The 115,343-nt window shown below is 53.5% G+C and carries 109 protein-coding genes and 5 tRNA genes (2 of these 114 cut by a window edge); 67 read left to right on the top strand and 47 right to left on the bottom strand.

Annotation, left to right across the window (positions count from 1 at the left end; translation table 11 throughout):
• The 7 genes from cmoM to RAC65_RS06475 all read left to right on the top strand — a co-directional run.
• Positions 1-713, top strand: the 3' portion of a protein-coding gene (cmoM, locus tag RAC65_RS06505; protein WP_375096516.1) for a tRNA uridine 5-oxyacetic acid(34) methyltransferase CmoM. Its footprint begins 79 nt before the window's first position; 713 of the gene's 792 nt are visible here — the last part of the coding sequence; the start codon falls outside the window, past its left edge; the stop codon is at positions 711-713.
• The gene (gene mukF, locus RAC65_RS06500; RefSeq protein ID WP_033737632.1) at positions 710-2,032 is read left to right on the top strand and encodes a chromosome partition protein MukF; all 1,323 of its coding nucleotides are present in this window, start codon (positions 710-712) and stop codon (positions 2,030-2,032) included. Before cmoM ends, mukF begins: the two co-directional genes overlap by 4 nt.
• Entirely contained in the window at positions 2,013-2,738 is a 726-nt protein-coding gene (mukE, locus tag RAC65_RS06495; RefSeq protein WP_006118636.1) for a chromosome partition protein MukE, read from the top strand. The genes mukF and mukE overlap by 20 nt, the downstream gene beginning before the upstream one ends.
• A complete protein-coding gene (mukB, locus tag RAC65_RS06490) occupies positions 2,735-7,201 on the top strand; it encodes a chromosome partition protein MukB (protein ID WP_375096515.1) in 4,467 nt (1,488 codons plus the stop codon). The genes mukE and mukB overlap by 4 nt, the downstream gene beginning before the upstream one ends.
• Positions 7,202-7,370: 169 nt before the next feature.
• On the top strand, positions 7,371-9,185 hold the full coding sequence (gene ldtD, locus RAC65_RS06485; RefSeq protein WP_058701022.1) for a L,D-transpeptidase: 1,815 nt from the start codon (positions 7,371-7,373) through the stop codon (positions 9,183-9,185).
• 187 nt (positions 9,186-9,372) lie between these two features.
• Complete coding sequence (locus tag RAC65_RS06480) at positions 9,373-9,924, top strand: YcbK family protein (RefSeq protein WP_033737630.1); 552 nt, start codon at positions 9,373-9,375, stop codon at positions 9,922-9,924.
• A 36-nt stretch (positions 9,925-9,960) separates the two neighbouring features.
• Entirely contained in the window at positions 9,961-10,590 is a 630-nt protein-coding gene (locus RAC65_RS06475) for an MBL fold metallo-hydrolase (protein WP_058701021.1), read from the top strand.
• Positions 10,591-10,631: 41 nt separating this feature from the next.
• Here the strand turns inward: RAC65_RS06475 and RAC65_RS06470 are convergent, their stop codons facing one another.
• From RAC65_RS06470 to pncB, 4 genes are all read right to left on the bottom strand, one after another.
• Positions 10,632-11,822, bottom strand: a complete 1,191-nt coding sequence (locus RAC65_RS06470) for an amino acid aminotransferase (protein WP_033737628.1) — start codon at positions 11,820-11,822, stop codon at positions 10,632-10,634.
• Between the two features lie 209 nt (positions 11,823-12,031).
• The gene (gene ompF, locus RAC65_RS06465; RefSeq protein WP_058701020.1) at positions 12,032-13,165 is read right to left on the bottom strand and encodes a porin OmpF; all 1,134 of its coding nucleotides are present in this window, start codon (positions 13,163-13,165) and stop codon (positions 12,032-12,034) included.
• 300 nt (positions 13,166-13,465) lie between these two features.
• Positions 13,466-14,866, bottom strand: coding sequence for an asparagine--tRNA ligase (gene asnS, locus RAC65_RS06460; protein WP_039341285.1), 1,401 nt, complete (start codon positions 14,864-14,866; stop codon positions 13,466-13,468).
• Positions 14,867-15,023: 157 nt separating this feature from the next.
• Positions 15,024-16,229, bottom strand: a complete 1,206-nt coding sequence (pncB, locus tag RAC65_RS06455) for a nicotinate phosphoribosyltransferase (RefSeq protein ID WP_006118645.1) — start codon at positions 16,227-16,229, stop codon at positions 15,024-15,026.
• A gap of 241 nt (positions 16,230-16,470) precedes the next feature.
• On the opposite strand from pncB, the gene pepN reads away from it, so the two are divergent.
• The gene (gene pepN, locus RAC65_RS06450; RefSeq protein ID WP_325991179.1) at positions 16,471-19,086 is read left to right on the top strand and encodes an aminopeptidase N; all 2,616 of its coding nucleotides are present in this window, start codon (positions 16,471-16,473) and stop codon (positions 19,084-19,086) included.
• A gap of 32 nt (positions 19,087-19,118) precedes the next feature.
• Here pepN and ssuB read toward each other — a convergent pair whose 3' ends face one another.
• Genes ssuB through ssuE form a run of 5 tightly spaced genes read right to left on the bottom strand, consistent with a single transcriptional unit; the run spans position 19,119 to position 23,379 of the window.
• Positions 19,119-19,907, bottom strand: coding sequence for an aliphatic sulfonates ABC transporter ATP-binding protein (gene ssuB / locus RAC65_RS06445; RefSeq protein WP_375096514.1), 789 nt, complete (start codon positions 19,905-19,907; stop codon positions 19,119-19,121).
• Positions 19,904-20,695, bottom strand: a complete 792-nt coding sequence (gene ssuC, locus RAC65_RS06440) for an aliphatic sulfonate ABC transporter permease SsuC (RefSeq protein WP_033737624.1) — start codon at positions 20,693-20,695, stop codon at positions 19,904-19,906. Before ssuC ends, ssuB begins: the two co-directional genes overlap by 4 nt.
• Positions 20,696-20,705: 10 nt before the next feature.
• Positions 20,706-21,854 carry an FMNH2-dependent alkanesulfonate monooxygenase gene (gene ssuD, locus RAC65_RS06435; RefSeq protein WP_033737623.1) on the bottom strand — a complete coding sequence of 383 codons (1,149 nt, stop codon included), beginning with the start codon at positions 21,852-21,854 and terminating at the stop codon, positions 20,706-20,708.
• Between the two features lie 10 nt (positions 21,855-21,864).
• A complete protein-coding gene (locus RAC65_RS06430; RefSeq protein WP_006118649.1) occupies positions 21,865-22,818 on the bottom strand; it encodes a sulfonate ABC transporter substrate-binding protein in 954 nt (317 codons plus the stop codon).
• 9 nt (positions 22,819-22,827) lie between these two features.
• Positions 22,828-23,379, bottom strand: coding sequence for an NADPH-dependent FMN reductase (gene ssuE, locus RAC65_RS06425; protein WP_039341268.1), 552 nt, complete (start codon positions 23,377-23,379; stop codon positions 22,828-22,830).
• 756 nt (positions 23,380-24,135) lie between these two features.
• Here ssuE and RAC65_RS06420 point away from each other — a divergent pair.
• From RAC65_RS06420 to RAC65_RS06405, 4 genes are all read left to right on the top strand, one after another.
• On the top strand, positions 24,136-25,116 hold the full coding sequence (locus RAC65_RS06420; protein ID WP_375096513.1) for a glycosyltransferase family 2 protein: 981 nt from the start codon (positions 24,136-24,138) through the stop codon (positions 25,114-25,116).
• 83 nt (positions 25,117-25,199) lie between these two features.
• A complete protein-coding gene (locus RAC65_RS06415) occupies positions 25,200-26,501 on the top strand; it encodes a flippase (RefSeq protein ID WP_039341264.1) in 1,302 nt (433 codons plus the stop codon).
• Positions 26,502-26,635: 134 nt separating this feature from the next.
• Complete coding sequence (pyrD, locus tag RAC65_RS06410; protein WP_033737618.1) at positions 26,636-27,646, top strand: quinone-dependent dihydroorotate dehydrogenase; 1,011 nt, start codon at positions 26,636-26,638, stop codon at positions 27,644-27,646.
• A 142-nt stretch (positions 27,647-27,788) separates the two neighbouring features.
• The gene (locus RAC65_RS06405) at positions 27,789-28,331 is read left to right on the top strand and encodes a cell division protein ZapC (RefSeq protein ID WP_375096512.1); all 543 of its coding nucleotides are present in this window, start codon (positions 27,789-27,791) and stop codon (positions 28,329-28,331) included.
• A 1-nt stretch (position 28,332) separates the two neighbouring features.
• Here RAC65_RS06405 and RAC65_RS06400 read toward each other — a convergent pair whose 3' ends face one another.
• The gene (locus RAC65_RS06400; protein WP_033737617.1) at positions 28,333-29,442 is read right to left on the bottom strand and encodes a YcbX family protein; all 1,110 of its coding nucleotides are present in this window, start codon (positions 29,440-29,442) and stop codon (positions 28,333-28,335) included.
• A gap of 108 nt (positions 29,443-29,550) precedes the next feature.
• Here RAC65_RS06400 and rlmKL point away from each other — a divergent pair, with 108 nt between their 5' ends.
• The 6 genes from rlmKL (at position 29,551) to rmf (ending at position 37,518) form a co-directional block, all read left to right on the top strand.
• Positions 29,551-31,665 carry a bifunctional 23S rRNA (guanine(2069)-N(7))-methyltransferase RlmK/23S rRNA (guanine(2445)-N(2))-methyltransferase RlmL gene (gene rlmKL, locus RAC65_RS06395; RefSeq protein WP_375096511.1) on the top strand — a complete coding sequence of 705 codons (2,115 nt, stop codon included), beginning with the start codon at positions 29,551-29,553 and terminating at the stop codon, positions 31,663-31,665.
• 5 nt (positions 31,666-31,670) lie between these two features.
• Positions 31,671-33,596 (top strand): ABC transporter ATP-binding protein, encoded by a 1,926-nt coding sequence (locus tag RAC65_RS06390; RefSeq protein WP_033737615.1) that lies wholly within the window; start codon positions 31,671-31,673, stop codon positions 33,594-33,596.
• A 16-nt stretch (positions 33,597-33,612) separates the two neighbouring features.
• A complete protein-coding gene (gene pqiA, locus RAC65_RS06385; protein ID WP_375096510.1) occupies positions 33,613-34,881 on the top strand; it encodes a membrane integrity-associated transporter subunit PqiA in 1,269 nt (422 codons plus the stop codon).
• A complete protein-coding gene (gene pqiB, locus RAC65_RS06380; protein ID WP_033737613.1) occupies positions 34,868-36,511 on the top strand; it encodes an intermembrane transport protein PqiB in 1,644 nt (547 codons plus the stop codon). Before pqiA ends, pqiB begins: the two co-directional genes overlap by 14 nt.
• A complete protein-coding gene (gene pqiC / locus RAC65_RS06375) occupies positions 36,508-37,092 on the top strand; it encodes a membrane integrity-associated transporter subunit PqiC (RefSeq protein ID WP_033737612.1) in 585 nt (194 codons plus the stop codon). The genes pqiB and pqiC overlap by 4 nt, the downstream gene beginning before the upstream one ends.
• A gap of 258 nt (positions 37,093-37,350) precedes the next feature.
• On the top strand, positions 37,351-37,518 hold the full coding sequence (rmf, locus tag RAC65_RS06370; protein ID WP_006118662.1) for a ribosome modulation factor: 168 nt from the start codon (positions 37,351-37,353) through the stop codon (positions 37,516-37,518).
• Positions 37,519-37,587: 69 nt separating this feature from the next.
• On the opposite strand, the gene fabA is transcribed toward rmf, so the two are convergent.
• Positions 37,588-38,106, bottom strand: a complete 519-nt coding sequence (gene fabA / locus RAC65_RS06365; protein WP_006118663.1) for a bifunctional 3-hydroxydecanoyl-ACP dehydratase/trans-2-decenoyl-ACP isomerase — start codon at positions 38,104-38,106, stop codon at positions 37,588-37,590.
• A gap of 68 nt (positions 38,107-38,174) precedes the next feature.
• The gene (locus RAC65_RS06360) at positions 38,175-40,001 is read right to left on the bottom strand and encodes a Lon protease family protein (protein ID WP_110267709.1); all 1,827 of its coding nucleotides are present in this window, start codon (positions 39,999-40,001) and stop codon (positions 38,175-38,177) included.
• A 95-nt stretch (positions 40,002-40,096) separates the two neighbouring features.
• On the opposite strand from RAC65_RS06360, the gene matP reads away from it, so the two are divergent.
• Positions 40,097-40,564, top strand: a complete 468-nt coding sequence (matP, locus tag RAC65_RS06355) for a macrodomain Ter protein MatP (RefSeq protein WP_146212551.1) — start codon at positions 40,097-40,099, stop codon at positions 40,562-40,564.
• Between the two features lie 82 nt (positions 40,565-40,646).
• Here matP and ompA read toward each other — a convergent pair whose 3' ends face one another.
• Together ompA and sulA are read right to left on the bottom strand one after the other, a co-directional pair.
• Positions 40,647-41,717 (bottom strand): porin OmpA, encoded by a 1,071-nt coding sequence (ompA, locus tag RAC65_RS06350; protein WP_033737609.1) that lies wholly within the window; start codon positions 41,715-41,717, stop codon positions 40,647-40,649.
• Between the two features lie 351 nt (positions 41,718-42,068).
• Positions 42,069-42,560 (bottom strand): SOS-induced cell division inhibitor SulA, encoded by a 492-nt coding sequence (gene sulA / locus RAC65_RS06345; protein WP_039341244.1) that lies wholly within the window; start codon positions 42,558-42,560, stop codon positions 42,069-42,071.
• A gap of 210 nt (positions 42,561-42,770) precedes the next feature.
• On the opposite strand from sulA, the gene RAC65_RS06340 reads away from it, so the two are divergent.
• Complete coding sequence (locus RAC65_RS06340; protein ID WP_133745117.1) at positions 42,771-43,397, top strand: TfoX/Sxy family DNA transformation protein; 627 nt, start codon at positions 42,771-42,773, stop codon at positions 43,395-43,397.
• Here RAC65_RS06340 and yccS read toward each other — a convergent pair.
• On the bottom strand, positions 43,394-45,541 hold the full coding sequence (gene yccS / locus RAC65_RS06335; protein ID WP_006118669.1) for a YccS family putative transporter: 2,148 nt from the start codon (positions 45,539-45,541) through the stop codon (positions 43,394-43,396). The genes RAC65_RS06340 and yccS overlap by 4 nt on opposite strands.
• The gene (locus tag RAC65_RS06330) at positions 45,522-45,965 is read right to left on the bottom strand and encodes a YccF domain-containing protein (protein ID WP_033737606.1); all 444 of its coding nucleotides are present in this window, start codon (positions 45,963-45,965) and stop codon (positions 45,522-45,524) included. The genes yccS and RAC65_RS06330 overlap by 20 nt, the downstream gene beginning before the upstream one ends.
• Before the next feature lie 123 nt (positions 45,966-46,088).
• On the opposite strand from RAC65_RS06330, the gene helD reads away from it, so the two are divergent.
• Positions 46,089-48,143: a DNA helicase IV gene (gene helD, locus RAC65_RS06325; protein ID WP_375096509.1), complete on the top strand. Its 2,055-nt coding sequence runs from the start codon at positions 46,089-46,091 to the stop codon at positions 48,141-48,143.
• A 1-nt stretch (position 48,144) separates the two neighbouring features.
• Here the strand turns inward: helD and mgsA are convergent, their stop codons facing one another.
• Positions 48,145-48,603 carry a methylglyoxal synthase gene (gene mgsA / locus RAC65_RS06320; protein ID WP_039341234.1) on the bottom strand — a complete coding sequence of 153 codons (459 nt, stop codon included), beginning with the start codon at positions 48,601-48,603 and terminating at the stop codon, positions 48,145-48,147.
• Between the two features lie 68 nt (positions 48,604-48,671).
• Complete coding sequence (locus tag RAC65_RS06315) at positions 48,672-49,310, bottom strand: DUF2057 family protein (RefSeq protein ID WP_006118673.1); 639 nt, start codon at positions 49,308-49,310, stop codon at positions 48,672-48,674.
• A gap of 167 nt (positions 49,311-49,477) precedes the next feature.
• On the opposite strand from RAC65_RS06315, the gene RAC65_RS06310 reads away from it, so the two are divergent.
• On the top strand, positions 49,478-49,891 hold the full coding sequence (locus RAC65_RS06310; RefSeq protein ID WP_033737602.1) for a CoA-binding protein: 414 nt from the start codon (positions 49,478-49,480) through the stop codon (positions 49,889-49,891).
• A 33-nt stretch (positions 49,892-49,924) separates the two neighbouring features.
• Here the strand turns inward: RAC65_RS06310 and hspQ are convergent, their stop codons facing one another.
• Together hspQ and rlmI are read right to left on the bottom strand one after the other, a co-directional pair.
• Positions 49,925-50,242, bottom strand: coding sequence for a heat shock protein HspQ (gene hspQ / locus RAC65_RS06305; protein WP_006118675.1), 318 nt, complete (start codon positions 50,240-50,242; stop codon positions 49,925-49,927).
• Between the two features lie 60 nt (positions 50,243-50,302).
• Positions 50,303-51,493 carry a 23S rRNA (cytosine(1962)-C(5))-methyltransferase RlmI gene (rlmI, locus tag RAC65_RS06300; RefSeq protein ID WP_375096508.1) on the bottom strand — a complete coding sequence of 397 codons (1,191 nt, stop codon included), beginning with the start codon at positions 51,491-51,493 and terminating at the stop codon, positions 50,303-50,305.
• A gap of 81 nt (positions 51,494-51,574) precedes the next feature.
• On the opposite strand from rlmI, the gene yccX reads away from it, so the two are divergent.
• Positions 51,575-51,853: an acylphosphatase gene (yccX, locus tag RAC65_RS06295; protein ID WP_110267704.1), complete on the top strand. Its 279-nt coding sequence runs from the start codon at positions 51,575-51,577 to the stop codon at positions 51,851-51,853.
• On the opposite strand, the gene tusE is transcribed toward yccX, so the two are convergent.
• Positions 51,854-52,180 carry a sulfurtransferase TusE gene (tusE, locus tag RAC65_RS06290; protein ID WP_006118678.1) on the bottom strand — a complete coding sequence of 109 codons (327 nt, stop codon included), beginning with the start codon at positions 52,178-52,180 and terminating at the stop codon, positions 51,854-51,856. It lies immediately after the preceding gene.
• A gap of 102 nt (positions 52,181-52,282) precedes the next feature.
• Positions 52,283-52,939: an FtsH protease modulator YccA gene (yccA, locus tag RAC65_RS06285; RefSeq protein WP_133745120.1), complete on the bottom strand. Its 657-nt coding sequence runs from the start codon at positions 52,937-52,939 to the stop codon at positions 52,283-52,285.
• A gap of 222 nt (positions 52,940-53,161) precedes the next feature.
• Here yccA and RAC65_RS06280 point away from each other — a divergent pair.
• From RAC65_RS06280 to agp, 3 genes are all read left to right on the top strand, one after another.
• Positions 53,162-53,249, top strand: a tRNA-Ser gene (locus RAC65_RS06280).
• A gap of 71 nt (positions 53,250-53,320) precedes the next feature.
• A tRNA-Ser gene (locus RAC65_RS06275) sits at positions 53,321-53,408 on the top strand.
• A 261-nt stretch (positions 53,409-53,669) separates the two neighbouring features.
• Positions 53,670-55,277 (top strand): bifunctional glucose-1-phosphatase/inositol phosphatase, encoded by a 1,608-nt coding sequence (gene agp, locus RAC65_RS06270; RefSeq protein WP_375096507.1) that lies wholly within the window; start codon positions 53,670-53,672, stop codon positions 55,275-55,277.
• Between the two features lie 66 nt (positions 55,278-55,343).
• Here agp and RAC65_RS06265 read toward each other — a convergent pair whose 3' ends face one another.
• The 3 genes from RAC65_RS06265 to wrbA are packed head-to-tail and all read right to left on the bottom strand — an operon-like array spanning position 55,344 to position 57,623.
• Positions 55,344-56,717: an NAD-dependent succinate-semialdehyde dehydrogenase gene (locus RAC65_RS06265; protein WP_133745122.1), complete on the bottom strand. Its 1,374-nt coding sequence runs from the start codon at positions 56,715-56,717 to the stop codon at positions 55,344-55,346.
• Between the two features lie 55 nt (positions 56,718-56,772).
• On the bottom strand, positions 56,773-57,003 hold the full coding sequence (locus tag RAC65_RS06260) for a YccJ family protein (RefSeq protein WP_006118682.1): 231 nt from the start codon (positions 57,001-57,003) through the stop codon (positions 56,773-56,775).
• 20 nt (positions 57,004-57,023) lie between these two features.
• Positions 57,024-57,623 (bottom strand): NAD(P)H:quinone oxidoreductase, encoded by a 600-nt coding sequence (gene wrbA / locus RAC65_RS06255; RefSeq protein ID WP_006118683.1) that lies wholly within the window; start codon positions 57,621-57,623, stop codon positions 57,024-57,026.
• Between the two features lie 469 nt (positions 57,624-58,092).
• Between wrbA and RAC65_RS06250 the strand changes: the two genes are divergently transcribed.
• The 3 genes from RAC65_RS06250 to RAC65_RS06240 all read left to right on the top strand — a co-directional run bounded on the left by RAC65_RS06250 (position 58,093) and on the right by RAC65_RS06240 (position 60,790).
• Positions 58,093-58,998 carry a DMT family transporter gene (locus RAC65_RS06250; protein ID WP_375096506.1) on the top strand — a complete coding sequence of 302 codons (906 nt, stop codon included), beginning with the start codon at positions 58,093-58,095 and terminating at the stop codon, positions 58,996-58,998.
• Between the two features lie 134 nt (positions 58,999-59,132).
• Entirely contained in the window at positions 59,133-59,768 is a 636-nt protein-coding gene (gene rutR / locus RAC65_RS06245; protein ID WP_033737596.1) for an HTH-type transcriptional regulator RutR, read from the top strand.
• 47 nt (positions 59,769-59,815) lie between these two features.
• Entirely contained in the window at positions 59,816-60,790 is a 975-nt protein-coding gene (locus tag RAC65_RS06240) for a metal-dependent hydrolase (protein WP_375096505.1), read from the top strand.
• Between the two features lie 39 nt (positions 60,791-60,829).
• On the opposite strand, the gene cycA is transcribed toward RAC65_RS06240, so the two are convergent.
• Positions 60,830-62,224, bottom strand: coding sequence for a D-serine/D-alanine/glycine transporter (gene cycA, locus RAC65_RS06235; RefSeq protein ID WP_039341206.1), 1,395 nt, complete (start codon positions 62,222-62,224; stop codon positions 60,830-60,832).
• A 285-nt stretch (positions 62,225-62,509) separates the two neighbouring features.
• On the opposite strand from cycA, the gene RAC65_RS06230 reads away from it, so the two are divergent.
• The 3 genes from RAC65_RS06230 (at position 62,510) to RAC65_RS06220 (ending at position 65,569) form a co-directional block, all read left to right on the top strand.
• Entirely contained in the window at positions 62,510-63,205 is a 696-nt protein-coding gene (locus RAC65_RS06230; protein WP_033737593.1) for an extensin family protein, read from the top strand.
• A gap of 908 nt (positions 63,206-64,113) precedes the next feature.
• Positions 64,114-64,836, top strand: coding sequence for a transcriptional regulator SdiA (sdiA, locus tag RAC65_RS06225; protein ID WP_033737592.1), 723 nt, complete (start codon positions 64,114-64,116; stop codon positions 64,834-64,836).
• A 121-nt stretch (positions 64,837-64,957) separates the two neighbouring features.
• Positions 64,958-65,569 (top strand): acyl-homoserine-lactone synthase, encoded by a 612-nt coding sequence (locus tag RAC65_RS06220; RefSeq protein ID WP_006118772.1) that lies wholly within the window; start codon positions 64,958-64,960, stop codon positions 65,567-65,569.
• Positions 65,570-65,602: 33 nt separating this feature from the next.
• On the opposite strand, the gene RAC65_RS06215 is transcribed toward RAC65_RS06220, so the two are convergent.
• Positions 65,603-65,827 (bottom strand): DUF2594 family protein, encoded by a 225-nt coding sequence (locus RAC65_RS06215; RefSeq protein ID WP_006118773.1) that lies wholly within the window; start codon positions 65,825-65,827, stop codon positions 65,603-65,605.
• Positions 65,828-66,257: 430 nt separating this feature from the next.
• Here RAC65_RS06215 and uvrY point away from each other — a divergent pair, with 430 nt between their 5' ends.
• From uvrY to RAC65_RS06170, 9 genes are all read left to right on the top strand, one after another.
• Positions 66,258-66,917 carry a UvrY/SirA/GacA family response regulator transcription factor gene (uvrY, locus tag RAC65_RS06210; RefSeq protein ID WP_006118774.1) on the top strand — a complete coding sequence of 220 codons (660 nt, stop codon included), beginning with the start codon at positions 66,258-66,260 and terminating at the stop codon, positions 66,915-66,917.
• Positions 66,910-68,742: an excinuclease ABC subunit UvrC gene (gene uvrC / locus RAC65_RS06205; protein WP_058707584.1), complete on the top strand. Its 1,833-nt coding sequence runs from the start codon at positions 66,910-66,912 to the stop codon at positions 68,740-68,742. Before uvrY ends, uvrC begins: the two co-directional genes overlap by 8 nt.
• A 68-nt stretch (positions 68,743-68,810) precedes the next feature.
• Entirely contained in the window at positions 68,811-69,359 is a 549-nt protein-coding gene (gene pgsA / locus RAC65_RS06200; protein ID WP_006118776.1) for a CDP-diacylglycerol--glycerol-3-phosphate 3-phosphatidyltransferase, read from the top strand.
• Positions 69,360-69,549: 190 nt separating this feature from the next.
• Positions 69,550-69,625: transfer RNA gene (locus RAC65_RS06195), tRNA-Gly, on the top strand.
• Between the two features lie 40 nt (positions 69,626-69,665).
• Positions 69,666-69,739: transfer RNA gene (locus tag RAC65_RS06190), tRNA-Cys, on the top strand.
• 10 nt (positions 69,740-69,749) lie between these two features.
• Positions 69,750-69,836, top strand: a tRNA-Leu gene (locus tag RAC65_RS06185).
• Positions 69,837-70,172: 336 nt separating this feature from the next.
• Complete coding sequence (locus RAC65_RS06180; protein WP_375096504.1) at positions 70,173-70,490, top strand: hypothetical protein; 318 nt, start codon at positions 70,173-70,175, stop codon at positions 70,488-70,490.
• A 633-nt stretch (positions 70,491-71,123) separates the two neighbouring features.
• Complete coding sequence (locus RAC65_RS06175; protein WP_237166121.1) at positions 71,124-71,363, top strand: YrhK family protein; 240 nt, start codon at positions 71,124-71,126, stop codon at positions 71,361-71,363.
• 533 nt (positions 71,364-71,896) lie between these two features.
• Positions 71,897-72,094 (top strand): DUF6404 family protein, encoded by a 198-nt coding sequence (locus RAC65_RS06170; protein ID WP_006118780.1) that lies wholly within the window; start codon positions 71,897-71,899, stop codon positions 72,092-72,094.
• A 35-nt stretch (positions 72,095-72,129) separates the two neighbouring features.
• Here the strand turns inward: RAC65_RS06170 and RAC65_RS06165 are convergent, their stop codons facing one another.
• From RAC65_RS06165 to RAC65_RS06150, 4 genes are all read right to left on the bottom strand, one after another.
• Entirely contained in the window at positions 72,130-73,635 is a 1,506-nt protein-coding gene (locus RAC65_RS06165) for a SulP family inorganic anion transporter (RefSeq protein WP_375096503.1), read from the bottom strand.
• Positions 73,636-73,767: 132 nt separating this feature from the next.
• Positions 73,768-74,028 carry a biofilm/acid-resistance regulator YmgB/AriR gene (locus RAC65_RS06160; protein WP_058708512.1) on the bottom strand — a complete coding sequence of 87 codons (261 nt, stop codon included), beginning with the start codon at positions 74,026-74,028 and terminating at the stop codon, positions 73,768-73,770.
• A gap of 372 nt (positions 74,029-74,400) precedes the next feature.
• A complete protein-coding gene (locus tag RAC65_RS06155; RefSeq protein ID WP_033737585.1) occupies positions 74,401-74,808 on the bottom strand; it encodes a DUF2000 domain-containing protein in 408 nt (135 codons plus the stop codon).
• A 36-nt stretch (positions 74,809-74,844) separates the two neighbouring features.
• Entirely contained in the window at positions 74,845-75,690 is an 846-nt protein-coding gene (locus tag RAC65_RS06150; RefSeq protein ID WP_033737584.1) for an AraC family transcriptional regulator, read from the bottom strand.
• A gap of 162 nt (positions 75,691-75,852) precedes the next feature.
• Here RAC65_RS06150 and RAC65_RS06145 point away from each other — a divergent pair, with 162 nt between their 5' ends.
• The 6 genes from RAC65_RS06145 to RAC65_RS06120 all read left to right on the top strand — a co-directional run bounded on the left by RAC65_RS06145 (position 75,853) and on the right by RAC65_RS06120 (position 80,940).
• Positions 75,853-76,281, top strand: a complete 429-nt coding sequence (locus tag RAC65_RS06145; protein WP_033737583.1) for a MarR family winged helix-turn-helix transcriptional regulator — start codon at positions 75,853-75,855, stop codon at positions 76,279-76,281.
• A 2-nt stretch (positions 76,282-76,283) separates the two neighbouring features.
• Positions 76,284-77,963, top strand: coding sequence for an MFS transporter (locus RAC65_RS06140; RefSeq protein WP_375096502.1), 1,680 nt, complete (start codon positions 76,284-76,286; stop codon positions 77,961-77,963).
• Positions 77,964-77,965: 2 nt separating this feature from the next.
• On the top strand, positions 77,966-79,060 hold the full coding sequence (locus tag RAC65_RS06135; RefSeq protein WP_033737581.1) for an HlyD family secretion protein: 1,095 nt from the start codon (positions 77,966-77,968) through the stop codon (positions 79,058-79,060).
• Complete coding sequence (locus RAC65_RS06130; RefSeq protein ID WP_205952872.1) at positions 79,057-80,475, top strand: efflux transporter outer membrane subunit; 1,419 nt, start codon at positions 79,057-79,059, stop codon at positions 80,473-80,475. The genes RAC65_RS06135 and RAC65_RS06130 overlap by 4 nt, the downstream gene beginning before the upstream one ends.
• Before the next feature lie 115 nt (positions 80,476-80,590).
• Positions 80,591-80,734, top strand: a complete 144-nt coding sequence (locus RAC65_RS06125) for a hypothetical protein (RefSeq protein ID WP_006118788.1) — start codon at positions 80,591-80,593, stop codon at positions 80,732-80,734.
• 32 nt (positions 80,735-80,766) lie between these two features.
• Positions 80,767-80,940: a hypothetical protein gene (locus RAC65_RS06120; protein WP_006118789.1), complete on the top strand. Its 174-nt coding sequence runs from the start codon at positions 80,767-80,769 to the stop codon at positions 80,938-80,940.
• On the opposite strand, the gene RAC65_RS06115 is transcribed toward RAC65_RS06120, so the two are convergent.
• Positions 80,931-82,091: a beta-glucosidase gene (locus tag RAC65_RS06115; protein ID WP_033737580.1), complete on the bottom strand. Its 1,161-nt coding sequence runs from the start codon at positions 82,089-82,091 to the stop codon at positions 80,931-80,933. The genes RAC65_RS06120 and RAC65_RS06115 overlap by 10 nt on opposite strands.
• Positions 82,092-82,247: 156 nt before the next feature.
• On the opposite strand from RAC65_RS06115, the gene RAC65_RS06110 reads away from it, so the two are divergent.
• Positions 82,248-83,708, top strand: coding sequence for a phospholipase D family protein (locus tag RAC65_RS06110; protein WP_039341167.1), 1,461 nt, complete (start codon positions 82,248-82,250; stop codon positions 83,706-83,708).
• A gap of 32 nt (positions 83,709-83,740) precedes the next feature.
• On the opposite strand, the gene mdoC is transcribed toward RAC65_RS06110, so the two are convergent.
• Positions 83,741-84,865 (bottom strand): glucans biosynthesis protein MdoC, encoded by a 1,125-nt coding sequence (gene mdoC / locus RAC65_RS06105; protein ID WP_033737578.1) that lies wholly within the window; start codon positions 84,863-84,865, stop codon positions 83,741-83,743.
• Between the two features lie 280 nt (positions 84,866-85,145).
• Between mdoC and RAC65_RS06100 the strand changes: the two genes are divergently transcribed.
• The 3 genes from RAC65_RS06100 to RAC65_RS06090 all read left to right on the top strand — a co-directional run bounded on the left by RAC65_RS06100 (position 85,146) and on the right by RAC65_RS06090 (position 89,612).
• A complete protein-coding gene (locus RAC65_RS06100; RefSeq protein WP_172677658.1) occupies positions 85,146-86,684 on the top strand; it encodes a glucan biosynthesis protein G in 1,539 nt (512 codons plus the stop codon).
• Positions 86,677-89,229 carry a glucans biosynthesis glucosyltransferase MdoH gene (gene mdoH / locus RAC65_RS06095; protein WP_375096501.1) on the top strand — a complete coding sequence of 851 codons (2,553 nt, stop codon included), beginning with the start codon at positions 86,677-86,679 and terminating at the stop codon, positions 89,227-89,229. The genes RAC65_RS06100 and mdoH overlap by 8 nt, the downstream gene beginning before the upstream one ends.
• Before the next feature lie 158 nt (positions 89,230-89,387).
• Entirely contained in the window at positions 89,388-89,612 is a 225-nt protein-coding gene (locus RAC65_RS06090; RefSeq protein WP_033737575.1) for a YceK/YidQ family lipoprotein, read from the top strand.
• Here the strand turns inward: RAC65_RS06090 and RAC65_RS06085 are convergent.
• From RAC65_RS06085 to RAC65_RS06075, 3 genes are all read right to left on the bottom strand, one after another.
• Positions 89,603-90,004, bottom strand: a complete 402-nt coding sequence (locus tag RAC65_RS06085) for a MysB family protein (RefSeq protein WP_033737574.1) — start codon at positions 90,002-90,004, stop codon at positions 89,603-89,605. The two genes, RAC65_RS06090 and RAC65_RS06085, sit on opposite strands and share 10 nt — an antisense overlap.
• 166 nt (positions 90,005-90,170) lie before the next feature.
• Entirely contained in the window at positions 90,171-90,521 is a 351-nt protein-coding gene (locus RAC65_RS06080; RefSeq protein ID WP_058701399.1) for a DUF3147 family protein, read from the bottom strand.
• Positions 90,522-90,691: 170 nt separating this feature from the next.
• Positions 90,692-91,615 carry a Kdo(2)-lipid IV(A) acyltransferase gene (locus tag RAC65_RS06075; protein ID WP_006118797.1) on the bottom strand — a complete coding sequence of 308 codons (924 nt, stop codon included), beginning with the start codon at positions 91,613-91,615 and terminating at the stop codon, positions 90,692-90,694.
• A gap of 260 nt (positions 91,616-91,875) precedes the next feature.
• Here RAC65_RS06075 and RAC65_RS06070 point away from each other — a divergent pair, with 260 nt between their 5' ends.
• Entirely contained in the window at positions 91,876-92,925 is a 1,050-nt protein-coding gene (locus RAC65_RS06070) for a rhodanese-related sulfurtransferase (RefSeq protein WP_058701398.1), read from the top strand.
• A 39-nt stretch (positions 92,926-92,964) separates the two neighbouring features.
• Here RAC65_RS06070 and RAC65_RS06065 read toward each other — a convergent pair whose 3' ends face one another.
• The 8 genes from RAC65_RS06065 to RAC65_RS06030 all read right to left on the bottom strand — a co-directional run bounded on the left by RAC65_RS06065 (position 92,965) and on the right by RAC65_RS06030 (position 98,611).
• Positions 92,965-93,540 carry a YceI family protein gene (locus RAC65_RS06065; protein WP_006118799.1) on the bottom strand — a complete coding sequence of 192 codons (576 nt, stop codon included), beginning with the start codon at positions 93,538-93,540 and terminating at the stop codon, positions 92,965-92,967.
• A 1-nt stretch (position 93,541) separates the two neighbouring features.
• Complete coding sequence (locus tag RAC65_RS06060; protein WP_058701397.1) at positions 93,542-94,117, bottom strand: cytochrome b; 576 nt, start codon at positions 94,115-94,117, stop codon at positions 93,542-93,544.
• 291 nt (positions 94,118-94,408) lie between these two features.
• Positions 94,409-95,527 (bottom strand): N-methyl-L-tryptophan oxidase, encoded by a 1,119-nt coding sequence (gene solA / locus RAC65_RS06055; protein ID WP_006118801.1) that lies wholly within the window; start codon positions 95,525-95,527, stop codon positions 94,409-94,411.
• Positions 95,528-95,623: 96 nt separating this feature from the next.
• Positions 95,624-95,878, bottom strand: a complete 255-nt coding sequence (gene bssS / locus RAC65_RS06050; protein ID WP_006118802.1) for a biofilm formation regulator BssS — start codon at positions 95,876-95,878, stop codon at positions 95,624-95,626.
• A 245-nt stretch (positions 95,879-96,123) separates the two neighbouring features.
• Positions 96,124-96,396, bottom strand: a complete 273-nt coding sequence (locus tag RAC65_RS06045) for a hypothetical protein (RefSeq protein WP_006118803.1) — start codon at positions 96,394-96,396, stop codon at positions 96,124-96,126.
• A 142-nt stretch (positions 96,397-96,538) separates the two neighbouring features.
• Positions 96,539-96,784, bottom strand: coding sequence for a DNA damage-inducible protein I (gene dinI, locus RAC65_RS06040; RefSeq protein ID WP_006118805.1), 246 nt, complete (start codon positions 96,782-96,784; stop codon positions 96,539-96,541).
• A gap of 62 nt (positions 96,785-96,846) precedes the next feature.
• The gene (pyrC, locus tag RAC65_RS06035) at positions 96,847-97,890 is read right to left on the bottom strand and encodes a dihydroorotase (RefSeq protein WP_006118806.1); all 1,044 of its coding nucleotides are present in this window, start codon (positions 97,888-97,890) and stop codon (positions 96,847-96,849) included.
• 157 nt (positions 97,891-98,047) lie between these two features.
• A complete protein-coding gene (locus RAC65_RS06030) occupies positions 98,048-98,611 on the bottom strand; it encodes a lipoprotein (protein WP_058701396.1) in 564 nt (187 codons plus the stop codon).
• A gap of 408 nt (positions 98,612-99,019) precedes the next feature.
• On the opposite strand from RAC65_RS06030, the gene rimJ reads away from it, so the two are divergent.
• The 5 genes from rimJ (at position 99,020) to RAC65_RS06005 (ending at position 105,050) form a co-directional block, all read left to right on the top strand.
• Positions 99,020-99,610: a ribosomal protein S5-alanine N-acetyltransferase gene (gene rimJ, locus RAC65_RS06025; RefSeq protein WP_033737566.1), complete on the top strand. Its 591-nt coding sequence runs from the start codon at positions 99,020-99,022 to the stop codon at positions 99,608-99,610.
• Positions 99,611-99,625: 15 nt separating this feature from the next.
• Positions 99,626-100,270, top strand: coding sequence for a YceH family protein (locus RAC65_RS06020; protein WP_058701395.1), 645 nt, complete (start codon positions 99,626-99,628; stop codon positions 100,268-100,270).
• Positions 100,271-101,191, top strand: coding sequence for a Gfo/Idh/MocA family protein (locus RAC65_RS06015; protein ID WP_054687930.1), 921 nt, complete (start codon positions 100,271-100,273; stop codon positions 101,189-101,191).
• A gap of 121 nt (positions 101,192-101,312) precedes the next feature.
• Positions 101,313-102,851 carry a murein biosynthesis integral membrane protein MurJ gene (gene murJ, locus RAC65_RS06010; RefSeq protein WP_375096500.1) on the top strand — a complete coding sequence of 513 codons (1,539 nt, stop codon included), beginning with the start codon at positions 101,313-101,315 and terminating at the stop codon, positions 102,849-102,851.
• Positions 102,852-103,355: 504 nt separating this feature from the next.
• On the top strand, positions 103,356-105,050 hold the full coding sequence (locus tag RAC65_RS06005) for a methyl-accepting chemotaxis protein (protein WP_058708502.1): 1,695 nt from the start codon (positions 103,356-103,358) through the stop codon (positions 105,048-105,050).
• 275 nt (positions 105,051-105,325) lie between these two features.
• Here the strand turns inward: RAC65_RS06005 and RAC65_RS06000 are convergent, their stop codons facing one another.
• From RAC65_RS06000 to flgA, 3 genes are all read right to left on the bottom strand, one after another.
• Positions 105,326-105,757 carry a flagella synthesis protein FlgN gene (locus RAC65_RS06000; protein ID WP_006118813.1) on the bottom strand — a complete coding sequence of 144 codons (432 nt, stop codon included), beginning with the start codon at positions 105,755-105,757 and terminating at the stop codon, positions 105,326-105,328.
• Between the two features lie 5 nt (positions 105,758-105,762).
• Entirely contained in the window at positions 105,763-106,065 is a 303-nt protein-coding gene (gene flgM, locus RAC65_RS05995; RefSeq protein ID WP_006118814.1) for a flagellar biosynthesis anti-sigma factor FlgM, read from the bottom strand.
• Between the two features lie 102 nt (positions 106,066-106,167).
• A complete protein-coding gene (flgA, locus tag RAC65_RS05990; protein ID WP_033737561.1) occupies positions 106,168-106,827 on the bottom strand; it encodes a flagellar basal body P-ring formation chaperone FlgA in 660 nt (219 codons plus the stop codon).
• 153 nt (positions 106,828-106,980) lie between these two features.
• On the opposite strand from flgA, the gene flgB reads away from it, so the two are divergent.
• From flgB to flgK, 10 genes are all read left to right on the top strand, one after another.
• Entirely contained in the window at positions 106,981-107,394 is a 414-nt protein-coding gene (gene flgB, locus RAC65_RS05985; protein ID WP_006118815.1) for a flagellar basal body rod protein FlgB, read from the top strand.
• 2 nt (positions 107,395-107,396) lie between these two features.
• The gene (flgC, locus tag RAC65_RS05980) at positions 107,397-107,801 is read left to right on the top strand and encodes a flagellar basal body rod protein FlgC (RefSeq protein ID WP_006118816.1); all 405 of its coding nucleotides are present in this window, start codon (positions 107,397-107,399) and stop codon (positions 107,799-107,801) included.
• A gap of 12 nt (positions 107,802-107,813) precedes the next feature.
• The gene (flgD, locus tag RAC65_RS05975; protein ID WP_006118817.1) at positions 107,814-108,485 is read left to right on the top strand and encodes a flagellar hook assembly protein FlgD; all 672 of its coding nucleotides are present in this window, start codon (positions 107,814-107,816) and stop codon (positions 108,483-108,485) included.
• Between the two features lie 26 nt (positions 108,486-108,511).
• Positions 108,512-109,759, top strand: a complete 1,248-nt coding sequence (gene flgE, locus RAC65_RS05970; protein WP_039341129.1) for a flagellar hook protein FlgE — start codon at positions 108,512-108,514, stop codon at positions 109,757-109,759.
• Positions 109,760-109,779: 20 nt separating this feature from the next.
• On the top strand, positions 109,780-110,538 hold the full coding sequence (locus tag RAC65_RS05965; RefSeq protein WP_033737560.1) for a flagellar basal body rod protein FlgF: 759 nt from the start codon (positions 109,780-109,782) through the stop codon (positions 110,536-110,538).
• A gap of 17 nt (positions 110,539-110,555) precedes the next feature.
• The gene (gene flgG / locus RAC65_RS05960; protein WP_006118820.1) at positions 110,556-111,338 is read left to right on the top strand and encodes a flagellar basal-body rod protein FlgG; all 783 of its coding nucleotides are present in this window, start codon (positions 110,556-110,558) and stop codon (positions 111,336-111,338) included.
• Positions 111,339-111,403: 65 nt separating this feature from the next.
• Positions 111,404-112,108, top strand: coding sequence for a flagellar basal body L-ring protein FlgH (locus RAC65_RS05955; protein WP_375096600.1), 705 nt, complete (start codon positions 111,404-111,406; stop codon positions 112,106-112,108).
• A 9-nt stretch (positions 112,109-112,117) separates the two neighbouring features.
• Positions 112,118-113,227: a flagellar basal body P-ring protein FlgI gene (locus tag RAC65_RS05950; protein ID WP_006118822.1), complete on the top strand. Its 1,110-nt coding sequence runs from the start codon at positions 112,118-112,120 to the stop codon at positions 113,225-113,227.
• Positions 113,227-114,171 (top strand): flagellar assembly peptidoglycan hydrolase FlgJ, encoded by a 945-nt coding sequence (gene flgJ / locus RAC65_RS05945; protein WP_054634183.1) that lies wholly within the window; start codon positions 113,227-113,229, stop codon positions 114,169-114,171. The genes RAC65_RS05950 and flgJ overlap by 1 nt, the downstream gene beginning before the upstream one ends.
• Positions 114,172-114,294: 123 nt before the next feature.
• Positions 114,295-115,343, top strand: the 5' portion of a protein-coding gene (flgK, locus tag RAC65_RS05940; RefSeq protein ID WP_039341122.1) for a flagellar hook-associated protein FlgK. Its footprint extends 592 nt past the window's final position; 1,049 of the gene's 1,641 nt are visible here — the first part of the coding sequence; its start codon is at positions 114,295-114,297; the stop codon falls past the right edge of the window.

Genomic DNA, 115,343 nt, shown 5'->3' with positions numbered 1-115,343 from the left:
AGGCAATCGTCTGGGATGAGCTTGAAGCCTTGCTTCCCAGCCTGACGTCCTCGTCTCCCTCACTGAACGTGCTGGATGCGGGCGGTGGCATTGGGCAAATTTCCAGTGGACTGGCCGCGCGGGGCCATCAGATTCTGCTGTGCGACCTCTCAGGTGAAATGTTGCGGCGTGCCCAGGAAAATGCGGATGCGCTGGGTGTGAGCCATAACATGCAATTCAAACAAATTAGCGCGCAGCAGGTCGGTGAACATTTGGATAAGCCGGTGGATCTGGTATTGTTTCACGCTGTGCTTGAATGGGTCGCTGAACCGGAAACCGTGCTGAAAGCCCTGTTTGATACATTGCGGCCGGGAGGCGTGCTGTCATTGATGTTTTATAACCTGCATGGGTTAACATTACGCACCCTGACGCTGGGCAATTTTGGTTACCTTCGTACCAACTTAACCAAGCGTAAGAAGCGCACGCTGTCACCGGACTTTCCGCGCGATCCTGACGATGTGTCACGCTGGTTACAGGCCTGCGGTTTCCAGATTGAACAGCGTGCCGGGATTCGGGTGTTCAGCGACTATATGAAGCCGCCTAAAGGCGAGCAAAAAAGCGACGACGAAATCATTGAGATGGAGCGGCGTTTTTGCCGTCAGGAACCCTTTTTAAGCTTAGGGCGTTACATCCACGTGACCGCGCGCAAACCCGGGCAGAAGGACGAATTATGAGTGAATTTTCCCAGACGGTACCGGAGCTGGTATCCTGGGCGCGCAAGAACGACTTCTCCCTTGCGCTGCCCGTTGAACGTCTGGCTTTTTTGCTGGCCATCGCCACGCTGAATGGCGAGCGCATGGACGGAGAAATGAGTGAAGGTGACCTGGTCGATGCGTTTCGTCATGTCAGCAAAGCGTTTGAACAAACCAGCGAAACCGTACTGGTGCGGGCCAACAACGCCATCAATGATATGGTGCGTCAGCGCCTGTTGAACCGTTTCACCAGTGAATTAACTGAAGGCAATGCAATTTATCGTCTGACGCCGCTGGCCATCGGCATCACGGATTACTATATCCGCCAGCGCGAGTTCTCCACGCTGCGGCTTTCCATGCAGCTTTCCATCGTTGCCGCTGAACTTAAGCGTGCCGCCGACGCGGCGCAGGAGAATGGCGATGAATTTCACTGGCATCGTAACGTATTCGCGCCGCTGAAATACTCCGTAGCCGAAATCTTCGACAGCATTGATATGACGCAACGCCTGATGGATGAGCAGCAGCAGGCGGTGAAAGCGGATATTGCGGAGCTACTGAATAAAGACTGGCGCGCCGCGATTTCAAGCTGTGAAATGTTACTGTCGGAAACTTCCGGTACGCTGCGTGAATTGCAGGATACGCTGGAAGCGGCTGGTGACAAACTCCAGGAAAATCTGCTGCGTATTCAGGATGCGACGCTGGACAGCCCGGATTTGGGCTTCGTCGATAAACTGGTGTTCGATCTGCAAAGTAAACTCGACCGCATCACCAGTTGGGGACAGCAGGCCATTGACCTGTGGATTGGTTATGACCGCCACGTGCATAAATTTATCCGCACCGCTATCGACATGGACAAAAACCGTGTTTTTGCCCAGCGCCTGCGCGTATCCGTACAGAACTATTTTGACTCACCCTGGGCGCTGACTTATGCCAATGCCGAACGTCTTTACGATATGCGTGACGATGAGCTGACGCTGCGTAATGACGAAGTGATGGGCGAATTACCTGCTGAACTGGAGTTCGAAGAATTTAATGAAATTCGCGAGCAGCTGGCGGCCATGATCGAAGAAGCCTTAACGATTTATAAAACGCAGCAAAAACCGCTTAACCTCGCCGCCGTCATGCGCGACTATCTGGCCCAGTACCCGCGCGCGCGTCACTTCGACCTTGCGCGCATTGTCGTGGACCAGGCGGTGCGATTAGGTGTAGCGGAAGCCGATTTAGCCGGTTTGCCTGTGGAATGGCAAGCCATTAATGATTACGGAGCCAAGGTGCAGGCACATGTCATCGACAAATATTGAACAAGTGATGCCGGTTAAGCTGGCACAGGCACTGGCAAATCCGATTTTTCCGGCGCTGGACAGCCAGTTACGTGCCGGTCGCCATATTGGCATTGAAGAGCTGGATAACCACGCTTTTCTGATGGATTACCAGCAGTATCTGGAAGAGTTTTACACGCGCTACAACGTTGAGCTGATTCGTGCTCCAGAGGGCTTTTTCTATCTGCGTCCACGCTCAACCACGCTGATTCCCCGTTCCGTGCTTTCCGAACTGGACATGATGGTCGGGAAAATCCTCTGCTATCTGTATCTCAGCCCGGAACGCCTGGCGAATGAAGGCATTTTCACGCAACAGGAACTCTATGATGAACTGCTGTCCCTGGCGGACGAAAGCAAGCTGCTGAAGCTGGTTAACCAGCGTTCAACCGGGTCGGATCTCGATCGGGCTAAGTTACAGGAAAAAATGCGTGCGTCCTTAAGCCGCCTGCGCCGTCTGGGCATGGTGTGGTTTTTTGGCAACGACAGCAGCAAGTTTCGTATTACCGAGTCTGTCTTCCGCTTTGGTGCCGATGTCCGTAGCGGTGATGATGCGCGTGAAGCGCAACTGCGCCTGATCCGCGATGGCGAAGCGATGTTGCTGGACAACACGACGGCAGCCACAGAGGCTGATGACAGTGAAGAGAATGACAGCGATGCGGGTGATATCGCGGAGGAAGAGCAGGCATGATTGAACGCGGCAAATTTCGTTCGCTAACCCTGATCAACTGGAACGGGTTTTTTGCCCGAACCTTTGATCTGGATGAACTGGTCACCACGCTGTCGGGCGGGAACGGGGCAGGTAAGTCCACCACAATGGCAGCCTTTGTCACGGCGCTGATTCCTGACTTAACCCTGCTGCATTTCCGTAACACCACCGAAGCGGGCGCAACCTCAGGCTCACGCGATAAAGGCCTGCACGGTAAACTGCGGGCAGGCGTCTGCTACGCGATGCTGGACGTAGTGAACTCACGCCATCAACGTGTGGTGGTCGGGGTCCGGTTACAGCAGGTGGCAGGACGTGACAAAAAGGTTGATATCAAGCCCTTTAGTATCCATGGCCTGCCCACGGATACGCTGCCCACAGACATGCTCACGGAAATTCTGAACAGCCGTCAGGCGCGCGTGTTACCGCTTAATGAGGTCAAAGAACGCGTCGAGGCGCTGGAAGGTGTCCAGTATCGGCAGTACAGCTCGGTAACGGACTATCACGCGATGATGTTTGATCTGGGGATTGTGCCGCGTCGTCTGCGTACCGCCAGCGACCGCAGTAAGTTTTATCGCCTGATTGAAGCCTCTCTGTACGGCGGTATCTCCAGCGCCATCACCCGTTCTCTGCGCGATTATCTGTTGCCTGAAAACAGTGGCGTGCGTAAAGCGTTCCAGGACATGGAAGCTGCGCTGCGCGAGAACCGTATGACGCTGGAAGCGATCCGCGTAACCCAGTCTGATCGCGATCTGTTTAAGCACCTGATTTCTGAAGCCACCAGCTATGTATCGGCCGACTATATGCGTCATGCCAATGAACGACGCATCCACCTGGATAGCGCACTACAGCTGCGCAATGAACTGTTCACCAGCCGCAAGCAGCTGGCGTCGGAGCAGTATCGCCACGTGGAAATGGCACGAGAGCTGGCTGAACACAGCGGGGCAGAGAACGATCTTGAAATCGATTATCAGGCGGCCAGCGATCACCTGAATCTGGTGCAGACGGCAATGCGCCAGCAGGAAAAAATTACCCGTTATGACAGTGATATCGAGGATCTGACACTTCGCCTGGAAGAACAGAGTGAAGTCGTGGCCGAAGCGCGTGAAATCCAGGAAGAAAATGAAGCCCGTGCTGAAGCGGCCGAACTGGAAGTGGATGAGCTGAAAAGTCAGCTGGCCGATTTTCAGCAGGCGCTGGACGTGCAGCAAACCCGTGCCATTCAGTATCAGCAGGCGTTACAGGCTCTGGAACGTGCGCGTTCGCTGTGTGAATTGCCTGAGCTGAACATTGACAACGCGGCGGAATGGCAGGCCAGCTTCCAGGCCAAAGAAGAAGAAGCAACCGGGCAGTTGTTGCGCCTGGAGCAGAAACTGAGTGTGGCCGAAGCGGCGCACAGTCAGTTTGAACAGGCCTTATCGCTGGTGACCAGCATTGCCGGTGAGGTCAGCCGTAAAGAGGCCTGGCAAGTCGGGCGCGATCTCCTGCGTGATGCCAGCAATCAGCGTCACCACGCCGATCAGCTTGCTTCACTGCGCCTGCGTCTGAGCGAACTTGAACAGCGCCTGCGCGAGCAGCAGGAGGCAGAACGTCTGCTGGCGGAATTCTGCAAGCGTCAGGGGCAGCAATATGAGCCTGATGCGCTGGAAGGATTGCAGCGTGAACTGGAAGCCCAAATCGAGCAGCTGAACAGCAGCGTTGCCGATGCGGGCGAACAGCGTATGTTGATGCGTCAGGAGCTGGAACAGCTCCGTCAGCGCATCGCGACGTTGACCGCGCGTGCGCCGCACTGGCTGGCTGCGCAAGAAATCCTGACGCAGCTCAGCGAGCAAACCGGTCAGGCGTTGACCAGCAGCCAGGACGTTACGGAATACATGCAGCAGCTGCTGGAGCGGGAACGTGAAACCACTGTTGAACGTGATGAAGTGGCCGCAAGGAAACGTGAAATTGAGCAGCAGATTGAGCGCTTGAGCCAGCCGGGCGGTGCGGAAGATCCGCGACTGAACCAGCTGGCCGAACGCTTTGGCGGTGTGCTGCTGTCTGAAATTTATGACGATGTCACGCTCGACGATGCGCCTTACTTCTCCGCCCTGTACGGCCCGTCACGTCACGCCATTGTGGTGCCCGATCTTTCGCTGGTGCGTGAGCAACTGGATGGCCTGGAAGAGTGCCCGGAAGATCTCTATTTGATCGAGGGCGATCCGCAATCTTTTGATGACAGCGTGTTCAGCGTCGACGAGTTACAAAATGCCGTCGTGGTCAAGGTGGCCGAGCGCCAGTGGCGCTATTCCCGCTTCCCTAAAATCCCGCTTTTCGGCCGGGCGGCACGCGAAAACCAGCTGGAGTTGCTCAATAACGAACGCGATCGTCTGGCGGAACGGTATGCCACCCTGTCGTTTGACGTTCAAAAGACGCAGCGGCTTCATCAGTCATTCAGCCGTTTTATCGGTAGCCATCTGGCGGTCGCCTTTGATGACGATCCCGAAGCGCAGATTCGTCAGCTTGGCGTCCGTCGGGGTGAGCTGGAACGTGCGCTCAACCAGCATGAAAGCAACAATCAGCAGCAACGTCAGCAGTTTGACCTGGCCAAAGAGGGCGTTGCGCAGCTTAACCGCCTGTTGCCGCGCGTGAATCTGTTACTGGACGACACGCTGGCAGACCGTTGTGAAGAGATCCGTGAGCAGGTGGAAGACGCGCAGGAAGCCGCACGCTTCCTCCATCAGCATGGGGCAAAGCTGGCCAAACTTGAACCGATGCTGGCGGTGCTGCAGAGCGATCCGGAACAGCACGATCAGTTGCAGGCAGATTACCAGCATGCACAGCAGCAGCAGCAGCGCGCGCGTCAGCAGGCTTTTGCGCTGACCGAGGTGGTACAGCGTCGCGCCCACTTCAGCTATGACGACTCGGCCAGTATGCTCGGTGGCAACACCGATCTGAGTGATAAGCTGCGCCAGCGTCTGGAGCAGGCGGAAGCGGAGCGCAGCCGCTGCCGTGAGCGCCTGCGCGCCCATCAGTCGCAGCTGACCCAGTATTCTCAGGTGCTGGCATCGCTGAAAAGCGCTTATGACGCCAAACGCGACATGCTGAAAGAGTTGCAGCAGGAGATGCAGGATATCGGTGTGCAGGCCGATGCCAGCGCGGAAGAACGCGCCCGTATCCGCCGTGACGAGCTTTATACCGCGCTTAGTCACAATCGTGCCCGTCGTAACCAGCTGGAGAAACAGCTCACCTTCTGCGAAGCCGAAATGGACAATCTGCAGAAGAAGCTGCGCCAGCTTGAGCGCAACTATCATCAGATCCGCGAACAGGTGGTCAGTGCCAAAGCAGGCTGGTGCATGGTGCTGCGTCTGGTGAAGGACAATGGCGTGGAGCGGCGTCTGCATCGTCGGGAGCTGGCTTACCTGAGTGCGGATGAGCTGCGTTCAATGTCGGATAAGGCACTCGGTGCGCTGCGCCTGGCGGTGGCGGATAACGAACACCTGCGCGATGTGCTGCGCCTGTCGGAAGATCCCAAACGGCCAGAGCGTAAAATTCAGTTCTTTATCGCCGTGTATCAGCATCTGCGCGAACGTATCCGTCAGGACATTATCCGTACCGACGATCCGGTTGAAGCCATCGAACAGATGGAAATCGAGCTGAACCGTCTGACGGAAGAGCTGACTGCCCGCGAGCAAACGCTGGCCATCAGTTCACGCAGCGTGGCGAACATTATTCGCAAAACGATTCAGCGTGAACAGAACCGTATTCGCCAGCTGAACCAGGGGTTACAGACCGTCAGCTTTGGACAGGTACGCAGCGTGCGGCTCAACGTGAACGTGCGGGAAACACACGCGATGCTGCTCGATACCTTGTCCGAAGAGCATGAACAGCATCAGGATCTGTTTAACAGCAACCGACTGACCTTCTCGGAAGCGCTGGCAAAACTGTATCAACGCCTCAATCCACAGATCGATATGGGACAGCGCACGCCGCAGACAATTGGTGAAGAACTGCTGGATTACCGTAACTACCTGGAGATGGAAGTCGAGGTGAATCGTGGCTCCGATGGCTGGCTGCGTGCAGAAAGTGGTGCGCTCTCTACCGGTGAAGCGATTGGTACCGGTATGTCGATCCTGGTCATGGTCGTGCAGAGCTGGGAAGAGGAATCACGCCGTCTGCGTGGGAAAGATATCTCACCCTGCCGCTTGCTGTTCCTGGATGAAGCCGCCCGTCTGGATGCGCGTTCAATCGCCACGCTGTTTGAACTCTGTGAGCGCCTGGAGATGCAACTGGTCATCGCTGCACCTGAGAACATCAGTCCTGAGAAGGGCACGACCTACAAACTGATGCGTAAGGTGTTTAACAACACGGAACACGTTCATGTCGTGGGATTACGGGGTTTCGCCGCCGATCCGCTGCCTGCCAAACGCGGCAGTGAAGCCGATTCGGCCAGTGAAACGACGACATAATATTCGTGCGGCAAAGATAGTCAAAAACAGCGCCATTGGTTAATCTGGTAACGGCATTTGTCGCAGGAGGCAAATGCCGTTTTTGTTTGTATACTCAGTCATATGAGTAACAGCCCGATTGCAGCTTTTTCCTCTCAGGCTGCGCGGTAGATTAATGAAGGGGGCAGGGATGTTACTGAATAAAGGCTTAACAATTCATCAGGTTAGTTCATGGCTGGTGCTGGCACTTGCCCTGAGTCCGTGCGTGTCGTCCCAGGCGGCTATCATCGCGGCCATGCCCGGTGTCCATTCGACCCAGGCCAGCACCTCTGTTTCTGCCAGTCAGCAAAAAATTCGCCAGGCGTTTGCCAGTGACAGTCAGCCTTTTTACGGTGCTTCACTGGCCGCCCTGTATGCCGCGCGAAATATGCAACCGATCTGGCAGGATCATGACGCCGTGCAGAAGTTTCAGCAGCAGCTGGCTGAGGTAGCGTTATCCGGCGTCCAGCCACAATTTACCCGGTGGGTGGAGCGTTTGACCGATCCATCCATTACCGGATTCGCCCGCGATGTGACACTGTCCGATGCCATGCTGGGTTATCTGCAGTTTGTCTCATCGGTTCCCGCCCAGGGGGAAACGTGGCTCTACAGTACGGTGCCCTATAAGTTGGCGGTGCCGTCGGTGTCCGTCATTAATGCCTGGCAAAACGCCGTGAATGCGGGGCGGGCAGCGGCCTTTGTGAATTCGCTGGAACCGCAACATCCGCAGTATCCCTTAATGCACAAAGCGTTAATAAACCTGCTTAACGATAAACAGCCGTGGCCGCAAATCAAAAATCGCGACACGGTAAGGCCCGGTCAGGTCAGTGATGATGTACCGGCACTGCGGGAAATCCTGCGGCGCAGCGGTATGTTAAGTGCACAGACGACGGCACCTGCACCGAATGACGATGCGGTTCCTACGGCGCCAGTTACGGTCAGCCACAGTGAACCTGTCGCGGTCAGCCCGTCTGCCGTTGCCGTGAACGCTATTCCGCCGCCACCGCCAGGCGCGCCGGACAACGTACAAGTGGCACCTACGGCGACAAGTGGCGTCAATGTCTATGACGATAATCTGGTCGCAGCGGTAAAACGCTTTCAACAGTGGCAGGGGCTGGACGCGGATGGAGCCATTGGTCCGCGTACACGTGAATGGCTGAATGTGTCACCTCAGCAACGTGCCGCCCTGCTGGCGCTGAACATTCAACGCCTGCGTTTGCTGCCGGATGATATGCACAACGGCATTATGGTCAACATTCCCAATTACTCGTTGAATTATTACAACAACGGCACCCGGGTGCTGACATCGCGGGTGATTGTGGGCCGGCCAGACCGTAAAACGCCACTGATGCGCAGCGCGCTCAACAACGTGGTGCTGAATCCGCCCTGGAATGTGCCTACCACGCTGGTGCGCCAGGACATCATTCCAAAAGTGAAACAGGACCCGACGTACCTGTATAAGCACGGATATACCCTGCTGTCGGGCTGGAGTGCGGATGCGGAGGTGATCGATCCCACCATGATCGACTGGAGCATGGTGTCTGCCTCGTCGTTCCCGTACCGAATTCGTCAGGCGCCGGGGCAGACCAATTCACTGGGCCGTTTCAAATTTAATATGCCCAGTTCAGATGCTATCTATTTGCACGACACGCCCAATCATAATCTGTTCCAGCGTGATATTCGCGCACTCAGCTCGGGCTGCGTGCGGGTCAACAAAGCGTCAGAACTGGCGGGCATTCTGCTGCAGGATGTAGGCTGGAATGATGCCCGTATCTCAGGGACGTTAAAACAGGGTGATACGCGCTATGTGCCTATTCGCCATCGGATACCGGTTAACCTGTATTATTTAACCGCCTGGGTCGCGGATGATGGTAAAACGCAGTTTCGTACAGATATTTACAATTATGATAATACTGCCCGTTCCGGGAGTCTGGTGCTGAGTCGCGCGCAGCAGTTGCTCCTCTAACGGTTGATTTTTAACCGTAAGTGCGCATTGCGCACGGGAAGATGACCTGAGAAAGGCGGTGTCTCCGATGAGGCGCCGTCTTCCAAACTTGCCAGACATGGGTTGACGTGCTACCGCGAGAAAGTTATGGTTCCGCCAGTGCGTTTTTTGCACGTGTCATTGGCTCTGTTCTCAGGTAAAACGCTTCATGTCTACAATTGATTCTGTCCGTCGCAAACTGTTGTTTTGCGGAAGTGCCGCTGCGGGACTGGCTTTGTTGCCGACGTCAGCGATGGCTTCACTCTCTACGTCACGACCGCGCGTCTTAACGCTGAATAACCTTCACACGGGTGAAACCCTCAAAACAGAATTCTTCAACGGTAAAAGTTACGACAAGAGCGAGTTATCGCGTCTTAACCATTTTTTCCGTGACTACCGCGCCAATAAAATCAAAAGTATCGATCCCCACCTTTTCGATCAGCTCTACCGCCTCCAGGCGCTGCTGGAAACGCGTAAGCCCGTTCAGCTGATCTCGGGCTACCGTACTCTGGCCACCAATAATATGCTGCGCGAATCTGGTCCTGGTGTCGCAAAACACAGCTACCACACCAAAGGTCAGGCGATGGATTTCCATATTGAGGGGATTAGTCTGGCGAATGTCCGGAAAGCCGCGTTAAAAATGCGGGCGGGTGGTGTAGGATATTACCCCAGCAGCAACTTTGTACATATTGATACCGGTCCGGTCAGGCACTGGTCGTAACGTCGGCAACGCTGCGGGTGCCGACCATGGAGCGTTATGAATTATCACATTATCCCCGTTACCGCCTTCGCGCAGAACTGTTCGGTTATCTGGTGCGACACCACACGTGAATCTGCGATTGTGGATCCGGGTGGTGACGCCGATACAATCAGGCAAACGCTGAAACAGCTTGATTTAACGCCTGGCCAGATCCTGCTGACGCATGGTCATCTTGATCATGTCGGGGCCGCGGCGGAACTGGCGGCCTGCTGGAACATACCACTGGTAGGCCCGCACAAACAGGATGCGTTCTGGCTTGAGGCATTGCCCACGCAGAGCCAGATGTTTGGACTTGAGTACTGCGCGCCGCTTACGCCCGATCGCTGGCTGGAAGAGGGGGACACTGTTCAGGTTGGTCAGGTTAATCTTGAGGTTCTGCACTGTCCTGGTCATACGCCAGGTCATATCGTGTTTTTTGACCGACAGGGGCGTTTACTGGTTTCCGGTGATGTGATCTTTAACGGTGGTGTAGGACGCACCGACTTTCCGCAGGGTAACCATCAGCATCTGATTGATGCCATCAAAAACAAAGTGTTGCCGCTGGGAGATGATGTGACGTTTTTGCCCGGTCACGGTCCGCTATCCACTTTAGGTCGTGAACGTCTGACGAATCCTTTTCTGCAATAAAAAATGGGCCAGTCAGGCCCATTTTTTTCATAAGGACAGGATTACAGCACGGCGACAATCGCTTCACACAGGGCAGACATATTATCGGGCGTCATCCCGGCCACGTTCACCCGGCCTGAGTTCACCGCATATACGCCAAACTCTTCACGCAGACGAATGACCTGATCTTTGGTCAGCCCGCTGAACGAGAACATACCGTTCTGCTTAATGATAAAGCTGAAATCCTGCTGCGCCCCTTTTTCCGCCAGCGTATTCACAAACAGCTGACGCATGCGCTGGATACGCTGACGCATATCGGACAACTCCTGCTGCCAGATGGTACGGAGCGCGTCATTTCCCAGGATGGTTGCCACCACTGCCGCACCGTGTGACGGTGGGTTAGAGTAGTTCGCGCGAATCGTGTACTTCACCTGACTGAAGGCGGTATCGGCCGTGGCTGCATCGCTCGCCACCAGCGTAATCGCACCCACGCGTTCATTATACAGACCAAAGTTTTTGGAATAGGAACTGGCCACAATCAGCTCCTGATGGCTGGCCGCAAACAGGCGCAGACCTGCTGCATCTTCTTCCAGCCCACGGGCAAAGCCCTGATAGGCGAAGTCAAACAGCGGCAACCAGCCATTGGCTTTGGAAAGCGCAGCCAGCTGTTGCCACTGCTCTGCTGTCGGATCGATACCGGTTGGGTTATGGCAGCAGCCGTGGAACAGCACCACATCACCGGCTTTAACCTCTTTCAGCGAGGCCAGCATGCTGTCAAAGTCCAGCGTATGGTTGACCGCATCATAATACGAGTATTCACACACCTCGAGACCCGCGGCGTTAAACACGTTTTTATGGTTCGGCCAGCTCGGGTTGCTGACCCATACGCGCTTCACCGACGTCTGCGTGGCCAGAAAATCCGCAGCGACACGCAGTGCACCTGTCCCGCCTGGCGTCTGCGCGGAACGTACGCGGCCCGCCGAAATCAGGGCGTTGCCTTTACCAAATAACAATTCCTGAGTGCAGTGTGCGAAATCCGGCAGACCGTCAATGCTCAGGTAATTTTTGCTGGTCTCGTTTTCCAGCAGATATTGCTCTGCTTTTTTAACGCTGGTGAGCACCGGGGTTTTCCCGGTTTCATCTTTATAAACGCCAATACCGAGATTAATTTTATTCGGGCGGTCATCGGCACGAAACAGATCGGCCAGGCCAAGGATAGGATCGGCAGGTGCAGCAGAGATCGATTCAAACATGAGTCGGGTCCAGTAGCGTGAACTTTAGCAAATGAAGCATCAGGTTAACGTCAGCACGGCGAAATGCCAACCGTTTGCGATAAAATTCATTGTCCGGTCGGCAGAATTACCGGTACTTATAGGGAGAAGGGGGCCACGTATCGGCTGCGCTGAATAAAGGCAATAAAAAACGGAGCCGAAGCTCCGTTTTTTGTACTGCATCAACAAACTTAGAACTGGTAAACCACACCCAGGCCGACTACGTCGTCGTTAGGAATGCCCAGTGGGTTGTTTTTGTCCAGCTGGTTGATTTTATAATCAACGTAGGTGGCCATGTTTTTGTTGAAGTAGTAGGTTGCGCCCACATCGAAGTATTTGTAGATATCCGCATCGCCGATACCTTCAATGTCTTTGCCTTTAGACTGAACGTAAGCCAGTGAAGGACGCAGACCGAAGTCAAACTGGTACTGTGCAACCAGCTCGATTTCTTGAGTTTTGTTAGCGAATGCATCACCGCTAAATGTCTGGCCGTTTACGTTGAACACACCGCTGATTGGTGTAGAGTTGCGGGTTTCACCGTACATCGCTGCCAGGTATACATTGTTAGCGTCATATTTCAGCGCAGTTGCCCAGTTTTCTGCATGCTTACCAGCACCAACGCCAGCGCCACGAGCGGTTACTGCGTTGTTGTTACTTACGGAACCGTCAGACTGGGTATTGGTACGATCGCTGCTGCTATAGGCACCTACGATACCCACGCCGATCGGAGAGGTGTACGAGGTTGAAATACCGTAGCCGTCGCCATTAGCACGACGAGGATCGGTACGATCGTTTTTGCCTTGATACTGAAGCGCAAAATTCCAGCCATCTACCAGACCAAAGAAATTGGTGTTGCGGTAGGTCAGCAGACCGCCGTTACGACCGTTCATGAAATTATCTGTGTAGCCTGAGTCGCCACCAAATACTGGCAGCATATCGGTCCAGCCGATTGCATCATAAACCACACCGTAATTACGGCCGTAGTCGATTGAGCCGGCATCGCCGAATTTCAGACCCGCAAAGCCCAGACGGGTTTTGTTACCGCTCTGCGCGTCAGAACCTTCAGAGTTATTACCCTGGATGTTGTATTCCCACTGACCGTAACCAGTCATCTGGTCATTGATCTTGGTTTCGCCTTTGAAGCCGAAGCGAATATAAGTCTGATCGCCGTCATCACCTGAGTTATCAGAGAACTGGTGACGTGCATCCACTTTACCGTACAGGTCCAGCTTATTGCCGTCTTTGTTATAAACTTCTGCTGCATTGGCTGCGCCAGCGGCGAGCAGAGCAGGGATAACCACTGCCAGAATGTTGCGCTTCATCATTATTTATTACCCTCATTGGAGTTATTTGGACACCTGCCACTGCCGTCAAGAAATCTTTACATGAACCTTGAAAGAAGTTTGGTGTCTCCTGTGTCTGCACGCATCTTTCCATCCCCCATCGGGTAATTCTACTGCGAAAATGCTACAAAAGTCGTAATCTTGTTTCAAAGATAAAAAATGCATTTCTAAATGTAAAAATAACGGAACTTTGTGAGTCATATCAAAATTTACAAAAATAAAAAAAGGCCGGCGAAGCCGACCTCTTTATATATATGAATTTCTTATATTAAATGCTGAAAATCAGAAGCTCGCATTACGTGGCGTACGTGGGAATGGAATAACATCTCTTACATTTTGTACGCCTGTGACATAGGCGATTAAACGTTCGAAACCTAATCCGAATCCGGAATGGGGAACGGTGCCATAGCGACGCAGATCACGATACCACCAGTAATCCTCTTTTTTCAGCCCCATCTCTTCCAGACGCGCATCCAGTACATCCAGACGCTCTTCACGCTGTGAACCGCCGATAATTTCACCAATGCCAGGCGCTAACACATCCATCGCGGCCACGGTTTTACCGTCTTCGTTAAGGCGCATGTAGAACGCTTTGATGTCTTTCGGGTAGTTTTTCACAACGACAGGCGCTTTAAAGTGTTTCTCCGCCAGGTAACGCTCATGCTCAGAAGACAAATCAATGCCCCAGGAGACAGGGTTCTCAAACGTCTGGCCGCAGTTCATCAGAATCTCGACGGCATCGGTATAGTCGACCTGCGCAAAGTCTGTGGTAACAAAGCGCTCCAGACGAGCGATGGCGTCGTTATCAACGCGCTCGGCAAAGAACGCCATGTCGTCTGCACGTTCTTCCAGGACGGCTTTAAATACATACTTCAGCATGGCTTCCGCCAGATCGGCCGCATCATCCAGGGAGGCGAAGGCTATTTCCGGCTCCAGCATCCAGAATTCGGCGAGATGACGGCTGGTGTTGGAGTTTTCGGCCCGGAAGGTGGGGCCAAAGGTATAAATTTTTGACAGCGCACTGGCGTAGGTTTCGCCGTTGAGCTGGCCGGATACCGTCAGGAAAGCTTCCTTACCAAAGAAGTCTTCTGAAAAGTCGACTTTGCCCTGATCGTCACGCGGCAGGTTTTCCAGATCCAGCGTTGATACGCGGAACATTTCACCCGCACCTTCGGTATCGGAAGCGGTAATCAGCGGCGTAGAAACCCAGAAATAGCCGTTCTCATGGAAGAAACGGTGCAGCGCCTGCGCCAGCGTGTGACGAACACGGGCTACGGCACCAATCAGGTTCGTGCGTGGACGCAGGTGGGCCACTTCACGCAAATACTCAATGCTGTGACGTTTGGCCGCCATAGGATAGCTGTCGGGATCTTCCACCCAGCCTACCACCTCCAGCTTTGTCGCCTGGATTTCAAACGCCTGCCCCTGGCCCGGCGATGCCACAACGGTACCCGTGACAATGACGGAGCAGCCGGTAGTCAGGCGCAGCACTTCGTCCTGGTAATTATTCAGAGAATTATTGACGACGGCCTGAACGGGATTAAAGCAGGAGCCGTCATACACGGCGATAAAGGACAGACCGGCTTTTGAATCTCTTCGGGTACGTACCCAACCACGTACGGTGACTTCACTGTCAACCGCGACGCGACCGTGCAGTACATCCGCTACAGGCACTACGCTCATAAATATCTCTCTATATAGAAGAAGTGTGTGAATGAATTCCCCAGACTGGGGTGTTGCTATGTTACTTGCGAGTCAACAGGAAACAAGCAAAATTCAGGGGGAAGGGCAGATTTATTGCCAGAAAAGCGGGGCGCAGCGCGCCCCAGTCACATAGCGCTTAGCTGGCTTTTTTTACCAGTGGCAGGTCAAAGGCTTTTCTCAAGGCTCTGACGAAGGCTTTATCCTGACAAATGGTTTTGCCCGGACTGTCTGACAGCTTGGCAACCGGCTTCCCGTTACACTGCACCAGCTTAATGACAATATTGAGTGGCGTCACGCCGGGAATATCGCAGGTCAGTCGGGTGCCAATGCCAAACACCACGTGAGTACGCTGACCAAAGTGGCGATAGAGCGCCAGCGCTTTATCCAGATTCAGGTTGTCGGAGAACACCAGGGTTTTACTCTGTGGATCTATGCCCAGTTGCTGATAATGCGCCAGGGCTTTTTCACCCCATTCAACCGGGTCGCCCGAATCATGGCGTAAACCCTGGTAACGGCGGGCGAAGACCGGGCCGAAGTCGCGCAGGAAGGCGTCCATAGCGATGCAGTCCGTTAACGCAATACCCAGTTTGTCATCATATTCATCCAGCCAGGCCTGTAACGCGGCCCGCTGGCTGTTCGCCAGCACCGGACTGATTTGCTGAAAAGCCTGAAACCATTCGTGCGCCTGCGTGCCGACAGGCGTCAGTTCAAGACGGCGGGCCAGATCATAGTTGCTGGTGCCCATCAGCCAGGGAAAGTCCTGCTTCAGCGTACTGACAATGGCTTCCTGCACCGACCGGGAATAGCGGCGACGGGTACCAAAATCCATCAACCGAAAACGTGACATATCGGTATCCGCAATTTGCGTTTTAAACGTCGCCAGTTTCTGGTGCAGAAAGTCCACGGCCTGCTGACTGCCGGTGTGTGGTGTACGATGGCGATGCACCACTTCGCTGATCAAGGCCAACAGGGGAACTTCCCACATGATGACCTCACGCCAGGGCCCCTGAATTCGGATGGCCAGCTTGCCGTTGTGATTTTGCACGTCGACCTGCTGGGGGTCATAGCGAAAATTGCGCAGCCAGTTAAGGTAGTCGTCAGCAAAGAAGGGGAGGTCAGATAACCAGGCATATTCGGCGTCGGTCAGCGCCAGCGTCTGCATGGCATTGATCGCTGCACGGATTTCGTCAGCATAAAAACCCAGTAACTCATCGCTGCGGCAGCGAAACTCCGCCGCTACCGTAACATCATAGTAGCGATGGAAGACGGCTTGCTGCATATGAAGCTTATACGCGTCAGTATCCAGCAGCGAAGTCAGTATCGGGGAAGCATGTCCTGTCATGGCGCGTTTCGGCATCCTGTTCGGTGGCGCAGAGCCCGGTGTATTAAACGTCACAAAGACGCAAAAGTATAAATCACTAACAGACGGCGATCACAGCATATTTCAGGATAGCGAGTCGAGGCCGAATTGTGTCATTGTTAAGAAAGTGTAGCCATTTTGCCCACGACATGCATTACGCATGGCAAGCTTAACGCATCAGGCTTAGACTTTGACGGGTAAACTATTCATTGCGAGACGAAATATGACGCAGCAGCCAAAAATAAAATATCGCCACGATTACCGGGCTCCCGATTATACCATCACCGATATTGATTTAACCTTTGAACTGGATGAGTCGACTACGCGCGTCACGGCCATCAGTCAGGTTAAACGCCAGGGTGATAACGGGGCTGAATTGCGTCTGGACGGTGAAGATCTGACCCTGATCTCGCTGGAAGTTAATGGCCAGGCCTGGACGGCTTATAAAGAGGAAGAAGGCGCACTGGTACTCAGCCAGTTGCCAGACAGTTTCACGCTGAAAATCGTGAATGACATTCATCCTGACCGCAACAGCGCGCTTGAAGGATTGTACAAGTCCGGTGAGGCACTTTGTACGCAATGTGAAGCCGAAGGCTTCCGTCATATTACCTGGTATCTGGATCGGCCGGATGTGCTGGCGCGTTTCACGACCACCATCATTGCCGATGGCAACCGCTATCCTTTCCTGTTGTCGAACGGCAACCGTATCGACAGTGGTCATGACGAGCAGGGACGTCACTGGGTGAAATGGCAGGATCCGTTCCCGAAGCCCTGCTATCTGTTTGCGCTGGTGGCAGGTGATTTTGACGTGCTGCGCGACAGCTTTACCACGCGTTCGGGGCGTGATGTCGCACTGGAGATCTTTGTTGACAGAGGCAATCTGGACCGCGCCGACTGGGCAATGACCTCGCTGAAAAACAGCATGAAGTGGGATGAAGAGCGCTTTGGCCTGGAGTATGACCTCGACATCTTTATGATTGTCGCGGTGGACTTCTTTAATATGGGCGCGATGGAGAATAAAGGGCTTAACATCTTTAACTCCAAATATGTGCTGGCAAAAGCCGAAACCGCAACCGATAAGGATTACCTGGGGATTGAGGCCGTGATAGGCCATGAATATTTCCACAACTGGACCGGCAACCGCGTCACCTGTCGTGACTGGTTCCAGTTGAGCCTCAAGGAGGGCCTGACCGTCTTCCGCGATCAGGAGTTCAGTTCAGACCTGGGATCGCGCGCCGTTAATCGTATCGATAATGTCCGTATCATGCGCGGCGCGCAGTTTGCTGAGGATGCCAGTCCGATGGCGCACCCGATCCGGCCGGATCAGGTGATCGAAATGAATAATTTCTACACCTTAACCGTGTATGAAAAAGGATCGGAAGTGATCCGCATGTTGCATACCTTGCTGGGAGAGGAGAACTTTCAGAAAGGGATGCAACTGTACTTCAAACGGCATGACGGCAGCGCCGCCACCTGCGATGATTTTGTTCAGGCGATGGAAGACGCGTCTGGCGTTGATCTGTCTCAGTTCCGCCGCTGGTACAGCCAGTCAGGTACACCAACCGTCACGGTACGCGACGACTACAATCCGGAACTGGAGCAGTACACGTTGCACGTTACGCAACACACGCCACCGACAGCCGATCAGAAAGAAAAACTGCCGCTACACATCCCGCTGGATATCGAACTGTATGACGGCCAGGGCAAGGTGATTCCGTTGCAGCGCGATGGCCATCCTGTGCATCACGTCCTGAACGTGACGGAAGAGTTCCAGACGTTTACGTTTGATAACGTCTATTTCCAGCCGGTGCCATCACTGCTGCGTGAATTCTCCGCACCTGTGAAACTTGATTATAAGTGGAGCGATGCCCAGCTCACCTTCCTGATGCGCCATGCCAGTAACGATTTTTCCCGCTGGGATGCGGCGCAAAGTCTGCTGGCAACCTATTTACGTCTCAATGTTGCGCGTCATCAGCAGGGGCAGCATTTGTCACTGCCGCTGCACGTTGCCGATGCTTTCCGCACCGTGTTGCTTGACGCAGACAGCGACCCGGCATTGACGGCGCTGATTTTGACGTTGCCGAGTGAGAACGAAATTGCCGAGCTGTTTGAGATTATCGATCCGCAGGCCATTGCGCTGGTGCGCGAAGCGTTGGTCCGTACGCTGGCGCGTGAACTGGCGGATGAATTCTTTGCCGTGTATAACGCCAATCAGCAGGCGGACTATCACGTTGATCATGCGGAAACAGGCAAACGGTCACTGAAAAACATCTGCCTGTATTATCTGGCGTTTGGTGACATGGATCTGGCCGATAAACTGGTTCAGGCACAGTATCAGCGCGCGAATAATATGACCGATTCCCTGGCGGCACTCTCGGCCGCAGTGGCGGCGCAGTTGCCGTGCCGTGACGCCTTACTGGCTGACTATGACGATCGCTGGCATCGCGATGGCCTGGTGATGGACAAATGGTTTATGTTGCAGGCCACCAGCCCGGCGCAGAATGCGTTACTTAACGTGCGCCGGTTGCTGTCGCACCGTTCGTTCAGCATGGGGAACCCCAACCGTATTCGTTCATTGATCGGTGCCTTCGCATCGGGGAACCCCTCGGCCTTCCATGCCGAAGATGGCAGCGGCTATCGCTTCCTGGTCGAGATGTTGACGGATTTAAATACCCGAAATCCGCAGGTTGCGTCGCGCATGATTGAGCCATTGATTCGTCTGAAACGTTACGATACTCGCCGTCAGGCGCTGATGCGCCAGGCGCTGGAGCAGCTACAGGGTCTGGAGAAACTGTCGGGCGATCTGTACGAGAAAATTACCAAGGCGCTTAACGCCTGATAAAAAACGGCGGGCCATGGCCCGCCGTTTCATCAGCGCTGTTGCGCATAGCGCGGCGGGTTATCTGCCGCACTGCGACGCATCACCCGATCCAGCACCTCCGCTTCCAGCTCGGCCAGACGGGCGGAACCCCGCCGCCGGGGACGCGGCAAATCAACCTGCAAATCCAGCCCAATCCGACCTTCCTCAATCAGCAGAACCCGATCCGCCATTGCAACCGCCTCACTGACATCATGGGTGACCAACAGCACCGTAAAATTGTGTTGCTGCCACAGTGATTCAATCAGCTCCTGCATCTCAATTCGGGTTAACGCATCGAGCGCGCCGAGTGGCTCATCCAGAAGGAGCAGACCGGGACGATGAATCAGGGCGCGAGCCAATGCTACGCGCTGTTTCTGACCGCCAGACAGGGCGGCAGGCCAGTCACTGGCGCGATCGGCCAGCCCAACGGCCGCCAGCGCCTCGTGTGCGGCTTCCCGCCAGGCATTGCCCCGCAGACCAAGTGCCACGTTATCAATCACTTTTTTCCAGGGCAGCAGTCGCGCATCCTGGAACATCAGACGGGTTTCGTCGCGCGCCGTGTGCAATGGCGCAGTGCCGGCCAGTAGCTGGCCCTCAGTGCTGTTTTCCAGCCCGGCCAGCAAACGCAGCAGGGTACTTTTGCCGCAGCCACTGCGACCCACGACGGCCACAAATTGTCCAGACGGTATGTGCAGGTCGAGGTTATTAAGAATCGTACGCTCGCCATATTTTTTGCTGACGCCCTTTACACCAACCGGCGTACCGGCCGTCAGACGTGCCGGGATAGTGGAGTTAATCATGCTGCTTCCTCCTTATGTTGATAAGCCGGATGCCAGCGTAACCAGACACGTTCCAGCAGTAGCGCACTGACATCGGCCAGTTTCCCCAGCAGGGCATAAAGAATAATGGCGACCATCACCACATCGGTTTGCAGAAATTCACGGGCATTCATGGCCAGGTAGCCAATCCCGGCGTTAGCGGAAATGGTTTCAGCCACAATCAGCGTGAGCCACATTAATCCCAGACCAAAACGCACGCCGACCATGATGCTCGGTAACGCACCCGGCAATATCACCTGCACAAACAGGCTCCAGCCCGATAAGCCATAGCTGCGAGCCATTTCAACCAGTCCCCGATCCACGTTGCGAATGCCGTGATACGTATTCAGATAAATCGGGAACAGTGTGCCCAGCGCCACCAGAAAAATTTTGGCGGTTTCATCGATACCAAACCACAGGATGACCAGCGGGATAAGCGCCAGATGAGGCACGTTACGTAACATTTGTACCGAGGTATCCAGCAGGCGCTCGCCCAGACGTGAGGTGCCGGTAATCAATCCCAGCACTAACCCGATCGAACCGCCGATGCTAAAGCCCAGCAGCGCGCGCCAGCTGCTGATAGCCAGATTCCGCCACAGCTCGCCGCTGGCGGCCAGTTGCCAGAAGGTGGTGACGATCTTCTCCGGTGCCGGCAGGATACGGCTGGAGAGCCAGCCGGTCTGCGACGCAATCTGCCAGACCACGACCAGTAACACCGGTAACAGCCAGGGCACAAGCGCCGCTGAGAAGGATTGACGTAATCTGATCATGGCGATCTCCTCAGGCCCGTGCGGCTTTTTTCTCGGGGGTAAAATCGTTCGCAACTGCTTCACCGTGCGCCTGAACGACCCGAGGTTGAGGCACTTCAGGTATCTTCAGATCCAGATGGGGAAACAGCAGCTCGCCCACGCGATAGGCTTCTTCCAGGTGCGGATAGCCGGAAAGAATAAAGGTTTCAATGCCCAGCGCTTCGTACTCTTTCATTCGCGCCGCTACGGTTGGGGCATCGCCCACCAGCGCGGTACCGGCACCGCTGCGAACCAGCCCAACGCCAGCCCAGAGATTGGGGCTAATCTCCAGTTTGTCACGGCGACCTCCGTGCAGGGCGGCCATGCGTTGCTGCCCAACGGAATCGGTGCGCTGGAAGGCGCTTTGTGCTCTGGCAATAGTGGCGTCATCGACGTTAGCAATCAGTTTGTCGGCGGCCTGCCAGGCTTCTTCATTGGTTTCACGGACGATGACATGCAGGCGGATACCAAAACGAACCTGGCGGCCCTGAGCAGCGGCTTTCGCGCGCACCTGTTCAATTTTTTCTTTTACCAGTTCAGGCGGCTCGCCCCAGGTGAGGTACACATCAACCTGTTCAGCGGCCAGATCCTGAGCGGGCTCTGATGACCCGCCAAACCACAGCGGTGGACGAGGCTGCTGCACCGGCTTAAACATCAGGCGCGCCCCGCGCACATGCACATGCTTGCCCTCGTAGTCTACTGTTTCACCTTCCAGCACCCGGCGCCAGACGCGGGTGAACTCGGCCGATTCGGCATAGCGTTCACGATGGTCGAGGAAAACGCCATCACCTGCCAGCTCTTCGGGATCGCCGCCCGTTACCAGATTAAACAGTGCACGTCCGTTAGACAGGCGATCGAGCGTCGCGGCCTGGCGGGCGGCCTGAGTCGGTGAAATCACGCCAGGGCGCAGGGCAACCAGAAAACGCAGGCGCTGAGTGACCGGAATTAATGAGGCGGCCACCAGCCAGGCATCTTCACACGAGCGGCCGGTCGGGATCAGCACGCCACCAAAACCCAGGCGATCGGCTGCCTGCGCGACCTGCTGCAGATACGCATGATCGACCGGGCGCGCACCTTCGGCCGTGCCAAGGTAGTGACCGTCACCATGGGTGGGCAGGAACCAGAATACGGAAACACTCATTTTTCTCTCCTTATTGCGTCACGCTACGGGGATGCCAGATGCGATCGGCAATTGATACTTTCACGGGAATCAGGTGATTGGCATAAAACAGATCGGCGGTTTTCTGTTGTAACGCAACAGTGTGCGCGCTGACCGGACTGACCGGGCTAGGGGGACGATGATCCAGATTACTGGCAATGACCGCCTCAGGCAGGCCAATGGAGGTGGCAAGCAGATGAATGCTCTGGTCACGTTCGCTGCGCGTCAGCGCTTCCGCATCGCTAAAGGTTTTGAGCGTTGCTAAGACAAAGTCATTATGGTTCTGGGCGAATGCGCGCGTCGCAAGGTAGAACGGACCGGTCTGATTGAGTGTGGTACCGTCTTTTAAAACGCGAACGTGCCCCTGAAGCAGCACTGCGGAATAATAGGGATCCCATATCGCCCAGGCATCAACGTTACCCTGCTGAAAGGCCGCGCGGGCATCGGCAGGCGTAAGATAAACCGGCTGTATATCTTTGATTGACAGGCCGGCCTCCTCCAGTGCGCGCAGTAACAGGTTGTGCGAGCTGGAGCCTTTCTGAAAGGCCACTTTTTTGCCCTTCAGGTCGGCCACCGATTTCAGCGGGCTGTCCTGGCTGACCAGAATCACCTCGGCTTTGGGCTTAGGCGGCTCCGAGCCGATATAGAGTAAATCTGCCCCCGCCGCCTGGGCAAAAATGGGTGGAATATCGCCGGTACTGGCAATATCAATACTGTTAACGTTCAGGGCTTCCAGCATTTGCGGCCCGGCTGGAAATTCAACCCACTGTATTTTGGTCTGAGGGAAACGCGTTTCCAGTAACCGGTGAGCTTTTGCCAGCACCATACTGACCGATCCTTTCTGGTAGCCGATACGCACCTGTTCGGGGGCTGGCTCAGCAGCATAAACCTGAGTTCCCGTTATCAACATCCCTGCCAGTAACCACGCGCTTACTATCCGTTTCATGCTTAATCCTTATACTGCCCAGGCAACCGGTTGATGACGGCGTGACAACGCCAGTGAGAAAGAATCCACCGCCTCATCCAGGCGGGTGGCCAGAAGGGGATCCAGTTCTGGCTGACGATCGTAATGCGTGATCTGTTTATCTTCGGCATAAACCCCATGAAGCACTTCTTCCGCTTTCAGCGCGTTTAAAACGGGCTTGAGCGCGTAATCCAGCGCCAGCATGTGGCCTGCGCTGCCACCACTGGCAAGCGGCAGTACGACTTTGTGGGCCAGTGCGCGTTCGGGCAACAGATCCAGCACCGTTTTCAGCGCACCCGAGAAAGACGCCTTGTAAACGGGCGTAGCAATCACCAGACCATCGGCGGCAGATAAATCCTCACTCAGCGCCAGAATCGCCGGGGAATCAAAGCGGGCGTTAATAAGGTCTTCCGGCTGAAAGTTATGAATATTCCACGGAATAACTTCCACACCGCGCGCTTCCAGTTTGTGCTGGCACAGCGCCAGTAACGAGGTGGACCGTGAAGGAAACCGTGGACTGCCTGCCAGGGTAAGCACTCGCATTCACTACTCCTTATAACTGAAAGTTATTGATTATCTGTTGTTGAGAACTCAGGCTTTCATCCTGGCAGAGGCCACGGCAGGGCTTAAATGATTTTTCTGACAATCTAAAGGTGAAAAGCGCAAAAGGAAGATAAGGCTTGGCATCTGGAATCCAGGAGAAAACCGCTACGACAAATCTTAAAAACGGCCTGGTACGCAACGGGATACATTAATCCGGATGAATGAATTCTCTGTCGCAGATGGATTTCGTACATTTGGTTACTTGAATATCGCAAGATTGAAATAAATCCATGAAAGAAAAGAATGGTCTTCTCTGACTGTGGGTTATCAAAATGGACAAAGCGAAAAAGATTCGATGTTTCAACGGGGTTTTGTGATGCAGTAAGCCTGGGTTTAAGACGGGTTCCACAAAAGTGTCAGATAAACAGGGCCAGCATTTATAAAAATTTTAATGGAATTTCACAACTGGTTACAGGCCGCAGGGCGAAAGTGAAAAGGGGACTGATGTATTTATTAAATGATTTCTCAACAAAGTGACGAAAGGTAAGTGATTAAACTTTAGTTTTTCTTACGATGGTTTTTGCCTGTGCTGCCTCCGCACGATATTGAGGCAGGAATTTTGCGGCATCAGGCATTAAAATAACGCTGCTCAATGTAAGCGCCTGTTATTTTAAATATAACTATTCGCCCTTAGTCAGTGCCTGTCTCAGGCTGGTGGATTTTATTTTTCATTTTCTAACAGCAGAGAAATCATGTATGTCTGACATCCTGTTATCGGTCATTATTCCAACGTACAACGTTGAGAAATATATTGTTGAATGCGTTGACTCCCTGGTAAGTCAAATTCGCGCGCCGAATGAAATTATCATTGTTAACGACAGTTCGACTGACGGGACAGTGGCGTTAATTGAACAGCATTATGCGCACCTGCCCCATGTCAAGGTGATCACGATTCCGAATGGAGGAGCAGGCAATGCGCGTGACAAAGGCGTAGAGGCCGCTAAAGGACACTTTGTTTTTTTCTGCGATCCTGATGATGTGGTGGTGGACGGCCTTGTCAGCGAACTGGCTCAGGTCATTGAGTATTATCCGGATACGGATTTGTTTTGTTTTAATTCCAGTGCTTACCGTGAAGACAAACCGGAAATTACGTGGCCGAAAGTCAGGCACGGCCTGTTTGGCATTCAGCGCCCGCAGGATGTCCTGTTGGGATTGTTACAAAACGGTTCGTATACTTCCGCCGCCTGGAATTATGTCGTGAAAAAAAGCGTCATCCAGCAGCATCAGTTACGTTTTATCGATCGTGTTCATGAAGACCATAATTTTACGTTATCGGTGTTTATGAAATGCAATCAGGTCTGGGTAAGCCGTCAAACCTATTACAAACAGCGCATCCGTGGCGGCTCACTGACCAACAGTAGCAAAAACCCGACCTTTTTTATTCAACGCTACAATGCATTTATTACAACCTTCAACACATTGTGCCGTTCACTGCATAAAAGTGAATTGAAAAAGGATTTAGAAAAAGCCTACCTGTTTCATTCCTTCCGGTTGATGATTTATTTGTCGCTCTACAACCAGACGCCCGTTCCTGACTATGTGCTTAATGCGATTCGTTATTTCGGGCGCAGAGTTAAAGCCAGTAGTCTGAAAGAGTGGCTGCTGTTCAACAGTCCGGAAACCTTCATTTTATTGCAAAGCCATAAAGTGAAAAAAGAACTCAAACGCGTTCCGTAATTCCGAAAAATGGCAAGTGATATTGTTTGCACCTGAGCGAAATGAGAAGGTGAGGCATGCAATGTGTATAAGGTTGTTGCGACATGGCAAAAGTGCTCGATAAAAGTTTAGTAGTCAATATCTTATCTTTGCTGGCGTACCGGGGAGCTTCTTTCCTGTTTCCGCTGGCGACCTTACCCTACCTGGCGCGCGTGCTGGGTGTCGATCATATGGGGATTCTGGCGTTGGCCATCGCCTGCGTACTTTACTGCAGTACGATTTCTGACTGGGGGTTCAATGTTTTTACGACTAAAGACATTGCCCACCACCGTGATGATAAGGCGCGCGTGACGCAACTCTTCTGGTCAACATTCAATGCCAAACTGATGCTGCTGCTGCTGACCAGCGGCACATTGCTCACGGCGACCTGGTTTAATCCGTCCTGGCATTCATTGTTTTTTATTATTCTGGCTAACTGCACCACATTAGTCGGTTCACTGTTTTCCTTTGGCTGGCTGATGCAGGGTTTTGAGAAGCTGGGTAAAACGGCGATGATCGCCACCTTTGGCAATTTTTGTGCCATCCCGCTGACGTTTTTACTGGTGAAAACACCGGACGATACCTGGCTGGCGGCGCTGATACCGGGCGCGGTATCCATTATTAACGCCATTATTACGCTGAAGTTTGTGCTGGAAATGAAGGTGATTGGCGCGTATCGCTTCGAACCGAAAGAGATCAAACAGCGCATTACCGACAGTGCAGATGTGTTTATCGCCATTGCCGGTGCTAACCTGTTTAACAGCGTAAACGTCGTGATTCTCGCCAGCTTTACCTCCCACTACATGGTGGGGATCTACAACGGTGCGGACAGGCTGCGCAAAGCCGCGAATTCTGTACCGGAGCAGATTGGCAGCGCGTTTTTCCCGCGCGTCAGCCATCTGTTTGGTCGCGATAAAGCGGCTGCGGTTGCTGCCACACGTAAAAGCCTGATGCTGTCTTTTGGCCTCAGTCTGTCTATTGTGATCTTTACTTGGCTGTTTGCCGATCAGGTGGTGTCATTGCTGTTAGGCAAAGACTTCCTGCCGTCAGCCGATGTTCTCCGCGTCTTTGTGCTGTGCTTCCTGTTCGGCAATATCGCCTATCCCGCCGGACTGCAGATTCTGATTCCGCATGGGCTGGCGCGTCAGCGCATGATGGTGATGATGGTCGCGGGCGTCGTCAACGTACCTGTTTGCTGTTTGCTGGCGTGGAAATTTGGCGCGATCGGCGCAGCATGGTCAATGGTGCTGGCGGAAGTGCTGGTCTGTATCGGTATTTTTGGCATTATGGTTCGCCACAATATCTGGCGTGACTATGCGTTTCCGGACAGGATGAATTCGCGCACGGCAAACGATTCCGTTGTGTAAGATCAAATCTGCGTCAAACAGTTTCCTCGCTTAACGCCCCACGATTTACTTTTGCGCCAGAGCACCTTACCATTCTGGCGCACAATTTCCTGTGCACTGATTTCCACCGTCGCTTCCGTCTTCCAGGAGAGTGCATGTTTTACTCAATCGTCCGACCGGCGTTATTCAGGCTCGATCCTGAGCGCGCGCACCATCTCACCTTTCAGCAGTTACGCTTTATGAGCGGCACGCCGCTGGAAGCCCTTATCCGCCAGCGTTTACCCTCGCGCCCCGTGACCTGTATGGGGCTGACGTTTGATAATGCGCTGGGCCTTGCGGCCGGGCTGGATAAAAATGCCGAGTGCATTGATGCGTTTGGCGCAATGGGATTTGGTTTTGTTGAAGTGGGAACGGTCACGCCACGGGCTCAGCCAGGTAACGATAAGCCGCGCATGTTTCGCTTAGTTGAAGCCGAAGGGATTATTAACCGCATGGGATTCAATAATCTCGGCGTGGATAATCTGGTGGAAAATGTCAAAAAATCCCGATTCAAGGGCGTGCTGGGCATCAATATTGGCAAAAATAAAGATACGCCAGTGGAGCAGGGCAAAGACGATTATCTGCTGTGCATGGAGAAAATTTATGCCCATGCCGGTTATATTGCCATCAATATTTCGTCACCGAATACGCCAGGTTTACGTTCTCTGCAATATGGTGAGGCGCTTGACGATCTGCTCAGTTCCATCAAAGCAAAACAAAAAGAACTGGAAAAGCGGCATCTCAAATATGTGCCTGTCGCTGTAAAGATCGCGCCGGATCTTTCTGAAGACGAGTTGATCCAGGTGGCTGACAGTTTAGTTCGCCACCAAATTGATGGCGTCATTGCCACAAATACTACGCTGGATCGTACCCTGGTGAATGGACTGAAATATAGCGAGGAAGCCGGGGGATTAAGTGGACGTCCGGTTCAGTCGCGCAGCACCGCCGTCATTCAGCGTCTGTCACAAGAGCTGCAGGGGCGTTTGCCCATTATTGGCGTGGGCGGAATTGATTCACTGACCGCGGCACGAGAAAAAATCGCTGCCGGCGCCACGCTCGTTCAAATTTATTCTGGTTTTATTTATAAAGGTCCGGGCTTAATTAAAGATATCGTGACCCACATCTAAGAGAATCGATCTATTAATGCGCCGGGGGGTTTATTTCTCTCTCCGGCTCGTTTATATTTTGTCCTGTTGCACGATTTTTCAGCATTCATTATTCTTCGACAGATATTTTGCCTTTAGCACAGCGGTAAATACAGGGCACACGATGAAAATTAAACCCGATGACAACTGGCGTTGGTATTATGACGCCGAGCACGACCGGATGATGCTCGATCTGGCTGACGGTATGCTTTTTCGTTCCCGCTATGCACGCAAAATGCTGACACCGGATGCTTTCACGGAATCCGGATTTTGTGTTGATGACGCCGCGCTCTATTTCACCTTTGAAGAGAAGTGCCGCCAGAGCCCGTTAAGCAGTAATCAGTGCGCCGAACTGGTGTTAAATGCGCTGGTGGCCGCCCGCTTTCTAAAACCCCTGATGCCCAAAAGCTGGCATTTCTCCGCACATCGCCAGCCAATGCAACCTGCGGTCGGCGAGATGGTTGAGGTCACGCTGGCCGAGAATGGCGAGCAGGCACGTTTGCTGGTGGTTGAAAATGGCGATAACGCCGCGCTCTGCCTGCTGGCGCAGCCCGCGTTAACGCTGGCGGGCAAAGGAATGGTGTTAGGGGATGCGATTAAAGTGATGAACGACCGTCTTCAACCGCATCAGCAGGAAAAAACCACGCGTTATGCACGCGCGGTGTAACTTACTTCACATCAATATCCCCGGCAGGAATACAACTGCAACTCAATATTGTGCCATCCTCACGGATGGCACTCTGTTTTAAGGGCTTCACTTTTCCCGCCACCAGGGTGATTTTGCAACTGCCACACAAACCTGCCCGACACGAGTAGGGAATGCGGAACCCCTGGGCTTCGAGCTGCTCAAGCAAAATTTGCTGGTTATCGCCGCTGAATGTCTGGCCCTGATACGAAATCGTCACCGCATTGGGGGATTGCTGCTGCGGCTTGAGGGTTTCCACAACCTCTCCCGCACCATAGGCGCGTGGCGGCTGGCGTTTGACGACCTTGACGTCATCACCGACACGAATAATCCCGCTGTTTAGCGCAATAAGGTTCAGGCCAAAATCAATGTCACCACTGCCGTCCTGTGCGGTGCGAAAACCCTGAAGTGTGGCGAGAGGTTGTCCGTCAGGATGTTTCTGGCCATTTTCAACGCTAACCGTAGTGAACACGCAACGACTGCAGGGCTTAGGGACGGCAAAATGTACCTGACCTACCGTAATCTCCGCCCAGTTGTCTTCATCCCAGGCAGGCGCACCGCTGACCACCAGGTTAGGACGAAATTGCTCAACGCGCACGCTGGCCGGACAGCGCTGCTGCAGATCCCGCAGAGAGGCATTATTCACTAACAGATAAGGATAGCCATCGGCAAACCCCAGCGGCACCTCGGTGAAGCGCTTCACGCGGCGTGACGGCTGTGGTCCAGTCCAGCGCAGTTGGACCGGTCTTGGGAAAAAGGCACTCAGCCACTGGTTGATCGCCTCCGGCGCGATACGGGCGGTAAAGGTGTTTCCCCATACCTCTGTTGGCGCTTCCGTTTGCGTAAAATCGGCGAAGCGAATCAGCGACTGACTGCCGTCGGGCGCCTGTAAAAATAATCCCTCAGGGGTGACGGCGGGCGTAAACTGCACCATTTCCGGGAACTGGCGCGCAGTAATAAAAGTGCCATCGGGTTCGGTCACCATAAAAATGCGATCGAAGGTCAATCCGCTGTTGGCAGCCCAGGCATGGGAAACCTGCAACCCCCGCATTGATTTAACAGGATGAATAAACAAGCGGGAAAGCGTAATCATGACAGTCTCCTGAAGCAGGCGCGCAAGACAAAAGAAGCTAACTTTATGACATAGGTCTGCGATTCGCTATAATGCGCAACAATTTTCTCAAGAGTAAAAAGTGACGATATGAATTCTCTGTTTGCCAGCACGGCGCGTGGGCTCGAAGAGCTGTTAAAAAATGAGCTGGACGCGCTGGGCGCGCAGGACCTGCAAGTGGTACAGGGAGGCGTTCACTTCAAAGCTGACGATCGCGTCATGTATCAAAGCCTGATGTGGAGCCGTCTGGCGTCGCGCATTCTGCTTCCGCTGACGGAGGTGGGCGTGTACAGCGATCTCGATCTTTATCTTGGTGTGCAGGGCATTGACTGGCCTGCTACCTTTGGCAGCGATAAAACCTTTGTGGTGCATTTTAACGGAACTAACGAGGCGATCCGTAACAGTCAGTTTGGCGCGTTGCGTGTCAAAGACGCGATTGTTGACAGCTTTACCCGCCGCAATCTGCCACGACCGGATGTGGATCGTGAACAGGCGGATATCCGCATTAACGTCTGGCTCGACGACGATCGCGCCAGCATTGCACTGGACCTCAGCGGCAGCGCATTACATCAGCGTGGTTATCGCCAGCAAACCGGTCAGGCGCCGTTGAAAGAGAACCTGGCCGCAGCCATTGTGATGCGTTCAGGCTGGCAAACGACTACGTCGCTCATCGACCCGATGTGTGGTTCCGGTACGCTGCTGATTGAAGCGGCACTGATGGCCTGCGATCGTGCGCCAGGTTTACTCCGGAGCCAGTGGGGCTTTACGGCCTGGGCCGGCTTTAACGAAAGCCTGTGGCTGGACGTTAAACGCGATGCGCAGGCGCGGGCCCGTGCGGGCACGGCGGCCTGTCAGGCACGTTTTTATGGTTTCGATAATAATGGCCGGGTGCTGGAATGGGCGAAAGCCAACGCCCGCCGCGCAGGCGTTTTCGAGTTGTTCACCTTTGGGCAACAGGACCTGCTGAAGCTGAACAATCCGCTTGAGAACGGCGTAACGGGCACGGTACTGAGTAACCCACCGTACGGTGAGCGTCTGGAAAGCGAGCCTGCGCTTATTGCCCTGCACAGTCAGTTGGGGCGGCTGATGAAGCAGCATTTTGCGGGCTGGAACTTATCGCTGTTCAGCGCCTCACCCGAGCTGCTTAGTTGCCTGCAACTGCGCGCCGATCGACAGTTCAAGGCGAAAAACGGACCACTGGACTGCGTACAGAAGAATTATCAGTTATCTGCCGCCAGTGGTGAGCGCGCCAGCCAGATTGCCGAAGATTACGCTAACCGCTTGCGTAAAAACCTGAAGAAGCTCGATAAATGGGCGCGCCAGGAAGGGATTGAGTGCTATCGCATTTATGATGCCGATCTGCCTGACTACAACGTGGCGGTGGATCGCTATGCGGACTGGGTAGTGGTACAGGAATATGCGCCACCGAAAACTATCGACGCAAATAAAGCCCGTCAGCGCCTGTTCGATGTTATCAGCGCGACGCTCAGCGTGCTGGAGCTGCCGTCCAGCCGCCTCATCCTGAAAACCCGCGAACGCCAAAAGGGCAAAGCGCAGTATCAGAAACTGAGCGAGAAGGGCGATTATTTCGAGGTGCAGGAATTCAATGCCCGCTTCCTGGTGAATCTGACCGATTACCTGGACACCGGGTTGTTCCTCGATCACCGTATCGCGCGCAAAATGCTGGGCCAGATGAGCCAGGGCAAAGATTTCCTGAATTTGTTTGCCTACACCGGCACCGCCAGCGTCCATGCGGGGCTGGGCGGCGCGCGTTCTACGACCACAGTGGATATGTCGCGCACCTATCTGGAATGGGCGGAACGGAACCTGCGGCTGAATGGCCTGACAGGCCGTCAGCATCGCTTATTGCATGCGGACTGCCTGAGCTGGCTGAATGAAACTGATGAAAATTTCGATCTGATCTTTATCGATCCGCCTACGTTCTCAAACTCTAAACGTATGGAAGAGAGTTTCGATGTGCAGCGCGACCATATGATGCTGATGCGCAATCTGAAGCGTCTGCTGCGCAAAGGCGGCACCATCATGTTCTCGAACAACAAACGTGGTTTCAAAATGGATCTGGACGGCCTTAAGGCATTAGGCCTCCAGGCGCAGGACATCACACAGAAAACCCTGTCACAGGATTTTGCGCGTAATCGCCAAATTCACAACTGCTGGCTGATTACACATGCCGGTAAGGAATAAGCTACATGTCATTAATTAGTATCCACGGCGCTTATCTCTCCTTCAGCGATGCGCCGCTGTTAGATAATACCGAGCTGCACATCGAAGAGAATGAGCGCGTGTGTCTGGTTGGTCGTAACGGTGCGGGTAAATCCACATTGATGAAAATCATCAACGGCGAGCAACCGCTGGATGATGGTCGCATCATTTATGAGACCGATCTGGTCGTCGCACGTCTGCAACAGGATCCGCCGCGAAATATTACCGGCTCGGTTTACGACTTTGTGGCAGAAGGCGTACAGGAACAGGCGGAGCATCTGAAAGCCTACCACGCGATTTCCCATCAGGTCATGGAGGATCCGAGCGACAGGAACCTCAATGAGATGGCACGCTTGCAGGGCATTCTGGATCACCACAATCTGTGGCAACTGGAAAGTCGCATCAATGATGTGTTGCAGCAGATTGGCCTGTCGCCGGATACGGAGCTGTCGTCGTTATCGGGCGGCTGGTTACGTAAAGCCGCGCTCGGACGCGCGCTGGTCAGTAATCCACGCGTACTGATGCTGGATGAGCCAACGAACCACCTGGATATTGAAACGATTGACTGGCTGGAAACCTTCCTGAAAAGTTTCAGCGGCAGCATCGTGTTTATCTCTCATGACCGTTCGTTTATTCGCAATATGGCCACCCGTATCGTGGATCTGGATCGTGGCAAACTGGTTTCGTGGCCGGGTAACTACGACGCCTATCTGGAAGGCAAAGAAGAAGCCTTGCGCGTTGAAGAAATGCAAAACGCCGAGTTTGATCGCAAGCTGGCACAAGAAGAAGTGTGGATACGTCAGGGGATTAAGGCGCGCCGTACCCGTAATGAAGGCCGCGTTCGCGCGTTAAAAGCCCTGCGTCGCGAGCGCTCAGAGCGCCGTGAGGTGATGGGTAAAGCCAATATGCAGGTCGGCGAAGCGTCCCGTTCCGGCAAAATTGTCTTTGAGCTGGAGAATGTCGATTACGCGGTAGACGGCAAGCAACTGGTCAACGATTTCTCGGCGCAGGTTCAGCGCGGCGACAAGATTGCCCTGATTGGCCCAAATGGCTGTGGCAAAACCACCTTACTGCGCCTGATGCTGCAACAGCTTAAGGCCGACCATGGCCGCGTGCATTCAGGCACCAAGCTTGAAGTGGCCTATTTCGATCAGCATCGTGCAGAACTCGATCCCGACAAAACGGTGATGGATAACCTCGCCGAAGGGAAGCAGGAAGTGCTGGTGAACGGTAAGCCCCGCCATGTGCTGGGTTATCTGCAGGACTTCCTGTTCCATCCCAAGCGGGCGATGACACCTGTCAGAGCGCTGTCCGGTGGCGAACGTAACCGCCTGCTGCTGGCGCGTTTGTTTCTGCGCCCAAGTAACCTGATGATCCTCGATGAACCGACCAACGACCTTGATGTGGAAACACTGGAACTGTTGGAAGAGCTTATCGACGGCTATCAGGGCACCGTGCTGCTGGTCAGCCACGATCGTCAGTTTGTGGATAACACCGTGACGGAGTGCTGGATCTTTGAAGGCAATGGTGAGATTGGCACCTTCGTCGGGGGTTATCACGATGCCCAACAGCAGCGTGCGGCCTATAAGCAGCAAAAAACGCAGGTGACCGCGAAAGCGAAAGAGGCAAATCGTGCCGCTCAGTCTGCTGAACCGAAAAATGAATCTGCCAAACGCAGCGCGAACAAACTAAGCTATAACCTGACGCGTGAGCTGGAGCAGTTACCGCAAAAACTGGAACAGTTAGAGGCGCGTATCGGCGAACTGCAGGCAAGCATGAGCCACCCGGATTTCTTCAGCCAGCCGCACGATAAAACGCAGCCGGTGCTGGATGAACTGGCTCAGGTGGAAGCGCAGCTGGAAACCGCGTTTGCGCGTTGGGAAGAACTGGAATCAATGAAAAACGGCGGCTAGCGATAAGGGTCAGGGAATGTGTTCTGCAGACAAAACCAGTGCGTGGATGCTTTGTCCACAATGCGACCTGATGGTCAAACTGCCGGATATCCCTGTTGGCAGCCGCGCGTCATGCCCGCGCTGCCACTCGTCCCTGACAGTCAACTGGTCAGAGCCACGCAAACGTCCCACCGGCTATGCGCTGGCGGCACTGTTTATGTTAGTCCTGGCCAATCTGTTCCCGTTTATCACCATGAAAGTGGCTGGGCTCTCCAGCCAGATTAGCCTGATGCAAATTCCTGGTGTCATGGTGGCCGATGACTATGCCAGCCTGGCCACCCTGTTTCTGCTGTTTGTTCAGGCGATTCCGGCGTTTTGCATGGTCACGCTGGTCCTGCTGGTCAACCAGGTCAAGATGCCCCTTAGCCTGAAACTGGGGCTGGCGCGTATTCTGTTTCATATGCGGAGCTGGGGCATGGCCGAAATTTTTATGGCCGGTGTGCTGGTAAGTTTTGTGAAGCTCATGGCCTATGGCGAAATCAGCCTTGAAACCAGTTTCTGGCCCTGGTGTCTGTTTTGTCTTTTACAACTGCGGGCGTTTCAGTGCCTGGACCGTCGCTGGCTCTGGCTGCAAATTGAGGCACCGCCGCCTTTGCCGCATGCACCACAGCCCGGCATTAGCGGGCTCAGGCAGGGGCTGCGCTCCTGTCCTTGCTGTACGGCGATCTTGCCCGTGGCGCAGCAGGAATGCCCCCGTTGTGGCGTAGTCGCCCATGCCCGACGTAAGCACAGCCTGCAGTGGACCATGGCACTGCTGATCACCTCCTTTATGCTCTACGTGCCGGCCAATCTGCTGCCCATCATGATTACGGAAACCCTGGGCTCCGCGATGCCGTCCAACATTATGGCTGGCGTCATTTTGCTGTGGGGCGATGGTTCTTATCCGGTCGCGCTGGTGATTTTCATCGCCAGTATTATGGTGCCGTCTCTGAAAATGCTGGCGATTGGCTGGCTGTGCTGGGATGCCAGCGGGCGAGGGCAGCGCGACAGCCACAAAATGCACCGGATTTATGAAGTCGTTGAGTTTGTGGGGCGCTGGTCAATGATTGACGTCTTTGTGATTGCCGTGCTCTCTGCGCTGGTGCGCATGGGGCAATTAATGAAAATTTATCCGGCATGGGGAGCGGTGTTGTTTGCGTTGGTGGTGATTCTGACCATGATTGCAGCAATGACGTTTGACCCGCGCTTAACCTGGGATCGTGCTGGTGAGAAAAACATGAAGGAGCCGCATCTTGACGGAAAATAATCACGGTTATGCCAAAGTGGACCAGATCAAGCGCTGGTCACCGGTATGGATCGTCCCTATTGTCACGTTATTAATAGGCGGCTGGATTCTGTTTTATCACTTCAGCCATCAGGGGCCCGAAGTGACCCTGATCACCGAGAGTGCAGAAGGGATCGAAGCGGGCAAAACCACGATTAAAAGTCGCAGCGTGAACGTTGGCGTGGTGGAAAGTGCGGTGCTGACAGACGATCTTCATCATGTGGAAATTAAAGCCCGACTGAATGCCGGTATGGAAAAACTGTTGCACAGCGACAGCGTCTTCTGGGTAGTTAAACCGCAGGTGGGCCGTGAAGGGATCACCGGTCTGGGCACGTTACTTTCCGGGGCCTATATTGAGCTGCAGCCCGGCACCAAAAAAGCGCCTCTGGAGCAGTACACCCTGATGGATTCACCGCCGCTTGCCCCGCCGGATGCCAAAGGTATCCGGATTACGCTCGACAGTAATAAAGCAGGCCAACTGAATCCGGGCGATCCGGTTCTGTTCCGCGGTTTCCGTGTCGGCACCGTTGAAACCAGCACGTTCGACACGGATAAACGCCTGATGACCTATCAGCTGTTTATCGCCGCGCCTTACGATCGCCTGGTGACGACCAATGTGCGCTTCTGGAAAGACAGCGGCATCGCGGTCGATATGTCGGCCTCAGGGATGCGCGTCGAAATGGGATCCCTGACCACGCTGTTTAGCGGCGGAGTGAGTTTTGACGTCCCGGACGGGTGGGATTTAGGCAAAGCGGCGCAGAATCAGGCTGAATATCATTTGTTCGACGATCAACGCAGTATTCAGGATTCGCTGTACACCAATCATATCGACTATCTGATGTTCTTCTCGGATTCGATTCGTGGCTTGCAGGTGGGCGCGCCGGTTGAATTCCGCGGCATTCGTCTGGGTACCGTTGCGGAAGTGCCGTTCATGAATGCGGGCACCGCTCAGGCGTTAAATAATGATTATCGCGTGCCGGTGTTAATTCGTATTGAACCCGATCGCTTTATTAACCGTTTAGGGCAAAACTTCGATCTTGAGCAGCATCTGCAGGATGGTAAGAAACGTGGCCTGCGCGCAACGTTGAAAACGGGCAATTTGCTGTCCGGTGCGCTGTATGTGGATATCGACTTCTATAATAACGCACCGCCGTATACCGGTCCGGATAAGGTCGCGGGATACGAAGTAATTCCAACAGTAAGCGGCGGCCTCAGTCAGATCCAGCAAAAACTGATGGCGGCGCTGGATAAGATTAACAGTTTACCGCTGAACAACATGGTGACGGAAGCCACGGGCACACTGAAAGAGAGTCAGAAGACGCTCAGGGATCTGCAGCGTACTATTGATAACATCAATGTGGTGACCAGCAGTCCGGCGATGAAGACCTTGCCAGAAGAAACGCAGCAGACGCTTCGTGAGCTGAACCGTAGCATGAAAGGGTTACAGCCAGGCTCCCCGGCTTACAGCAAGCTGGTGGGCGATATGCAACGGCTTGATCAGGTGCTGCGTGAACTTCAGCCCGTGTTAAAAACGTTAAATGCGAAAAGTAATGCGTTAGTGTTTGAGGCCAAACCGGGACAGGATCCCCAGCCAAAGAGGGCGAAACAATGAAAAAAGGATTAATGCTTTTTGCCGCTCTCGCACTGAGTGCCTGTAGCAGTACGGTCAATACCACCTATTATCAGCTGCCCTCGGGGGCAGCCTCAATGCAGGTGATAAGCAGCGAGGCGAATGCGCAGCCGACATTATGGGTGCAGCAAATTACGGTCCCCGACTATCTGGCGGGCAATGGGCTGGTCTATCAGACCAGCGACGTAAAATATGTCATTGCCGCTAATAATCTGTGGGCCAGCCCGCTCGATCAGCAATTGCAACAAACGTTGATCACTAATCTGACGAAAGCGTTACCCGGCCGTCTGGTTACCCAGACGCTTATCGGTCAGGAGCACGATACGCTGAGCGTAACGGTGAATGATTTCCAGGGCCGTTATGATGGCAAGGCGGTTATCAGCGGTCAGTGGACACTGGAACATCAGGGGCGCTTCACAAAGCAGGCTTTTAATCTGGTGCTACCGCAGCGGGAAGATGGCTATGATTCGCTGGTTAAAACGCTGGCACAGGGCTGGCAGCAAATCGCACAGCAGATTGCACGCGGTGCAACCACGGCAGAGTCAACCGCAACAGGGCTTTAGTTAACGTGTTGTTTCAGCACATATAATTTTTCTGACGTTTTCCAGGCTTTCTTTATAAATCATACGGATATCGTCACAGTTTCATAGGGTGAAACAGAAAGTATATGTCTGGAGCAGGTCATATTTGTGACACTGGCGTGAATATTGCGCATTGATCTTTTCATACAGAGCGAGTAAAACAAAAGGGTGGCTGAACATTAATTCGCCACCTTTTTCTTTCCACCAGATTCCACAGACCTTACATGAGGGACACGGAGTATGAAGAGACAGAAACGAGACCGCCTTGAGCGCGCCCATTCACGTGGTTATCAAGCTGGCATTACAGGACGCTCTAAAGAGATGTGTCCGTATCAAATGATAGACGCTAAGTCTCACTGGTTGGGAGGTTGGCGACAAGCCATGGAGGACAGGTCGGCTGCGGCTTAGCCGGATGTCACTGAAAAGGGATATAACCTCCGCACTGTGCGGAGGTTTTCGTTTCTGTGGAATGAAACGTCAGAATGCAGCAGTATCTTTGAACAGGCCAACTTTCAGATCGCTGGCTGTATAGATCAAATTCCCGTCAACAAACACTTCACCATCTGCCACGCCCATAACCAGTTTACGGTTAATCACGCGTTTAAAGTGAATGCGGTAGGTGACTTTTTTCGCGTCTGGCAGAACCTGACCGGTGAATTTAACTTCACCCACGCCCAGCGCGCGGCCTTTTCCTTCGCCACCCAGCCAGCCGAGATAGAAGCCAACCAGTTGCCACATCGCATCCAGGCCCAGACAGCCAGGCATCACCGGATCACCAATGAAATGGCAGCCAAAGAACCACAGATCTGGATTGATATCCAGTTCAGCTTCCACGAAGCCTTTATCATATTTCCCGCCGTCCTCGGTCATTTTGACTACGCGGTCCATCATCAGCATATTGCCGGAAGGGAGTGGCGGACCATTTTCGCCGAACAGTTCACCGCGACCAGACAGGATCAGGTCTTCTTTGGTATAGGATTCGCGTTTATCTACCATGTTCTTATTAAGCCTTCTTTTAGTGAATCACGAATATTAGCGAACAGTTGTACACTGAGCAAATGAGATTAACGGTGGTTGAACCAGTTAAGCCATCTCAACGGCCATGCCCGAGGGGTGGGCTCAGGCTGATTCATCTGACTGATGCGCTCCTGAATCGTACGCAGCAGGCATTCGCCTTCGCCGTCTTCCGTGTTCCAGACTTTTCCGGTCAGTAAGGGCAACGCTTCATCAGCCGTATCGATTGCCCAGATATGGAAACGACCGGCTTCGACTGCACTCACAACCTGCTGATTCAGACTCAGGTGGCGCACATTGCAGGCAGGAATAATCACACCTTGCTGACCCGTGAGCTCACGCTGATGGCAGATGTCGAAGAAGCCTTCAATTTTCTCATTCAGGCCACCGACCGGCTGGACGTTACCAAACTGATCGACCGAGCCCGTGACCGCAATTTGCTGATTTAGCGGTGTATCGGCAAGGGCACTGATCAGAGCACACAGTTCTGCCAGCGACGCGCTGTCGCCGTCAACTTCCGAATAGGATTGTTCAAACACCAGCGAAGCAGAAAAAGGCAGTTGCTGATCTAACTCCAGCTCCGCAATAAGATAGGCCTGCATAATCATCATGCCTTTAGCATGAATATTGCCGCCCAGCTCCGCTTTGCGTTCGACGTCGGTAAATTCACCGTCGCCAGGATGAACCACGCAGGTGATACGGCAGGGATCGCCCCAGGCCCGCGGGTGACCGGGATATTCCACGACGGAAAGACCGTTGATCTGGCCCACCACTTCGCCTTCCGTTTCGACCAAAATCTGGCGCAGCAAAATCTCATCACGCATGCGTTCATTCAGATAATTTTCGCGCCACAGACGTGCTTCCAGCGCGTCACGCAAGGCTTCAGCGTTTAGTGTTTCACCCATCAACGCGGTCTCACGCAGCTGACGCAGCAGCCAACGTGGACAAAGGGGATAGGTTTCCTGATCGCCACTATAGCGAACGCCTTCTTTGATGAGCTCAGGCCAAAAGTCCTCATCTGGCGCAGCGATATCAGCCTGTGCGGCCAAATCTACTGTCCAGCGGCACCATGCCAGCACATCATCTTCATCCACAATTTGAAGGTTTTCTTCAAATTCAGTGTAAATCGCCATCTCATGCGCTTCGGCATCCAGCTCCTGAAAATCAGCGAGCGTATCGCGTTCGCCACAGAGCACCAGATTTAACTTCAGCGGAAGCGGCGGGACAGAGACAGGCAAAGGGCGGCGCTCATCCTGCGACAGCCATTCGAGGTAGCCTTGCTCAATGCTTCTTTTCAGCCGCAGCCAGAGCAGGGGCTGAGCGAGGAGCGCACGGAGTGAAAGCACCAGCGTTCCGCCATTGGCACGATGGATCAGACCAGGTTCCAGCTGAATACGATCTTTATGTACCCGGACACAGCCAAACAGCTGCTCCTGCTCAATCCAGTCGGCAAAATGCACACCACCCTGGCTGGTAAAAGGACGCTGACTGTCAGTGGGCGGCTGCAACGTGACGTTGTCGGCCAGGATATGATAATCCCCGCCCGCCAGGGACGAAGCGGTGCCCATTACGCGCCGTGCCGCACTGGCGATCAGCGAGAGATAATCGCGGTTTTCCTGGCTGCGAACCAGCAGCAAAGGAAAACCCTGACTCTGATGGTGCAAGTGGGCCAGCGCATTCAGCAATCGGGGCTGCACCGTTGCTAAAGCATCGGTTTCTTCATCAGCAATTCGGGAGAAAACGGATTGATATTGCGCGCTATCCGGCTGTAAGGTTTGCCACGTGAGTTGAGTGCTGGTCAAAATAATCGCATTTGTCTGTTTTGAGAAAAGCGAGATTATACAGGATTCACTGTGCTTAAGCACTGCGGAGTTCAATCAGAAGTTGTGACACTGACGACATGTTTTTCGTTGCTGCATCCAGTAAAAAAGCTGTTATTCTTAGTTCGTTACGTGATCACGATGAGATTCCGATGAAATACCAGCAGCTCGAAAATCTTGAATGTGGATGGAAGTGGAAATACCTGGTGAAAAAACATCGGGAAGGTGAACTGATCACGCGTCACCTTGAACTCAGCGCGGCACAGGCGGCAGTCGATAAGCTGTTAATGATGGAGAATAATCCCGTCGACGTTAACGACTGGATTAGCCAACACATTCATCCCGAACTGGACAACCGGCTTAAACAAACGATCCGTGCGCGGCGAAAACGGCATTTCAATGCCGAGCATCAGCACACACGAAAAAAATCCATCGATCTGGAATATCTGGTCTGGCAGCGGCTGGCCGGCCTGGCGCAACGGCGCAACTGCACCCTGTCTGAAACGATTGTGCAGCTAATTGAAGATGCCGAACGCAAAGAAAAGTACGCCAGCCAGATGTCGACGCTGAAGCAGGATTTGCAGGCTATACTGGGCAAGTCGGATACTGACAACGGGTAGTTTACGGAGCAATATTCAGGCCTGCTCCGGATTAAAGGACAAAAAAAACCCCGCATGCGCGGGGTTTTTTATCACGTATAACTTAAGCCTGAGGCTGAGTTACCACGTCTTTGATACCTTTAACGTCGATTTCTACACGACGGTCTGGCGCCAGGCAATCGATCAGGGCTTTACGGCCTTTCACGCTGTCACAGGTGTTGCCAGTCACTGGGTTAGATTCACCCATGCCGCGAGCAGAGATCTTGTTAGCAGGGATACCTTTAGATACCAGGTAATCTACTACAGACTGAGCACGTTTCTCAGACAGTTTCTGGTTGTACTGCTCTGAACCGATGCGATCGGTGAAGCCCAGAACAACGACTGAACCGTCTTTAGGATCCATTGAGCTCAGCTGGCTGTACAGCTGATCCAGAGCCTGCTGACCTTCTGGCTTCAGAGTTGACTTGTTGAAGGTGAACAGAACGTCTGATTTCAGAGTAAAGCGCTTAGTCTGAACAACTGGCGCTGGTGCTGGAGCTGGAGCCGGAGCTGGCGCAGCAACATCATCCTGACCGAAACGGTAAGAAACACCCAGGCTCAGCATGCCGTTGTCTGGACGAGCACCAACGGTCTGTGCGTCACCGATGTTGTTCACCCACTGGTAATCCAGACGGGTTGCCCAGTTTTTGGTCAGAGCATACTCAACACCAACCGCTGCCAGTGGAGAAACACCGGTGTCGTGGTCGCTGATGCGGTTGCCGCCAACTACTTGCTGGGTAGAATCTGCACGCCATACCATACCACCCAGGCGGGTATAAACGTCGAGATCGTCAGCGATTGGGTAGCTCAGTTTAGCAGCCAGTTGGATGCCCTGTGCTTTGAAAGCGCCGTTAACCTGGTTGCCTTTGTTAGGCATACGGCCTAACCAGTCATAACCCAGCTCAAAACCCAGGTATGGGTTAGCCTGGTAACCGGCGAATGCGCCAGCACCCAGTTGGCTTTCGTGAGTTGGGCCGTCGTTATTTTGGTAACCGTGACCGTAGTAGCCAGTGTCGTGATACTGAGACCAGCCCAGTTTAGCACCGGTGTACCAGGTGTTATCTTTAGGGGCGGCCTGCGCTACGGTAGCGAAGCCAGCCAGTGCCACTGCAATTGCGATAGCTGTCTTTTTCATTTTGCGCCTCGTTATCATCCAAATAGGCAATGAGCATAAAGGTTGCTCTTGGTTTAATCCTTCGCCGGGTCAAAACGCTCGCTTATGACTCTACCGCAAAAAACGGAGGTTATTGAGCACCCTGGCGAGATAAAGTCTACAACGAGATTGGAAACTTACAAGTGTGATGTGAGGCACTTATGTAAAAAAACAGTGTTTTATACATAAATTCTAACAATTTAGGGTGAACTTCTGTGATGGGGGTAACCCGCAAAATGGGGGCTAAGCCATTGTCATTACTGGCAGGAGCAGAATCAGTGTCTTAGCCCAACGCGAGAGAAAAAATTTCTTGAGATAAATCTCATTTTTTACTTAATGAAACAAATCAGACTGAATTTTTAGCCGACTTTCTGGTCTGACTGGCGTTTTAGAGGACTCACCCGAGCGCAGGATGAGTCCTAACGCTTCACCTTCAGCCGCAGCGAGCTCTAGTTCCCGACGCTCATCTTCATCCAGATCGTAGGGAATCCAGGCTAAAACGACACTGTAATTTCCCGTACGCAGGGCCTTAATCATGGCCTCGACGGCGTTGTAACGTTCAGCGTCGGCGATATGCATACTTTTCTCCAGGGGCAAGCCTGCTTCCTGCATCCAGACCCGACTCAACTTATGCGCCGGTGTTAACCAAAGCTGCCAGCGGGATTGCTGGCTCAGTTGCTGAAGCAACGGTAACAGCAGCATCTGCATCATTCCCGGTTTTTCGCTATAGCGCAATTCAGTAATCCAGCCGCTCTGAGAAGCGGGGTCAGAAGGCGAAGCGTAACGGTGAGTCGGGCATACATTACGGGGATGTTGGGTGCGCATAAATTAATCACTCAGCAGTTGACTGTATGGATATACAGTAATGACATCCTGGATAAAGATCAACCTGAATTTCTGAAAATGCCTCGCAAAATTCGCATAATGTTGACGCCAAAGTGATTTATTCATTGAACCTGCAACTGAATTTTCTTATCTTCTAACCGACTGAATAGTAACGTTTTTAACAGGTTTTTGTTACAAGGAGGTGATGATATGAAGAAAGAACAGCGGGTCGTTTTGCGATCAAAACAACAACTGGCATCTTTAGGTAATGTCGAATCCCGTACTCAGTTTGGCGGTTACGCCTTAGCTGTTGAGCGCGTCGTGTTTGCCTTGATAAAAGACGATCAGCTTTATCTGCGCGCCAGCGAAGCCCTGCGGGAATATGTGGCTAAACGCCCCTTGGAGCCGCTTATTTTTCGCAAACGCGGTATGCCGGTCAGCCTGAATTATTTCAGGGTCGATGAAAATTTATGGTGTGACCCGGAGCATCTGGTTGCGCTCTCAGCGGCCTCACTACAGACCGCCCGTCGGGAACAGGATGACCGACAAGGCCGGGTGCGTTTAAAAGATCTGCCTAATGTCAGCTTACGGCTGGAAATGATGTTGCATGAGATAGGCATTTGCAGCGTTAAACACCTGCACGAGGTCGGAGCCAGGGCGTGCTGGTTAAAACTAAAACGTTATAACCAGCACCTCGGTTTCAAAACCTTGCTGGCGCTTCAGGGTGCTATTTCGGGTCATCATGAAGCCGCTCTCCCGCCAACGGTTAAAGCGGAGCTGGGTGAATGGTACCAGGCTGCGCTCAAAACAGTGGAAGAGGCGAAGAAAGGGCCTTAGTGAGAACCTAAAGCACGCCGCAGGCGAGCGATTTCCGGCAGCAAGGCAACCAGTAACCCAAGTTGCTGCAGTACCAGTGGCGTAGGCGAATCAGACCCGGCGGTAAACCGGGTAAGGCGTTGTTCCAGTTCCCGACGCATTTCCTCAGCCCGGCTGTCACTGACGATGTCGGTTTGCAGCACATCTTCGACATAGCACACCGTGTCGTCGAGAAGCGCCAGCAGCGCTGGATCAGTGACTTTATCGCGGTGCGCCCCCAGCGCGGAGATATAGCTGAGCAACGAGTGGTTCAGGCAAAGTAGCTGAAAGGCCGATTCCCGCAGCTTAGGGTTGGTACGGGTTTCACTGCTCATGTTCGACACGACGGAGGCCAGTTCCGCGTCAGCATTGTGTGCATCGCGGCGGGCAATACGGTAAGCGAGGCGATTATCTTTGCCCTGATGGTATTGTTCCATAATGGCATCCAGATAACGGCAATTGGCATTGAGTGTGCGCGTCGCCACCGCCGGAAGCTGGCGAAAACGCCAGTCTGGCCAGATAAAGGTGACGGCCAGCCAGGCCAGCGCACAGCCCAGTAACGTGTCCACTACCCGGGGCAGGGCCACCTCAAAGCCTTCGCCTAACAAATTAAAACAGAACAACACCAGCAGAGTAATGAACAAGGTTGCATGAGCATACTGCACCTGACGAAACGCAAAGAACATGACGCCCGTGACCACAATCAAGACCAGTTGGCCTTCAATGGAAGGGACCAGCCAGAGCAGGGGCAGTCCAAGCGCAATGCCCGCGAGCGTGCCGCCAATGCGTAGCGCCAGTCGGCGTTGGGTTGCGCTATAGTTAGGCTGGCAAACAAACAGACTGGTCAGCAGGATCCAGTAGCCGCGCTCCAGCCCGGTAATCTGAATAAATCCGTATCCCACACACATCACAATCGACATGCGTACGGCGTGGCGAAACAGGGCAGAGGCCGGACTAAGGTGAAGGCTGAGGCGCAGTTTAATATCACTCCAGCCACTCAGTTCTTCGCGTGACAGCAGGTTGTCGCTGTGCTGCGGATCAACTGCCTGCGCCTGCTCGGTTTCGATTGAGGCCAGTTGTGCATCGATGGCCTGCAGGTTGCGAAGCAGCCAAAGCAGTGCACCGGTGTGGGCGGCATCCGGCTCGCTCTGCGCCAGCCGGTGAATCGCATTTTCCAGACGTTCAAAAACACGCTCAAAGCGGCCATCATGTTCCCAGCGTTCGCGCAGCAGAATCGCCCGGGCAAGCTGGCGACAGGCCTGTGCCTGCATATTCAGTAAACGCTGAAAGCGAAACAGGATCTCGTTGTAACGCCAGTCGCCACGCAGAAGATGGTACTGCAGATGCGAAGAGCTGGCGCGTTCATGGATATCCTGAGCCACGAAGTAATAGTGCAGGCTGCGTCGGGTACCGCGTGAGCCTCTGTCACCTCGTAAACGGCTTTGCAAGGTGGTCTTGGTCAGATTGAGCTGTGCAACAAGCTGGCTGTTTACCATCGCGGCTTTAACAAATGCAGCATCATCCTGTTCACCCGCGTCAGGATCAAACAGATTGGCTTTGGCATCCAGATAGTGGGCCAGCTGTGAAAAACTGGCTGCCAGTTGTTCCTGCACCGGACGAACCGGAAACATTAAATGGCCCAGCAGCGTCAGCAGGTTATACCACAGTGCCCCAACCAACAGCAGCATGGGCTGCATATACCATTGTGAGAACAACCCAATGCCCAGCATGGTGTAAACGGCAATCAGTAAGGCGCCAAATGCAATGGTGGCATAGCGCTGTCCCAGCGCGCCTAACAGAATGAATCCCCATGTTGAACCTGCCAGGCCGATAATAAATACCAACGGATGCGGGAACAGCAGCTCTACTGAAACCGAAGCGATGCAAAAACAAAGTAAGGTAATCAGCAGGTTTTTAAGCCGCCCGGCCAGCCTGTCATCCAGATCGGCCAGCGCGGCGGCAACCACGCCGAGGGTTAACGGAATCGTCCACTCAATTTGCTGCAGTATCCAGGGCACAGCCGCACATCCTGATAAGGCAAACAGAATGCGCAGCAGATAACGCCAGGTGCTGTTAAAAAGATACTTTCGCCACCCGGACAGCATACTAATAGCGGCGGCGGGCATTGGCATCACGCGCGGCACGCGCCTCTTCCACAGAGACGACCCGACGTCCTACCGGCCAGAGTGCAATGGCGGCAATCTTGAAATTGGCGAGGCCCACCGGAATACCAATAATGCTGATGCATTGCACGATGCCGACAGAAATGTGCGACAGGCATAACCACCAACCGAAAAAGATAAACCAGAAAATGTTCAGAAACGTGCCGCCGGTGTTCATGATAGAGCTTTTATTCTCCGGGCGCAGAACGTCAACATGGACCGCTTCATTGCCAAACGGCAGAAATGACAGCTTAGTGATCTCCCAGCAGGAGCGCGTTAAGGGCAGGGTAAAGATCAGGACGATACTGATGAGCGTGGCGAATAACCAACTCAGCGTGGTGAAAAATCCACCCAGGACAAAATTAAGAATATTTAAAACAGTACGCATAACAGGCTTTTCCTTTTGCACTCCGCAATCTGTGCCGCCAAGTTTAGCGTGTTTTAAGGCTGGAGCGTCAAGAGTCTGACAGGTAAACTCCGATTACTCTCTATCTCGGTCGTTGGTGTCGGCGTGGAACTTAAAGCAACATCCATGGGCAAACGGCTTGCCCAGCATCCTTATCATCGTGTTCGCCTGTTATCCGCGGGCGTTGAGGTCAGCGGCGACAAACACGAATATTTGATCCCCTTCAATCAGTTGTCCGACATCACCTGTAAACGGGGAATGGTGTGGGGTGAACTGGAATTCTTACTGGCGGACAACAAGGTTGTGCGTTTGCACGGTACGGAATGGCAGGAGACGCAGCGTTTTTTCCACTACCTCATGCAGTCGTGGCAAAGCTGGAGTCAGGAAATGAGTGAAGTATGCGCGGCGGTTTTACAGGCGCTGCGCGACGACATTCAGGGATTCAGCGAACAGGAGCGTTGGCTGAAGCGCAGCGAACTTCAGGCGATCAAAGATAAGATCCGCAAACAGTTTGACGCGTTACCTTTGCCGCTTTCCCGCATTGAGCAGTTTGATTCCTGCCGTGAAAACTGGGCATTTTGCCAATACTGGCTGCAGCAAGGCGAGACGGCGATGACGCAGCGCAATCGTGACTGGACGGCGGCCATGTTGACCCGCTACCGGGATTTTTTCGCCACGGTGGAATCCACCCCGCTGAACGAGTCACAGGCAGAAGCGGTGGTTAACGGCGAAGACGCTGTGCTGGTGCTGGCGGGCGCTGGCAGCGGCAAAACGTCAGTATTAGTGGCCCGCGCGGGGTGGCTGTTACAGCGCAGACTGGCCGCTGCCGATCAGATTTTGTTGCTGGCATTTGGTCGTCATGCGGCGGAAGAGATGAATGACCGTATTCAACGCCGCTTAGGGGCCGGGGATATCCAGGCGCGTACGTTTCATGCGCTGGCCCTGCATATCATTCGGGAAGGAAGTCATAAACAGCCGATCATCAGTAAACTCGAAAGCGATGCCGACGCGCGTCGGACATGGCTGATCGACCACTGGCGCCAGCAGTGTAATGAAAAGAAAGCCCAGGCGAATGGCTGGCGGCAATGGTTGCGTGATGAACTGGAGTGGGAGGTCAGCGAAGGCCCTTTCTGGCAGGATGATCGTTTAGCACAGCGCCTGGCGTCTCGTCTTGAACGCTGGCTTGGCCTGATGCGGATGCATGGCGGCGCGCAGGCCGCCATGATTGAGGATGTACCTGACGCGCTGCGCGACGTATTCAGTAAGCGGATTAAATTGATGGCACCCCTTCTGAAGGCCTGGAAAAGTGCGCTTAAGGACGAGGGCGCAGTCGACTTCTCCGGGCTGATTCATCAGGCCATCGCGATCCTTGAAAAGGGCCGCTTTGTCAGCCCCTGGAAGCATATTCTGGTTGACGAATTTCAGGATATCTCGCCACAACGCGCGGCTTTACTCAGCGCGCTGCGTCAGCAAAACACACGCACGACATTGTTTGCGGTGGGCGATGACTGGCAGGCAATTTACCGGTTCAGCGGCGCAGAGATGAGTCTGACAACGGCATTCCATCACTATTTTGGTGAGGGCGATCGTTGTGTGCTGGATACGACCTATCGTTTCAATGATCGTATTGGTGAAGTGGCGAATCGGTTTATCCAGCAAAATCCGCATCAACTGCGTAAGCCCTTAAACAGTCTGACGAAAGGGAATAAAAAGTCGATTGCTTTGCTCCCGCACGATCAGCTTGAGGCACTTCTTAACAAGCTAAGCGGTTATGTTAAAGCGGATGAGCGCGTACTGCTGTTGGCTCGCTATCACTATTTGCGTCCTGAACTGCTGGATAAAGCAAAAACCCGCTGGCCAAAAATGCGTATCGATTTTATGACCATTCATGCCAGTAAAGGTCAGCAGGCCGATTACGTCATTGTGCTGGGTCTGCAGCAAGGCAAAGAAGGGTTTCCCGCGCCGCAGCGTGAGTCCATTATGGAGCAGGGGCTGCTGCCGCAGCCCGAAGACTTCCCCGATGCAGAGGAGCGCCGGCTGGCGTATGTTGCCCTGACGCGCGCGCGGCAACAGGTCTGGTTGCTGTTCGATAAACAGCAACCCTCAGTCTTTGTCGATGCGTTCCGGGCACTGGATGTACCCGTATTACGTAAAGCCTGAATCAGTTCAGGCGTTCGGCAAGGTAGCGCGCGTAATCCGGGATTCGCACGTCCACTGTCTGCGAAAAAAGCGGTGACTGAATAATAAAATCGGCCGTTGCCCGATTGGTGGCGACCGGAATATTCCACACTGTCGCCAGACGAAGCAGGGCCTTAACGTCAGGATCGTGAGGCACGGCATTAAGCGGATCCCAGAAAAACATCAGCGCATCTATTTTGCCTTCGGCAATGAGCGCACCGACCTGTTGATCGCCGCCCATCGGGCCACTGAGCATCGCGTTCACGTTCAGACCGGTGTGACGGTTGATGAGATTACCGGTCGTCCCGGTTGCGTAAAGAATATGGGGTTCAAGTGCGGATTGGTTTCGTGTAACCCAGTCCAGCAGAGAAGCTTTGCAATGGTCATGGGCGACCAGCGCGATATGTTTTTGTTGACCAAGCGTTCGTACGGTGTAGTCCATAACAGCATCCTGATGCCAGTGAGCCCAACAGCCCGTTGCCGCAGTTTACCTTGTACGCTTTCTGTCTATCAACTTGCCCGCAGCATTTTGACCAGATTGATAAATTGCTGGCGGGTTGCTTCATCAAAACGTTCAAACCAGCGCTGAATTGAAGGCGTTGTGCTCTGAACGGACCAGGCGAGGTCCGCCGTCAGTTGGGCGGAAGGAGAGGGCGCGGTAAGATTCGCGAATTGCGGCACAGAGGCCGCCAGGCCCATGCGATTATACTTAACCATGGCTTTTTCGATGTCCACGCCCGGGCTGGTGGGCAGACGATCGCGCACGCTGAATATTTCTTTGCCCTTCTCGTCCACCAGCCTGAAGGCCAGCGTTCGGTCGAAGTTATGTCGCTCGCGCGCACTGGTCAGCGGTGGCAGGCGAATCGTGATGGTTTTTGCCGCCGCAGTGAATGCCACGATCATGGGCACGGACTGGTAGCCCGGTAGCGCCGTCTTACGCGGATCTGCCGGTTGTTCTACCCGAAATAAAAATTGATGTTGACCCCGTTCAAGCTCCAGGCTGTCGGCCCCTTTCAAGAGAGAGCCTGATATCTTACGCCCGTCCAGTACCATTAGCGTAATCTGCGGATCAAGTTTTAACGTAATTGCAGAACAGGACGCCGAAACGAGGAGGGCAATAAACCCCGTTACAGCCATTGACAGCTTCATTTCGACTCCGGTCAAAAGTGGGTGGATGTAGCAATTTTTTACATTATGGCATTAAGTTTACAATTATACATATATATTCGAGCGAAGCGGCACAATATGTCTTTACGCCAGGTGCGAACTCTGTAACGCCTCATCTACACTAAAGATTAAAGTGAAAGGAGATGGACATGAATGATCAGACTATTCGTGACGTACTGACCCGGACAAAACGCATCGCGTTGGTGGGGGCGAGTGATCGTCCGGAACGCCCCAGTTATGGCGTAATGAAGTATCTGCTTGATCAAGGCTATGAGGTTATTCCGGTGAGTCCGAAGCTGGCAGGCAAAACCCTGTTAGGGCAGACAGCCTATGGATCGCTGGCAGAGGTGCCGGGAAAAATCGATATGGTGGATGTGTTCCGCAATTCAGAGGCGGCATGGGAAGTGGCTCAGGAAGCCATCGCTGCCGGAGCCGATTCGCTCTGGTTACAAATTGGGGTAATCAATGAGCAGGCCGCCGTGCTGGCCCAGGATGCGGGAATGACGGTGATTATGGATCGTTGCCCCAAAATCGAGATCCCGAGACTAGGGCTGGGACACTAATATCAGGCGCGGCAACACCGTTGCCGCCCGCTGTTAATGGCGCAGATGAGGAGCCTGAAGCTGTTTACGTACCGAGGCGGCCAGTTCATCCATTGAGGGCTGCTCAGGATGTTCCGGGCTGGTTTCACCGGCCAACTGAATTTCAGCCACATAGGTATGAACCTGACTGCCTTGTTCATCTTCCATCACCACATGATACCAGGGCGCACTGCGCATGGTATCGGCGGCACCAATTTCATCCAGGTGCGGCTCATCTAACGCGTATTCAGGATCGACATCGACAATGACACCCAGCACGCCGGAGAGGCGATGACGAACCTGCTGACCAATACCAAATTTACTGGCAATCATGATGACCTCCGAAAAAAACTGTCCTGCCTGTTATATGGGGGCAGGGACAGTCATTTCAAGTCACATGACGCGGCAGGCGAAGCCTTTCAGGTAAAGTCCTTCAGGATAGGTTGCAATCACGGGATGATCGGCCGCCTGGCGGAACTGTTCAACAAACTGCACGTCACGGCCGGCATCCAGTGCGGCATCTGCGATGATTTTCTGGAAAAGGTCGGTAGCCATTAAGCCCGAACAGGAGAAGGTCATCAATATTCCGCCGGGATTCAGTAACTGAATGGCCAGCATGTTAATGTCTTTATAGCCCCGGCAGGCTCCCATGAGCTGGCTTTTATTCTCCACGAACTTAGGCGGATCCATAATGATGAGATCAAATTTTTCACCCTCATCACGGTAGCGGCGCAGCAGTTTAAAGACATCATCGCGCTGAAATTTAGCACGCGCGAGATCCAGCTTATTCAGCTCAACGTTTTGTCGTGCAACATCCAGCGCGTCCTGAGACGTATCTACGCTGATAACTTCCTGACAACCGCCGATTAGCGCTGATACGGCAAAGCCACCGGTGTAGGAGAAACAGTTAAGCACGCGAGCATCTTTGGCATAGCGCCGTGTGGCATAACGGCTGTCGCGCTGGTCAAGGTAATAGCCTGTTTTATGCCCACCCTGAATATCCACCAGCAGTTTCATATCGTGTTCGGTGATCGGCAAGAGTGCGGGAGGATACTCACCGGTAACGGTGCCCTGCGCCAGTTCCAGCCCTTCTTTTTTACGGACAGCGACATCAGATCGATCGTAGATAGCACAATCCGGAAAGCACTGCTGCAGCGCTGAAATGATAGCCGGGCGTTGGTATTCTGCGCCGGCGGATAATAACTGCAGCACCAGAAAGCGTCCGAAACGGTCAATAGTCACGCCAGGCAGACCATCCGACTCGCCAGCGATCAGGCGATAGCTGTCCAGCCCATCGCGCTCAGCCAGCCATTCACGCCATATCAGCGCGTGCTGAAAACGCCGCACGAAAAAGGCGATATCGATGGATTCGTCCTGCTGCCAGCTCCAGACGCGGGCGCGAATCTGTGACTGCGGTGAATAGGCGGCGCGAGCCAGCCATTTGCCATTACTGTCACAGACATCAATGGTTTCACCTTGTTGCGCTTTGCCTTCCAGACGAGCAACGGCCCCAGAGAAAACCCAGGGATGGCGACGGAGCAGGGACTTTTCACGTCCCTTCGCGAGAATCAATCGAACGGTCATATTTGCTATGCTTACCTGAAAAAATGAGGCGCTATTGTCCAGTGGATAACGGCAAATTGCAACGAAAGGCAGGAGAAGGCCATGGCGAAGGTCTGTTACAAAGCCTGGGTACAGGGCACGGTGCAGGGCGTGGGTTTCCGTTACAGCACCCAGGCGAAAGCAAACACACTTAACGTGCAGGGTTACGCACGGAACCTTGAAGATGGTCGTGTGGAAGTCCTGGCCTGCGGCGATGCCGAACAGGTCAATGCATTACTTGACTGGTTAAAAGCGGGCGGGCCGCGCACAGCCCGTGTAGAAAAGGTCCTGGTGGAGCCGCATCATGTCGCTGACATGCCGCACGGCTTCACCACGGGTTGATTACAGGCATTTTGCCGGTTTTGGCAGACCGGCAATTTTGGTTGCCTGCTTAGCAGGGCCCTCGGGGAAAAGGCGAAACAGGTAACGGCTGTTTCCTTTTTCTTCGCCATACTTTTTTGCCATCGCCTTCACCAGCATTCTTACGGCGGGGGAAGTATTAAATTCCAGATAAAAGTCGCGTACGAAGCGCACGACTTCCCAATGGGCATCTGTCATGGTGATGGCTTCTTCTGCCGCAATCTGCAGCGCCAGGCCTTCGCTCCAGTCCTGATGGTTTTTCAGATAACCTTCGGCATCGACAGCAATTTCGTCACCGTTGTAATTCATAGTGCATCCTCAGATTCGTTCGGGCTGCAGTTTACCAAACTGGCCCCACAGAAAAAGCAAAAACCCCGCCTGAGCGGGGTTTTTCAGTTTACCTGCAGTGCGTTAGTTACTGCGTGAGAAACCCAGGATGCTTAACAGGCTCACGAAGATGTTATAGAGGGAAACATACAGGCTGACCGTTGCACGAATATAGTTGGTTTCGCCGCCATGAATGATGTTGCTGGTTTCCCACAAAATAGCCCCCGCCGAGAACAGAATGAACAGGGCGCTAATCGCCAGTTGCAGCGCTGGCAAGTGCAGGAACAGGTTCGCCACCACGGCGACCAGTAACACGACAAAGCCCGCCATCATCATGCCGCCAAGGAAGGACATATCCCGTCCTGTCGTCAGCACATAGGCAGAGCAGCAGAAAAACACCAGTGCCGTTCCGCCGAGCGCCAGGGCGATCACGTCACCCATCCCTGCGGCCAGATAGGTGCTCAGGATAGGACCCAGACAGTAGCCCAGGAAGCCCGTAAATGCGAAAGCAGCTAAAATTCCCGCCGGGCTGTCAGCCAGACGGTAGGTCAGGAACATCAGACCATAGAAGCCCACCAGCATCAGGATCAAACCCGGGGCGGGCAGGGCCAGCAGTGTACTCGCTGTTGCGGTCAGCGCGGAAAAGGCGAGGGTCAGGCCCAGCAGAAAATAGGTGTTACGCAGGACCTTGTGCGTACTCAGTAATGACTGTCGCGATGATGATGAAACTATTCTGTCCATGTTGCGCTCCTGTAAGGCAGAACACCAAATATGCGTTGAGAATACGCAGCGCGATAAAGCGGGAAAAGAGGTTTTACCCTTCTTTACGCGAAAAAAACGCTAATTCTTTGAGCACACTGGCGATTTTGACAACGAATAACGCTTTTTTGACTGTTTTTCAGGCGAACGGATTATCACAGGCTTTACATCTCCATAGGGGATGTTTATAGTGCGCGTCATTGCGGAGGGGTGGCCGAGCGGCTTAAGGCAGCGGTCTTGAAAACCGCCGATGGGAAACCATCCGAGAGTTCGAATCTCTCCTCCTCCGCCACTTCATCTCTTAAAGAGTGAAGTGGCAAGACAGCGTTATCGCATCTTGCCTTTGCAGTAGTATGACAACCCGGAGGGATGGCCGAGCGGCTTAAGGCAGCGGTCTTGAAAACCGCCGATGGGAAACCATCCGAGAGTTCGAATCTCTCTTCCTCCGCCACATTCACAGGCCAGCACAGCGTGCTGGCCTGTTTCGTTTTACGTGCCTGACACATTTCTTCATTATTATCCCTGCCTTTTCAGTAAACTGGACTGTTTTTACCCGCGTCCGGTATCTCTGCTATAGTCCAGTAATTGTTTTTACTGTCACCTGGCGCTTTTCAGGGGCAAGCTGAGTTACACTATCCGTCACGTCGCTCTATGGCGAGCTAATCGGTTGATAGCCAGAGTGTTTTTTTACTGAATGAATGGAATAGGCACAATGATCAAGAAACTGAGTCTTTGCGCATTGTCGGTACTCGCTGCATTACCGATCGGGACGCTGGCCCACGCCGCGGATAACGAGATGCAGCTCCAGCAGGTACTGATGTTTAGCCGCCATAATCTGCGTGCGCCGCTTGCGGATAACGGTAGCGTACTGGCACAGTCCACCAAAAAAAGCTGGCCAGAGTGGGAGGTGCCCGGCGGGCAACTGACCACCAAAGGTGGCGTGCTGGAAGTCTATATGGGTAACTACACGCGCCAGTGGCTTGCGCAGCAGGGCCTGGTGAAGAACGGCGCCTGTCCGGACAGCAACAGTGTGTTTGTCTACGCAAACAGCCTGCAACGTACCGTAGCGACGGCCCAGTTTTTTGTAAATGGTGCCTTCCCGGGCTGTGATATTACGGTGACCCATCAGGATGAAATGGGCAGCATGGATCCGGTATTTAATCCCGTGATCACCGACGGCAATGAAGAATTCATCAAAAAAGCGCTGGCGGACATGACTGCCGCTAATGAGAAGCTGGCCCTGAAGCCAGCGTATCAGCGTCTGGACAAAATTGTCGACTACAAGTCTTCTCCGGCCTGTAATAACAAAAAGCAGTGCGATCTGAGCAGTGGGCAAAATACCTTTATTGTTGAAAACGGCAAAGAGCCTGGCGTGAACGGACCGCTGAAAGTGGGGAATTCCCTTATGGATGCCTTTACGCTGCAATATTACGAAGGCTTCCCGCTGGATCAGGTTGCCTGGGGGCAAATTAAAACCCCTGAGCAGTGGCAGTCACTGTCAGCGATCAAAAACGGTTATCAGGACACGCTGTTTACCACACCAGATGTGGCACGCAACGTCGCGGCTCCGCTGGTGGACTATATCCGCAGCCAGCTCATCGATCAGGATAAAGCTGACTCACCCAAAGTGACCCTGATGGTAGGGCATGACTCCAACATAGCGTCATTGTTGAGCGCCTTACAGGTCAAACCTTATGATCTGCCAGAGACCTATGAGAAAACGCCCATCGGTGGACAGGTGGTGTTTGAACGCTGGCATGATGCCAAAAACAACAAAGACCTGCTGAAGATGGAATACGTGTATCAGACCGCCGATCAGTTGCGCGATGCCCAGGTGTTAAGTCTGAAAACGCCACCGAAGCGCGTCACCCTGCAACTGGCGGGTTGCCCGACTGACGCGAACGGTTACTGCAGCTGGGAGCAGTTTACCCAGGTGCTGAACAGCGCGCTGCAGGGGACCGCGTTGCAACCGGCGGCGGCAGAGCAGCCAGCGGCCAGTGCCAACGCGGGCGCGGCGAATCCTGCGGAGTCAAAAGCTGACGATAAAGCCAGCGCCGATAAGGCGACGGCTGATAGCGCTGCTGCCCAGAAAGCGGCTGACGATAAGGTAAAGGCGGACAAAGCGGCTGACGAGAAAGCGAAAGCTGATAAAGCAGCCGCGGATAAAGCCGCTGCGCAAAAGGCGGCGGATGAGAAGGCCAGCGCTGATAAGGCTGCTGCCCAGAAAGCAGCGGATGACAAAGCCAAAGCGGAAAACGCCGCCAACGCGCAAAATAAAACAGATAACAGTCCTGCGAAGCAGCCCGCTGCAGCCAACTAATAGCTTTCGGTCACTGAAAACAAAAAACCCCGTTAAGACGGGGTTTTTTTACGCTTCAGGCTGCGCTTATCCGGCCACAACCACCAGTTTCTGGTTCGCAAACTCTTTGATACCCAGATCCGAAAGTTCGCGTCCGTAGCCAGAACGCTTCACACCGCCGAAAGGCAGCTCCGCAGAGGTGTCGCTCTGCGAGTTGATGAACACCATGCCCGTTTCAATGGCGGAGGCCAGTTTACGGCCACGCGCAATATCACGTGTCCACACGGAACCGCCCAGCCCATAGTGTGAATCATTGGCCAGGGCCACCGCCTCGTCATCACTGGCGACCACATAAACCTGCGCCACCGGGCCAAAAAACTCCTGAAAATAGGCAGGGTTATCGCGGGTGATATGAGTAAGCAGCGTGGGCTGGTAATAGCATCCTACGCCCGCCACCGCTTTACCACCTGTGACCAGCTTAGCGCCGTTTGCGACGGCTTCATCAACCTGTTTAACCAGACGATCGCGCGCATCAGCCGACGAAAGCGGTCCCAGAGTAGTTTTCTCATCCAGCGGATCGCCCAACACCGCTGCATTAAGCGCCGCACTGAATTTATCGATAAAGGTATCCGCAATCTTCTCGTTCAGAATAAAACGCTTGGCTGCTGTACAGACCTGACCGCAGTTGCTCAGTCGCGCCTGCACGCCCTGACGAACGGCTTCATCCAGATCGGCATCCTCCGTGACCACAAAGACGTCATTCCCGCCCAACTCCAGCGTGGATTTTTTCAAATGCTTACCAGCCTGTTCAGCAACGGCGCTTCCCGCCCGTTCGGATCCTGTCAGAGCCACGCCCTGTACCCGGTCATCGGCAATCAGTTCCGCAACCTGATCGGTAGAGATAAACAGGTTGGTCCAGGCACCCTCAGGCGCGCCCGCTTCCTTCACCAGCTTTTCGAAGACATCGGCACAATGCGGCACGATGTTGGCGTGTTTAGCCAGTACCGGATTACCCAGTGCCAGATTTGGTGCCAGCACGCGCATCAGTTGGTAGTAGGGGAAGTTCCACGGTTCGACCGCAACCAGCACACCAATGGGATGATACTCAACCCAGGCGTCGCCCAACTCACTTTCATAAGGTTGTGGCTTCAGGATACGTTCTGCATGCTCAGCGTAATAGCGGGCGATTTGCGCGCAGATTTTGACTTCGCCACGGCTTTGGCCAATCAGCTTGCCCATCTCTTTACTGGCAATAGTCGCCAGTTCTTCCGCACGGTCATCAATCAGATCAGCCAGTTTTTTCAATACCTGAAGTCGTGGCTGAATAGCGCCTTTACTCCAGGCAGAGTGGAACAGCCGATCCGCCGTTTCCAGCGCTTGCGTCACGGCCGCGCTGTCATGGGAAGGCCAGCTTTTCATTAACTGATTGTTTGCCGGGTTGATGCTTTGATAGGAAGACATAGAATTCTCCGTGGTCAACGATAAAAAAAAGGGCGGGGCCAGGCCCGCCATGCCGTCAGACGTTCTTTCGCTCAACCGTTTTGTCGTCCCACGTGAGGACGTCCTGATCGGTTTTTTCAAACGCGCGGATTAATACGTCATCGCTTCCCTGTTGACGCCAGATCTCTTCCGCCAGGCGCTCGTCATAGTTTGCGACTTCAAAAATGGCCTCGGCAATTTCGGGCGAGGTGTGACGCAAACTGGCCCATTCACCTACGTGATGTGCTTTTGACTGATTCGTCGACATACTGATCTCCTTCTGAAAGGTTAGTCCTTAAGTTTTGCTGCCAGCCCGGCAACGTGTTCGCCCTGGAAACGGGCAATAATCAATTCTTCCTGGGTTGGCTGACGTGAACCGTCACCACCGGCCAGCGTAGTGGCACCATAAGGCGTACCGCCGCGGACCTCAGAAATGTCAAACATCTCTTTGGTACCATAGCCGATAGGCACGATGACCATGCCGTGGTGGGCGAGGGTGGTCCAGACAGACGTAATGGTTTGTTCCTGTCCTCCTCCGGTACCGGTGGAGGTAAAGACGCTGGCAATTTTGCCGTAGAGCGCGCCAGAGGCCCACAGGCCGCCTGTCCGGTCCCAGAATGTTCGCATCTGCCCTGACATGTTGCCGAAACGGGTAGGGGTGCCCACGATGATGGCATCGTAGTCAGGCAGTATCTCTGGCGTCGCTTCAGGCGCGGATTGCTGAGTTTTACCGCCAACTTCCGCAAAGCGTTGTGCATCCATGGTTTCGGGGACGCGCATCACATCTACCTGGGCGCCAGGCACCTTGCGTGCGCCTTCTGCGACAGCGTTCGCCATGGTTTCAACGTGTCCATACATTGAATAGTAAAGCACCAGAATCTTAGCCATTGATCTCTCCGGGAGTTAGTCAACACATCGAAAAGTATAGAAGAGCTTTACCTGACTGTGAGAAATCACCGGTCAGACAGTCAGCGTAACGGCACTGAAAATGCTGAGAATGGGTTTTTTTAAGGATTAATCGTCGTCTTTTAAGTCAATTCTTAGCGTAGAGTATGTTTCTAAATGTAATTTTCAGCGATCCAGAGACCTAAAAGGTGGAATGTCACACAGGCTTTCACGCACATGTCCTTCGATGAACATCAAGCCGCCTCACGTGAAGCGATGTGGCACTGAACGTTCATGCATCAGAAGATCGCAAACCGGTGCAGGTATGTTCACCTGTTATCGCTCCAGCCCAGACCGTGTCAGGCGACGGGGTGCCGCCTGATGCGAGGCGACAGTCACGCGGCAGGAAACGGAATTGCATTCGCCCGAATCACTGATCACAATAGCGCCTGAAAACAGATACAGGTGAATTATGTCGGATACGACTCGCAAACTGACCGTCGGTATTACGCGTCAGGAACTGGTCCTTATTTTTATTACGGTAATCTGGGGGGGAACGTTTCTGATCGTGCATCAGGCGATGCATTATTCAGGTCCGTTCTTCTTTGTCGGTTTACGCTTTGCTACCGCTGCGCTGTTACTGGCGTTTTTTTTCCGCCGCTATCTTGCTGCTGTCTGTTGGCGCGAAGTCAAAGCGGGCACGATGATCGGCCTCACGATTGCGGGGGGCTACGGCTTACAAACCTGGGGCATGCAGACGATATCCAGCAGTCAGTCAGCGTTTCTCACCGCGCTTTATGTTCCTGTGGTGCCGCTGTTGCAGTGGCTGTTTCTGCGCCGTCCGCCAAAACTGATGGCGTGGTTGGGTATTTCACTGGCGTTCTGCGGATTGATTCTGGTCGCGGGGCCGCAGGATGGCCGAATTGCGCTGAATCAAGGGGAAGCCGCGACGTTACTCAGCACGCTGGCTATTGCCGGAGAAATCATTCTTATCAGTCGTTATGCCGGTCAGGTTGATGTGCGTCGGGTGACCTTCATTCAACTGACTGTCGCTTCACTGTGTGCCTTCTGCTTTATGATCCCGAATGGTGAATCCGTGCCTGCGTTATCGACCCCGCTGTTAGTCAGCGCGGTCGGGCTCGGCGCAGCCAGTGCGCTGATACAGGTAACAATGAACTGGGCTCAACGCAGCGTATCACCGACACGCGCCACGGTCATTTATGCCGGTGAACCGGTCTGGGCGGGTGTGGTGGGGCGTTTAGCAGGCGAGCGTCTGCCGGCCGCTGCTATTCTTGGCGGTATCCTGATTGTCTGCGGGGTCATTGTCAGCGAGTTGCGCTGGAAACATAGCATGCCATCGGCCTCTTCCGATGAATAGTGGCGCGAGAATAAGTGCTTATGGCCCTGTCAGTGTGGCCCTTTCCCTGCGCCGTACATCACAGCTGTCGGCACGTTACCGCCTGAAAACAGTCTGTTGCCGTGATGCGTAACGGTAACGTGAAGGAGAAACGTATGAAAAAGGCTACGCCCGGGCCAACGCGTCGTGCGGTCGCCGTTGCAGCGAAACGTGCGGCAATTCTGCAGGCTGCCCTGACCTGTTTTTCCCAGTTTGGTATTCACGGGACGCGGCTGGAGAAAGTCGCGGAGCAGGCTGGCGTCTCCAAAACCAATTTGCTGTACTACTATCCCTCTAAAGAAGCGCTTTATATTGCCGTATTAAAAGAGATCCTGGATGTCTGGCTGGCACCGCTACGTGCCCTGACTTACGAGCAGGAGCCGTTGCGCGCCGTGCGTCAGTATATTCGCCTTAAGCTGGAGGTTTCTCGCGATTATCCACAGGCATCAAAGTTGTTTTGCCTGGAAATGCTGCAGGGTGCGCCCTTGCTGAAAGGTGAACTGGCCGGCGATCTGAAGACGTTGATGGACGACAAAACAGCGATAATTGAGCGCTGGATAGCTGAAGGACGGCTGGCGGCGATTGCGCCTCAGCATCTGATCTTTATGCTGTGGGCGACGACACAGCATTATGCTGACTTTGCCAGCCAGGTCGAAGCGATCACGGGGAATCAGCTCAGCAATCCTGTTTTCTTCGAGGAAACGGTGGAGAACGTTCAGCGCATTATTATTGAAGGCATTCGCGTTCGTTAATAAAACGCGATCAAACTCAGCCCTGTAACAGACAAGGGAGTGGCGTGATGGATTCTGTTTCACAATGTGTTCTGGGCGCATCCGTGGCGCTGGCTGTTATGGGGCGGCGCGTACCTGCCTGGCAAGCCGCGGCGGTAGGCGCAATCAGTGGCACATTGCCCGATCTGGATGTGTTTATCGACCACGGTGATGCTATCCGCAACATGACGCTGCACCGGACTGAAAGCCATGCCTTACTCTATCTGACGTTGTGTTCACCGTTGCTCGCCGCGCTGGTCGCGCGGCTTTTCAAATCCGGCGTGACATGGATCGCCTGGTGGCCTGCTATTTGGCTGGCGCTGATCACGCATCCCCTTCTTGATTTGATGACAGTCTATGGCACTCAGCTTGGGCTGCCTCTCACCGATCATCCTTATGCGATTGGCAGCATGTACATCGTCGATCCGCTTTATACGTTGCCGCTTATCATCGGGCTCTGTGTCGCTTTGTGGCGGCGTAACAGACGGGGATTACGCTGGAATCACGCGGGGCTGGCACTCAGTACCGGCTACCTTGCCTGGAGTATGGTCATTCAGCAGGTGGCTGATGAACACATTAAACACTCATTCGAACAGCAGGGGGTGGCGACTGACAAGGTGTTGGTCACCCCAACGGCATTCAATACGCTGGTCTGGCGCAGCGTCATCATCACGCCTGACCGCTATGGCGAGGCTTACTGGTCTTTGCTGTCGCCTGCTCGTCCTGTCACGGTAACGTGGCGGCCGCGTCATCCTGAGCTATTCGTCCCGTTTAAAGGAAACTGGCTGGCAGAACGTGTTGCCTGGTTCAGCCATGGCTTTTATGCCATGGATGAGCGTGACGGGCAGGTCACCATTGCAGATTTGCGTATGGGAGAAGGGAGCCATTACACGTTTACGTTTGGTTTGGGCACGGCGGAAAGCCCTGATTTGCAGCCACAGCGCCTGCCGTCTGGTGAACGGGCCCTGCGCCGCGGCGTCAATCGTATACTTGAGCGGTTATAAAAAAGCCCGACGTGCGTCGGGCTTTTTTCAGTCTCTATATCAACGACGCGTGCGTCGACGCAGTTGCCAGCCTGCGGCGAGCAGGATAAACCACAACGGCGTGACCATGAGTGCCTGTCGCGTGTCTTCCTGCAGTGTTAGCAGCACCAGTATAAAGACAAAAAACGCCATACATGCCCAGCACATGAATTTGCCTAAAGGCATTTTAAATGTCGAGGCGGCATGACGTTCCGGAAATTTTTTGCGATATGCAAGGTAACTGCACAGGATAATTGTCCACACAAACATAAACAGAATGGCAGACACGGTGGTCACCAGCGTAAAGACCGTCATCACATTCGGGATCAGGTAAATCAGAGCCACACCACACAGCAGGCAGAAGCAGGAAAAGAACAAGCCGGTCGTGGGCACCGCGCGTGACGATAAACGACCAAAAGCACGGCTGGCAACGCCCTGCTGCGACAGACCATACAGCATGCGGCTGGTGGAGAAAATACCGCTGTTGGCTGAGGATGCCGCCGACGTCAGGACCACGAAGTTAACAATGCTGGCCGCAGCTGGCAGGCCAATGAGCACGAACATTTCCACAAACGGACTGCGATCGGCCATCACTTCGGTCCACGGGGTAACGGACATAATCACCAGCAGCGCCAGAACATAGAACATAATGACGCGCAGCGGAATGGCATTAATGGCCCGCGGTAAAACCCTGTGCGGGTCATGCGTTTCGGCCGCCGCTGTTCCCACCAGCTCGATACCGACAAACGCAAAGACGGCGATCTGGAATCCGGCAAAAAATCCGCTCAGTCCTTTCGGGAAAAGCCCCCCGTGATCCCAGATATTACTCAGTGCAGCGGTGCCACCACCCGGCGACGGGTAATGAATGGACACCAACACAATGCCGGTAATGATCAGCGCGACAATCGCCACGATCTTGATGATGGCAAACCAGAACTCCATCTCGCCAAATAATTTCACCGTGGCAATGTTTAAGGCCAGGAAAACAAAAACACATAGCAGTGCGCTCATCCAGATCGAAAAGCCGGGAAACCAGAGCTGGAAGTAGGCGCTTATAGCCACCACGTCGGCAATGCCGGTAACAACCCAACAGAACCAGTATGTCCAGCCGGTGAAGTAGCCGGCCCAGGGACCCAGTAAGTCAGCCGCAAAGTCGCTAAAGGATTTATACTCAAGATTCGACAGCAGTAATTCGCCCATTGCCCGCATGACAAAAAACAGCATGAAGCCGATGATCATGTAAACGAAAATGATCGAAGGCCCTGCCAGACTAATTGTTTTACCCGAGCCCATGAACAAACCGGTGCCAATCGCACCGCCAATAGCGATGAGCTGGATGTGTCGGTTATGAAGATTACGTCGCAGCGTGTCATCGCCCTGTGAGCTCGCCTGCGTTTGAGTAGATTGATCAACCATGAAAGTGTCTTTCCTGTCTTGATGTTGTGTCAGCTCTGGTGGCTGTTGAGAATACCGGATTGCCGGGAGCAATTTGGCATAAGATAGTGGAAGTGTTAATGAAAACGGTAATTGTTTTTTAACAATATCGGACAACGCTGGCATTAAAACGGCGCTTTCACTTAACGTTGGCGATTTTTACGTCAGATTAAGTAATATTTCATCACCCTGTGTCATCTTTTAAGCGTATCCTGCCGTGTGCTTCTACACTACCTCCGTACAGCTTCTTTCAGCTACAGAGGTTCTATGCGCACACTTGTTCTGCTTATCATCATGACCGGAGTGGGGTGGATGAGTTTGCCATGGTTAAAACAGCACCTTCCTGCGCAATTTAATCCCTTTACGCCACTCTCTGTAACGGATCCGCCGGGCTGGATGACGCGATTAAAACTCAAAAGACTGCAAACTGATCCCGCCGCCTGTCTTGACGTGATGCAGCGTGCACAGCAGGCCGGCGTTGTACGTTTCAGTCAACGGCCGGCGGTGACAGGGGCCTGCCCGTTGTCCGGCCCCCTCAGGCTGCAAAATTTTGGGCCCGTCTCGCTCAGCAGCAGTTTCCTCGCCAGTTGCCCAATGGCCGTTGCGGCTACAATGTACGTGGCTTACAGCCGCGAGCAAATGTTACATCTGTCTGGCAGTGATCTGACCCGAATTGAACATGTCGGAAGTTATGCCTGCCGCAACATCTACCATCAGGCCACCGGACGGCTGAGTGAACATGCCAGCGCGGATGCCTGGGATATTACCGCCTACCAGCTTGCTAACGGCGAGTGGTTGGTGCCAGGAAAAAACTGGCAACAACCTGGCCAGAAATCACTATTACTTCATGCATTATGGCGATCGGGTTGTAACTTTTTTGGTAATGCGCTTGGGCCTGATTATAATCGCGCGCATGCTACACATTTTCATCTGGGCATGCGGGGGGCGGGTTATTGCAGGTGAGATTAACCTTTACTTTCACCGTAAAACTGTGTCGTGGGTTTAATATTATTTTCTTCTGTTCTGCTTTTTTACTGTTTTAAAAAGGGTGTCACATCTGCTTATTTTTTCTCATGGCGTCAGTGTTATTTAAATCATTCACCCGGTGTTATCACCGTTCATTGCCTGCTAAATGACCAAATTGAGAGAGTATACTGCATTATTATTACCTGACTGGGTGAATGATGCCGTTTTAGCAGGGCGATAAATTTGAGTTATCTGTACATAAATAAAGGAGGATGACAGTGTCGTTAAATAATTATTTTTCTCTTTTCAGATGCGTTATTTATTAAATAAGTTATCTGTACAAGCCCGCACCAGGCCAAAATGACAGCGGTCACAGGTCTGCGCCATCCGCCAGGCGTCTTGCCTGTAAAGACGGGCAGTGCCGTTATGCAGGCCGTTCAACAGGCCTTGTACGGCCGTCTGCCCTACGACGCAGAGCCATAAGCCATCTTTTGTAGGACCAAAAGATCCGGGTAAAACGCGTACCAGAAAAGGGGTGCTTTCCCTGCCTGACTGCAGAAAACATGCGGCGGTGATTGCCTGAAAAAGACATCGTGTTTTACAAGATATGATCTGCGTTTTTTTTCAGCATAATAGGTTGCCGAGCGCAACTTATCGAGTGAGATTTGTTGATCATGGCTATGTTAAATGATTGAAAAAATATAAGAAAAATCTTATTATTTCCTCTGTTGCACTCGCCTGAGTTATCCCGAAGCGTTTGCTTACCCTGTATTTTTATCCTTTTCTCTGCAGGTCGTTGTCGCCAGAATGAAAATAATGCTTTTTATGACGTCGCAACAAAGAGTAAATTAATTACATAACGTGTTAATCAGAAATACCCGGCAAGTTGTTGAATTTGAGGCAATATGATAGGTGAAGATTATTTTTCCTGGCGTGAAAATGTCGAACAGCACTTTCAGGTATTAACGGCAGCTCCGCAATTAAAGGGGCTTTTACAGGATTATATCCAGTCACTGGGCTTCGATTTTTTCGCTTTTTTTATCCAGCATCGCGTTCCTTTTACGCGTCCGCGAGTTTATTTGCATGATACTTACCCCGAAGCGTGGATTAAACGTTATAAGGAACGGAATTATTATGCCATTGACCCCGTGTTGCAGCGCTGCCTGCGTGCTGGAAAAGGGGTGGAATGGACACCTGAACTCTTTTGCTCGGCGAAGGAAATGTGGCAAGAAGCGGGTAATTTTGGGCTGCTGAGCGGATTTTCTTGTTCTGCAATGGCGTCAAATCGAGCCGTTGGTATATTATCTATAGGTTCGCATCGTCCCTTTATTACTGACTGTCGGCAAGTGGAGCTGGAGGTAAAGTTGCACTTCCTCGCCGAGCAAAGCTTGTGCTTACTTGAACGCCTCAATGATGAAGCGCTGATGGTTCAGGGAAATGATTTCAGCCAGCGTGAGCTGGAAATTTTGAAATGGACCGCAGAGGGAAAAACCTCTCAGGAAATTTCACTTATTTTGTCGATTTCTGAACACACCGTAAATTTTTACCAAAAAAATATGAAAAAACGTTTTAATGTTTCCAATAAAACGCAGATTGCCTGCTATGCCGCAGCAATTGGTGTGATTTAAAAGAAAAGCAACTGCCAACTTTAGTAGTTCCTTACCTGAAGGGACTTCTCTACCCTGCGCGGGTGCGCTTTTGGCAGGCGCATAGAAATCATTGCAAACATGGGGATGTCAGAGGCGCATGATGAAAATAGTTCAAACGCAGTTAAAGGATATGCCATCCTCTTTGCTTGCCGAACTTGGCAGCTACCGTTACAGCGTGTTTGCGCGGGGTGAAGGCTGGTCGATTCCACCGCGTCTGAGTACACCAGGGCAAGAATATGACCGGTATGACCGCTCTGATGTGACCTGGTTAATCGCCTGGAGCGTGCGAAGCGGCATTAGCGGCTGCGCCCGCCTGATGCCCTGGACGGAACCCGAGCAAACGGAAGGCATTGTTTTGCCGTTCGATCATGAAAAGGTCTGGGAAATGTCCCGCTTCTCTGCACGACTGGAAGTGGATCCTGAGCTACCGCTCAATATTCTGTGGCATGCGGTACAGCTGGCGGAGCTGAACGGCATTGAATGCATTATCAGTTCGGCTACGCCGATGCTGGAAAAAATGTTTGAGGAACATCAGGTCGTCTATGAACCTCTGACGCCGGGTTTAATTCTGTCAGAGGATAATCTCTTTGCCATCCGTATCCCCGTCAGTCAACCTGCGCTGGCAGAGAAATACCGTGGTACGCGGCGTTTCAGCCCGGAAGAGGTGCTGCCTTCACTCGGCGTTTCCGTTAACTGGCATTCGAACGGTTAGCGCGCTGCCCCCGGGCGGGGGCAGCACAAGCCATTACTGGCGATAAGCCGCTTTGATTTGTTTAATGGTGTTACTGAACACGTCTGCCTGCGGCTTTTCGCCCAGTGTTTTCACATAACGTTCCATATTAATGATTACTTTTCCGGCATCAGCCTGGCCCATCCCTTTCAGGATCAAAGTAATCATCATCTTAAGGCAAGCCACTTCATCAGATAATTTTTGCGTTTCCTGCGAGGTAGCGAAATCTTCATCGCTCATGAATTTCTCCTTGGTGATTAACATCGTCTCTACAATCTTTACGCGCAGCAATCGGTGAGTATATCACACGAAAGACCACTTGCTGTTAGCGTGGGCAACGCAGGCTGTTTAATTATGTCAGTTCAGTCATATTAATTAATCACGGATGTGAATAGTAGCTGACGAGAGCGTCGCAGTTTGGTAAAAATCTCATAAATACAATATCGTCTGATTGTTGTAACTGTTTGATAAAACATTTTTTTTACATTATACAGGCTGTCATGTCTGTTCCTGCAGGCGTAAACAAGAACAGAGCCAGGTTGCATGAAGATAAAACACTGACGCGATCTGACCTGCCACTTTGTATCTGTGCTTTTAATGCAAAAACAGGTATGATTGCCGCTTGCAATCGTTAAATGCTACCTCTTTATTAGCTGCGGAGTGCTTCGCGTTGATCACTGTCCTTCTTGTCGATGACCATGAGCTGGTACGTGCCGGCATCCGCCGTATTCTTGAAGATATCAAAGGTCTGGTGATCGCTGGCGAAGCGTGTTGTGGCGAAGATGCAGTTAAGTGGTGTCGGGCTAATCAGGTTGACGTCATCTTAATGGACATGAATATGCCGGGTATCGGTGGGCTGGAAGCCACGCGCAAAATCGTGCGCTACAACCCGGATATCAAAATTATTATGCTGACGATTCACACTGAAAACCCGCTGCCTGCCAAAGTGATGCAGGCCGGTGCGGCAGGTTATCTGAGTAAAGGTGCCGCGCCGCAGGAAGTGGTGAACGCGATTCGTTCGGTTAAGGCCGGCCAACGCTACATTGCCTCGGACATTGCTCAGCAAATGGCGTTAAGCCAGATTGAGCCGCAAAAAGCCGAATCTCCCTTCAGCTGTTTGTCGGAAAGGGAATTGCAGATTATGCTGATGATCACCAAAGGACAAAAGGTGACGGAAATTTCCGAGCAGCTGAATCTCAGTCCTAAAACCGTTAACAGCTACCGCTACAGAATGTTCAGTAAGCTGAATATCAGTGGCGACGTAGAGTTAACGCATCTGGCCATCAGACATGGCCTGTTCAATGCGGAGCCGTTAATCAGTAGTGAGTGACCTCTTTAATCCCAAAAATTTTCTCAGTACGGTCACCAGCGAGCCAGGTGTTTACCGGATGTACGATGTGTCCGGAACGGTTATCTATGTCGGCAAAGCGAAAGATCTGAAAAAGCGACTGACAAGCTACTTTCGCACCCAGGTGGGTAGCCGAAAAACCGAAGCGCTGGTAAGTAACATCCATCACATTGATGTCACCGTAACCCACACTGAAACCGAAGCGTTGTTGCTTGAGCATAATTACATCAAGCTTTATCAACCGCGCTATAACGTTCTGTTGCGTGACGATAAATCCTACCCCTACATTTTTCTGAGTGGCGACACACACCCGCGTCTGGCAATGCACCGGGGCGCTAAGCACGCCAAAGGGGAGTATTTCGGTCCGTTTCCTAATGGTTATGCGGTAAGAGAAACGCTGGCGTTGCTGCAAAAGGTCTTTCCGATACGGCAATGTGAAAACAGCGTTTACCGCAACCGCACGCGCCCCTGTTTGCAGTACCAGATTGGCCGCTGTCTTGGCCCTTGCGTGGCAGGGTTGGTCAGTGAGGAGGAATACGCCCAGCAGACAGATTACGTCAGACTGTTTTTAGCAGGCAAAGACGATCAGGTGCTGAATCTGCTGGTGACGCGCATGGAAGAAGCCAGTCAGTCACTGCGCTTCGAAGACGCGGCCCGGCTGCGCGATCAGATTCAGGCCGTCAGACGCATTACCGAGAAGCAGTTTGTCTCTAATCAGGGCGACGATCTGGATGTGATTGGCGTTGCCTATGACGCCGGAATGGCGTGTTTGCACGTTCTGTTTATCCGCCAGGGGAAAGTACTGGGAAGCCGAAGCTATTTTCCCAAAGTGCCTGCGGATACGGACCTGGCTGAAGTCGTCCAGACCTTCGTCGGACAGTTCTATTTGCAGGGCAGCGAAATGCGCACCTTGCCCAGCGAGATTTTACTCGATTTCACTTTGCCCGAACGTGAGTTGCTAGCAGACTCATTGACAGAATTAGCCGGTCGACGGGTAAACATTCAAAGTAAACCCCGCGGCGATCGCGCGCGTTACCTCAAGCTGGCTCGGACCAATGCCGGTTCGGCATTAAAAACGCGTCTGTCGCAGCATTCCACGATTCATCAGCGCCTCACCGCGTTGGCCGAATTTCTCAAACTGGAGAAGATTGGCCGCATGGAGTGTTTTGACATCAGTCATACTATGGGTGAACAAACCATCGCTTCCTGCGTCGTGTTTGATCAAAACGGCCCGCTTCGTGCTGACTACCGTCGTTATAACATCACCGGCATCACACCCGGCGATGACTATGCGGCCATGAACCAGGTGCTACGCCGCCGTTATGGCAAAGCGATTGAAGAAGAAAAAATTCCCGATGTGATCCTGATAGATGGAGGCAAAGGTCAGCTGGCACAGGCAAAACAGGTGTTTGCAGAGCTGGACGTGCCCTGGGATAAATCCCGCCCCATTTTGCTGGGCGTTGCAAAGGGCACCGATCGTAAAGCCGGTCTGGAAACCTTATTTTTCGAGCCAGAAGGCGAGGGTGTTTCTCTGTCACCCGATGCGCCAGCGCTTCATGTCATTCAGCATATTCGTGATGACGCTCACAATCATGCAATTTCAGGGCACCGTAAAAAACGGGCCAAAGTCAAAAACACCAGCGCACTGGAAAGTATCGAGGGCGTGGGACCAAAACGGCGACAGCAGTTGCTCAAGTACATGGGCGGCCTGCAACCGTTGATGAATGCGTCGGTCGAGGAGATCGCCAATGTGCCCGGTATATCGCATGCGCTGGCGGAAAAAATCTACTACTCGTTGAAACACTAGCATTGAAACAGGGGGGGCAATGTAGGAACATACGTTAAACACCACCCAATCCAGACAGTTACCAGCATATGCAATTTAACATTCCGACCTGTCTTACCCTGTTTCGCGTCGTTCTTATTCCGTTCTTTGTGCTGGCTTTCTATCTGCCTTTCCACTGGGCGCCCTTTGTTACCGCGTTGATTTTCGTTGTTGCCGCCGTGACCGACTGGTTCGATGGCTTCCTGGCTCGCCGCTGGAAGCAGACAACCCGCTTTGGTGCGTTTCTCGATCCGGTGGCGGATAAGGTGATGGTGGCCATTGCTTTGGTACTGGTTGCGGAATATTTCCATGCCTGGTGGATCACGCTGCCCGCTGCCACGATGATCGCCCGTGAAATTATTATTTCAGCCCTGCGCGAGTGGATGGCAGAGATAGGTAAACGGAGCAGCGTTGCGGTTTCCTGGATCGGTAAAGTGAAAACCACCGCGCAGATGTTTTCGCTTTTTGCTCTGCTGTGGCGTCCGGACAGTATGGTGGTCGGTGTTGGCGTGGTCGCGCTGTACATTGCTGCGGTGCTGACGTTCTGGTCCATGTTCCAGTATTTAAGCGCTGCCAGAGGCGATTTGCTCGAACCGTGATCGATGCGATTCAAAAAGCAGCAAACGGACGCAATGTGGGGATAATTTTATTGACTCACCGCGTCATCTCAGTAGAATGCATCGCATCGAACGGCAGCACAGCTGCAGAAGCTAAGAAAAATCAGTAAGTTCGATAAAGCGTAGTAAAGTCTGACCCTTCAGCAGCGAGTTATCTGAACGGTAAGATGATGCGGGAATAGCTCAGTTGGTAGAGCACGACCTTGCCAAGGTCGGGGTCGCGAGTTCGAGTCTCGTTTCCCGCTCCAAATTCGCAGGCCAGGCAATCCTGGCGGCAAATCGGTTTTAGGCGCGTTGGCAGAGTGGCTATGCAGCGGATTGCAAATCCGTGTACCTCGGTTCGACTCCGGGACGCGCCTCCAGTTATACCTCGCCCGGGTGGTGAAATCGGTAGACACAAGGGATTTAAAATCCCTCGATCGTAAGGTCGTGCGGGTTCAAGTCCCGCCCCGGGCACCATATTGAAACACCCATAAAATCAAGTCGTAGCAATGTCGTTTAAGCCGCCTCTTTGGGCGGTTTTTTGTTTTTATAAGCCCTTCCTGCTATGTCATTTCTGATTCTCGTCTCCGGCTCTTGTTAAACCCCTTTCTCCCTTTGCCGTTTGTCTCCTCCTGTGCTGACCTGACGCTGTTTTTTATAACATGCCACGTCTGGCAATCCAGCAATCCAGCAAAGGCATCAAGATGACGTCTGCACGATGAGTGGAAACAAGCCCGGTAGACTGAGAAAGAGACACTTTACGGGTACAGGCAGCATGATATCGATTACCGAAAGCGCTCGTCCTGAATGTGGGTGACAGTAGCAAAACCAGTAACAGTTTTGACTATGCTCTCTATCCCCGTTTTGACAGATATGACGGTGACAGACGGCATTGCCTGGTATTTTCGCCTTTGGCTACGGGCAGTCCTGTCACGCATCATTGCCGTTTCTCAATCAAAACGGAATGGATTACCTTTGATCAATACATTCAGGGCCAAAATAAACGCGAGGAAAAGGGGGCAGATTGAGAAGGCTGCGGATTTTAAGCGGTTCAATCCGTTCATTAAAAAAGCCTGCGTTACACAGGCAGAAATCGTTACAAGGGAAAATCCAGTTGTCAGCATGCGCTGACCCGGCAAGCATACAGCGAATGGGGTTTTTAGATACAAGTGAATAACTTTTGATCAGTAAAAGGCACGATGTGTATGTTGCAGGCATAAAAAAGCCCACTCGGATGTGGGCATAGCAAAATTGGCTATTAATGTAAGGTTCTAACAATTACTTCCTTACTATCGGCAATCCCGCGGCAGGCTTTAGCCGCTGTAAAAAATAAACCTTTTATATTGCCGACAGCCTTCGGTGCGGAAGGCGGGCAACGTGCTCTGTTCTTATCCCGTTGACTGACTTTTACAGCGTGTCGCTATTCGGTTTTGCGAGATTGATCGTGCTGGCAGAAGCGGCAGAGTCAGATTCAGACCAGGTGTCCCTAAGACTTAATGGTGCCGTTAGCGCTTATCCGTCGTTTGAGCAATGGCAGTGTGTTCCCTGACAATCAACATAAAAATGGCGTGGAGATGTTTTGGCAGGCGTTAAACGATATGTTCTTACGGTCGGATACGACTTTTTTCCCCCGCGGCGGGGTTACTGTGGCGGACAGGCTGAGGCCAGTAAGTTACCTTTCTTCTCTGTGTACTAATCTTGTCTGCAGTCATTTCATTATTCAGAGAAGGGCAAGCCGTGCCGGGAAACAAAGCAGAAATCACTGTGGGTTCAGATCATATCATCATCGCTCGACGTTACCGCGCTCTTGGCGCGCTCAACGATCTCTTTATCGCAGTATGGTTCCTGACGGGCAGCATCCTGTTTTTCTTCGACTCGCTGATGACAGGTGGAACATGGTTATTTGTCGTGGGGAGCCTTCAGTTATTACTTCGCCCGGCAATCACCCTGGCAGAACTGGTACACGTAAAGCGCATCGATCAACATCCACAAAAACCTCAGTAGTCCTTTACCCCTGTATCACGGACAGCTAAACGCATTCAGCCTGCCTGATATATGAACGACTCAGGCAGGCTAAATGAAAGGTGAGGCGATTTCAGGAGATCACCAGGTGCGGGCGGGCGGTGGTGGCGGTTGCTGCCCGGTTGCAGGCGGCGGTGGTGCAACGGTGCCTGCCGGTGGTGGGGCCAGTGCCTGACCCGGTGGTGGCGGCGGAGGCGCCGGCGGGCGATGATCGTGTGGCGGTGGGGGTGGCGCACAGCCGGGGCCCGGTGGCGGCGGTGCGCACGCGGTCAATGTTGAGGCAGCGACAACAGCAGCGAAAAAAGTCAGACGACGATTCATGCTATTTCCCTTGTGAAATTAACAGTAAGCTAATTGTAGTTAGCTGTTACTAAACATAACGGGGGTAAAGCAGAAAAGCGAAGCGATTCCGCCCTCTATCCGTTTTTTGAGATACTTCTCATCTCGCGCGTATAATCCGGTTTTTTGTTTCAACGCCAGCTAAAGTAGCGCATCACAAAAGAGGAGTGGCGTTTATGAATGGCATTTTGAAATTCGTCCGCGGCTGGCTGATTTTTTCAGTGTTATGGGGCGTCTTCATGTGGTTTATGTCATGGCAGGCGCAGGGCAAAGAAATTGGCCTGGCTGTTTTGATGAGTCTTTATGCTGGCCTGTTATACCAGGCATTAATTACGATGGTCGCGCGCTATCGGGCACGGCGACAGCAGGCGTAAGAGGGGCCTGCTGCGTGCCGCAGCAGGCCAGTGTCTCAGCTCAGATTACCGCTCAGGCGGCGATGAAAATCGCTGCTGCGCATATCCAGACCTTCAATGGTGACGCTGGCACCATGACGCTGATAACGGTATTCGATACCATCCAGTGCAGCGACGGTGGAGGCATCCCATATCTGTGCGTGCGTTAAATCAATGGTGACAGATTTAGGGTCATGTGCGTAATCGAAGTGCTCAAACAAATCGTTGCTGCTGGCAAAAAATAGCGGTCCGCGAACATCGTAGCTCACAGACTGTCCGTCCTCACTCAACGTTCTTTCCGCATGAATCACATGCGCGACGCGCCGGGCAAACAACATCATTGCCACCACTACACCCGCCAGCACCCCCAGCGCCAGGTTACTGGTTAACACGGTAATACCTACCGTTAACAGCATGACCAGCGTTTCTGACCAGGGCATCCGTTTCAGCGTCGCGGGCTGCAAACTGTGCCAGTTGACCGTCTTGACGGCGACAATCATCATGATGCCGGCCAGCACCACCATCGGGATCTGCGCCATGATGTGGCTCAGGCCCGTCACCAGCAGTAACAGCACGAGGGCGGCGGCAACCGTTGAAACCCGGCTACGTGCTTTACCCAGTTCCACGTTGACAATGGTCTGTCCGATCATGGCGCATCCGGCGATACCACCGTAAAAACCGGCCAAAATATTACCTATACCCAGCCCCCAGGATTCGCGACGTTTGCTGGACGGCGTATCTGTAAGGTCATCCACCAGCTTGGCGGTCAGCAGCGATTCCATTAGTCCTACAAACGCCACGCTCAGCGCGGTGGGCCAGACGATGGATAAGGTCTGCCAGTTGAGCGGAACTGTCAGTGCCGTAAAGTCTGGCAGACCTGCGCTCATGGGGCCTTCATCACCCACCGTCGGGACGCGATAGCCCATCGCCAGCGCCACGGCGGTCACGACCACGATGGCCACTAAGGGAGAGGGCACACTTTTCAGCACGCGGGGCAGGAGCAGCACGATGGCCAGCGTCACGGCGAAGAGTGCCCACACCAGCGGCGATTGACCCCAGACATGCGGGACCTGAGCAAAGAAAATTAAAACGCCAAGCGCATTCACAAAGCCGATCATGACCGAACGGGGAATATAACGCATCGCACGTGACATACCTGTCACGCCGAACAGAATCTGAATGATCCCGGCCATCACAACGGCAGGAAGAATATAGGCCACGCCATGCGCATGGACCATAGGCCCAATCACCAGCGCAACCGAACCCGCTGCGGCGGTTACCATGGCAGGGCGGCCGCCAAGCAAAGACAGCGTCAGGCAGAGTACGACAGAGGCCACCAGGCTGACCTTCGGATCGACACCGGCGATAACCGAAAACGAGATCACTTCCGGAATAAGCGCCAGCGCCGTGATCACGCCGGCCAGGCATTCTCGCGTCAGCAGTGCAGGCGAGCGTAAGACGCGGCCGACACTGACATCGTTTTCCACAACGGCTGTTGTGGCGACATCATGTTGTTGATTCATAGTGTAAACAGCTCTTTTATTTTAAGCTTGCGCGAAAGGCAAGGAAGACAGGATTTGGTGAAGGGCGAATGTTACCGACAGCTCAGAGAAGAAGCCAGAAAAAGCGAAATGACTCCATCCATGGAGAAAGGATTATACCGTCAGGTCGTCTGGCGTTTTATACACCACCATCTCAAGCAGATGACGATAAACGTCCAGTGAGACTTCGTCGCGCTCCAGCTCGAGGCGATGAATCAGTTTCGAAATAATGGCTTTATTATTGACGGCCATACCTGACTGTAAGATTTCCGCGACAACGAGACCAAGAATCTCCATATCGCTGTCGGGTTTATTCGCCGCAGCGGTGAAGTAATCCGCGATCTCTTTATCCGTTTGGGGCAGTGTGTTTTGCATGTGTCAGCCTTTGAAAAAGTCGGCTACCCGGTAGAGTGCGCGACAAACAGACCTAAAAGCCATCGCATAAAAATACAATGGCGCCAAACTCAACAAGCAGGTCATCAAAATCAAAAAAGAAACCTCTGAGGGTGGAAATCCATTACACCTTCAGAGGCGACGCAGATGCATCATTCGTTACAGAGTCGTGATCGCAACTCGTTGTATGTAAAGTTATACAATTAAAGTTTATTTGTACAAGTAGATTATTAAGCATAAAATGCTAATCCTTAACAATTAGGATGTTAAGAATTTTGTTTGTCGCTTTCCTGTACAGGAAATGTGTACAAGCGGGCCAGGCCGACGGGAAAGCAGCGTGCTTTCCCGGGAGGGTTAACTAAACAGGTTGAGTTTTGCAGTGAGTTTGCGAACCGCTTTTTTGTCGCCCACTATCGCCATCCCAAGCAGGCGCCATTCCGGGGCGGGCAGCGTCTTCATCGTGTCACTGAAGGCCTGGTAGTCGGTGGTTGACTGACCCTGCTCGGGAAAGACCACAATGTCACAGTCTGTCTGTTCACTCTGACGCCACACGGTGCTGAGTTGCGCACTATCGGCCCCCAGGACAGGAATGCCAACGGGGATGAGTCCCGGATAGCGCTGCGTTGTCGCATCTTCCAGATCTTCACCGACCAGACTGGGATGACGTTGTCCCAGCGTCAGAGCGATAACGGCGGCAGCATTGGTGGCTTTGCCGGCCGGTAACGCACTGTTCAAAATCATGACACATCGTAAGTCGCTCATTATCTTCTCCTGACACAAAATGCCATTGTGGCAAGGCTAGTGATCAGCGTCTGGAAGATTTGTGCACAGTTGCTGGTAACGTGCAGGCGTCAGCTGGCAGGCGCGTTTAAACCAGCGCCCCAGATGACTCTGGTCTGCAAAGCCAAGATCGGCAGCCACCTCAGCGGGTAAATGGCCCATAGCCAGCCGTCGGCGTGCCTGACTGAGCCGCCACTGTACCAACCAGGCGTGGGGCGGCAGGCCCCACTGCTGCTGGAACAGGCGGGAAAGCCGAAAACGATCCACGTTCAGCGCCTGTGCCATCTGGGCAATGCCGGGGTTATCGACGTGGTAAGCAATAAGCCAGTCTCGTGCCTGATGGGCCAGTGTCGGTGCCACATCCGGCCGCGTATTGCGCCAGACAGGCAAGTGACGAAGATGGCGGAATAGCCGCTCCAGCGCCGCATCTTTGATTAACTGCGGGTGATTGTGCCAGAGCGCGTCGAAGGCGTGCCAGACCGCCCAGGAGAGCCATTTCTCATCCTGAAGCGTGGTGGCAAAACGCAGTTCACTGCCGGGCGCACTGTCCAGACAGCCAGGTGCAAACTGCTGGTGCAGATGATGAGGTGACAGATAGAGCATGCGGTAGGTAAAGCCCTGTGCATCAATGGCATCGCCATCGTGAAGCTCTTCAGGTTCCAACATAAAGACCGTGCCCGGTCGGCTCCGATGACGTTTCTGACGGGAGTGGAACTGCTGCACGCCTTGCTCCGTCACGCCAATTAAGTAACTGTCATGCCAGTGAGGATCGTAAGCATGTCCGGTAAAATGCGCCCGTATCGCTTCGATGCCGCTACGCGCGTCGCGGCGCAGATCGACCCAGTTATGGGTGGAGGTGTTCACGCTTTTGTCCTCCCCGAGGTGTTGACAGCAGGATCATGACTGGACATTTTGACGTTGTTATCCAGTATTTAACAGTACAGATGCTTTTCTTTCGCATTTTGCTTTGCGTATAATAACTTAATCAATTAATTAGAACTCTAATCATTAGGCAGCTACTTATAAATGTCATCTAACCGTACCTTTACCCACCTGCTGCACCTGACCGCCCATGCCTGGCGCCTGGCCGTTGACCGCCATCTTAAAGACAGCGGTCTGAGCACCAGTAGCTGGATGGCGATAGGGCTTATCGCCAGTGAACCTCAACGCCTCACGCAAACCGAACTGGCGCAGTTAATGGGCCTGGAAGATGCGAGTATGGTGCCGTTGGTGGATCGCCTGGTGAAACAGGACCTGTTATCCCGGGTCCAGCCCGCCGAAGATCGCCGCAAGCGTCATCTGGTGCTGACCGAGAAGGGCAATGAAGCGTTCGCAAAAGTAAAGACGCAGGCCGATGCGCTGCGCACGCAACTGCTGGCGGATATTGATCCTCAGGAAATCGCCCTGGTAGAGCGCGTTTTACAAACGCTGCTGACCCGAATGGGAAGTATGTAAGTATGGCCCGGCGCAATCCCTACGCTGCGCGTGAATGGTTGCCTCATGAAAAACCCATGCTGCCGGGCTCGCCTTCGACGCCAATCCATTCCCCACCCAAGCGTGTTGCCTTTGGGCTGATAGGGTTGCTGATCTCGCTGACCGGCGCGTTAAGTAATGCGCTGGTTACGGCTAATCTGACCAATCTGCAAGGCACCTTCGCGGCTTATTCCAACGAAATTGCCTGGCTGCCCGCGGTGTATGTGATGGGGAACATCTCCATCAACCTGCTGTTGGTAAAATTTCGCCAGCAGTTTGGTTTACGCGTATTTACCGAAGCGTTTTTGGTGCTGTACGTCCTGGTCGCCTTTTTCCATCTGTTTGCCAACGATCTGAGTTCAGCGATTATCGTGCGCACGGCCCATGGCATGGTCGGTGCGGCGCTAAGCTCGCTGGGCATTTATTACCAGGTTCAGGCCTGGCCTGCCAGGCATCGCTTAAAAGCGCTGGTCATTGGTCTCACCGCCTCACAGCTCGCTATTCCGCTGGCGCGCCTGTTCTCCAGTGAGTTGCTACAACTGGACGAGTGGCGAGGGCTGTATCTGTTTGAGCTGGGGTTAGCGCTGATTGCATTAGGAGCGGTGCTGGTGGTTAAGCTGCCGCCGGGCGATCGTATTAAAGCTTTTGAAAAGATGGATTTCCTGACGTTTATCCTGCTGGCTCCGGGCATGGCGTTGCTGTGTGGCGTGCTGTCGCTGGGCCGTATTGAGTGGTGGTTCAGTACGCCCTGGCTGGGGATCTGTTCAGCCCTGGCGCTGGTGCTGATCGTCAGTGCCTTTGTGATTGAGCACAATCGCCGCAATCCACTCATTAACACGCGCTGGCTCAGCAGTGGAATGATCGTACGTTTAGGCATTGTGATGATCATGATTCGCATCGTACTGGCAGAGCAGAATACGGGGGCAGTCGGCTTCCTGCAGCAGATTGGATTACAGAATGATCAAATGCACGGCCTGGCGCTTGCCATCATGGCCGGTGTGGTGGCGGGCATTGCCGCCAGCGCGCTGACGATCAAGCCAACCCATCTTAACTGGCCAATCGTCGCATCGCTGGTCGTCATGATTATCGCCTCACTGATGGATGCGCAATCCAGCCCGGTCACGCGCGCGAACAATATGTACCTGAGTCAGTTTCTGCTGGGGTTCGGCAGTGCCTTTTTCATGGCGCCGGCCATGCTGATGGGAATTGGCAGCGTCGTCACGCAGCCTAAAAATCTGGTCAGTTTCGTGGTCCTGTTCGGCATGAGCCAAAACCTGGGCGGTTTAATCGGATCCGCGATTCTGGGGACCTTTCAGGTCTGGCGTGAAAAATACCACTCCAGCCTGCTCGGCGATCAATTATCGTTACTGAATCCCAACGTCAGCGACCGGCTTACACAATATGGTGGGCTCTTTAGCAGCCAGATTGGCGATAGCGCGTTATTGAGTGCCCAAAGCACCAGCCAGCTTCAGTCCGTCGCCACCCTGCAGGCGAACGTCCTGGCCTACAACGACACCTATCTGCTGACCGCAACTCTGGCGCTGGTTACGCTGATGTGGGTGTTATGGCGTTTAACACGTCGACGCTACCTTGACTGGCGACAGGCCAAATTTCATCTGGCAGAGCAGCGTCAGCTCGCCGCCGCACAAGAACGAACGGAGTAAGTATGAGTCAGCAGGATGAACTTCAGGCAGCAGAACGCGATCGGGCCAATCGTCGTCGTATTCTCTCCATCGCCCTGGGGAGCGGCATTGCGGTCATTGGTGTGCTGGTTATTCTGTATGCCTGGCAGCTATGGCCTTTTACCAGTCCGGTCCAGAGCACGGAAAACGCCTATGTACGCGGCCAGGTCACCTTTATCAGCCCGCAGGTGAGCGGATATCTGACTGCTGTGAACGTGGCCGATCTGCAGCCGGTCAAAAAAGGTCAGGTGCTGATGACGATTGACGATCGTATTTATCGCCAGCGAGTACATCAGGCGCAGGCACAACTGGCCATGAAGCAGGCCGCTCTGAGCAACAACCAACAGCAGCGTCTCAGCGCGCAGGCCACGATCCAGAGCAACAAAGCCGCTCTGGAAAACGCCAGAGCGCAGGCGGTGAAAAGTGGCCTGGATCTGAAGCGGGTAGAGAATCTGGCCGCGGATGGTTCGCTCTCCGTGCGTGAGCGGGATGCCGCACGCGCAGCGAACGCGCAGGGGCTGGCTCAGCTTCATCAGGCGGAAGCCCAGGTTGCAGTCGCTCAGCAAAATCTGCAAACGGTGATCGTAAACCGTGCGTCGCTGGAGGCGGACGTTGCCAGTGCGCAGGCGGCGCTGGAGCTGGCTGAAATCGACCTGGCAAACACCCGTATCATATCACCCGATGCGGGTCAGTTAGGGCAGTTATCGGTGCGTAAAGGCGCCTATGTGACGGCCGGGACGCGCCTGACCTCCGTGGTGCCTGCACATAAGTGGATCATCGCAAACTATAAAGAAACCCAGCTTGCGCATATCCGCGTGGGGTTGCCGGTGACGATTCGTGTCGATGCGCTGGATGGTAAACGTTTCGACGGTCGCGTTGCCGATATCTCGCCAGCGGCAGGCTCAGAATTCAGCGCTATCTCACCGGATAACGCGACCGGTAACTTTGTGAAAATCGCCCAGCGTATTCCCGTACGCATTGACGTCGCGCCGGAGGTGCAGCAACAGTTACGGCCCGGCATGTCAGTCGAGGTCAGTATTGATACGGCGGCCTCACCAGTCAGTGAGACCGCACCATGAAGGGCGCTCGGTTAGTGGCAGGCATGCTGGCCGCCCTGTTAGCAGGGTGCAGCACCCAGGTTGAGAAAGCCCCGGCCTCGTTACCCATTCCGTCACAATGGCGCGAACAGGTTGGGCCTTCCGCGCCGCCAGAGGCGGCCTGGTGGCAGGCGTTTGGCGATCGGGATCTGAACCGACTGGTGGAGCAGGCATTACAGCATAATCCCGATATTTTGATAGCCCGTTCGCGGGTGGATCAATATCGTGCGCAACTGCGTGGCGCTGAGGGCGATAACTTTCCCACGCTCAGTGGCGGGGTTGCGGCAACGCGTCAACGTGCCCTGTCGGCTGTGACCGGGCAGCCTTATGAAACCTCCGTTTTTCAGGGGCAGCTTCAGGCCAGTTACAATGTCGATTTGTGGGGCGCACGGGCCGATACGATTGATGCCACCCGCGCCACGCTGGAGGCGCAGCAGGCGGCCGCGTCGGCCGCAGAACTGACCATCGCCAGTTCCGTTGCATCGGGTTATATGACGCTCTGCGCGCTGGATGAACAACTGCGCGTGACCGAAGCGACGCTGGCCATACGGCGTAACTCGCTCCGACTGGCGCAGCGTCAGTTTGAAACAGGTTATACGTCCCGGCTGGAGTGGATGCAGGCCTCATCGGAGTATCAGTCCGCGCAAGCCCAGGTGCCGCAGTTACAGCATCAGATTGCTCAGCAGGAAAACGCGCTCAGTATTTTAGTCGGCATGAACCCTCGGGAGGTAGCCCGTCACCGCGCCTTTACTGTCCTGATGCCACAGACGATACCGGGCATTTTGCCGTCAGCCTTACTGAATCGTCGCCCGGATATCGTCCAGGCGCAGCGCCAACTGCTGGCCGCCGATGCCAGCCTGGCTGCGTCAAAGGCGAAGTTACTGCCGGGAATTAATCTGACAGCGTCGGGCACGTTACAGCGTTCCGTTTTGCATCAGCTGGTGGACGATCCGTTCCGCCTCTGGAGCGTAGGAGGCAGTATTCTGGCACCGTTGCTGAACCGTGAAGCATTGACTGCCCAGGTCGATGTCGCTATGGCTTCTCGCAATCAGGCACTTTACACCTATGAGAAAGTGGTAAGAAACGCGTTCTCCGAAGTCAATAACGCGCTGGATGCCATTCGCCAGGGCGAAGCACAGCGTGAAGCGCTCCAGAAGCAAGAGCAGTTTGTCGCCGAGGCACTGCGTATTGCAACGAATCGCTATCAAAATGGCTATGCTTCTTATCTGGACGAACTGGATGCGCAACGCACCCTGTTTGCCACGCAGCTAAATCTGGTAACGGTAAAGAATAATCTGTTGCAGGCCCAAATCGCGTTATACAGTGCACTCGGCGGGGGCTGGTCGGGCGAAAATCAGAGTGGGGCACGGCATCAGGCTGACGCCAGGGGGCCGTAATCGTCGCCCATCAGTTTGCCAGCGGTCTGTTTTGTAAAATCACGGCTAACGCGACGGGGCTGTTTTACACTGTCGCGCACTATCGCCCCATTATGCCGTTTTGACCAGGAAGAGCATGTTCTTACCCCACCCACCAGAAGAGCATGAGGAACCCGTGGCTCAGCCGCTTGCCGATGCGCACTTCGCGATTGTGGTGCTTGCAGTGACGTCGGTAACGCTTATAATTTTCGTTCTGATCGTCACGCTTTGGATGAGCTAGTGTTTATCAACCGGACCTGAAAGGAGTGAGGGATGGAATCGCGCGATGATAAACTGATTGCGATTATTGGGCTGCTGACGGCTTGCCTGATTGGTGTCACCTTTCTGTTTCTGATGACATGGTTTAACGACAGCCGTCTTACCACGCCCGTCGACCATGTCGATGCACAAACCTGCTATCCTAAACCGCCCACCGGTCAACGCTGAACGCGCTGACTGAATTTAATCTGCTGGCTTCGTAGTACCAGTGCCAGATTCTCGTGTACCGTTCGGTTGCCGTTCGGATCGGCCAGCCCTAACAGTGAGCCTGGCGACCGTCTGTCATCGGCCCAGGCCGGATACTCAACCACCGGGTACAGAGAAATCCCTTCCATCGCGATACCCTGATCCAGCGCGACCATAACATTTTCACTGACTTCCTGCAGCCAGGGGGCCCGTGCCTCGCCTTCTGCGCCCGTCTCAGCGATTAACATGGGGCGCTGATAGCGTTGCCAGTACTGGGCCAGTAACAGGTGGAGTGGGGCCCGTACGGGATCGTCTCTGTCCATGGGCTGATCGGGAAAATACCAGTGGTTATCGGGGTAATAATTCAGACCCAGAATATCCAGATACTCTTCGCGCCCGCCCAGTTCCTTATCAAGGCGACCGGCCAGCATATCCCAGGCCTCAAACTGAGCCTGATGTTGGGCATCGGCCCCGGGTTTACTGTCAGGGTTATCAGGATGATGGGCAATCTGTACCAGCGGATCGGTAAGGACAAATCGCGCCGCGGGAATCACGTCGCGAATCGCCTGTATCGCCGCCAGAGAGGCACGGACCAGTTGCCGTTTTAACTCTTTTCCGCGCTGACTGACGTGAGGATTAAACCAGGCCACCTCCGCACCCGCCCAGGACCAGAACGATATTTGGTTAATCGGGGTAAAAAAGGGCTGTTCGATTCCCCGATCGCGCAGCAATGTCGCCATCGCACGGGCATAACGTTCAAAATGATCGACAAAGCTGGCTTTCCAGATAGTGAGATGGTCCGGATAGCCAAAATGGGCCAGCTCCCAGATGACCTGCAACTGTTGATCCCGCGCCGCATCGACCATGGGTAAAAAGCTACGCCAGTCGTACTGGCCTGGCGTTTTCTCAATCAGATGCCAGCGCGCACCGTCACGTGCGGTCAACAGATGCAAATCGACCAGCGCGGCATAGTCTTTTCTGAACAACATATCGTGGCCACTGCTGATCACCATATCCAGGCGCTTACCTGGCGTGCGGCAGGCGGTAGAGCAGGGAAAACTGCCCTGAAAAAAGCTTTGAAACAGACGGGGTTGATGGTGTACGTGATCGTCAGTGATAGGCTGGTTGCGCATATTCCTCTCCTGCCGGACAAATGTCGGTCACAGATCGTTGGAGTAAGTCTAGACTAAAAAACATTGCCTTCAGTCTTGCAGCTGAGCAACCGCGACTGGCATCCCGTGCCGCGCGAAGGAATAATAATAAATGACCGTAAGATTCAGGGACTCTCCATGACCGAAGCGTTTAATCTTCCCCAGCCTGCACCGAGCCAGAGTTGGCTTGAGCAACGGCTTGTTCCGCCCGGGCTGCGTCATCCGGGGCTAAGCGGTATTCATCCGCTGAGTGACGGGCTGGATGCCTTTGCTGCCCGTTACCTGCTGATGGAAAAAGCGACAAAGACGCTGGATATTCAATACTATATCTGGCAAAACGACATGTCTGGTCGGCTCCTGTTCAGCGCCATGCTGGATGCAGCTAATCGCGGCGTGAAAGTCCGGCTCCTGCTCGATGATAACAATACGCCAGGGCTGGACGATACGCTGGCGCAGCTTAATCATCATCCAAATATTACCGTCAGACTGTTCAACCCCTTTTCCTTTCGCACGTTGCGCGCCTTAGGTTACCTCACTGATTTTGCACGCCTCAATCGTCGTATGCACAATAAAAGCTTTACCGCCGATGGCATCACCACGGTGGTGGGTGGGCGCAATATTGGCGATGAATACTTTGGGACAGGTAACGAACCGCTGTTTGCCGATCTCGACGTGCTGGCAATTGGAACCGTGGTCAAGGAAGTGGCGGAGGATTTTGAACGCTACTGGCACAGTAAACCGGTTTCCCCTTTGGACGATGTGCTGGAACAGGACGTGACGGCACATCCTGAAGTCGTTCTGCCTCCCGAATGGCGTGAGAACGAGGGCGTTCAGCACTATCTGAAGCGACTGAGCCATTCGCCACTGATTCAGCAACTGACGCAGGACAGCTTACCGTTTGTCTGGGCAAAAGCCCGGCTGTTGAGTGACGATCCGCGCAAGGGGCTGGGTAAAGCCCGTCGCAAATCGCTTCTGCCCCAGCGCATGCTGGAGGTTATCGGTTCACCCCAGCGTCAGTTTGATATCATTTCCGCCTACTTTGTTCCCACCCGCGCGGGCGTGGCGCAGTTATTGTCGCTAAAGCGTAAAGGCGTGAAAATTGCGATTCTGACGAACTCTCTGGCAGCGAACGATGTTTCTGTTGTGCATGCCGGTTATGCCAAGTGGCGCAAAAAGCTCCTGCGTCATGGCATCGCGCTGTATGAGTTAAAGCCGCAGGCGGGCGTAAACGATGCGCCGCACGATCGCGGGTTAACCGGGAATTCTGGCTCAAGCCTGCATGCGAAAACCTTCTCGGTAGACGAAGCCATCCTGTTTATTGGCTCGTTTAACTTTGATCCGCGTTCCGCCGTGTTGAACACGGAGATGGGACTGGTGATCGAAAGTGAAACCCTGGCCACGGAAACCCACCGGCGCTTTAGTGAATCCATGCGTGACAGAGCCTGGACATTGCAACTGGATAAGTGGGGCCGGGTAAACTGGCTGGAATATCCGGGCGAAGCGCAGCAGGTTGTGCATAAGCATGAGCCCGGCTGTAACTGGTGGCAACGTCTGCAGGTCCGGCTGGTCTGGCGGCTGCCTATTGAGTGGCTACTGTAATAAAAAAGGCGACCCGGATGGTCGCCTTTACCTTAACGCTTTTGCGGTTTACCGGAGAACAGAAAGCGCAGCAGAGGAATGCGCAGGTGCAACTCATACAAAATGAAGGAGGCACCAAACACCATTAAGAGGCCCAGAAAAAAGCCAAACGTGTTGTTGTGCAGATGCGGCGTCATAAAAATTCCGTACAGCAGGGTCAAAGGGTGATGCACCAGGTAAATGAACAGGGAGGCATTGACCAGGTACATGATCTGAGGAGAGTGAGAATTCAGCCATTTATGACCCAGGCTGTAACAAACGTTCAGCATGCAAAGCCCCATCATGCTGCTGATCAGCGCGTCGGTTTCATACAGCCAGCCTTCGCCACTGTTCAGCCGTTGGTTTGCAATGTAGGCGACCAGCATCACGACGGCCCCAACGTACAGCAGCGGGTTTGCCCGGACAAACAGCGTTTTCAGCGCCTGATGTTTCCAGCTGAGGGCACCCAGCATAAAAAACGGCAGGAAGAACAGACACTGCATAACGGCAAAGTTAAACAGCGCATCGCCCAACAGGGAAGGGTGGGCATAAAAAATCGCCCGCCGTACCGCTCCCCAGAGCACGGCCCACAACAACAGCCCCAGAGCCAGCTTTGTCCAGCCGACACGTTGGTAGTCAATATTGCGCTGCTGATCGCGTAGCCAGCGGAAGGTGAGCATGCCCAGTGTGGTAAGCAATACCAGCACCAGCAAAAACCACAGGTGCGAGATCAACTCCCACATCAGCGTATTGTACTTGTCATACAGCGACAAATTGTTCCAGTTCGACAGCTTTGGTGTCCAGGCTTTCAGCATAAAGAACTGCGGCAGCGTGATCAGCGGAACCGCGGTGAGCATCGGAATCCCGACGCGCTCTAAGCGGACTTTCAGAAAGCGCTGAGGCTGATAGCGCAGATAGAGCATATAAGAGAAGTAGCCCGAGATAACAAAGAACACCTGCATACGAAACGAATGAATAAAATCATTGAGGGTAGTGAGCCACAGTGAGGCATCGTGGCTGTTGACGGCCCATGACTGAGACGAATAGATCAGGGAGACGTGAAACGGCACGCCTAACAACATCAAACAGGCCCGAATGGAGTCGAGAAAATATTCACGCTCAGGTTTTTTTGTACTCATAAAGTTCCAGTTCGTTAGTACGTTTTAGGCGGTTTCGCCCTGAAACCGTTTTATGTTGGAGGGAAATTCTAGCTGGAGATAACAGAGTATACTATCAGTTGAATCTCAGTTGAGCCCGTAACGTTTAATTGTCCTAAAATCACCTCGCGAGTAGATGATTATCGGGAACATTGTTGTGCATATGCTGTCGGAAAGCCGAATTATCCATTAAGATAAGCGGGTTTGTATTAAGCACACGAAAGGGGGGGATGTGCTGACTAATGTAAAAAATAATGTGGGGCTGACGAAAATGCGCTGGATTGGCGCAGCGGTCCTGCTGGCTTTGTATGCCAACAACAGTTGGGCGTTTAACTTTGATGATGTCGCGAAACAAGCGAAAGAGTTGTCTGGAAAAAGCTTTGAAGCGCCAAAAAGTAATTTACCCTCTCAGTTTCGTGACATGAAATTTGCTGATTATCAGCAGATTCAGTTCAACCACGATAAAGCGTATTGGGGCAAACTGCGTACGCCGTTTAAGCTCGAGTTTTACCATCAGGGCATGTACTTTGATTTGCCGGTGAAGATCAATGAAATCACCGCCAATACCGTACGTGAGATCAAATACAATCCTGACTATTTCAACTTTGGCAACGTGAAGCACGATGCTGATGCGGTTAAAAACCTTGGCTTTGCCGGTTTTAAAGTCCTGTATCCGTTGAACAGCAAGAATAAGAAAGATGACGAAATCGCCAGCTTCCTGGGAGCCAGTTATTTTCGTGTGATTGGTGCAGGCCAGGTTTATGGTCTGTCTGCCCGTGGTCTGGCGATCGATACCGCGCTGCCGTCAGGTGAAGAGTTCCCGCGTTTCAAAGAGTTCTGGATTGAACGTCCAAAACCCCAGGACAAGCAGTTAGTGATTTATGCGCTGCTGGATTCTCCACGTGCCACCGGTGCCTACCGGTTCACGATTCACCCAGGCCAGGAGACTACCGTCGATGTTAAGACGCAGGTCTATTTGCGTGACAAGGTTGGTAAACTGGGCATCGCGCCGTTAACCAGCATGTTCCTGTTTGGCCGCAATCAGCCATCGACGGTCTCGAATTTCCGCCCTGAACTGCATGATTCGGACGGTTTGTCGATCCACAGCGGCAATGGTGAATGGATCTGGCGTCCACTCAACAACCCGCGCCATCTGGCGGTCAGCACCTACACGATTGAAAATCCGAAAGGCTTCGGGCTACTACAGCGCGGACGTGATTTCAATAATTATCAGGATCTGGACGATCGTTACGATCTGCGCCCAAGCGGCTGGGTTGAGCCATTAGGCGAGTGGGGCAAAGGCCATGTTGAGCTGGTGGAAATCCCCACCGCTGACGAAACCAACGATAACATCGTGGCGTTCTGGACACCGGAAAACCTGCCGGAACCCGGCAAAGCCATGGACTTTGACTACCGTCTGCACTTTGGCCGTAATGAAAACAAGCTGCATTCAGATGATGTTGCCTGGGTCAAAGATACGCTGCGCTCGGCGGGCGACGTGAAGCAGTCAAACCTGGTTCGTCAGCCAGATGGCACCGTGGCCTTCACCATCGATTTCGTAGGAAAAGACATGAGTGAAATGCCGGCCGACAGCCAGGTTGCGCCTCAGGTCAGCGTAGGTAAAAACGGGGAAGTGGTGGAACAGAGCGTTCGCTACAATCCGGTTACCAAAGGCTGGCGCCTGGTTCTGCGTATCCGGGTTAAAGATAACAAGCAGGCGACTGAAATGCGTGCCGCGCTGGTAAGCGGTGACAAAACATTGACGGAAACCTGGAGCTATCAGTTACCTGCCAATGAATAATCTGACTTTTACACCTCAACGCTATGTAGAAGCCCTGCCGCTGGATGCGGCAGGAAAAGCGCGTCTGGCGGCGTCTTTACAGAATGCCCAGACGTTCCATCAACTGCACGAATCGCTGGGTCAGGATGTGGCCGCCAGCGATCGTCCTGACGATGCACCGCTTAAGTCCGTTTCATCACGTGTTGAAATGGCCTGGCCTGATTCCCTCGCGGGTGGTGCACAGCTAGGCAAAGACTATCTGGAACGTACCACCCTGAAAGCGATGCCAAAGGTGAAGCGTTCACTGATGTTTCCGGAAGCCTGGCGCACTAATCCGCTGGCACGTGCCTGGGACTCATTACGGGGTCATAAGGCGGTTCCGCGTTATGCCACGGCGGAAGAGCAGCGCGCAGAAGAAAAATGGCGCCATGTCGGTTCTGTTCGCCGCTATATCCTCCTGATTCTTACGGTGTTTCAAACCGTGGTGGCAACGTGGTACATGAAGACCATTCTGCCTTACCAGGGCTGGACGCTGCTGGATCCGATGGACATGATCAACCAGAACTGGCAGCAGTCTGTCATGCAGATTCTGCCTTATGTGTTGCAGACGGGGATTTTGTTCCTGTTTGCGATTCTGTTCTGCTGGGTGTCGGCGGGCTTCTGGACAGCACTGATGGGCTTTTTACAACTGCTGATCGGTCGGGATAAATACAGCATCTCTTACTCGACAGTCGGGGATGAGGCGCTGAATCCAGAGCACCGTACCGCGCTGATCATGCCCATCTGTAATGAAGATGTGGGCCGTGTGTTCGCAGGCTTGCGCGCCACCTGGGAATCCGTTGTGCGTACAGGCAACGCTGAGCACTTCGATGTCTATATCCTGAGTGACAGCTACGATGCCGATATTGCTATTGCTGAGCAAAAGGCCTGGATGGAGCTGGTGCGTGATGTCGGTGGGGCAGGAAAGATCTTCTACCGCCGTCGCCGTCGTCGTGTGAAGCGTAAGAGCGGCAACATTGATGACTTCTGTCGTCGCTGGGGCAGCAACTATAGCTACATGGTCGTACTGGATGCGGACAGCGTCATGAGCGGGGAATGTCTGACCGGTCTGGTGCGCATGATGGAAGCGAACCCGAATGCCGGGATCATTCAGTCGTCACCAAAAGCGTCCGGAATGGATACGCTGTATGCGCGCTGCCAGCAGTTTGCGACGCGTGTTTATGGGCCGTTGTTTACCGCGGGTCTGCATTTCTGGCAGTTAGGGGAATCGCATTACTGGGGCCATAACGCCATCATCCGTGTGAAACCGTTTATTGAGCACTGTGCGCTGGCACCGCTGCCCGGTGAAGGGTCTTTTGCGGGATCCATTTTGTCTCACGACTTTGTGGAAGCGGCACTGATGCGCCGTGCGGGTTGGGGCGTATGGATTGCCTATGATCTGCCTGGCTCGTACGAGGAATTGCCGCCGAATCTGCTGGATGAGCTTAAACGCGATCGCCGCTGGTGTCATGGTAACCTGATGAACTTCCGGCTGTTCCTCGTTAAAGGGATGCATCCGGTCCACCGTGCGGTCTTTCTGACGGGCGTGATGTCATACCTTTCAGCCCCGCTGTGGTTTATGTTCCTGGCGCTGTCCACCGCCCTACAGGTGGTCCACACGCTGATGGAACCGACCTACTTCCTGCAGCCTCGACAGCTGTTCCCGGTCTGGCCGCAATGGCGTCCTGAACTGGCGATTGCGCTGTTCTCCACCACGCTGGTGCTGCTGTTCCTGCCGAAGCTGCTGAGTGTGGTGCTGATCTGGTGTAAAGGCGCGAAACCTTACGGTGGCGCACTGCGTCTGTTTGTGTCGCTGCTGCTGGAAATGCTGTTCTCGGTTCTGCTGGCACCGGTGCGCATGCTGTTCCACACCGTATTTGTGGTCAGCGCGTTCCTGGGCTGGGAAGTCGTCTGGAACTCACCGCAGCGTGATGATGATGCAACGCCCTGGAGCGAGGCCTTTAAACGTCATGGCTCGCAGATGGCATTGGGTATCGTATGGGCAGCCGGAATGGGCTGGCTGGATCTCAACTTCCTGTGGTGGCTGGCGCCTATTGTCTTCTCACTGATTCTGTCACCGTTTGTCTCGGTGATGTCGAGCCGTTCGGGGCTGGGCCTGAAGACCAAGAAGGCGAAGCTGTTCCTGATTCCGGAAGAGTATGATCCGCCAAAAGAGCTGATCGATACTGACCGTTACGTCGAGCTGAACCGCCAGCGCGTCCTGAAAAACGGCTTTATGCACGCATTGTTTAACCCGGCGTTTAACGCACTGGCGACAGCGCTGGCGGCCTCACGGCACAAGCACAGCCAGTTGTTAGATCATGCGCGCGATCGGCGGGTTGATCAGGCACTGAGCGATGCGCCCGAGAAGCTGGGTCGTGAACAACGTTTGCAGTTGATCAGCGATCCGGTGGTACTGGCGCGCGTTCACACCCGTTTGTGGGAAAGTGGCGAGAAATACCATCAGTGGGTAGAGAGTTATCAAAAACTTTCGCTCAATCCTGACGCGCTTCCGCATCAGGCATAATGAAAAAAGCGGCAGAGATGCCGCTTTTTTTTGCCCCTGGCCCGACACAGACAGCAACATTATTTTGCAGTTTTACGTAAACAGGATGGTAACGCCACCTGAGTCGTGATTAAAATGACGGCTGTCTAACCTGAGTCGCTATTGTGAATAAACTCGTTATGTTAACGCTGCTGTCCCTCGCTATCGTTACGCTGAGCGGCTGTGGCAGTATTATCAGCCGTACCGTGCCCGGACAGGGACACGGTAACCAGTTTTATCCCGGCGTAAAGTGGGACGTCAGGGAGGGGGCATGGCGGATTATCACCATTCTCGACCTGCCGTTATCACTGGTCGTCGATACGTTGCTTATTCCGGTCGACGCCAGCCATGGACCTTACACGTAACCGCGATCGGAATCGCTGTTATCGTCTTCCCACTCTTCGGCGGCAGCCTTACCTTCTTCACTGTCCAGTGGAGGCTCAAGCTGAAATTCGCCATCGTCCCATTCATGCAGCGTGTTTTCCGCTAACCACTCCTGACGCAACTCAATCTCATCGAAGTCACCGTCAAAAATTGCCTGAGCGGCTTCACCACTGCGAATCGGTAAACATTCGCCTGAATCCCCTTCGTCTTCGAAGAACTCTGCCTGCCACATGATATCGCCATCCTGCATAACATATTTTTGCAGACCGAACTGATTGATAGCTGCATCATCTTGCTCAAGGTCTGGATGGTTGGCGAGAAACTCTTCACGCGCAGCGTCAATCGCTTCTTCCAGTGTAGTGAACATACTCATGCTTCTCTCCTTGCCTGATTAACGTGATTTCAGTGAAGGATAGACCAAAATCGCAGGAGAGAAAGTCAGTGCGTCAGAGGACGAATATGTCTGGCGGTTCGGCAGGCAAAATGATGTGATGAAATCAGGCGGTACATCGTGCTGGCTTGTCTCGCGGAGAAGGTCATCACAGCAGTTCGATGCCCCAGCGTTTCAGCAGAACGGCCCAGAGAACGAATACGATAAGCGTCAGGACGCAGCTCAGTCCCAGGGTAAGCCAGAAGCCTGTACGCTGATACAGAAAAGGAAACAGGATAAACATGGGCAAGGTCGGCACCACATACCAGAAGGTGTACCAGGCGTGGGCGGCAATTTTGGTCTGCGCTTGTCCTTCCAGTTTCATCCAGACAAGCACCAGAATCGTGACCAGTGGCAGCGCCGCAAGCAGGCCGCCAAGACGATCGCTGCGTTTTGCCGCTTCCGAGATCACCACCACCATCAGAGCCGTTATTGCATATTTTGAAAGCAGCCAGAGCATCGTTTTCTCCTGTTCAACCGCAACGCGTCACCCAGCTTAACATGAAGGGCGTGCCTGACGGTGGAATGGGAGCAGGGCGAGGTCGCACCGCCACGTCGGGCGCAGAACAAACGGTTTATCACCCCGTAAGGGAAAAGCGCTGCCCGCATCGGTGTCGGGCAGCGGTGAGGTTAATAGCGCGAAGGTTCGCCTTCAGGGCGGGTTTTAAAGCGGCGATGCAGCCACATGTACTGCTCAGGCGCCAGCAGTACGCCTTCTTCCACCACTTTATTCATGCGCGCGGCGGTGTCTTCTTCGCTGGTCAGCGGAAAATCAGCGCTGACATCAGGCAAAATGATCAACTCGTAACCGCGTCCTTCCGGCAGACGGCGCGGCACAAACGGGATAACCGCCGGTTTTCCGGTACGCATTAACATATGTGTCCCTACGGTGGTGGCGGCTTTGTCGACGCCAAAGAAGGGCACGAACACGCTGCTGCGGGGACCATAATCATGATCGGGCGCATACCAGATGATATCCCCACGTTTTAAGGCCCGGATCATGCCTTTCAGGTCCTTACGATCCAGCATGCCTTTATTGGAGCGCATACGACCGCGGGTTTGTAACCAGTCGATTAATTTATTGTCATTCGGCCGGTAAACGCCAATACCGGGATTATGAATGCCAAACATACGCGCGCCAATTTCCAGCGTCAGGAAATGCATACCGATAAGTAACACGCCGCGCTGGGTATCATGGGCCTGCTGAATATGTTCCAGACCGGAAGGTGTGTGCCATTTATGAATCCGCCAGTCGGGCCAGAACCACGCCATGCCGGTTTCAATCAGACCCATGCCCACAGATTCAAAATTATGCTTAATCATGGCTTCACGATCGTTGGTCGGCATATCCGGAAAGCTCAGTTCCAGGTTGCGGCGAGCAATGGCCACACGTCGCTTCATAAACCGCATAGCGATACGGCCAATACCGCTACCCAGCGCGTAGAGCAGGGGATAAGGTAACAGGACCAAAATATAAAGAAAAATGATACCCAACCAGGTCAACCAATAGCGGGGATGAAAAAGTGCACGTGAAAATTGAGGCAATTGGGTCATCTTGAATACTGTTATCCTGCGTCGTGCACCTGCGGTGCTGTTATTCGTCAGTTGCGGTTATTGTGCCATTTTTTTCCCCGCGGCTGAAATGTTAGAGCATTTCTCCGGGTGTTGCAGAAGATGAAAATGAGGGCACAACACCATCGCGCAACGAAATTTACCGTTTTACCTATCAATTTTTCTTATACGCTTCGCATTTTTTTCATTTCAGGTATCATGTGCGCGCTAAATTTCTTCTATTGATAACAGGAACGAACACCATGCCAGTGTTACACAACCTTGTTTCCAATAAAGAGCTGAAGGCGCGTATGTTGGCCGAAACCGAACCGCGCACCACAGTCTCTTTTTACAAGTACTTCACCATTGCCGATCCCAAAGCCTTTCGCGATGCGCTCTATGTCGGGTTAACCGCATTAAAGGTGTTTGGTCGCATCTACGTTGCCCATGAGGGCATCAATGCGCAGATCAGCGTGCCAGCCAGCCAGTACGAGGCTATGAAAGCCTTTTTGTACGGCTTTGATCCCGCGCTGGACAATCTGCGCATGAATATTGCGCTGGATGATGATGGCAAGTCGTTTTGGGTGCTGCGCCTGAAAGTGCGCGATCGCATTGTGGCTGACGGGATTGAGGACGACAGCTTTGATGCCAGTAATGTCGGCAACTACCTGAAAGCGGCCGAAGTTAACGCCATGCTCGACGATCCTGATGCGGTCTTTGTCGATATGCGCAATCATTATGAGTATGAAGTCGGGCGTTTCGATAACGCATTAGAGGTGCCTGCCGACACGTTCCGCGATCAGCTGCCCATGGCCGTGGATATGCTTAAAGACAAGAAAGACAAAAAAATCGTGATGTACTGCACCGGAGGGATTCGCTGTGAAAAAGCCAGCGCCTGGATGCGACACAACGGTTTTCAGGATGTTTATCATGTCGAGGGTGGGATTATTGAATATGCTCGTCGGGCGCGGGAACAAAATTTACCGGTGCGTTTTAAAGGTAAAAACTTTGTTTTTGATGAACGCATGGGCGAGCGTATATCAGATGATGTTCTGGCGCATTGTCATCAGTGTGGTGAGCCCTGCGATACGCACGTCAACTGCGTCAATGATGGTTGTCACTTACTGTTTATACAGTGCGAAAGTTGTGCCGAGAAGTATGAGCACTGCTGTAGCCCGTTGTGCCAGGAAGAAGCCCGTCTGTCGCCCGAAGAACAGCGTGCCCGTCGGGCGGGACGTGAGAATGGCAATAAAATCTTTAACAAGTCGCGTGGCTTGCTGAATATGACCATTCCGGCACCGACGCGGAAATAACCGACCCCGCCTGAAGGTCGACTTCAGGCGGGTGTTTTGTTACTGACGGACGCCTTCAACAGAGATAATTAACTCGACGTTCTGCGAGGCAGGGCCCAGGTCATGGGTGATATTAAAGTCTTTCAGCGCAATCTCGCCTTCAGCTTCAAAACCGGCACGATAACCGCCCCACGGATCTTTTCCTTCGCCCATCATTTTGGCTTCCAGCGTCACCGGTTTTGTCACGCCATTCAGCGTTAAATCCCCGGTGACCGCCAGTTTGTCACCGTCTTTTTTCACGGAAGTCGATTTGAACGTCGCGGTGGGATGTTTCGCCACGTTCAGAAATTCAGGGCCACGAATATGTTTGTCACGCTCGGCGTGGTTGGTATCCACGCTGTTGGTTTTAATCGTGACATCGACTTTATCGGCGGTGGGATTGTCTGCATCGAAGGTGAATGAGCCATCAAAATCTTTAAACGTCCCATACAGCCAGCTGTAGCCCAGATGCTGAATACGGAACTGAACAAAGGCGTGCTGGCCTTCTTTATCGATTTTGTAATCGGCGGCATTAGCGGTCAGTGATCCCAGCAGCAGGCCAGTAGCGGTAACAGCCAGAAGCGTTTTTTTGAACATATCATTTTTCCTTTTCAGAGGGAGAGTGGATGCGCCGTCCCAGCATCCTTTTCAGGGTGATATCGCGGTCAATAAAGTGATGTTTTAACGCGGCAAGACCATGCAACACCGACAGCACCACGATGCTCCAGGCCAGCCACAGATGAATATTTCCTGCTAAATCCGCCTGTTCACCCGCGCCACTGAATAACGCCGGTAACGAGAACCAACCGAAAACAGACACGGGTTTGCCATCCGCAGTCGAGATCAGATAGCCACTCAGCAGAAGGGCAATAAGCAGGCTGTAAAGCAGCCAGTGCACGAACACTGCCGCGAAGCGCACCGCAGGAGAATAGCTACGCAGCGGTTCAGGGGGCGGCGAAAGCACACGCCATACCAGTCGGATGACCAGCGCCAGCATTAATAACACGCCGATGCTTTTATGAATGTCAGGCGCGTTATGGTACCAGCTGTCGTAATAGCTCAGGCCAACCATCCACAGGCCCAGCGCGAACATGGCGTAAATAACCACGGCCATTGACCAGTGCAGAAAAATCGTGAGTAAACCGTAACGGGTGGAGGAATTTGTCAGCGACATTGTGCTAAAGCACCAAAGGAATACGTGGAAACAAGAATCTACAGAATGAAATACAAAATCAATGATGCTTACTTTTCTATAAATTTATTGTTGCTGGTGCAATGGGTTTGGTGAACCGATTTGACTAAGCGCAGGATTATTGAATAAACGCCCTTGTCTGGCGGCGGCATGATGTGACTGATGGAGAAAACATCTCTGAAACACCTGGATGGCAGAAGAAAAAGCGGTAAAACGGGCTGGCGTGTAAATCTGTGTCAATGCGGCGCGGTGCACTGCACGCGCGCCGTACGGTCAGGCGTGAAAACGCGATAAACGGAAAGGGGTAAGATCGAAACTGAACGGTTTATTCTGTGCAAACTGACTGGCGAGTTCACCCAACACGCTGGCAAATTTAAAGCCATGCCCGCTTAAACCGGTGATGATCAGACGATTCGGTTCGCCCGGCAGTGTATCAATGATGAAATCCTCATCAGGACTCACGTCATAGCTACAGGCTTCACCGTGCAGGCAAACCCCAACGCCCGGTAAAAACTGACGGAGAAACCGGAAGGCTTCACTGCCATCGGCGGAAAGGCTGCCGAACGGCTTGCGGTCTTCAGGTGTTGTCATTAGCTGACCACCATCATGACGACCAACTTTTAAAGCATTGTTGTCCGCCGGGAAACCATAATACTGACTGCCATCCGGCATTTCGCAGGTGAAGCCAGGAAACGCATTGTTTTCACTGTAGCGGCCATCAGCCTGATACCAGGCAAACACTTTACGCGTAGGGGCGATGGGCAAATCGGGGACCAGTTTACTCACCCAGGTGCCCGTACTGACCAACAGTTTGCGCCCGCGGTAAAGGCCATCGAGCGTGGTAACCTGTTGCAATTCGCCGTCACGCCGGATCTGAGTAACCGGGCAGTTAAACAACTGCGCGCAGCCCTGTTTTTCTGCCAGCTGTATCCAGCTTCGAACCGCCTGTTCACTTTTTAAAAAGCCAGAGTTTGGTTCGAAAACGCCCAGATATCCGTCAGGAACCGCCAGCTGTGGCCAGCGCTTGCGCACGTCAGCCGCCTGCAGCACCTCGACAGGGAGCTGCCAGGTTTGGGCGCTGCTTACGACGTTTTGAATAAATTCAGACTGGACAGGCGCAAGATTCAGGACACCGCAACGATGCATAATGCGCTCGCCCGCCTGCTGTTCCAGTTCATCCCACAACGTTTGCGCACGCAATACCAGCGGTACATAGCGTTCGCCCTCGCCATAGGCATGACGAATCAAACGGCTTTCTCCGTGATGAGCACCCTGATGATGGGGAGGATGTGCGCTGTCAATCATCAGCACGGAAAGGCCAGCCTGGGTCGCATAATAGCCAGCCGCTGCACCCACTGAACCGCTACCGACCACAATGAGATCGTAAATCATGAAAATGGAACTCCTGAAAGGGTTACATAATCAATAGCATACCAGAAAGTCCATGAAAAAAGGCACCCGGGTGGGTGCCTCGCTGATGCAGCAGTATTAATGCTTCTTTCGTAGTCGTTCTACTTGCTCGGCAGATTCAATCTTAGCGATACCCGCTTCGAGAATAGAGATAAATTGCCTGGCTACATCTGTCGTCAGCCAGTAGGTCGGGCCGACGTCCGCGTCTTCTTCAGTTTGATCCTGCGACGAAAGGGAGTGCAGACGGATCATCATCGCATCATAGCTGTCAACAGTACTGATATCCCAGCCCACCAGAGGATGGGTCTGAATTACATCTTTCCGACTGTCCATTATAACCTCCTTATTACTCGTTAAACGAAGTGCATGATGAGGTTCAATGCGGCTTTTAATTTCCACTGCGAAACAATTATAACAGCAAAATGGCGATTCACTGATTAAAACGTATCATGGAAAGCCTGAATGCAGAATGATTATCTCTAAAACAGTCAGGCTGAGAAGATATAATACCTGAATACCGGGCGTGCAATTGTCCTAATTGAACAATAAAAAAGGCTTATTAAGGTCGTTAAACAGGGTTAAAGAGGGGAAGTTTCAACGCCTGCTGAACCGCTACGTTTTTGTAATGTCTCTGCAAGGCGCGCAAACTGCTGCTGCAATTGCTCATCATGGTTTTGATTTTGCGCTTCAAGCGAAAGATTATGCACCAGCAACTGACTGGCCCGGTCATCAAGACAGAAAATCAGGCTGGAAAAGGCGTTTTCCAGCACCGTCAAGCGGCGTTGCTGTTCACCGATGAGCGTCAGCAGCTCGCCAAAGGTCATGGCTTCTTCGGGTTTATCTGTAGTCATGGGATGAAACTCCTTTTATGCATGATCAGCGCCAGCATAGGGCATTGGTCATTCGGAGTCCAGATGGGCGAGCGGTTAGTCAGGCATAAATGAAGATAAAAAAACCGGGTGGCGAAACCCGGTAAAAACAGCACAGTGGCGGTTAATCGGTAATGAACCAGTCGTCAGCGCTTTCCCACGTTTGCTGCAGGATTTCACTGATTTGTTCACGCGTGTCTTTGTCACCGCCCATTACGCTCAGCTGATTCGCCGTGGCGTAACGCACTTTGACCTGATTGGTGAATTGCGGAAATTGTTCATCGATCCGGCGCGACAGCTCCTGGCTCAGAGCTTCCATCGCACCAGCGGGAAGAGGTTGGGTTTTGGCAACGGTAATTTCAACACGCATAAAAGCCTCCGTATAAGATACTGTATATAATTACAGTATAAATATAGCGGAGGCAAGCGAAATTATTTTATACGCCAGTTGAGGGTTTCCCCGGCCAGGAAAGGCACCAGCGTATGAGAGCCCATTGCAATGCTTTCTTCTACCGTCCATGGCTCACGCACCAGCGTAAGGGTGCCTTCGTTCAGCGGCAGGCCATAGAAACGCGGACCATTTTCAGAACAAAATGCCTCAAAATGCTGCAGGGCATTGAGCTCTTCAAATACGGTAGCGTACGCGGGCAGGGAGGTAGGGGCGTTGAACACACCCGCACAGCCGCAGCTGCTCTCTTTCAGATGGCGCAAATGAGGCGCGGTGTCGGTACCCAGAAAGAAACGGGGATGACCGGAGGCGACAATCCTGCGCAGCGCCTGCTGATGCGTATTGCGTTTCAGGATCGGCAGACAGTACAGGTGAGGGCGGATACCCCCGACCAGCATATGGTTGCGGTTGAACATCAGATGCTGCGGCGTAATCGTTGCCGCCAGGTTTTCATTGGCGCTTTCCACATAGTCAGCTGCATCTTTGGTCGTGATGTGTTCCATCACCACTTTCAGCGCGGGGAACTGTTTGCGTAGCGGTTCCATCACCGTTTCAATAAAGCGGGCTTCGCGGTCAAAAATATCGATGTGCGAGTCCGTCACTTCACCGTGCACCAGCAGCGGCATTCCCAGCGTTTGCATCCGCTCCAGCACTGAGGCAATCGAAGCAATATTGGTGACACCATGGCTTGAATTGGTCGTGGCATGAGCGGGATACAGTTTGGCGGCCGTGAACAATCCCGACTGAAAACCGCGGGCCAGCTCATCGGCCTCTAACGAGTCGGTCAGGTAGCAGGTCATCAGGGGGGTAAAAGCGTGCCCATCAGGTAAGGCAGCCAGAATGCGATTGCGATAAGCTTCGCCCGCCGCGACGCTGACTACCGGCGGAACCAGATTGGGCATGACGATAGCACGACCATTGACTGCGCTGGTATAGGGCAGCACAGTGTTGAGCATATCATCATCACGAAGATGGATATGCCAGTCATCTGGACGGCGGATAGTAAGTTGCTGAGGGTGTGCGGTCATGAATGCGGCTCCGGCAAGTAGAATAAACGAAAGGCGTGTTTAGGCCGGGTTATAAGCATAAGGACTCAGGCAACCGTTTGCACCTGTTTTTCTTTTTTTAAAAAAATCCGCGCCTGAAGGCGCGGATAAGATGACGGTAAAGCTGCCTGTCAGGCGGTTATTCGGTGAAGGGGATGACCAGTTCACCAGGCTTCACTTCCAGCCCTTTCGCGAATTTTTTCGCCAGCGATTCCGCTTTACTGCGATCGGCGCTCAGCACGTAGGCCGGGTGCTGATCAAAGTAGCTTTTTAACGACTGATTCAGATAAGGCGTCAGGGTTTTCATAATAGAGGCCATTTTCTCGGGCTGAACCTGCGCATCGACGATTTCCATATCGCGCAAATATATGGCTCCTTGCTGCTGATCAAACACTGGCTGCGCACGCATTTTGAGCTGCATATCGGCCTGTTGCGGACCAAAGAGTGAGGAGACATTAATTTTGGCATCGCCCGATAAGGTGACTTTGCCTGGCACGTCCCGACCAATCTGGCTATTCAGGTTAGTTAACACAATATGGGCATTGACCAGACCTGATACGCCAATGTCTTTTTCGAAGTTATTATGTTTTTGCAGGGCCTGATTGACTTCCTGTTCGCTAATTGTGTATTGCGTTAACTGATTACAGCCACTCAGTAAAACCGCTAAAAACAGGGCAACCAGCCCGTGAAAAACCGTCTTCATACTTCCCTCGTTTAACTGAAAAACTCGCTCGTGGCATAGCCTGCCTGAATGCAAACCGTCTGTCATCAGGAATGGGATGATATGGATTTGCCGAAAATGCCTTCCGGAAGAAAGTGTCCCGATCTTCCGCTGTTAAAACGGGAGGCTTGCGGCACCCACGGCTTCTTACGCGGCGGGGCAGTGACAGCGCACAGGGTTAAGAAACCGATGTGGTTACCGAACCAGTTTTCTGGATCGGAGATATGAACAGGTCTTTTGACGCGTCTGCGCTGCACGGTGGGCCGGACGATAATTCAGCGACCTGGCTGTTGTGGTATGCGTAACGTTTTACCGCAGACCTGGCGGCGGTTATAGTGAAAGTTATCAATGACTGGCATTTCCTTCCCGCCATGGACTTCAGGAGAGATGATGTTTGGCTATCGTTCTGCCGCACCAAGGGTGCGACTCACGACCGAGCGGCTGGTGGTAAGACTGGTTCATGAACGCGATGCATGGCGTTTAGCCGACTATTACGCGGAAAACCGTGACTTCCTTAAACCCTGGGAACCGGTGCGTGATGACAGCCACTGTTATCCCTCTGGCTGGCAAGCCCGGCTGGGCCTGATCGCTGATATGCATAAACAGGGCTCGGCGTTCTATTTTATTTTAATGGACAGCAATGAAACGGAAGTGCGTGGCGTGGCGAATTTTAGCAATGTCCTGCGCGGTGCCTTTCATGCCTGCTATCTTGGCTATTCGCTTGGCGAGAAGTGGCAAGGGCAGGGCCTGATGTTTGAAGCGCTGCAGTCGGCGATTCGCTATATGCAGCGCCAGCAATATATCCACCGCATCATGGCAAACTACATGCCGCATAACCAGCGCAGTGGTGACCTGCTGGCCCGCCTGGGATTCGAAAAAGAGGGCTATGCTAAAAACTACCTGATGATTAACGGTCAGTGGCAGGATCATGTCCTGACTGCGCTGACCAGCAAGGAATGGACACCCAATCGTCGTGGGTAAAATGAGGAGTTCGCAATGAAGATGACTTTGTCGGCGCATGCGTTGCGCGTGCTGGGTTGCCTGCTGGAAAAGCAAATCACCACACCGGAACAGTATCCTCTTTCATTAAATGGCGTGCTTACCGCCTGTAATCAAAAATCTAATCGCGAGCCCGTGATGACGCTGAGCGAAAGCGACGTGCAGGATCAGCTCGATCTCCTGATTAAAAAGCATCTGGTGACCGCCAACAGCGGGTTCGGCCAGCGTGTGGTGAAATACGAGCAACGCTTCTGCAATTCCGCCTTCGGTAATTTACAGCTCAGTAGCGCAGAAGTTGCCGTTCTCACATTGCTGTTCCTGCGTGGCGCACAAACCCCTGGTGAACTGCGGACCCGGAGTGGGCGTTTGCATGAGTTTGCCGACGTCAGCGACGTTGAACAGACGCTGGACACGTTGATGTCGCGCGCTGAGGGGCCCATGGTCATGCGCCTGGCGCGGGAGCCGGGTAAACGTGAAAGCCGTTTTATGCACATGTTTGCTGATGAGGCCGAACTCGGGGCGCTGGAGCAACACCCAGCCACGGCGGACGATGCCGCGCTGCGGGATCGGGTTGAGGCGCTTGAGCAACAGGTTGCCGATCTTCAGGCACAACTGGCGCAATTACTGGAAAGAGAACAATAAATGACGATTCGCATTGGTGTTGTTGGGTTGGGCGGTATTGCGCAAAAGGCCTGGTTGCCTGTGTTATCGCAGGCAAATAACTGGCAGTTAGTCGGCGCATTTTCGCCGAATCAGGCCAACGCCCGCATCGTCTGTGACCGCTACCGTATCACCTGCTTCCCTTCACTGACCGATCTGGCTGCCGCCTGTGACGCCGTATTTGTGCACAGCAGTACGGCCAGCCATTACGACGTGGTCAAAGCACTGCTTCAGGCTGGCAAGGATGTCTGTGTCGACAAACCGCTGGCAGAAACCCTGAATCAGGCAGAGGCGCTGGTCGCGCTGGCCGAAAAGAAACAACGAAAGCTAATGGTGGCGTTTAACCGGCGTTTCGCGCCCTGCTATCAGCAACTGAAAACACAAATGCACTCCGCCGCTGCGCTGCGTATCGAAAAACACCGCAGCGACAGCGTGGGTCCACAGGATCTGCGCTTTACACTGTTAGATGATTACCTGCATGTCGTTGATACGGCTCTGTGGCTGGCAGGAGGCCGTGCGCTGCCCCGTCAGGGCCATATTGCGACCAATGAACAGGGACAGATGCTTTACGCCGAGCACCATTTCAATGCGGGTGGATTGCAGGTAACCACCAGTATGCATCGTCGGGCAGGCAGCCAGCGCGAACGTATCAGCGCCATCTGTGATGGCAAGTGCATTGATATTCATGACATGCGCGACTGGCAGGAAGAGTGCGGTGCAGGCGTAGTGCTCACGCCGCCTGCCGCCTGGCAGAGCCATCTGGCTCAGCGCGGATTTGTGGGCGTGGCAGAACATTTTGTTCACTGCATCGAAAATCAGACAAAGCCGGAAACGAGTGGTGAGCAGGCACTGCTGGCGCAACGTATCGTCGAATCCATGTGGCGCGACGCGGAACGGGAATAACGCCTTGTAACACTCAGTGCTGGTCATTTCACGCGATCGCAGTAGACTATCGCCCGACGTGTGACAGGACCCGTGCTAAGTCACTCATTTTGCCGATTCTTTTCAGGATGCCCCGTCAATTATGAATTTGTTGAAATCGCTGGCAGCGGTCAGTTCAATGACCCTGTTTTCCCGCGTGCTGGGTTTTGCCCGGGATGCCATCGTGGCACGGGTGTTTGGTGCCGGCATGGCGACCGATGCGTTCTTTGTTGCGTTTAAACTACCTAATCTTCTGCGGCGTATTTTTGCTGAAGGAGCCTTCTCGCAGGCATTTGTTCCTATTCTGGCCGAGTATAAAAGTAAGCAGGGCGAAGAGGCTACGCGGCTTTTTGTGTCCTACGTTTCCGGTCTGCTGACCCTGGCGCTGGCGCTCGTGACCGTCGCAGGCATGGTTGCCGCTCCCTGGGTCATCCTGGTGACGGCGCCGGGTTTCGCCGATACAGCTGATAAATTTGCCCTGACCAGCGCGCTGCTGCGCGTCACTTTCCCCTATATTCTCCTGATTTCGCTGGCTTCGCTGGCTGGGGCCATATTAAACACCTGGAACCGTTTTTCGGTGCCGGCGTTTGCCCCCACGCTATTGAATATCAGCATGATCGGCTTTGCGCTGTTCGCCGCACCGCACTTCCATCCGCCCATCATGGCGCTGGCGTGGGCGGTGGTGGTCGGCGGACTGCTGCAACTGGGCTATCAGTTACCGCATCTGAAAAAGCTGGGCATGCTGGTCCTGCCGCGGTTCAACCTGCGTGATGCTGGCGTCTGGCGCGTGATGCGCCAGATGGGGCCGGCAATTCTTGGGGTTTCAGTGAGTCAGATCTCACTGATCATCAATACAATTTTTGCCTCGTTCCTGGTCTCGGGCTCTGTCTCATGGATGTATTACGCTGACCGCCTGATGGAGTTTCCGTCCGGCGTGTTAGGCGTGGCGCTGGGCACGATTTTATTGCCTTCTCTGGCAAAAAGTTTCGCCAGTGGCCACCATGAAGAGTACTCGCGCTTAATGGACTGGGGCCTGCGTTTGTGCTTTTTACTGGCGTTGCCCAGTGCGGTGGCGCTGGGTATGTTATCCGGTCCACTGACTGTCGCGCTGTTCCAGTACGGAAAATTTACTGCCTTTGATGCCGCTATGACGCAGCGTGCGCTGATTGCCTACTCGGTGGGATTGATGGGACTGATCGTCGTGAAAGTCCTGGCGCCGGGCTTCTATTCCCGTCAGGACATTAAAACGCCGGTAAAAATTGCGATTGTTACGCTGATCGCGACCCAACTGATGAATCTGGCCTTTATTGGCCCGCTGAAGCACGCCGGACTGTCACTCTCCATTGGTCTGGGTGCCTGCCTCAATGCTGGGTTGCTCTACTGGCAACTGCGTAAAAAGAAAATCTTTCAACCTCAGCCTGGCTGGGTCGGTTTTCTGATTCGCTTACTGGTGGCGGTAATCGTCATGGCGGCCGCGCTGTCAGGCATGCTGTACTGGATGCCTGACTGGGAGCAGGGCAACATGCTATGGCGCCTGTTGCGGCTGGCTCTCGTCTGTGCGGTAGGCGGCGGCGCTTATTTCCTGGCCCTGGGCATGATGGGCTTCCGACTGCGGGATTATGCCCGCCGTACCGCCGTCTGACCATGAAACCCTCCAATGGTTAATGCCGTAATCCAGGCCGTAATGGATAACATTACGGCCTTTTTGTCATAAACCTGCGCAGTGCTGGCCGGACTAACAATGGATTCTGTGCCAGACCGGTCATTTCATCACGCCCGGCGATGCCACGAACCTCTGTCATCCCTTTTGCTGGCCTGGAACAGCTATCGCAGCAGACCTGTAGGCATCTTCAGGTGAATAATCCGCTCAGCGGGTTGCCAAAGAGACGATACCCGATAATGGATGGGGCACGCCGTTACTGACTCATCAGGCGCAAGGCGTTAATACGGCGCGTCGAAAAGCCTGTCTACAGCGTATTGTCATAAAAAATTCATGTTTTTTTCATTGCTATTTAGCGTCTGACATCGCTTCGGGCGGTAAGCCCATAATGTTGTAAGAAACTGATTCAAAAGTCCGTTTTGGCGTAAATCCTGTCCTCTTCCTGCCGATGAGTACCTTTAGTCCATCATTGAGAGGAAGATCAAAATGCATACCCGCGCTCATGAAAACGCGATGCCAGGTTTCTGGTACAACCTCAATCTTATTCCCTTATTCAGCCTGATTTTTGGCGGCATCTTATTTCTGTTCGTGTGCAGTAGCACGATATCCGCCTGGTTTCTGACGCAGGGGCAACATTCCCTTGACGTGTCAACGGATGAAATTTCGGTAAGGCAGGGATTACTCGACAGCTCAACGCATATGCGCTCTGCCAGGCTCAATATTATTCAGGCCGGCGCAGCGGCACGTATTGCCGACACGGATAACTACGCCGCTTTCCTCAGCGCCACAGAGGGCAGCATTAAAAAGGCAGAAAATGGGCTGAATATTTACCTTAACCGTCCGGTCAGGACGCCAGTCGGCATCGAACTCGATAAACAACTGCAGGCGCGATTTAAGGATTACCTGCAAAAAGGGTTGATGCCGATGATTGAGGCAGCCAAACAGAACAGTTTTGAAGAGATCATTGCGGATGAAACGGCGGCTGACAAACTCGACAAAGCGTATAAAGACGTGTTGATGAAAGCCATTCAGATGCGCAATCAGCGCTCGATGGACATTAAACAGCAGGCGGTTGAACAGGTTAAAACAGGCTATACCACGATGTTAGTGGCCTTTATCGCATCCGTAGTGATTGTGCTACTGGCTTTTGCTCTGCTGAGAAAAGTGGTAATTAAGCCTTTAAGACAGTCACTTCACCGTATCGATCTGATTGCCCACGGCGATTTGACCGTACCACCCTCGGCCTGCGGTCGTAACGAGCCGGGTATGTTACTGTCGAACCTGCAACGTATGCAGTCATCGCTTGCCCAAACTGTCGGCGCTGTCCGCGATGGGGCCATTGCTATCTTTCAGAGCGCGGGGGAAATTGCCTCCGGCAACACCGATCTCTCCTCCCGAACGGAACAGCAGGCCGCGTCGCTGGAACAGACGGCTGCCAGTATGGAACAACTGACCGCGACGGTTAAACAGAATGCCGACAATGCGCATCACGCCTGCCAGCTGGCGTCCGATGCGTCCGAAAAAGCCCAGTCGGGTGGAGAGATTGTTAATCGCGTCGTCAAAACCATGGACGATATCTCCGGCAGTTCGAAAAAGATCGCTGAAATTACCAGCGTCATTAACAGCATCGCCTTTCAGACGAATATTCTGGCATTGAATGCCGCGGTCGAAGCCGCGCGGGCAGGGGAGCAGGGACGCGGATTTGCGGTGGTCGCCAGCGAAGTGCGCAGCCTTGCTCAGCGCAGCGCGCAGGCTGCAAAAGAAATCGAAGGGCTTATCGCCACTTCTGTCGGACTGGTTAACAACGGCACGGAACTGGTTAGCGATGCCGGTACCACCATGATGAAAACGGTAGACGCATTCCAGCGTGTGAATGACATCATTTCTGAAATTGCCGTCTCTTCAGACGAGCAGAACCGAGGCATTCAGCAGGTCAGCCACGCGATCACAGAAATGGATGCAGTAACCCAGCAAAATGCGTCACTGGTTGAAGAGGCTTCAGCCGCTGCGGCCTCCCTTGAGGATCAGGCGGATAAACTGACGAAAGCCGTGGCCGTCTTTAAACTTGAACGAGCCCCGTTAACACCGTCTGACGCCCCCACTGTAGTCGTTGCTCCCGCCGTTCCTGCTTTTGCAGCAGCGGCACCGAAGAAAGGTCATGACAACTGGGAAGCGTTTTAAGACGAATGCCTGCCAGATCGTGGCAGGCTAAATCGGCGTCCGCTTCTTATCAGAACAGGCAGTATGCGCAGGGATGCGCTGGAGCAGAGACGTTATCCGGGATGCCGGAGGTGCAGGATGTATAGCGCGTTGGACACTGCATCTGTTGGGCGAAGGGGACAGATATTCTGCATAACAGACCCGCCGCCCTGTGACGACAGCATGAAAAAATCCGTCATCCACGCGTGATGACGGATTCTTCAAAAATGGACAGCGTGATCACCAGACTGACGTTATCAGATTTTACGGCTCAGCGTCGCCTGGCCCTGACCTTTTCCATCCGGTCCGTAGAACGCTTGCGTCTGATGCGGCTTAAGCACGTCTAACGCATCATGCGTGAAGGTAATCTGGTGCTGTAACAGGATGCCGTTGTGCGTGTTGGCACGGTGTAACCGGCGTGTATGCTGCTGAATACCTTCCCAGCGGCGCGCCATGTCACTCTGACCACGATAAGGTGCAGATGTCCCCAGACTTTTCTCGTTGCTACGGCGCATCTCATCCAGATAGTTCAGCGTCGTCAGCAGCGCGCTTTTATCTTCGGTAATGCGCTGCAAATTGTTGCTGTCAATCATTCCGGACGACAACTGTTGTTCTTCTTCATCCAGAACGGTCGCCAGAGACACCAGCACTTCCTGCATCTTATCTAATGTGGTCAGCAAATTACTCATGGGGATTATTTACCCTCTAAATACGCCTTAGTGTCGGCAATCAGCGCATCGGCGATCTTGCCGGTATCCATCTTCAACTCGCCATTACGAATAGCGGTTTTCAATTGTTCAACGCGTTGGACGTTAATGTCCTGGCTGCCTGGCTTCATCAGCTGCGCCTGGGCGCTGCTCAGGCTCACCTGAGCGGCGGCTGGCGTGGTCGCTGTTGCGCTGTCACTCTGGCGCACACGCGCAGTTTGCGGCTCGCTGCTGTCACGTGTTTGCACGGTGCTGGCGGGCTTTAACGGTTGTGTTCTTTCGATGCTCATATTCGGGCTCCTGTAAGGTCAGGGGGTCTGCCACCTGAATCATAATAGCGTAATCGCTTTGCTGATTCTTCTATCGGCAAATAAACAGGCTTCTTTAATGTTTTATAGTGTTATAAGAATTTTCCCATCATCACTGACCCGACCGCTCACAACCTGACCGTTCCCCATACGTACACGAACCCATTGCGCGATAGTGCCATTGCTTAAGGCTTTCCCCTCGCCGCTGGCATCAAATCCGTCGCCACTGGCAACCACCATGACATCCTGACCTGCTTTTACACGCCACGGCTGGCGCAGCATCGACTGACTCACCGGCTGTCCCGGCTGAATGTCTCGCAGCACCACAGAATCGGCGACGGTCTCATCGTTAAGCAGGGTGCGCGGCGGCAGCGTATCCAGACGTCCCTCTTCGATACGGAAATCGTCTTTGCTCACGGTTGCGCCGCGGGCGATTAAATTTTTCGCCACCAGATAACGGCCAGTGACCTGAACCTGGACCTGAATATAACGTCGATTTTCTCCGCAGTTGGCTGCCACGCTCATATTGCCCCACGGGCGGCTGTTGCCGGGCAGCGTAAATTGCGGCGTATCACATAAGGGCCACTGTGCCTGTGGCGTGCGAATGACGACGTTCATGCCCGTGGCATGCTCAGGATCACGGGCTTTAAAAAACTGGTTCAGTTGGGCGCTGAAATCGCCTGCCATAACGGGTAAGGCAAACAGGGCCAGCAGGCTGGCTAACAGGGCTGGATATCCACGCATGTGCTTTTCCTCACTGATGATGGCAATGAGTGTACGCGTTTGAAAAAAAACTCAAGAGTTAAAATAGCGACGATTTGAGGCGTTATTCAGACGATGGCTCTTGCTTTTTCCCAATTATGCTGCCAGCTCGAAATTCTCATTTGCGGAGGAAGCATGCTCGACAAACTCGATGCGGCGCTACATTTCGGTACCGAAGCCCTCAACCTGCGAGCTCAACGTCAGGAGATTCTGGCATCCAACATTGCCAACGCCGACACCCCAGGCTATCAGGCCAGGGATATCGACTTTGCCAGCGAGCTGAATCGGGCAATGGCGAATGGACGTGCTGAAGGCAGTAGCCTGGCGCTCAAAGTTACCTCGTCGCGTCACATCGAAGCGCAGACGAACACGGCACCGTCGATGGATTTGCTGTATCGCATTCCGGATCAGCCATCTGCGGACGGTAACACCGTCGATATGGACCGCGAACGTACTCAGTTCGCGGATAACAGCCTGAAATATCAAACCGATCTCACACTTATCAGTAGCCAAATCAAAGGCATGATGAGCGTGTTACAAGGGCAATAATCATGGCATTGCTGAATATTTTTGACATTGCCGGCTCAGCGATGACCGCGCAATCACAGCGATTAAACGTCAGTGCCAGTAACCTGGCAAACGCCGACAGCGTGACCGGCCCGGACGGGCAGCCTTATGTGGCAAAGCAGGTCGTTTTTCAGACCGATGCTGCGCCGGGTGCGGCCACCGGTGGCGTAAAAGTGGCGCAGGTTGTTGATGATCCTACGCCCGCGAAACTGGTGTATGACCCGGGTAACCCGATGGCGGATGCCAAAGGCTACGTGAAGATGCCTAACGTGGATGTGGTAGCGGAAACGGTCAACACCATGTCGGCATCACGCAGCTACCAGGCGAACGTCGAGGTGCTGAATACCGTGAAGTCGATGATGATGAAAACGCTGACCCTGGGTCAGTAACGGAGAAAAATAATGACTATCGCGGTAGGCGTTAATGAAAAGCTGGACCCCACGGTCCTTAGCTCATCCAGCACCGGCACAAGTAACAGCGCCCAGGATCTGCAAAACCAGTTCCTGACCATGCTGGTGACGCAGCTGCAAAACCAGGATCCCACCAATCCGATGGATAACAGTCAGCTGACAACACAGCTGGCACAGATCAACACCCTGAGCGGTATTGAAAAACTGAACACCACACTGGGATCGATTTCGGGTCAGATCAGCACCAGCCAGTCACTGCAAAGTTCGACGCTGATTGGTCATGGCGTGATGGTGAATGGTTCACAGATTCTGGTCGGTAAAGGCACGACAACGCCGTTTGGCGTGGAGCTGACTAACGCAGCCACCACCGCCACGGCGACAATTACCGATGCACAGGGCAATGTGGTCAGCACCCAGGACCTGGGCGCACTGACCGCCGGCGTTCACACGTTCTCGTGGGACGGCAAATTACCGGATGGCAGCGTCGCGCCAGATGGAAAATACAAAGTTGCGATTGCTGCCAGTAACAGCAGCGGTCAACAGGTGGCTCAGCCACTTAACTATGCCTACGTCAATGGCGTAAGCACAGCGGGTAATACCGCAAAACTGGATCTCGGCACCATGGGCTCCGCCACCCTTGACGACGTACGTCAGATTCTCTGATTCACCTGTAGACAGGAGAGATTTAAATGTCATTTTCACAAGCGGTCAGCGGTCTCGGCGCTGCCTCAAGTAACCTGGACGTTATCGGTAACAACATCGCTAACTCCGCCACAGCGGGCTTTAAGTCCAGCACCATCGCGTTTGCCGACATGTTTGCCGGTTCAAACGTGGGTCTGGGGACTAAAGTCGCTGCCGTGATCCAGAACTTCAACGATGGTTCTACCACCACCACCAGCCGTGGGCTGGATGTGGCACTGAGCGGTAACGGTTTTTTCCGTTTGACCAACTCGGCGGGTGCGGTGTCCTATTCACGTAATGGCCAGTTCACTCTGGACCAGAACCGTAATCTGGTGAATACCCAGGGTCTGAACGTAACCGGTTACCCGGCTTCAGGCGTGCCTCCGACTATCCAGACGGGTGCGAACCCGGTTGCGCTGAAAATTCCTACCACGCAGATGCCTGCTAATGCCACTACCACGGCAAACCAGGTGGCGAAACTGAACTCGACTTCAGCGGTATTAGACGACACCAAGTTTTCTGCCACCGATCCGACGACGTACAGCGCGAAGAACACCATCACTATGTACGATACGCAGGGTAATGCGCACTCGCTTGACCTGTATTTCGTTAAGACCGCAGACAACACCTGGAAAATTCACGGCATTGACTCCACTGCGGGTTCAAACGTAGGGAATTACCAGATGAGCTATAACGCCAACGGTCAGCTGACTGGCGTATCCTCACTGGATGCAAACGGCAACGTGGTGGCAGGCTCAACAACAGCCAGCACCGCGACCGTCACGATTCCTGGCGTAAATGGCGCGAACGGCACGACTGTCGCGTTAAACTTTGTGGGCAGTCTGCAGCAAAATACCGGGGCGACCACCTTTGGTAACGCCACGCAAAACGGTTATGCGCCTGGCGATTTGACCAGCTATGCCATCAACAACGACGGCACCATCACCGGCAGTTACTCAAACCAACGCACGCAGTTACTGGGACAGATCGTCCTGGCCAGTTTCTCTAACCCCGAAGGCCTGAAATCGCAGGGCGATAACGTCTGGGCGGAAACCAATGCGTCTGGTCAGGCAGCGGTTGGCCTGGCAAACACCGGCACCTTTGGTTCACTGACCGCGGGCGCGCTGGAGTCCTCGAACGTCGATATGAGTAAAGAGCTGGTCAATATGATCGTCGCGCAACGCAACTACCAGGCGAACGCGCAGACCATCAAAACGCAGGATCAGATCCTTAACACTCTGGTCAACTTACGTTAATTCGCTAACGGGATTGCTCTATGGATCACGCGATATATACCGCGATGGGCGCGGCCAGTCAGACACTGGATCAGCAGGCGGTTACCGCCAGCAACCTCGCCAACGCCTCAACGCCCGGTTTCCGGGCGCAGCTGAACGCGTTGCGTGCTGTACCGGTCACTGGTTGGTCACTGCCCACGCGCACGTTGGTCACGGCGTCCACGCCGGGTGCCGACATGAGTCAGGGGGCCATGGATTACACCCAGCGCCCACTGGACGTGGCAATGCAGCAGGATGGCTGGCTGGCTGTACGCACCGCCGACGGCAGCGAAGCCTATACCCGCAACGGCAACATGCAAATTCGTTCGGACGGTACGCTGACGGTGCAGGGCAATCCCGTAATGGGCGAAGGTGGTCCGATTGTGATCCCTCAAGGTTCTGAGATCACCATCGCGGCTGATGGCTCTATTACCGGGCTGAACGCTGGCGACTCACCCAATGCGACTGTACAACTGGGCCGTCTGAAGCTCGTCCAGGCAACCGGTAAAGAGTTAGAGCGTGGGGACGATGGCATGTTCCGTCCCACCGCCGCGACGCAGGCGACACGTGGCGCAGCCCTGCAGGCCGATCCGACTATGCAGGTCATGCCGGGTGTGCTTGAGGGCAGTAACGTGAAGCCGGTGGAAACGATGGTCGATATGATCGCCAATGCCCGCCGTTTCGAGATGCAGATGAAGGTCATTAACAACGTTGACCAAAACGAACAGAAAGCCAACCAGTTGCTCAGCATCGGCAGCTAAGGCGCGAGGATAAATACATGATTCGTTCTTTATGGATCGCCAAAACCGGTCTTGATGCACAGCAGATGAACATGGACGTGATCGCCAACAACCTGGCCAACGTCAGTACTAACGGGTTTAAGCGCTCACGTGCCGTGTTTGAAGATCTGATGTACCAGACCATGCGTCAGCCGGGCACGCAGTCATCTGAGCAGACGACGCTGCCGTCAGGTTTGCAAATCGGTACTGGTGTACGTCCGGTGACGACCGAGCGTTTGCATACGCAGGGCAACCTGTCGCAAACCAACAACTCAAAAGATATCGCCATTAACGGCCAGGGTTTTTTCCAAATCCAGATGCCAGATGGAACTTCTGCGTATACACGTGATGGTTCATTTCAGGTTGACCAGAACGGCCAACTGGTGACCAACGCGGGTTTCCCTGTGCAGCCTGGTATTACCATTCCAGCCAACGCCACAAGTATCACCGTGTCGCGTGATGGTGTGGTGAGCGTAACCCAGCAGGGGCAGACGCAGGCCGCCCAGGTCGGACAGTTAACGCTGAGCACCTTCATGAACAATGCGGGTCTCGATAGCGTGGGTGAAAACCTCTACAAGGAAACGCAGGCATCGGGTGCGCCGACGGACAGTACGCCTGGGCAGAACGGTGCCGGTTTGCTGTATCAGGGTTATACCGAAACCTCTAACGTAAACGTCGCGGAAGAACTGGTTACGATGATCCAGACGCAGCGTGCTTACGAAATTAACAGCAAAGCGATCAGCACCTCCGATCAAATGCTGGCGAAGTTGACACAGCTGTAACACGAACAGGGCCAGCTAAGGCTGGCCTGAAGACTAGTCATGAATAAGGTCGTAACTCCGTGGCGATGCAACATATTATTAAGCCTGGACATTGGTTAGTAGTCACCGCACTGCTGACGCTTAACGGTTGTGCGTTGGTGCCACGCACGCCACTGGTGCAAGGAGCGACCACGGCTCAGCCGTTGCCCTCTGCGCCACCTGTGGTAAATGGGTCCATTTTTCAGGGTGTTGCGCCGCTCAACTACGGCTATCAGCCGCTGTTTGAAGATCGCCGCCCACGTAATATCGGCGATACGCTGACTATCACCTTGCAGGAAAACGTCAGTGCCAGCAAAAGTTCGACCTCGAATGCCAGCCGTAACGGCAGCGGCAGTCTGGGTATCACTGCAGTGCCTACCGGTTTAGAAGGTTTAGCCGGCGCAACGGGCGAAAAAGCCAACTTTGCGGCGGGTGGCAAAAATGATTTCGCAGGCAAAGGTGGGGCATCTGCTAACAACACCTTTACCGGCACCATCACCGTCACGGTGGATCAGGTTCTGTCGAACGGCAACCTGCACGTGGTCGGAGAAAAACAAATTGAGATCAACCAGGGCACCGAGTTTATTCGTTTCTCGGGCGTGGTTAACCCACGCACCATCAGTGCGAGTAACGCCGTGTTGTCTACAGCCGTGGCCGATGCACGTATTGAGTACGTCGGAAATGGTTATATCAATGAAGCGCAAAATATGGGCTGGTTGCAGCGCTTCTTCCTGAATATCTCGCCGTTCTAAGAGGTTGTAATGAAAAAGCTAACATTATGGCGTGTCGGTCTGGGATTACTGTTAGGCGTAAGCCTGATGGCGCGTGCCGATCTGATCCGCGACTTAACCACCGTACAGGGTGTGCGTGATAACCAACTGCTGGGTTATGGCCTTGTCGTGGGCCTGGACGGAACAGGCGATCAGACAACGCAGACGCCGTTCACGACCCAAACCGTCAGCAACATGCTGTCGCAACTGGGCATTACCGTGCCGCCGGGCACCAACATGCAGCTCAAAAACGTCGCCGCCGTGATGGTTACCGCCAGGCTGCCTTCGTTTGCCCGCCAGGGCCAGACGCTGGATGTGGTGGTGTCGTCCATGGGTAACGCGAAAAGCCTGCGCGGCGGCACGCTGTTAATGACGCCACTGAAAGGCGTGGATAACCAGGTTTATGCGCTGGCCCAGGGTAACATTCTGGTCGGCGGCGCGGGTGCCGCAGCAGGCGGCAGCAGCGTTCAGGTCAACCAGCTTAACGGTGGACGGATTACCGATGGAGCAACGGTTGAACGTGAACTGCAGAGCAACTTTGGTTCGCAGAATACGATTAACCTGCAGCTGAACACCGAAGATTTCTCCATGGCGCAACGAATTGCTGATGCGATCAACGCCCGTGGCGGATACGGTTCGGCCCAGCCGCTGGACGCCCGTACGGTCCAGGTCCGCGTGTCCCCGAATAATGGTGCGCAGGTTCGTTTACTGGCAGAGATTCAGAACATTGATGTCTCCGTGCCGGTTGAGGATGCCAAAGTCATCATTAACTCACGCACCGGCTCTGTTGTGATGAATCGTGAAGTGAAACTGAACACCTGTGCGGTCGCTCAGGGCAACCTGTCTGTCACGGTCAATCAGCAGCAAAACGTGAGTCAGCCGAACACGCCGCTGGCGGGTGGACAGACTGTCGCTACTACCAATACGCAGATCGATCTGCGTCAGAGCGGCGGTGCGTTGCAACGGGTTAACTCCAGCGCCAACCTGAACAGCGTGGTGCGTGCGCTGAATGCGCTGGGTGCATCGCCTATCGAACTGATGTCTATTTTGCAGTCAATGCAGAGCGCGGGTTGCCTGCGCGCAAAACTGGAAATTATCTGATGAACGATACGCAATCGCTGATGAATGCGGCTTTTGACAGCCGCTCGTTGAACGACCTGAAACGCGATGTCACTGCCGATCCCAAAGGGAAAGCACTGCAGGTCGCGCAGCAGGTTGAAGGGATGTTTGTTCAGATGATGCTGAAGAGTATGCGTGAAGCGTTACCGCAGGACGGCATTCTCAGCAATGAACAGACCAAGCTTTTCACGTCAATGTACGATCAGCAGATTGCGCAGGACATCGGTAAACGTGGCTTGGGCCTGGCGGATATCATCGTTAAACAGATGGAACCCGCCAAAGCCCCGGACGAGCGCGCCGGTACGGTGCCGATGAAGCTGGATAACAGCTTCATCATGAGCACCAGCGGCGCCACGCCGCTGGAGCAAATGGTGCGCAAAGCTATGCCGCGCCTGCCCGCGCCTTCGCCCACCGGCCTGCCAAGCGACAGTCGTGACTTTATTGCCCAACTGACTCAGCCCGCTCAGGCCGCCAGTCAGCAGAGTGGTATCCCTCATCACCTGATTCTGGCGCAGGCTGCACTGGAGTCAGGCTGGGGGCAACGTCAAATCCTGACCCGTGATGGAAAGCCGAGTTATAACGTCTTTGGCATCAAAGCCAGCGGGAACTGGAAAGGCGAAACGACCGATATCATGACCACAGAATATGAGCACGGTGAAGCTAAAAAGGTGCGTGCGACATTCCGGGTTTACAGTTCTTATTTCGAAGCGTTAAACGACTACGTCAAACTGCTTTCAAATAACCCACGTTATGCGGCTGTCACCAATGCACAGAGCGCGGAGCAGGGCGCCCAGGCATTGCAGGCTGCGGGCTATGCCACCGATCCGAAATATGCGCAAAAACTGATGGGAATGATTCAGCAATTCAAGAGCATGGGTGAAAAAGTGGTGAAAGCTTATAGCCAGGATTTAAGCACATTGTTCTGAGAATTGTGCCTCAAGTTTCACTTAAGCATGCCGATAATAGCAGCAAGAGCCAGGCGCGCCAGCGCACGCTGGCGACCACACTGATGACAGCGACCCGTGTAGCGGGGAATGTAAGGAACCGAGATGTCCAGCATAATTAACTCCGCAATGAGCGGGCTCAGTGCCGCACAGGCCGCCTTAAGCACCACCAGTAATAACATCAGCAATTACACCGTTGCCGGCTATTCACGTCAGACGACGATTCTGGCAGAAGCCAACAGTACCCTGCAGGGAAAAAGTTATTACGGTAACGGGGTTAACGTAACCGGTGTTCAGCGTGAATACGACAGTTTTATCGCAGCGCAACTACGTGGGTCTTCAGCCACCTACAATGCGGCAAATACGCAGTATTCGCAGGTCTCCAATATCGACGATCTGATGTCAACCTCGACGACAAACCTGTCGAGCGCGATTCAGGGCTTCTTTAGCAACATGCAGAACGTGGTCAGTAATGCCAACGATCCTGCAGCGCGTCAGTCTTTGCTCAGCAACTCCCAGGGCCTGGTCAACCAGTTTCAGACCCAGGCGCAATACCTGACCAACATGCAAGACAGCGTGAATACCAACGTGACCTCTGACGTAGATCAGATCAATACCTTTACCAGCCAGATCTCCAGTCTTAACCAGCAGATTGCCAAACTGACAACCGGTAATGGCGCCGCTCCCAATGACTTACTGGATCAACGTGATCAGTTGGTTAATGGTCTGAATAATATCGTCGGTGTGACAGTGTCACAGCAGGATGGAAGCTACACGGTTTCCATGGCCAACGGCCTTTCTCTGGTCAGTGGCTTCCAGTCAACCAAGCTGGTGGCAATGCCATCCAGCAGCGATCTGACGCGCACCACGGTGGGCTATGTTGATCCGCAGGCTGGCAATGTGCAGATTCCGGAATCTTCCATTACCACCGGCTCACTGGGCGGGATGTTAAGCTTCCGCTCGCAGGATCTGGACCTGGCACAAAACCAGCTGGGACAGCTTGCCGCCGCCTTCACCACCAATTTCAATACCGTGCACAAGCAAGGCTATGACAGCAACGGTAACCAGGGCGTCGACTTCTTTACTATCGGCAGCCCAACAGCGCAGGGCAACAGCAAAAATACCTCTTCCGCCACCTTAACCGCGGCGTGGAG

The organism is Pantoea sp. BS_8 (assembly GCF_041954965.1).
GTDB classification, from domain to species: Bacteria; Pseudomonadota; Gammaproteobacteria; order Enterobacterales; family Enterobacteriaceae; genus Pantoea; species Pantoea stewartii.
The sequence above is the reverse complement of the archived record's forward strand: the minus strand, read 5'-3'. Positions and strand labels throughout refer to the sequence as shown.

Bases quoted from the DNA above. Each gene is read 5' to 3' on its own strand.
- mukF (WP_033737632.1), top strand. From the start codon at position 710: ATGAGTGAATTTTCCCAGACGGTACCGGAGCTGGTATCCTGGGCGCGC.
- mukE (WP_006118636.1), top strand. From the start codon at position 2,013: ATGTCATCGACAAATATTGAACAAGTGATGCCGGTTAAGCTGGCACAG.
- mukB (WP_375096515.1), top strand. From the start codon at position 2,735: ATGATTGAACGCGGCAAATTTCGTTCGCTAACCCTGATCAACTGGAAC.
- ldtD (WP_058701022.1), top strand. From the start codon at position 7,371: ATGTTACTGAATAAAGGCTTAACAATTCATCAGGTTAGTTCATGGCTG.
- RAC65_RS06480 (WP_033737630.1), top strand. From the start codon at position 9,373: ATGTCTACAATTGATTCTGTCCGTCGCAAACTGTTGTTTTGCGGAAGT.
- RAC65_RS06475 (WP_058701021.1), top strand. From the start codon at position 9,961: ATGAATTATCACATTATCCCCGTTACCGCCTTCGCGCAGAACTGTTCG.
- RAC65_RS06470 (WP_033737628.1), bottom strand. From the start codon at position 11,822: ATGTTTGAATCGATCTCTGCTGCACCTGCCGATCCTATCCTTGGCCTG.
- ompF (WP_058701020.1), bottom strand. From the start codon at position 13,165: ATGATGAAGCGCAACATTCTGGCAGTGGTTATCCCTGCTCTGCTCGCC.
- asnS (WP_039341285.1), bottom strand. From the start codon at position 14,866: ATGAGCGTAGTGCCTGTAGCGGATGTACTGCACGGTCGCGTCGCGGTT.
- pncB (WP_006118645.1), bottom strand. From the start codon at position 16,229: ATGACAGGACATGCTTCCCCGATACTGACTTCGCTGCTGGATACTGAC.
- pepN (WP_325991179.1), top strand. From the start codon at position 16,471: ATGACGCAGCAGCCAAAAATAAAATATCGCCACGATTACCGGGCTCCC.
- ssuB (WP_375096514.1), bottom strand. From the start codon at position 19,907: ATGATTAACTCCACTATCCCGGCACGTCTGACGGCCGGTACGCCGGTT.
- ssuC (WP_033737624.1), bottom strand. From the start codon at position 20,695: ATGATCAGATTACGTCAATCCTTCTCAGCGGCGCTTGTGCCCTGGCTG.
- ssuD (WP_033737623.1), bottom strand. From the start codon at position 21,854: ATGAGTGTTTCCGTATTCTGGTTCCTGCCCACCCATGGTGACGGTCAC.
- RAC65_RS06430 (WP_006118649.1), bottom strand. From the start codon at position 22,818: ATGAAACGGATAGTAAGCGCGTGGTTACTGGCAGGGATGTTGATAACG.
- ssuE (WP_039341268.1), bottom strand. From the start codon at position 23,379: ATGCGAGTGCTTACCCTGGCAGGCAGTCCACGGTTTCCTTCACGGTCC.
- RAC65_RS06420 (WP_375096513.1), top strand. From the start codon at position 24,136: ATGTCTGACATCCTGTTATCGGTCATTATTCCAACGTACAACGTTGAG.
- RAC65_RS06415 (WP_039341264.1), top strand. From the start codon at position 25,200: ATGGCAAAAGTGCTCGATAAAAGTTTAGTAGTCAATATCTTATCTTTG.
- pyrD (WP_033737618.1), top strand. From the start codon at position 26,636: ATGTTTTACTCAATCGTCCGACCGGCGTTATTCAGGCTCGATCCTGAG.
- RAC65_RS06405 (WP_375096512.1), top strand. From the start codon at position 27,789: ATGAAAATTAAACCCGATGACAACTGGCGTTGGTATTATGACGCCGAG.
- RAC65_RS06400 (WP_033737617.1), bottom strand. From the start codon at position 29,442: ATGATTACGCTTTCCCGCTTGTTTATTCATCCTGTTAAATCAATGCGG.
- rlmKL (WP_375096511.1), top strand. From the start codon at position 29,551: ATGAATTCTCTGTTTGCCAGCACGGCGCGTGGGCTCGAAGAGCTGTTA.
- RAC65_RS06390 (WP_033737615.1), top strand. From the start codon at position 31,671: ATGTCATTAATTAGTATCCACGGCGCTTATCTCTCCTTCAGCGATGCG.
- pqiA (WP_375096510.1), top strand. From the start codon at position 33,613: ATGTGTTCTGCAGACAAAACCAGTGCGTGGATGCTTTGTCCACAATGC.
- pqiC (WP_033737612.1), top strand. From the start codon at position 36,508: ATGAAAAAAGGATTAATGCTTTTTGCCGCTCTCGCACTGAGTGCCTGT.
- rmf (WP_006118662.1), top strand. From the start codon at position 37,351: ATGAAGAGACAGAAACGAGACCGCCTTGAGCGCGCCCATTCACGTGGT.
- fabA (WP_006118663.1), bottom strand. From the start codon at position 38,106: ATGGTAGATAAACGCGAATCCTATACCAAAGAAGACCTGATCCTGTCT.
- matP (WP_146212551.1), top strand. From the start codon at position 40,097: ATGAAATACCAGCAGCTCGAAAATCTTGAATGTGGATGGAAGTGGAAA.
- ompA (WP_033737609.1), bottom strand. From the start codon at position 41,717: ATGAAAAAGACAGCTATCGCAATTGCAGTGGCACTGGCTGGCTTCGCT.
- sulA (WP_039341244.1), bottom strand. From the start codon at position 42,560: ATGCGCACCCAACATCCCCGTAATGTATGCCCGACTCACCGTTACGCT.
- RAC65_RS06340 (WP_133745117.1), top strand. From the start codon at position 42,771: ATGAAGAAAGAACAGCGGGTCGTTTTGCGATCAAAACAACAACTGGCA.
- yccS (WP_006118669.1), bottom strand. From the start codon at position 45,541: ATGCCCGCCGCCGCTATTAGTATGCTGTCCGGGTGGCGAAAGTATCTT.
- RAC65_RS06330 (WP_033737606.1), bottom strand. From the start codon at position 45,965: ATGCGTACTGTTTTAAATATTCTTAATTTTGTCCTGGGTGGATTTTTC.
- mgsA (WP_039341234.1), bottom strand. From the start codon at position 48,603: ATGGACTACACCGTACGAACGCTTGGTCAACAAAAACATATCGCGCTG.
- RAC65_RS06315 (WP_006118673.1), bottom strand. From the start codon at position 49,310: ATGAAGCTGTCAATGGCTGTAACGGGGTTTATTGCCCTCCTCGTTTCG.
- RAC65_RS06310 (WP_033737602.1), top strand. From the start codon at position 49,478: ATGAATGATCAGACTATTCGTGACGTACTGACCCGGACAAAACGCATC.
- hspQ (WP_006118675.1), bottom strand. From the start codon at position 50,242: ATGATTGCCAGTAAATTTGGTATTGGTCAGCAGGTTCGTCATCGCCTC.
- rlmI (WP_375096508.1), bottom strand. From the start codon at position 51,493: ATGACCGTTCGATTGATTCTCGCGAAGGGACGTGAAAAGTCCCTGCTC.
- yccX (WP_110267704.1), top strand. From the start codon at position 51,575: ATGGCGAAGGTCTGTTACAAAGCCTGGGTACAGGGCACGGTGCAGGGC.
- tusE (WP_006118678.1), bottom strand. From the start codon at position 52,180: ATGAATTACAACGGTGACGAAATTGCTGTCGATGCCGAAGGTTATCTG.
- yccA (WP_133745120.1), bottom strand. From the start codon at position 52,939: ATGGACAGAATAGTTTCATCATCATCGCGACAGTCATTACTGAGTACG.
- agp (WP_375096507.1), top strand. From the start codon at position 53,670: ATGATCAAGAAACTGAGTCTTTGCGCATTGTCGGTACTCGCTGCATTA.
- RAC65_RS06265 (WP_133745122.1), bottom strand. From the start codon at position 56,717: ATGTCTTCCTATCAAAGCATCAACCCGGCAAACAATCAGTTAATGAAA.
- RAC65_RS06260 (WP_006118682.1), bottom strand. From the start codon at position 57,003: ATGTCGACGAATCAGTCAAAAGCACATCACGTAGGTGAATGGGCCAGT.
- wrbA (WP_006118683.1), bottom strand. From the start codon at position 57,623: ATGGCTAAGATTCTGGTGCTTTACTATTCAATGTATGGACACGTTGAA.
- RAC65_RS06250 (WP_375096506.1), top strand. From the start codon at position 58,093: ATGTCGGATACGACTCGCAAACTGACCGTCGGTATTACGCGTCAGGAA.
- rutR (WP_033737596.1), top strand. From the start codon at position 59,133: ATGAAAAAGGCTACGCCCGGGCCAACGCGTCGTGCGGTCGCCGTTGCA.
- RAC65_RS06240 (WP_375096505.1), top strand. From the start codon at position 59,816: ATGGATTCTGTTTCACAATGTGTTCTGGGCGCATCCGTGGCGCTGGCT.
- cycA (WP_039341206.1), bottom strand. From the start codon at position 62,224: ATGGTTGATCAATCTACTCAAACGCAGGCGAGCTCACAGGGCGATGAC.
- RAC65_RS06230 (WP_033737593.1), top strand. From the start codon at position 62,510: ATGCGCACACTTGTTCTGCTTATCATCATGACCGGAGTGGGGTGGATG.
- sdiA (WP_033737592.1), top strand. From the start codon at position 64,114: ATGATAGGTGAAGATTATTTTTCCTGGCGTGAAAATGTCGAACAGCAC.
- RAC65_RS06220 (WP_006118772.1), top strand. From the start codon at position 64,958: ATGAAAATAGTTCAAACGCAGTTAAAGGATATGCCATCCTCTTTGCTT.
- RAC65_RS06215 (WP_006118773.1), bottom strand. From the start codon at position 65,827: ATGAGCGATGAAGATTTCGCTACCTCGCAGGAAACGCAAAAATTATCT.
- pgsA (WP_006118776.1), top strand. From the start codon at position 68,811: ATGCAATTTAACATTCCGACCTGTCTTACCCTGTTTCGCGTCGTTCTT.
- RAC65_RS06170 (WP_006118780.1), top strand. From the start codon at position 71,897: ATGAATGGCATTTTGAAATTCGTCCGCGGCTGGCTGATTTTTTCAGTG.
- RAC65_RS06165 (WP_375096503.1), bottom strand. From the start codon at position 73,635: ATGAATCAACAACATGATGTCGCCACAACAGCCGTTGTGGAAAACGAT.
- RAC65_RS06160 (WP_058708512.1), bottom strand. From the start codon at position 74,028: ATGCAAAACACACTGCCCCAAACGGATAAAGAGATCGCGGATTACTTC.
- RAC65_RS06155 (WP_033737585.1), bottom strand. From the start codon at position 74,808: ATGAGCGACTTACGATGTGTCATGATTTTGAACAGTGCGTTACCGGCC.
- RAC65_RS06145 (WP_033737583.1), top strand. From the start codon at position 75,853: ATGTCATCTAACCGTACCTTTACCCACCTGCTGCACCTGACCGCCCAT.
- RAC65_RS06140 (WP_375096502.1), top strand. From the start codon at position 76,284: ATGGCCCGGCGCAATCCCTACGCTGCGCGTGAATGGTTGCCTCATGAA.
- RAC65_RS06135 (WP_033737581.1), top strand. From the start codon at position 77,966: ATGAGTCAGCAGGATGAACTTCAGGCAGCAGAACGCGATCGGGCCAAT.
- RAC65_RS06130 (WP_205952872.1), top strand. From the start codon at position 79,057: ATGAAGGGCGCTCGGTTAGTGGCAGGCATGCTGGCCGCCCTGTTAGCA.
- RAC65_RS06125 (WP_006118788.1), top strand. From the start codon at position 80,591: ATGTTCTTACCCCACCCACCAGAAGAGCATGAGGAACCCGTGGCTCAG.
- RAC65_RS06120 (WP_006118789.1), top strand. From the start codon at position 80,767: ATGGAATCGCGCGATGATAAACTGATTGCGATTATTGGGCTGCTGACG.
- RAC65_RS06115 (WP_033737580.1), bottom strand. From the start codon at position 82,091: ATGCGCAACCAGCCTATCACTGACGATCACGTACACCATCAACCCCGT.
- RAC65_RS06110 (WP_039341167.1), top strand. From the start codon at position 82,248: ATGACCGAAGCGTTTAATCTTCCCCAGCCTGCACCGAGCCAGAGTTGG.
- mdoC (WP_033737578.1), bottom strand. From the start codon at position 84,865: ATGAGTACAAAAAAACCTGAGCGTGAATATTTTCTCGACTCCATTCGG.
- mdoH (WP_375096501.1), top strand. From the start codon at position 86,677: ATGAATAATCTGACTTTTACACCTCAACGCTATGTAGAAGCCCTGCCG.
- RAC65_RS06090 (WP_033737575.1), top strand. From the start codon at position 89,388: ATGTTAACGCTGCTGTCCCTCGCTATCGTTACGCTGAGCGGCTGTGGC.
- RAC65_RS06085 (WP_033737574.1), bottom strand. From the start codon at position 90,004: ATGAGTATGTTCACTACACTGGAAGAAGCGATTGACGCTGCGCGTGAA.
- RAC65_RS06080 (WP_058701399.1), bottom strand. From the start codon at position 90,521: ATGCTCTGGCTGCTTTCAAAATATGCAATAACGGCTCTGATGGTGGTG.
- RAC65_RS06075 (WP_006118797.1), bottom strand. From the start codon at position 91,615: ATGACCCAATTGCCTCAATTTTCACGTGCACTTTTTCATCCCCGCTAT.
- RAC65_RS06070 (WP_058701398.1), top strand. From the start codon at position 91,876: ATGCCAGTGTTACACAACCTTGTTTCCAATAAAGAGCTGAAGGCGCGT.
- RAC65_RS06065 (WP_006118799.1), bottom strand. From the start codon at position 93,540: ATGTTCAAAAAAACGCTTCTGGCTGTTACCGCTACTGGCCTGCTGCTG.
- RAC65_RS06060 (WP_058701397.1), bottom strand. From the start codon at position 94,117: ATGTCGCTGACAAATTCCTCCACCCGTTACGGTTTACTCACGATTTTT.
- solA (WP_006118801.1), bottom strand. From the start codon at position 95,527: ATGATTTACGATCTCATTGTGGTCGGTAGCGGTTCAGTGGGTGCAGCG.
- bssS (WP_006118802.1), bottom strand. From the start codon at position 95,878: ATGGACAGTCGGAAAGATGTAATTCAGACCCATCCTCTGGTGGGCTGG.
- RAC65_RS06045 (WP_006118803.1), bottom strand. From the start codon at position 96,396: ATGACTACAGATAAACCCGAAGAAGCCATGACCTTTGGCGAGCTGCTG.
- dinI (WP_006118805.1), bottom strand. From the start codon at position 96,784: ATGCGTGTTGAAATTACCGTTGCCAAAACCCAACCTCTTCCCGCTGGT.
- pyrC (WP_006118806.1), bottom strand. From the start codon at position 97,890: ATGACCGCACACCCTCAGCAACTTACTATCCGCCGTCCAGATGACTGG.
- RAC65_RS06030 (WP_058701396.1), bottom strand. From the start codon at position 98,611: ATGAAGACGGTTTTTCACGGGCTGGTTGCCCTGTTTTTAGCGGTTTTA.
- rimJ (WP_033737566.1), top strand. From the start codon at position 99,020: ATGTTTGGCTATCGTTCTGCCGCACCAAGGGTGCGACTCACGACCGAG.
- RAC65_RS06020 (WP_058701395.1), top strand. From the start codon at position 99,626: ATGAAGATGACTTTGTCGGCGCATGCGTTGCGCGTGCTGGGTTGCCTG.
- RAC65_RS06015 (WP_054687930.1), top strand. From the start codon at position 100,271: ATGACGATTCGCATTGGTGTTGTTGGGTTGGGCGGTATTGCGCAAAAG.
- murJ (WP_375096500.1), top strand. From the start codon at position 101,313: ATGAATTTGTTGAAATCGCTGGCAGCGGTCAGTTCAATGACCCTGTTT.
- RAC65_RS06005 (WP_058708502.1), top strand. From the start codon at position 103,356: ATGCATACCCGCGCTCATGAAAACGCGATGCCAGGTTTCTGGTACAAC.
- RAC65_RS06000 (WP_006118813.1), bottom strand. From the start codon at position 105,757: ATGAGTAATTTGCTGACCACATTAGATAAGATGCAGGAAGTGCTGGTG.
- flgM (WP_006118814.1), bottom strand. From the start codon at position 106,065: ATGAGCATCGAAAGAACACAACCGTTAAAGCCCGCCAGCACCGTGCAA.
- flgA (WP_033737561.1), bottom strand. From the start codon at position 106,827: ATGCGTGGATATCCAGCCCTGTTAGCCAGCCTGCTGGCCCTGTTTGCC.
- flgB (WP_006118815.1), top strand. From the start codon at position 106,981: ATGCTCGACAAACTCGATGCGGCGCTACATTTCGGTACCGAAGCCCTC.
- flgC (WP_006118816.1), top strand. From the start codon at position 107,397: ATGGCATTGCTGAATATTTTTGACATTGCCGGCTCAGCGATGACCGCG.
- flgD (WP_006118817.1), top strand. From the start codon at position 107,814: ATGACTATCGCGGTAGGCGTTAATGAAAAGCTGGACCCCACGGTCCTT.
- flgE (WP_039341129.1), top strand. From the start codon at position 108,512: ATGTCATTTTCACAAGCGGTCAGCGGTCTCGGCGCTGCCTCAAGTAAC.
- RAC65_RS05965 (WP_033737560.1), top strand. From the start codon at position 109,780: ATGGATCACGCGATATATACCGCGATGGGCGCGGCCAGTCAGACACTG.
- flgG (WP_006118820.1), top strand. From the start codon at position 110,556: ATGATTCGTTCTTTATGGATCGCCAAAACCGGTCTTGATGCACAGCAG.
- RAC65_RS05955 (WP_375096600.1), top strand. From the start codon at position 111,404: ATGCAACATATTATTAAGCCTGGACATTGGTTAGTAGTCACCGCACTG.
- RAC65_RS05950 (WP_006118822.1), top strand. From the start codon at position 112,118: ATGAAAAAGCTAACATTATGGCGTGTCGGTCTGGGATTACTGTTAGGC.
- flgJ (WP_054634183.1), top strand. From the start codon at position 113,227: ATGAACGATACGCAATCGCTGATGAATGCGGCTTTTGACAGCCGCTCG.